General features: G+C 71.3%; 75 protein-coding genes (1 of these 75 running past the window's edge). 43 read left to right on the forward strand and 32 right to left on the reverse strand.

Annotated elements, in window-relative coordinates:
- Positions 1 to 247, reverse strand: partial view of an aspartate kinase gene (locus AC2D9U_RS21475; RefSeq protein WP_484752874.1) — the start only. Its footprint begins 995 nt before the window's first position; the window shows 247 of its 1,242 coding nt (coding positions 1-247); its start codon is at positions 245 to 247; its stop codon lies beyond the left edge, outside the window.
- Between the two features lie 120 nt (positions 248 to 367).
- Here AC2D9U_RS21475 and ubiG point away from each other — a divergent pair, with 120 nt between their 5' ends.
- From ubiG to AC2D9U_RS21490, 3 genes are read left to right on the forward strand one after another with little or no spacing between them, the layout of a single operon-like run.
- Positions 368 to 1,087 carry a bifunctional 2-polyprenyl-6-hydroxyphenol methylase/3-demethylubiquinol 3-O-methyltransferase UbiG gene (ubiG, locus tag AC2D9U_RS21480; RefSeq protein WP_484752879.1) on the forward strand — a complete coding sequence of 240 codons (720 nt, stop codon included), beginning with the start codon at positions 368 to 370 and terminating at the stop codon, positions 1,085 to 1,087.
- A gap of 50 nt (positions 1,088 to 1,137) precedes the next feature.
- A complete protein-coding gene (locus AC2D9U_RS21485) occupies positions 1,138 to 2,394 on the forward strand; it encodes a putative DNA modification/repair radical SAM protein (protein ID WP_484753115.1) in 1,257 nt (418 codons plus the stop codon).
- On the forward strand, positions 2,394 to 3,242 hold the full coding sequence (locus tag AC2D9U_RS21490; RefSeq protein WP_484752882.1) for a TIGR03915 family putative DNA repair protein: 849 nt from the start codon (positions 2,394 to 2,396) through the stop codon (positions 3,240 to 3,242). The genes AC2D9U_RS21485 and AC2D9U_RS21490 overlap by 1 nt, the downstream gene beginning before the upstream one ends.
- Here AC2D9U_RS21490 and AC2D9U_RS21495 read toward each other — a convergent pair.
- Positions 3,208 to 4,506, reverse strand: a complete 1,299-nt coding sequence (locus tag AC2D9U_RS21495) for a glycosyltransferase family 4 protein (protein WP_484752886.1) — start codon at positions 4,504 to 4,506, stop codon at positions 3,208 to 3,210. The two genes, AC2D9U_RS21490 and AC2D9U_RS21495, sit on opposite strands and share 35 nt — an antisense overlap.
- A gap of 333 nt (positions 4,507 to 4,839) precedes the next feature.
- On the opposite strand from AC2D9U_RS21495, the gene AC2D9U_RS21500 reads away from it, so the two are divergent.
- From AC2D9U_RS21500 to AC2D9U_RS21525, 6 genes are read left to right on the forward strand one after another with little or no spacing between them, the layout of a single operon-like run.
- A complete protein-coding gene (locus AC2D9U_RS21500; protein ID WP_484752891.1) occupies positions 4,840 to 6,177 on the forward strand; it encodes a glycosyltransferase family protein in 1,338 nt (445 codons plus the stop codon).
- A gap of 2 nt (positions 6,178 to 6,179) precedes the next feature.
- The gene (locus AC2D9U_RS21505) at positions 6,180 to 7,823 is read left to right on the forward strand and encodes an ABC transporter permease (protein WP_484752895.1); all 1,644 of its coding nucleotides are present in this window, start codon (positions 6,180 to 6,182) and stop codon (positions 7,821 to 7,823) included.
- 3 nt (positions 7,824 to 7,826) lie between these two features.
- Positions 7,827 to 8,495, forward strand: a complete 669-nt coding sequence (locus tag AC2D9U_RS21510; RefSeq protein WP_484752898.1) for an ABC transporter ATP-binding protein — start codon at positions 7,827 to 7,829, stop codon at positions 8,493 to 8,495.
- Positions 8,488 to 9,675: a KpsE/RkpR family capsule polysaccharide export protein gene (locus tag AC2D9U_RS21515; RefSeq protein ID WP_484752901.1), complete on the forward strand. Its 1,188-nt coding sequence runs from the start codon at positions 8,488 to 8,490 to the stop codon at positions 9,673 to 9,675. Before AC2D9U_RS21510 ends, AC2D9U_RS21515 begins: the two co-directional genes overlap by 8 nt.
- An 11-nt stretch (positions 9,676 to 9,686) precedes the next feature.
- Positions 9,687 to 10,679, forward strand: coding sequence for an FkbM family methyltransferase (locus tag AC2D9U_RS21520; RefSeq protein WP_484752906.1), 993 nt, complete (start codon positions 9,687 to 9,689; stop codon positions 10,677 to 10,679).
- A complete protein-coding gene (locus AC2D9U_RS21525) occupies positions 10,676 to 13,699 on the forward strand; it encodes a methyltransferase domain-containing protein (protein ID WP_484752909.1) in 3,024 nt (1,007 codons plus the stop codon). The genes AC2D9U_RS21520 and AC2D9U_RS21525 overlap by 4 nt, the downstream gene beginning before the upstream one ends.
- Positions 13,700 to 13,705: 6 nt before the next feature.
- On the opposite strand, the gene AC2D9U_RS21530 is transcribed toward AC2D9U_RS21525, so the two are convergent.
- Positions 13,706 to 14,422 carry a response regulator transcription factor gene (locus AC2D9U_RS21530; protein ID WP_484752912.1) on the reverse strand — a complete coding sequence of 239 codons (717 nt, stop codon included), beginning with the start codon at positions 14,420 to 14,422 and terminating at the stop codon, positions 13,706 to 13,708.
- A 354-nt stretch (positions 14,423 to 14,776) separates the two neighbouring features.
- On the opposite strand from AC2D9U_RS21530, the gene AC2D9U_RS21535 reads away from it, so the two are divergent.
- Positions 14,777 to 15,952, forward strand: coding sequence for a GTP cyclohydrolase II (locus AC2D9U_RS21535; RefSeq protein ID WP_484752915.1), 1,176 nt, complete (start codon positions 14,777 to 14,779; stop codon positions 15,950 to 15,952).
- 23 nt (positions 15,953 to 15,975) lie between these two features.
- A complete protein-coding gene (locus AC2D9U_RS21540) occupies positions 15,976 to 16,482 on the forward strand; it encodes a L,D-transpeptidase family protein (RefSeq protein WP_484753118.1) in 507 nt (168 codons plus the stop codon).
- Between the two features lie 112 nt (positions 16,483 to 16,594).
- Here AC2D9U_RS21540 and AC2D9U_RS21545 read toward each other — a convergent pair whose 3' ends face one another.
- The 3 genes from AC2D9U_RS21545 to dnaG form a co-directional block, all read right to left on the reverse strand.
- Positions 16,595 to 17,185, reverse strand: coding sequence for a GNAT family N-acetyltransferase (locus AC2D9U_RS21545; RefSeq protein ID WP_484752917.1), 591 nt, complete (start codon positions 17,183 to 17,185; stop codon positions 16,595 to 16,597).
- Between the two features lie 2 nt (positions 17,186 to 17,187).
- Positions 17,188 to 19,110, reverse strand: coding sequence for an RNA polymerase sigma factor RpoD (gene rpoD / locus AC2D9U_RS21550; protein WP_484753122.1), 1,923 nt, complete (start codon positions 19,108 to 19,110; stop codon positions 17,188 to 17,190).
- A 76-nt stretch (positions 19,111 to 19,186) separates the two neighbouring features.
- On the reverse strand, positions 19,187 to 21,049 hold the full coding sequence (gene dnaG / locus AC2D9U_RS21555) for a DNA primase (protein ID WP_484752920.1): 1,863 nt from the start codon (positions 21,047 to 21,049) through the stop codon (positions 19,187 to 19,189).
- A gap of 275 nt (positions 21,050 to 21,324) precedes the next feature.
- Here dnaG and AC2D9U_RS21560 point away from each other — a divergent pair, with 275 nt between their 5' ends.
- On the forward strand, positions 21,325 to 24,033 hold the full coding sequence (locus tag AC2D9U_RS21560; protein WP_484752925.1) for a calcium-binding protein: 2,709 nt from the start codon (positions 21,325 to 21,327) through the stop codon (positions 24,031 to 24,033).
- On the opposite strand, the gene AC2D9U_RS21565 is transcribed toward AC2D9U_RS21560, so the two are convergent.
- Positions 24,030 to 24,491 (reverse strand): GatB/YqeY domain-containing protein, encoded by a 462-nt coding sequence (locus AC2D9U_RS21565; protein WP_484752928.1) that lies wholly within the window; start codon positions 24,489 to 24,491, stop codon positions 24,030 to 24,032. The genes AC2D9U_RS21560 and AC2D9U_RS21565 overlap by 4 nt on opposite strands.
- A gap of 134 nt (positions 24,492 to 24,625) precedes the next feature.
- Between AC2D9U_RS21565 and carA the strand changes: the two genes are divergently transcribed.
- From carA to AC2D9U_RS21595, 6 genes are all read left to right on the forward strand, one after another.
- Entirely contained in the window at positions 24,626 to 25,996 is a 1,371-nt protein-coding gene (carA, locus tag AC2D9U_RS21570; RefSeq protein WP_484752932.1) for a glutamine-hydrolyzing carbamoyl-phosphate synthase small subunit, read from the forward strand.
- Between the two features lie 4 nt (positions 25,997 to 26,000).
- On the forward strand, positions 26,001 to 26,633 hold the full coding sequence (locus AC2D9U_RS21575; RefSeq protein WP_484752936.1) for a LysE family translocator: 633 nt from the start codon (positions 26,001 to 26,003) through the stop codon (positions 26,631 to 26,633).
- Positions 26,633 to 26,899, forward strand: a complete 267-nt coding sequence (locus AC2D9U_RS21580) for a hypothetical protein (RefSeq protein WP_484752939.1) — start codon at positions 26,633 to 26,635, stop codon at positions 26,897 to 26,899. The genes AC2D9U_RS21575 and AC2D9U_RS21580 overlap by 1 nt, the downstream gene beginning before the upstream one ends.
- Before the next feature lie 3 nt (positions 26,900 to 26,902).
- Entirely contained in the window at positions 26,903 to 30,148 is a 3,246-nt protein-coding gene (gene carB / locus AC2D9U_RS21585) for a carbamoyl-phosphate synthase large subunit (protein WP_484752943.1), read from the forward strand.
- Positions 30,149 to 30,292: 144 nt separating this feature from the next.
- A complete protein-coding gene (gene greA, locus AC2D9U_RS21590; RefSeq protein ID WP_484752946.1) occupies positions 30,293 to 30,766 on the forward strand; it encodes a transcription elongation factor GreA in 474 nt (157 codons plus the stop codon).
- A gap of 9 nt (positions 30,767 to 30,775) precedes the next feature.
- The gene (locus tag AC2D9U_RS21595) at positions 30,776 to 32,035 is read left to right on the forward strand and encodes a threonine ammonia-lyase (RefSeq protein ID WP_484752950.1); all 1,260 of its coding nucleotides are present in this window, start codon (positions 30,776 to 30,778) and stop codon (positions 32,033 to 32,035) included.
- Between the two features lie 40 nt (positions 32,036 to 32,075).
- On the opposite strand, the gene AC2D9U_RS21600 is transcribed toward AC2D9U_RS21595, so the two are convergent.
- A complete protein-coding gene (locus AC2D9U_RS21600) occupies positions 32,076 to 33,311 on the reverse strand; it encodes an argininosuccinate synthase (RefSeq protein WP_484752953.1) in 1,236 nt (411 codons plus the stop codon).
- A 121-nt stretch (positions 33,312 to 33,432) separates the two neighbouring features.
- On the opposite strand from AC2D9U_RS21600, the gene AC2D9U_RS21605 reads away from it, so the two are divergent.
- Entirely contained in the window at positions 33,433 to 34,479 is a 1,047-nt protein-coding gene (locus AC2D9U_RS21605) for an alpha/beta fold hydrolase (protein WP_484752957.1), read from the forward strand.
- On the opposite strand, the gene AC2D9U_RS21610 is transcribed toward AC2D9U_RS21605, so the two are convergent.
- The 4 genes from AC2D9U_RS21610 to AC2D9U_RS21625 form a co-directional block, all read right to left on the reverse strand.
- Entirely contained in the window at positions 34,448 to 35,965 is a 1,518-nt protein-coding gene (locus AC2D9U_RS21610; protein ID WP_484752961.1) for a tripartite tricarboxylate transporter permease, read from the reverse strand. The two genes, AC2D9U_RS21605 and AC2D9U_RS21610, sit on opposite strands and share 32 nt — an antisense overlap.
- Entirely contained in the window at positions 35,962 to 36,516 is a 555-nt protein-coding gene (locus AC2D9U_RS21615; protein ID WP_484752963.1) for a tripartite tricarboxylate transporter TctB family protein, read from the reverse strand. Before AC2D9U_RS21615 ends, AC2D9U_RS21610 begins: the two co-directional genes overlap by 4 nt.
- Before the next feature lie 148 nt (positions 36,517 to 36,664).
- Positions 36,665 to 37,675: a Bug family tripartite tricarboxylate transporter substrate binding protein gene (locus AC2D9U_RS21620; protein ID WP_484752965.1), complete on the reverse strand. Its 1,011-nt coding sequence runs from the start codon at positions 37,673 to 37,675 to the stop codon at positions 36,665 to 36,667.
- Positions 37,676 to 37,750: 75 nt separating this feature from the next.
- Positions 37,751 to 38,566 (reverse strand): GNAT family N-acetyltransferase, encoded by an 816-nt coding sequence (locus tag AC2D9U_RS21625; RefSeq protein WP_484752968.1) that lies wholly within the window; start codon positions 38,564 to 38,566, stop codon positions 37,751 to 37,753.
- A 92-nt stretch (positions 38,567 to 38,658) separates the two neighbouring features.
- Between AC2D9U_RS21625 and AC2D9U_RS21630 the strand changes: the two genes are divergently transcribed.
- Entirely contained in the window at positions 38,659 to 39,474 is an 816-nt protein-coding gene (locus AC2D9U_RS21630; RefSeq protein WP_484752971.1) for a sugar phosphate isomerase/epimerase family protein, read from the forward strand.
- Positions 39,471 to 40,910, forward strand: coding sequence for an enolase-like domain-containing protein (locus AC2D9U_RS21635; protein WP_484752974.1), 1,440 nt, complete (start codon positions 39,471 to 39,473; stop codon positions 40,908 to 40,910). The genes AC2D9U_RS21630 and AC2D9U_RS21635 overlap by 4 nt, the downstream gene beginning before the upstream one ends.
- Positions 40,911 to 40,986: 76 nt before the next feature.
- Here AC2D9U_RS21635 and AC2D9U_RS21640 read toward each other — a convergent pair whose 3' ends face one another.
- The 5 genes from AC2D9U_RS21640 to AC2D9U_RS21660 all read right to left on the reverse strand — a co-directional run bounded on the left by AC2D9U_RS21640 (position 40,987) and on the right by AC2D9U_RS21660 (position 46,766).
- Positions 40,987 to 41,571 (reverse strand): DUF2585 domain-containing protein, encoded by a 585-nt coding sequence (locus AC2D9U_RS21640; RefSeq protein WP_484752976.1) that lies wholly within the window; start codon positions 41,569 to 41,571, stop codon positions 40,987 to 40,989.
- Positions 41,571 to 42,884 carry a dihydroorotase gene (locus AC2D9U_RS21645; RefSeq protein WP_484752978.1) on the reverse strand — a complete coding sequence of 438 codons (1,314 nt, stop codon included), beginning with the start codon at positions 42,882 to 42,884 and terminating at the stop codon, positions 41,571 to 41,573. Before AC2D9U_RS21645 ends, AC2D9U_RS21640 begins: the two co-directional genes overlap by 1 nt.
- A gap of 13 nt (positions 42,885 to 42,897) precedes the next feature.
- The gene (asnB, locus tag AC2D9U_RS21650; protein WP_484752980.1) at positions 42,898 to 44,658 is read right to left on the reverse strand and encodes an asparagine synthase (glutamine-hydrolyzing); all 1,761 of its coding nucleotides are present in this window, start codon (positions 44,656 to 44,658) and stop codon (positions 42,898 to 42,900) included.
- A 28-nt stretch (positions 44,659 to 44,686) separates the two neighbouring features.
- Positions 44,687 to 45,724 carry a glycosyltransferase gene (locus tag AC2D9U_RS21655; RefSeq protein ID WP_484752983.1) on the reverse strand — a complete coding sequence of 346 codons (1,038 nt, stop codon included), beginning with the start codon at positions 45,722 to 45,724 and terminating at the stop codon, positions 44,687 to 44,689.
- Between the two features lie 127 nt (positions 45,725 to 45,851).
- A complete protein-coding gene (locus AC2D9U_RS21660) occupies positions 45,852 to 46,766 on the reverse strand; it encodes a glycosyltransferase family 9 protein (protein ID WP_484752987.1) in 915 nt (304 codons plus the stop codon).
- A 98-nt stretch (positions 46,767 to 46,864) separates the two neighbouring features.
- On the opposite strand from AC2D9U_RS21660, the gene AC2D9U_RS21665 reads away from it, so the two are divergent.
- The 3 genes from AC2D9U_RS21665 to AC2D9U_RS21675 are packed head-to-tail and all read left to right on the forward strand — an operon-like array spanning position 46,865 to position 49,042.
- Positions 46,865 to 47,698 carry a HesA/MoeB/ThiF family protein gene (locus AC2D9U_RS21665; RefSeq protein WP_484753126.1) on the forward strand — a complete coding sequence of 278 codons (834 nt, stop codon included), beginning with the start codon at positions 46,865 to 46,867 and terminating at the stop codon, positions 47,696 to 47,698.
- Positions 47,695 to 48,069 carry a DsrE family protein gene (locus AC2D9U_RS21670; RefSeq protein ID WP_484752989.1) on the forward strand — a complete coding sequence of 125 codons (375 nt, stop codon included), beginning with the start codon at positions 47,695 to 47,697 and terminating at the stop codon, positions 48,067 to 48,069. The genes AC2D9U_RS21665 and AC2D9U_RS21670 overlap by 4 nt, the downstream gene beginning before the upstream one ends.
- Before the next feature lie 25 nt (positions 48,070 to 48,094).
- Positions 48,095 to 49,042, forward strand: coding sequence for an SH3 domain-containing protein (locus AC2D9U_RS21675; RefSeq protein ID WP_484752992.1), 948 nt, complete (start codon positions 48,095 to 48,097; stop codon positions 49,040 to 49,042).
- Between the two features lie 137 nt (positions 49,043 to 49,179).
- Here AC2D9U_RS21675 and AC2D9U_RS21680 read toward each other — a convergent pair whose 3' ends face one another.
- The 4 genes from AC2D9U_RS21680 to AC2D9U_RS21695 all read right to left on the reverse strand — a co-directional run bounded on the left by AC2D9U_RS21680 (position 49,180) and on the right by AC2D9U_RS21695 (position 58,117).
- On the reverse strand, positions 49,180 to 50,256 hold the full coding sequence (locus AC2D9U_RS21680; protein WP_484752995.1) for a BMP family ABC transporter substrate-binding protein: 1,077 nt from the start codon (positions 50,254 to 50,256) through the stop codon (positions 49,180 to 49,182).
- Positions 50,257 to 50,333: 77 nt separating this feature from the next.
- The gene (locus tag AC2D9U_RS21685) at positions 50,334 to 51,581 is read right to left on the reverse strand and encodes a M16 family metallopeptidase (RefSeq protein ID WP_484752999.1); all 1,248 of its coding nucleotides are present in this window, start codon (positions 51,579 to 51,581) and stop codon (positions 50,334 to 50,336) included.
- A complete protein-coding gene (locus AC2D9U_RS21690) occupies positions 51,578 to 52,984 on the reverse strand; it encodes a M16 family metallopeptidase (RefSeq protein ID WP_484753003.1) in 1,407 nt (468 codons plus the stop codon). The genes AC2D9U_RS21685 and AC2D9U_RS21690 overlap by 4 nt, the downstream gene beginning before the upstream one ends.
- 45 nt (positions 52,985 to 53,029) lie before the next feature.
- On the reverse strand, positions 53,030 to 58,117 hold the full coding sequence (locus AC2D9U_RS21695) for a hypothetical protein (RefSeq protein WP_484753006.1): 5,088 nt from the start codon (positions 58,115 to 58,117) through the stop codon (positions 53,030 to 53,032).
- A gap of 161 nt (positions 58,118 to 58,278) precedes the next feature.
- Here AC2D9U_RS21695 and AC2D9U_RS21700 point away from each other — a divergent pair, with 161 nt between their 5' ends.
- Positions 58,279 to 58,827 carry a demethoxyubiquinone hydroxylase family protein gene (locus AC2D9U_RS21700; protein ID WP_484753009.1) on the forward strand — a complete coding sequence of 183 codons (549 nt, stop codon included), beginning with the start codon at positions 58,279 to 58,281 and terminating at the stop codon, positions 58,825 to 58,827.
- A gap of 115 nt (positions 58,828 to 58,942) precedes the next feature.
- Here AC2D9U_RS21700 and AC2D9U_RS21705 read toward each other — a convergent pair whose 3' ends face one another.
- Positions 58,943 to 59,689, reverse strand: a complete 747-nt coding sequence (locus AC2D9U_RS21705; RefSeq protein WP_484753011.1) for an SDR family NAD(P)-dependent oxidoreductase — start codon at positions 59,687 to 59,689, stop codon at positions 58,943 to 58,945.
- A gap of 103 nt (positions 59,690 to 59,792) precedes the next feature.
- Here AC2D9U_RS21705 and AC2D9U_RS21710 point away from each other — a divergent pair, with 103 nt between their 5' ends.
- The 3 genes from AC2D9U_RS21710 to AC2D9U_RS21720 are packed head-to-tail and all read left to right on the forward strand — an operon-like array spanning position 59,793 to position 65,139.
- Positions 59,793 to 61,412: a thiamine pyrophosphate-binding protein gene (locus tag AC2D9U_RS21710; RefSeq protein ID WP_484753013.1), complete on the forward strand. Its 1,620-nt coding sequence runs from the start codon at positions 59,793 to 59,795 to the stop codon at positions 61,410 to 61,412.
- Complete coding sequence (locus AC2D9U_RS21715) at positions 61,409 to 63,007, forward strand: hydantoinase B/oxoprolinase family protein (protein WP_484753018.1); 1,599 nt, start codon at positions 61,409 to 61,411, stop codon at positions 63,005 to 63,007. Before AC2D9U_RS21710 ends, AC2D9U_RS21715 begins: the two co-directional genes overlap by 4 nt.
- A complete protein-coding gene (locus tag AC2D9U_RS21720; RefSeq protein WP_484753022.1) occupies positions 63,004 to 65,139 on the forward strand; it encodes a hydantoinase/oxoprolinase family protein in 2,136 nt (711 codons plus the stop codon). Before AC2D9U_RS21715 ends, AC2D9U_RS21720 begins: the two co-directional genes overlap by 4 nt.
- On the opposite strand, the gene AC2D9U_RS21725 is transcribed toward AC2D9U_RS21720, so the two are convergent.
- Both AC2D9U_RS21725 and AC2D9U_RS21730 read right to left on the reverse strand, forming a co-directional pair.
- A complete protein-coding gene (locus AC2D9U_RS21725) occupies positions 65,134 to 69,438 on the reverse strand; it encodes a beta strand repeat-containing protein (protein WP_484753025.1) in 4,305 nt (1,434 codons plus the stop codon). The two genes, AC2D9U_RS21720 and AC2D9U_RS21725, sit on opposite strands and share 6 nt — an antisense overlap.
- Positions 69,439 to 69,582: 144 nt before the next feature.
- Positions 69,583 to 70,494 (reverse strand): aminotransferase class IV, encoded by a 912-nt coding sequence (locus AC2D9U_RS21730; RefSeq protein WP_484753029.1) that lies wholly within the window; start codon positions 70,492 to 70,494, stop codon positions 69,583 to 69,585.
- 47 nt (positions 70,495 to 70,541) lie between these two features.
- On the opposite strand from AC2D9U_RS21730, the gene AC2D9U_RS21735 reads away from it, so the two are divergent.
- The 6 genes from AC2D9U_RS21735 (at position 70,542) to AC2D9U_RS21760 (ending at position 75,222) form a co-directional block, all read left to right on the forward strand.
- Complete coding sequence (locus tag AC2D9U_RS21735; protein WP_484753031.1) at positions 70,542 to 71,366, forward strand: PaaX family transcriptional regulator C-terminal domain-containing protein; 825 nt, start codon at positions 70,542 to 70,544, stop codon at positions 71,364 to 71,366.
- A gap of 73 nt (positions 71,367 to 71,439) precedes the next feature.
- Positions 71,440 to 72,438: a 1,2-phenylacetyl-CoA epoxidase subunit PaaA gene (paaA, locus tag AC2D9U_RS21740; RefSeq protein ID WP_484753035.1), complete on the forward strand. Its 999-nt coding sequence runs from the start codon at positions 71,440 to 71,442 to the stop codon at positions 72,436 to 72,438.
- Positions 72,439 to 72,443: 5 nt separating this feature from the next.
- Positions 72,444 to 72,731 carry a 1,2-phenylacetyl-CoA epoxidase subunit PaaB gene (paaB, locus tag AC2D9U_RS21745; RefSeq protein ID WP_484753039.1) on the forward strand — a complete coding sequence of 96 codons (288 nt, stop codon included), beginning with the start codon at positions 72,444 to 72,446 and terminating at the stop codon, positions 72,729 to 72,731.
- A 136-nt stretch (positions 72,732 to 72,867) separates the two neighbouring features.
- A complete protein-coding gene (paaC, locus tag AC2D9U_RS21750) occupies positions 72,868 to 73,632 on the forward strand; it encodes a 1,2-phenylacetyl-CoA epoxidase subunit PaaC (protein ID WP_484753042.1) in 765 nt (254 codons plus the stop codon).
- Positions 73,626 to 74,132 (forward strand): 1,2-phenylacetyl-CoA epoxidase subunit PaaD, encoded by a 507-nt coding sequence (paaD, locus tag AC2D9U_RS21755; RefSeq protein ID WP_484753045.1) that lies wholly within the window; start codon positions 73,626 to 73,628, stop codon positions 74,130 to 74,132. The genes paaC and paaD overlap by 7 nt, the downstream gene beginning before the upstream one ends.
- A gap of 13 nt (positions 74,133 to 74,145) precedes the next feature.
- Entirely contained in the window at positions 74,146 to 75,222 is a 1,077-nt protein-coding gene (locus tag AC2D9U_RS21760; protein WP_484753049.1) for a 2Fe-2S iron-sulfur cluster-binding protein, read from the forward strand.
- 3 nt (positions 75,223 to 75,225) lie between these two features.
- Here the strand turns inward: AC2D9U_RS21760 and AC2D9U_RS21765 are convergent, their stop codons facing one another.
- Together AC2D9U_RS21765 and AC2D9U_RS21770 are read right to left on the reverse strand one after the other, a co-directional pair.
- On the reverse strand, positions 75,226 to 75,996 hold the full coding sequence (locus AC2D9U_RS21765; RefSeq protein ID WP_484753052.1) for an SDR family NAD(P)-dependent oxidoreductase: 771 nt from the start codon (positions 75,994 to 75,996) through the stop codon (positions 75,226 to 75,228).
- Positions 75,993 to 77,828 carry a capsular polysaccharide export protein, LipB/KpsS family gene (locus AC2D9U_RS21770; protein WP_484753055.1) on the reverse strand — a complete coding sequence of 612 codons (1,836 nt, stop codon included), beginning with the start codon at positions 77,826 to 77,828 and terminating at the stop codon, positions 75,993 to 75,995. Before AC2D9U_RS21770 ends, AC2D9U_RS21765 begins: the two co-directional genes overlap by 4 nt.
- 131 nt (positions 77,829 to 77,959) lie before the next feature.
- Here AC2D9U_RS21770 and AC2D9U_RS21775 point away from each other — a divergent pair, with 131 nt between their 5' ends.
- The 5 genes from AC2D9U_RS21775 to AC2D9U_RS21795 all read left to right on the forward strand — a co-directional run bounded on the left by AC2D9U_RS21775 (position 77,960) and on the right by AC2D9U_RS21795 (position 82,808).
- Complete coding sequence (locus tag AC2D9U_RS21775) at positions 77,960 to 78,421, forward strand: hypothetical protein (protein WP_484753058.1); 462 nt, start codon at positions 77,960 to 77,962, stop codon at positions 78,419 to 78,421.
- Positions 78,418 to 79,266, forward strand: coding sequence for an ABC transporter permease (locus tag AC2D9U_RS21780; RefSeq protein ID WP_484753062.1), 849 nt, complete (start codon positions 78,418 to 78,420; stop codon positions 79,264 to 79,266). The genes AC2D9U_RS21775 and AC2D9U_RS21780 overlap by 4 nt, the downstream gene beginning before the upstream one ends.
- A 6-nt stretch (positions 79,267 to 79,272) precedes the next feature.
- Positions 79,273 to 79,923, forward strand: a complete 651-nt coding sequence (locus tag AC2D9U_RS21785; RefSeq protein WP_484753067.1) for an ABC transporter ATP-binding protein — start codon at positions 79,273 to 79,275, stop codon at positions 79,921 to 79,923.
- 73 nt (positions 79,924 to 79,996) lie between these two features.
- Positions 79,997 to 81,085 carry a KpsE/RkpR family capsule polysaccharide export protein gene (locus AC2D9U_RS21790; RefSeq protein WP_484753070.1) on the forward strand — a complete coding sequence of 363 codons (1,089 nt, stop codon included), beginning with the start codon at positions 79,997 to 79,999 and terminating at the stop codon, positions 81,083 to 81,085.
- Position 81,086: 1 nt separating this feature from the next.
- Positions 81,087 to 82,808 carry a polysaccharide biosynthesis/export family protein gene (locus AC2D9U_RS21795; RefSeq protein ID WP_484753073.1) on the forward strand — a complete coding sequence of 574 codons (1,722 nt, stop codon included), beginning with the start codon at positions 81,087 to 81,089 and terminating at the stop codon, positions 82,806 to 82,808.
- A 9-nt stretch (positions 82,809 to 82,817) separates the two neighbouring features.
- On the opposite strand, the gene AC2D9U_RS21800 is transcribed toward AC2D9U_RS21795, so the two are convergent.
- Genes AC2D9U_RS21800 through AC2D9U_RS21825 form a run of 6 tightly spaced genes read right to left on the reverse strand, consistent with a single transcriptional unit; the run spans position 82,818 to position 88,283 of the window.
- Complete coding sequence (locus tag AC2D9U_RS21800) at positions 82,818 to 83,756, reverse strand: amino acid ABC transporter permease (RefSeq protein WP_484753077.1); 939 nt, start codon at positions 83,754 to 83,756, stop codon at positions 82,818 to 82,820.
- Positions 83,732 to 84,604, reverse strand: a complete 873-nt coding sequence (locus AC2D9U_RS21805) for a transporter substrate-binding domain-containing protein (protein ID WP_484753080.1) — start codon at positions 84,602 to 84,604, stop codon at positions 83,732 to 83,734. The genes AC2D9U_RS21800 and AC2D9U_RS21805 overlap by 25 nt, the downstream gene beginning before the upstream one ends.
- Before the next feature lie 27 nt (positions 84,605 to 84,631).
- Positions 84,632 to 85,444, reverse strand: coding sequence for an amino acid ABC transporter permease (locus AC2D9U_RS21810; protein WP_484753084.1), 813 nt, complete (start codon positions 85,442 to 85,444; stop codon positions 84,632 to 84,634).
- Positions 85,434 to 86,069, reverse strand: a complete 636-nt coding sequence (locus AC2D9U_RS21815) for a hypothetical protein (RefSeq protein WP_484753087.1) — start codon at positions 86,067 to 86,069, stop codon at positions 85,434 to 85,436. The genes AC2D9U_RS21810 and AC2D9U_RS21815 overlap by 11 nt, the downstream gene beginning before the upstream one ends.
- Positions 86,066 to 87,049 (reverse strand): isopenicillin N synthase family dioxygenase, encoded by a 984-nt coding sequence (locus tag AC2D9U_RS21820; RefSeq protein ID WP_484753089.1) that lies wholly within the window; start codon positions 87,047 to 87,049, stop codon positions 86,066 to 86,068. Before AC2D9U_RS21820 ends, AC2D9U_RS21815 begins: the two co-directional genes overlap by 4 nt.
- 25 nt (positions 87,050 to 87,074) lie before the next feature.
- Positions 87,075 to 88,283 (reverse strand): NAD(P)/FAD-dependent oxidoreductase, encoded by a 1,209-nt coding sequence (locus AC2D9U_RS21825; protein WP_484753093.1) that lies wholly within the window; start codon positions 88,281 to 88,283, stop codon positions 87,075 to 87,077.
- Between the two features lie 80 nt (positions 88,284 to 88,363).
- On the opposite strand from AC2D9U_RS21825, the gene AC2D9U_RS21830 reads away from it, so the two are divergent.
- The 4 genes from AC2D9U_RS21830 (at position 88,364) to AC2D9U_RS21845 (ending at position 93,365) form a co-directional block, all read left to right on the forward strand.
- Positions 88,364 to 89,989 carry an ABC-F family ATP-binding cassette domain-containing protein gene (locus AC2D9U_RS21830; RefSeq protein ID WP_484753097.1) on the forward strand — a complete coding sequence of 542 codons (1,626 nt, stop codon included), beginning with the start codon at positions 88,364 to 88,366 and terminating at the stop codon, positions 89,987 to 89,989.
- Between the two features lie 76 nt (positions 89,990 to 90,065).
- Positions 90,066 to 91,169 (forward strand): TIGR03032 family protein, encoded by a 1,104-nt coding sequence (locus tag AC2D9U_RS21835; RefSeq protein ID WP_484753101.1) that lies wholly within the window; start codon positions 90,066 to 90,068, stop codon positions 91,167 to 91,169.
- Positions 91,166 to 91,861 carry an SURF1 family protein gene (locus AC2D9U_RS21840; protein ID WP_484753105.1) on the forward strand — a complete coding sequence of 232 codons (696 nt, stop codon included), beginning with the start codon at positions 91,166 to 91,168 and terminating at the stop codon, positions 91,859 to 91,861. Before AC2D9U_RS21835 ends, AC2D9U_RS21840 begins: the two co-directional genes overlap by 4 nt.
- Before the next feature lie 10 nt (positions 91,862 to 91,871).
- A complete protein-coding gene (locus AC2D9U_RS21845; protein WP_484753109.1) occupies positions 91,872 to 93,365 on the forward strand; it encodes a carboxypeptidase M32 in 1,494 nt (497 codons plus the stop codon).
- Positions 93,366 to 93,619: the final 254 nt, after the last annotated feature.

Here is a 93,619-nt window from a genome sequence, read left to right on the forward strand (position 1 = left end):
TGGCGAGCAGGCCGATCGTCACCTGCTCGCCGGTCGCGACCACCGTGTCGTATTCGCGCGCGTCATGCAGCGGCGAGAGGTCCTGGCACCATTTCACGAGCTGGTTGGTGACCCCCGACATGGCGGAGACCACCACGGCCACTTCATGGCCGGCCTCCACCTCGCGCTTCACGCGGGCGGCGACATTGCGGATACGGTCGAGATCGGCGACGGAGGTGCCGCCGAACTTCATCACGATACGGGCCATGGTCGGAATTCGGGGCCTTGCGCTGAGGAATGCGGGGCGCGCGGTTGCGGGCGGCGCTCGGGCGGTCACATAACGGGGGCGCGCGCCGCGGGCAACCGGGCAGGTTTCGGGGGAATGGGCATGGCAGGCACGGCGGTCGAGGCGGAAATCCGGAAATTCGGCGCGCTCGCCATCCGCTGGTGGGACCCGGACGGCCCGATGCGCCCGCTGCACCGCATGAATCCGCTGCGCACGCGCTGGATCGCCACCCGCCTGGCCCGCGCCCATGGCCGGACGGGGACGGACCTTTCGGGCCTCACCCTGCTTGATGTCGGTTGCGGCGCCGGCCTGGCCAGCGAGGCCTTTGCCCGGTTCGGCGCCACCGTGACCGGGCTGGACGCGGCAGGCGAGGCGCTGGCGGCGGCGCGGGAGCATGCGGCGGCCGGCGGGCTCGCCATCACCTATGTCGAGGGCGGGCCCGAGACCCTGCTCGCCGCCGGCCAGCGCTTCGATGCGGTGGTGGCGCTGGAGGTGATCGAGCATGTCGAGGACCGCGCCACCTTCTGCGACGCGCTGGCGCGGCTCGCGAAGCCCGGCGCGCCGGTCTTCCTCTCCACGCTGAACCGCACCGCGCGCTCCTTCCTCATGGCCAAGCTCGGCGCGGAATACCTGCTGCGGCTGCTGCCCGTGGGCACGCATGACTGGCGCATGTTCGTCACCCCGGGCGAGTTGGGCGCGGCGCTGAAGGGCGCGGGGCTGCGGATCACCGATCTGGCGGGGATGAGCATGGACCCGCTCTCGGGCAGCTGGCGGGAGAGCCGCGACCTCGGCGTGAACTACCTGGCGATGGCGCGGGGCTGACCCCCTTGCCCTTCAGGACCTAGAACATATACTGAACATGACGAGGGACAATCGTCATGGACATCGCGCAGAAACTGGAAATCCTGGCCGACGCGGCGAAGTACGACGCCTCCTGCGCCTCCTCCGGCACCACCCGGCGCAACAGCCTCAAGGGGGGCCTGGGCAGCACCGAGGGCAGCGGCATCTGCCACGCCTACACGCCCGACGGGCGCTGCATCTCGCTGCTCAAGATCCTGCTGACCAATGCCTGCGTCTTCGACTGCGCCTATTGCGTGAACCGCGCCACCTCCAACACGCCGCGCGCCCGCTTCACGGTGCGCGAGGTGGTGGACCTCACCCTCGCCTTCTACAAGCGCAACGCGATCGAGGGGCTGTTCCTCTCCTCGGGCATCATCCGCTCGCCCGACTACACGATGGAGCAGCTGGTGCTGGCGGCCCGCACGCTGCGGGAGGCGCATGGCTTCAAGGGCTACATCCACCTCAAGACCATTCCCGACGCCGCGCCCGACTTGCTGGAAGAGGCCGGGCGCCATGCCGACCGGCTCTCGATCAACCATGAGCTGCCCCAGGCGGCGAGCCTCGCGAAGCTGGCGCCGGAGAAGGACCTGCCGCGCATCCGCGAGGCCATGGCGGGGCTGCATGACCGCATCGCCGAGGCCCGCGACGCGCAGAAGACCGCGCGCCGCGCCCGCCCGCCGCGCTTCGCCCCGGCCGGGCAATCCACCCAGATGATCGTCGGCGCCGATGCGGCGGATGACGGCGTGATCCTCGGCACCGCGACCGAACTCTACGCCGCGCACCGGATGCGGCGCGTCTATTACTCGGCCTATTCGCCGATCCCCGAGGCCTCGCGCCTGCTGCCCCCCGCCGCCCCGCCCCTGCTGCGCGAGCACCGGCTCTACCAGGCGGATTGGCTGCTGCGCTTCTACGGCTTCTCCCATGCCGAGATCATGGCCGGCGGCCAGGGCGGCATGCTGGACCTCGAGCTCGACCCCAAGACCGCCTGGGCGCTCCAGCACCGCGCGCATTTCCCGGTGAACCTGAACACCGCGCCGAAGGAGATGCTGCTGCGCGTCCCCGGCCTGGGGGCCAAGACCGTCGCGCGCCTGCTCGCGGCCCGCCGCCACGCCGCGATCCGCACCGATGACCTCGCAAGGCTGCGCCTGCCGCTCGCGAAAATCCTGCCCTTCGTGGTGCTGCCCGACCACCGCCCGCGGCTGCTCGATGCCGCCGGGCTGCGCCGGCTGATCCTGCCCGGCACCGCCTTCGCCAGCGCGGCGAGGCCGATGCAGATGAGCCTGTTCTGATGGCGGTCGCCATCGCCCTGCCCGGCCCGGCGGATTTCACCGCCTGGCGGGAGGCCGCACGCCGCCTGCTCGCCGCCGGCGTCCCGCCCGAGCATGCCGAATGGCACCTGGAAGGCGAGGCCGCGAGCCTCTTCGCCGAGCCGCTCCCCGCACCGACCGCGGCCCCCAAGGCCAGCGTCCCGCGCGCCTTCCTCGCCCTGGCAGAGGTCGCGATCCGCCACCGAGATCCAGAACGCTTCGCCCTGCTCTACGGCCTGCTCTGGCGGCTGGTGCACGAGACACAAGCGCTGATGCGCCACGCCACCGACCCCGCCGTGCTGCGCGCCGAGGCCATGGCCAAGGCGGTGCGCCGCGACGCGCACAAGATGCACGCCTTCCTGCGCTTCCGTGAGGTCGCCACGCCCGAGGGGCCGCATCACCTCGCCTGGTTCGAGCCCGACCATCACATCGAGCGCGCCGAGGCCGGCTTCTTCGTCCGCCGCTTCGCGGCACTCCGCTGGACCATCGTCACCCCGCGCGTGACCAGCCATTGGGACGGCACGTCGCTCCGCTTCGCCCCCGGCGGCCAGCGCGCCGACCTGCCGCCGGATGACGCCACGGCGGCGCTCTGGGACACCTATTTCGCCGCCATCTTCAACCCCGCCCGGCTCAAGCCCGGGGCGATGCGCGCCGAGATGCCGAAGAAATACTGGCGCAACCTGCCCGAGGCCGCGGCGATCCCGCGCCTGATGGCGGAAGCCCCGGCGCGCGTCGCCGCCATGGTGGCGCGCGGCGGCACCGCCCCCAACCCGCGCCCGCAGCAGCCCCGGCACCTCACGCCGCCACCGGCGCCATCACCTCGTCGATGAAAGCCAGGGCGGCGTCGATATGCGCCGGCCAGCCGGGCATCTCCCAGGCGGCGAGGCGCTTCATCTGCGCCGCCCGGCGCGGGCTTTCCGGCGCGGCATAGGCCTGCACGGCCTCCTGCCAGGCGGGCACGTCGAGCGGGTCGAGGTAGTCCGGCACCGGCCCGCCGATCTCGCGATGCGCGGCGATGTCGCTGGCCAGCACAGGCACGCCCGCCGCCAGGGCCTCGGCCACCGGCAGGCCGAACCCCTCGACGAAGGAGGGCATGAGCAGCGCCCGCGCCCCGGCCATCAGCCCGGCCACCATGCCGTCCGAGACCAGCCCCGTCTCCAGCACATGGGCGCGCAGCCGGGCGCAGCGGTCGAGCATGTCGAGCACCTGCTCATTGTCCCAGCCGCGCTGGCCGACGATGACAAGGCGCGGCACCGGCAGCTGCGCGGCCCCGGCCTGCTCCACCATCTGGCGCCACAGATGCAGCAGCATCAGGTGGTTCTTGCGCGGCTCGATCGTGCCCAGGCAGAGGAAATAGGGCGCGCCCGCGGCCAGCACGCCCGGCAGCGGCGCGGCGCGGCGCGGCATCACTCCCAGCGGCACGGGCTGCACCGGCAGCCCCGGGGGCAGGTGCGGCGCCAGCGCGCGCGCCGTCGCGACCGAATTCGTCAGCACCGCGGTCGCCAGCCCCGCGACAGTCGCCAGGCGCCGATGGTGCCGCGCCGTCTCGGCCGGGGCGACGTATTCGGGATAGTCGATCGGGATCAGGTCATGCACCAGCGGCACGAAGGCCGCGCCGGTGCGCGCCAGCATGCGCGCCAGCGCGCCGGTATGCGCCAGCGGATGGTGTGACACGTTGAGATAGACCGGCCTTGGCCTGCCCGGCGCCCAGCGCGGCAGGCCCCGCAGGTGCAGCAGGCTGCCGGCCAGCAGCGCCAGGGCGCGCAAGGAGAGCCGGCCGAGCGTGCCGGCCTCCCAGGCCGGGCCAACCGCACGGACCAGCGCGGCCATGCGCGCCCGCGGCAGGAAGCCGAAGCCGCCGCGATAGTCGAAGGCGACGAAATGCAGCCGCGGCCCGGCCTCCGCCAGCAGGTGCTGGGCATAGGCGAGTTCCACGCGGTCGATGCCAGTCAGGGTGCCGCGATGCACCCGCCACAGCAGGCGGGAGACGTCGAGCCAGACCGGCCCGGACGGCGCCTCGGCCCAGCCGGGCGGTGTGGTCGGGCCGGGGCGGGGCGCCTCCGGCGCGCGGAGCAGCAGGCCGGCCTCGCTCATGGAACAGAGGCAGCCCTGCCCGCTGCCGCCCACCATCCTGGATTGCGCATGCAGACCTCCACACCCGACGATCCTGTGCGGGCGGCAACACACCACCTTAAGTTGTATAATTTTACGTTAACGACAATCTTAAGGTTTCTTTTAGGAGATTGATGCGCTATATCCGCAGCGCCCCGGTGGCCGCGTCTCGCTTTTCTGTCCCGTCGATCAGGCGAAGGGACAAGGCGGGGCGCCGCAGGCCTGGGGGGCGAGTGAGCGAGAGAGGCCAGGATGGCGATGCGAAGCTCGGGTGGTTTTGGAACAAATATCGATCAAAGCCAGAGCAAACCGCGATTGGCGATCGTCAGCACCTATGATGAGCTCTGCGGCATCGCCGGCTATACCCGTGCGCTCGAGGCGCAACTCGCGCCCTTCCTGCAGGTCGAGGTGCTGGATCTCGACCAATACCTGCTGCGCAGCCCGCACCCGCGCGTGCAGCGCCTGGCGGATCGGCATATCCAGGAAATGGCGGAACGTCTCCGCGAATTCGACAGTGTGAACATCCAACTTGAACACGGGACGCTCGGGCGGACCCATGCGCAGATCCTGCGCCGCTTCCGCCGCCTCGCCCGCGCCGCCCCCGCGCTCTCGGTCACCTTCCACACCATCCTCGATGAAACGGTGAACCCCGCCACCCAGATCCTCCAGACCGCGCTGCGGCTGAGACTGGGCACGGCGGCCGCCATGGTGGCCGAGAACCTGCGTAGCACCCGCCTCTCGCGCGGCATCTATCGGCTGCTGGCGCGCGAACAATGGCGCAAGCCGGTCAGCGTCATCGCCCATACGCGGCGCGACATGCGCCTGCTGCGCGACGTGCACCGCATCGCCGAGGCGCATCACCACCCCTTGACCTTCATCGCCGCCGACCGGGCGCGCGCGATCCGCACCCGCGCCAGCCGCGCGGATTTTCCCCTGCTGCGCCGCCTGCCGGCGGACGCCAAGCTGATCGGCACCTTCGGCTTCCTCTCCCCCTACAAGGGATTCGAGACGGCGCTGGAAGCACTGCGCTACCTGCCGGAGGACCACCATCTGCTGGTCTTCGGCGGCATCCACCCCCAGGCAATCGCCCGGCACCAGACGGTCGATCCCTACATCGCCCGGCTGCTGGAGCGGGGGCATATCGGCCAGAGCGTGCTCGACACGCTGCGCGGTGGGGGCGGCGCCACCAGCCTCGCCCTCGACGCCGCCGCCGCCGCCCTGCTCGAGCGCCACCCGCGAGACATGCACGACCGGGTGCATTTCATGGGCGTGCTGGACGACGCGCAATTCGCCACCGCCATGGCGATCTGCGACGTGGTGGTGATGCCCTATCTCGAGGTCGGGCAATCCAGCAGCGGGCCGCTGGCCATGGCGGTGGACATGGGCTGCCGTGTCATCGCCTCGCGCACCCGCGCCTTCCTGCAATTCGCCCGCTACCACCCGGGGCGCGTCGAATTCTTCGACATCGGCAATTTCGCGGAACTCGCCCGGCGGATCGAGGCCGGCCCCCCCGCCCCGCCTGCCCTGCCCAGCGCCTTCGATACCGCCTCCAACGCCGCCCTCTATCTGCGCGTCAGCCAGGCCGGCCGACGCGGCGCCCCGCCCCCCCTCGCGTCGGAGACCGCCGCCGACCGCGCGCTGGTCGAGGCCTGACCATGCCGCCCGACGCGCCGGACCAGCGCCTCGCCGCCATCGCAGACGCCCTGGCCGCGGGGGAGCGCGCGCGCGCGGCCGCCCTGTTCGAGGCCTGGCCCGCGCCGCCGCCGGGTCATGCGCTGCTCGCGGGGCTGCTGGTGGGGCGCACCGCCGATCTGCCCGCCCTGGCCGCGGCCGCCGATGCCCCGGGGCTCGCCGCGGCACTCGGCGCGCTGGGCCTGCCGGTCGGGGGGGCGGGGCCCGACATCGTCGCCGCGCTGCGCCAGGCCGCGGCACTGCCGGGGGCGGAGCAGGCGCGCGTGCATTTCGCCTCGCTGGTCCTCGTCGCCGGCCGGCACGCCCTGGCCGAGGCCTTGCTGCTGCCCTTCTGGCGCGGCGCGCAGACAAGCCCGATGCTCGCCCGCGCCCTGTCCGGCACCTGGATGCTGCTTGGCCGCGACGCCGCCGCCCTGGAGGCCGCGCGCATCGCCGCCGAGGCGCTGCCCGTGCAGCCCGAGCCGCAGGCCCACCTCGCGGGGCTGCTGCTGCGCGCCGGCCAGCCCGGCCCGGCGCTGCTCGCCGCCGGCCGCGCGCTCGGCGCGGACCCGGGCGCGCATGACGCCTGGCGCCTCGCTTCCGCCGCCTATCTCGAGCTCGGCCAGACCGCCGAGGCGATCGCCGCCGCGAACCGCGCTGCCCGGCTCTCGGCCGATCACGCCGCCCATGCCGAGCAGGTGCGCGTGGCCCATGCGGCGGAACTCGGCGAGCGCCCTGGCATCGGTCCCGCCAGCCCCGCCCCCCTGCCCGCGCCGATCCGCCGCACCGCCCCGCCCGGCTGGGCCGTGCCACAGCCCCACACCCTGCTGCCGCCCCGCCTCGCTTTGCGGGCCGCCCTGGCGGCGCGGCTGCGCGTCATCGACGCGCTGGTGCTGCGGGAGACGCGGACGATGTTCAGCGCCAGCCGGCTCGGCTACGCTTGGGCGCTGGTCGAGCCGCTCTCGCATGTGCTGCTGCTGAGCGCCGTCTTCCTCTTCCTCGGCCATGACAGCCAGCCGCCGGTCGGCGAGACGATGCTGACCTTCTACATGACCGGCGTGCTGGCCTTCCTGTTCTTCGCGCATCTCACCGAGCGCGCGATGGACCTGCCGGCCGCGAACCGGCCGCTGCTGCAGGTGCCCGCCCTTGGCCTGTTCGACATCTTCGGCGCCAAGGCCGTGCTGTCGGCCACCACCGACCTCGTCGTCGCCGCCGTCACCTTCGCCTTCCTGATCGCCATCGGCGTGGGCGAGGTGCCGCACGACCCGGCCAGCATGATCGCCTGCTATGCCGTGCTCTTCCTGCTCTCCTGCGGCGTGGCCTGCTGCAACCTGGTCGTCTCCGCGCACAGCTCGGCCTGGGAGAAGCTGTGGCCGAGCTTCCTGCGCATCCAGTATTTCACCTGCGGCGTCTTCTACCACCCGCTCGACATGCCCGAGGACATCCGGGCGCTGATCCTGCTGAACCCGCTGGTGCATGTCACCGAATGGATGCGGCAAGCCTATTTCCACAGCTATGAGAGCCCCTTCCTCGATGTGGCCTACCTGCTGCGCTGGACCATCGGCGCGCTGATCCTGGGCAGCCTGCTCTTCGCCGCCTCGGCCCGGCAGCTGCGGCGAATGGCCTGAGCCATGGTGGTGCTGGAGAACGTCACCAAGGCCTACCGCACCGCCGATGGCGGCCGGCGCACCGTGCTCGACCGGGCGAGCATCGCCTTTCCCGCCGGGCTCAAGGTCGGCGTGCTGGGCCATAACGGTGCCGGCAAGTCGACGCTTCTGCGCCTGGTCTCGGGCACCGAGCCGGCCGATTCCGGGTGCATCCGCCGCCATGGCCGCGTCTCCTTCCCGCTGGGCTTCTCGGGCACCTTCCATCCCGGGCTGAGCGGGCGGGAGAACCTGCAATTCCTCGCGCGCGTCTATGGCGTGGCGCCGCGCCGGATGATCGATTCGGTAGCGGAATTCTCCGAACTCGGCCCCTACATGGACGCGCCGATCGAGCAGTATTCCTCGGGCATGCTCGCGAAGCTCGCCTTCGGGGCCTCCCTCGCCATCGATTTCGACGTCTACCTCGTGGATGAGCTCACCGAGGTCGGCGATGCACGCTTCCGCGCGCGCTCCGCCGCCGCTTTCCGCGACCGGCTGCGCCATGCCTCGCTGATCCTGGTTTCGCACAACAGCCACACCATCCGCGCGCTCTGCGATTGCTGCGCGATCCTCTGGGCGGGCGAGCTCATCGCCTTCGACACGGTGGATGAGGCGCTGTCGCGCTACGCCGAGCTGATGGGAGTCGCCGATGCTTGAGACCCTCCCCCGCCCGGCGGAGGCCGAGCGCCGGGCCGAAGCCTTCGCACCGCGCCCCACCCAGCGCCCGGCCGAACCCCGCGCGACCGAGCATCGCGGTGTCGCGCGCCTGGCCAGCTTCGTGCTGTGCGTGGTGCTGCCCACTTTGCTCTTCGGCGCCTGGCAATGGCTGGTGGCCGCCGACCAGTATTCGGTCGAGATCCGCTTCGCCGTACGCCCCGCCGATCCGGCCCGCGCCATGCTGCCGGCCGGCATGATGGCGGGCCTCGCGGCCGGCAACACCGATGCCTATGCCGTCGTGCAGCACCTGCAGAGCCGCGAGGCGCTGCTGGCCGTCGCCCAGCATGCCGATGTGCGCGCCATCCTCGGCCGGCCCGAGGCCGACTGGCTCGCCAGGCTCGACCCCACGGCGCCGCTGGAGCGCGCCCAGACGGCGTGGCGCCGCCAGGTGCGCCCCTATTTCGACCGCGCGAGCGGCATCGTGACCGTCGAGGTGCGCGCCTTCACGGCGGAGGACACGCTGCGACTGGCCCAGGGCGTGGAAGCGGCGGCCGAGACCATGGTCAACGCCATGTCCGCGCGCAGCCGGCGAGAGGTGCTGGAGGCGGCGGCGCGCGACGTGGCGGCCGCCGAGGCGCGCTTCGCCGCGGCGCGGGCCGAGGTGCAGGCCTTCCGCGAGCGGCGCCAGACCCTCGACCCGCGGCGCAGCGCCGCGGGCTTCTCCGAACATCTCGTGCGCCTGCAGTCGGAGCTGATCGCCCAGACCGCGCAACTCGCCACGCTGCGCGGCGTGATGAACGAGGCCGCCGCGCCGGTGGTACAGCTTCGCGCGGCCATCCGCGGCACGCAGGACCAGATCGCCGCCGTGCAGGCGCGGCTGACCGAAGCCGCGCCGGAAGGCGCGCCGTTGACCGACACGATCGGCGGCTACGAGGCGATGGAGACCGAGGCGATCTTCGCCCAGCGCGCCTATGAGGCCGCGATGGCCGCGCTCGAGCGCGCGCGTGCCGAGGCGCAGCGCCAGCAGGTCTTCCTCGCCCCCGTCGTGCGCCCGGTGCTGCCGGAATACGCCCTCTACCCGGCCCGGATCACCGGGACGCTCACCATCCTCGCGGCGGCGCTGCTGGCCTGGTTCGTCGGCCTCGTCGCGCTGCGCGCCTTGAAGGAACACCTCGCGTGAAGGAATCAGGCATGGACGCAACAGCGATGATGAGCCTGCCCCGGCGGCTGGAGGATCGCGCGAAGGGGCGCCGCGTCGTGCCGCTGGCGCCGGGAGAGCTGCTGGTGGAGGCCGCCTGGGGCGGCTTCATGGTGGTGCCCGCCTTCAACATCGACGTCGCCATCGGCGTGGCGCGCGACGGGGTGCATGAGGCCTGGACGACGCGGCTGGTGCAGGAACTGCTGCGCCCGGGCGACATCTACCTCAATGCCGGGGCGAATTTCGGCTATTTCGTCTGCCTCGCCGGGCGGATCGTCGGGCCCGAGGGGCGCGTCATCGGCGTCGAGCCGAACCCGCACATCCTGCCCTTCCTGATGAAGTCGCTCTACTGGAACGGCAGCATCGGCAATACGGAGGTCATCGCCCGCGCCCTGTCGGACCAGCGCGATCAGGCGGTGGCGTTCCATTTCGACCCGCAATATCTCGGCGGCGGCGCCATGCGCGCCCTCTCCCAGGCCGTGACCGATGGCGGGCCAGCGGCGACCAGGCTCGACAACGCGCTCTGGGGGCCGGAGACGCTGCCGCGGCTGCTGGATGCCGAGGGGCGCTGGGTCAAGGGCATGGGGCTGATGCTGCCCTTCACCGCCCGCACCACCACCATCGACCACCTTGTCACGCATCTCGACCTGCCAGGCATCGACCTGCTGCACCTGGACATCGAGGGTTCGGAACCCCTCGCCCTGCTGGGCGCGCAGGGCGTGATCGCGGCGGCGCCGCGGCTGCGCCTGATCACGGAATGGAGCGCCGGCCACTATGCCCTGGGCGGGCCCGCGCTGCGCGCCGCCTTCGATGCCGTCTGGGCGCAGACCGCGGAGGCCGGCTGGCGGGTGCGCCAGCTCGAACCCCGGCTGGCGCCCGATGGCGGGCTCTTCGTCTCCCCCCCGCTCACGCATGAGCAGATGACCACCAGCGCGCCGCATGGCGACTACGTCTGGACCCCGGCCAGGATGGACCCCTTCGCATGACCCATATCGCCGCCCCCCGCTTCGCTGCCCCGCGCGCGCCAGAGAGCGCGGCGCGACGGCGCCTCGCGTTCCTGCACATCCCCAAGACCGCGGGCACCGCCTTCGGCGCGGCGCTGGCGCAGCGCTTCGCCCTCGGCGAGGCCGGGCGCACCGCCGGTGCCGGCATGGCCTCCCACCCCGCGCTGCAGGAGGTCGGGCGCCGGTTCCGCCTGATCGGCATCGGCGACCATATCGACCAGGACACGCTCGACGCCATCGAGGCAGGTCTGCCTGCGGGCGAGCGGCTGTTCCGGGTCACGATGCTGCGCGAGCCGCGCGCCCGGCTGATCAGCCAGTACCAGCATTGGCGGCGCACCATCGATTCCAGCCTCCAGAGCTCGACGCCGGAAAAGCGCGAGGCGTTCCTGGCCGCGCGGGAACTGCCGATCGGCGCCTTCCTCGCCCTGCGCAACCCGGTGGTCGAGAACGCGTTCGGCAATCTTCAGGCGCGGATGCTGTGCGGCCTGTCGAGCGCCGTCCTGATGGATGAGGCGAGCCTTGCCGAGACCGCGATCCAGCGCCTGTCCGCCATGGATGTCGTCGGCGCGACCGACAGGATGGATGAGACGCTGCTGCGCATCGCGGCCGCCTATGGCTGGTCGGCGCCCGACAGTGTCCGGCCGCTGAACGTCGCGCCCCCGCGCCCGGCCGAGGCCTTCGACGAGGCGACCGAAGCCGAGATCGACCGCATGATCGGCGCGGATCGCCTGGTCTGGCGGGCCTTGCTGGCGACGCTGACCGGCGCGGCGTCGGCCGAGGACGAGCCTGGCGTGTCGCGCCGGCTGCAGGCGCGGCGCTTCTATCGGCCTGATCGGGCGTTGATGGGGGCGCTGCTCAAGGGCGCCGCGCGGCACTTCACCATGGCCGATGCACTGGATGGCCAAGGCTGGCATGTGCGGGAGGGCACGGCCCCCCTCGCCCGCTGGACCGGGCCTGGACGGGTGGCGACCATCCGACTCGCCGCGCCCCCGAGCCGGCGGGTGGATCTCTCGCTGCAGCTCATCTCGGTGCTCGACTGGGCGATGGTGGAGGGGGTGCGGCTGAAGCTGGACGGCACGGCCCCGCTGGAGCGCCCGCGGCATGTGCAGGAAGGCCCCTACCCTGCGCTGCGGGCCAGCTTCGACCTGCCCGATGCCGGCACCGGCCAGCGCGAGTTGACCATCGAGGTGCCCTTCACGCGCTCCCATGCCGAGATCGACCCCACGATCGCGGACCGGCGGCAGAAAGGCCTCGCCATCGGCGAGATCAGCCTCACCGTGACCGAGGATGCGCCGCCGGCCACGCTCGGCGCGCTGTTCTGGCCGGGGGCGGCGTGGGCGGAGGAGCCGCCGGCACGGCTGGCCGAACTGCTGACGCCGCAGCCGCACATCGCGCCCCCGCCGGCCGAGCGGCATCTGGGCTTCGACCTGCCGCTGCTGGACGCGGTGCTGGATCTGGTGGCGCCCGACCATGTCTGGGCGGCGGCGGTGGAGTCCGTGCTGACGCCGCTGAACCGGGGCGCGCCGCTCGACCTGCCCGCGCCAGGGGGGCGGCTTGCGGTGCTCGCCACGCTGTTCGAGATGCCGATGCGCGGGGCCTCGATCGCCACGCTGGCGCAGCGCTACGCCGATGCGGTGCTGCTGTTGCCCTGCGCCGAGGATTTCCGGCTGCGCGCGCTGGCGGCGAACCCGCTGCTGCGGCCGCATCTGCATGTCCTGGGCTGCACCAACGCGATCCTGGTCGCCAACCTCGCCGGGCTGCGCCGGGCCGGCGGGCCGGCCCTGGCCGAGGCCTTTCTACTGCTGCTGGAGCAGATCGCCACGACCACGCCCGAGCACCAGGCGGCGCTGGCCGATCCCTTCGGCGCCGGCTACCCGCTGCGCCATCTCGGCACCTTGCTGACGCTGCTGGACTCCCTCGCGCGCGGGGAGGCGTCGCCCGCGGCGGTGCTGACCACGCTGCGCCCCGGCGGGGATGAGCCAGCGCCCGACCCCGCCGCGCTGCGCGCGCAGGGACGGCGCCTGCTGGCGGTGAAGGACAGCCCGCTGGCCCTGGTCGAGCCCGGATTGGTGCAGCGCCTCGCCGCGCAACTCGACCTGCTGGCGCAGGCCGAGCCGGCCGACGCGGCCGCCGCGGCGACGGTGGCGCAGGAGAGCGCGTTCCGGCTCTGCGGGCTGCTGGCGGGCTGGCGCGATTTCGGGCTGGCGGAGAATGCCACCGCCGGCCTCGCCCGCAGGCTGCGCGGGACGCTGGGCGCGCCGCCGCTCTATCCCAAGCCGCTCAAGCCCTTCGGCGAATACATCGACTTCTACAAGACCGAGGCCGGGCGGATGGCGCTGCATGGCTGCGCGCCGGGCACCGTCACCACGCTCGACACGCTGCGCGGCGGGCTCGACCACATCGTGCGGCTCAACCAGGCGGCGCGGGAGATCGAGGTGGCGCTGCGCCTGCTCGGCGACCGGCATCCGGGGGAGGAGATTCTCTGGATCGACGCCGGCTGCTCCTACGGCGTGCTGGCCAATGCGGTGGAGCCACCGGCCAATATCCGCGGGCGTTGCCGCTTCCTCGGCTTCGACTTCAACGCCCCGGGCATCGAGGTGGCCCGCGTGGTGGCGGGCAATCTCGGGCGCGACCATTGCCGCTTCGAGGTCGGCGACGTGGCGGAAGCGCGGGCGCTGGCGGCGGGCAGCCGCATCCACCTGATCACCGCCTTCGAGGTGCTGGAGCACTGCCCGGATCCGCTCGCGGTGCTGCGCGCCTATCGCGCCATGGGGCCGGGGATGCTGGTGGTGGGCTCACCGCTCAGCGAGGCGCAGGCGATCTACCCGGCAGAGCAGCATCTGTGGGGCTTCGACGCCTCCGGCTTCGCCGGGCTGGTCGAGGCGGCGGGCTTCGCGCTGGTGGGCGTGAACGAGCGCCGTGTGGGCCGCTATGTCGGCGGTCACGATTGGGTGACCGTGACCGCGACGACGGCCACGGCGGCAAGCCTCGCCGTGGTTTAGCGGGTGTCAGGCCGCGGCGCGGCCCGCCTGAGGGTCCAGCCGGTAGCCGCCGCCCTCGGTCAGCAGCAGGCGCGCCTGGCTGGGGTCGGGCTCGATCTTCTGCCGCAGGCGGTAGATGTGCGTCTCGAGCGTATGGGTGGTGACGGCGCTGTTGTAGCCCCAGACCTCGTTCAGCAGGATCTGCCGCGCCACCGGCCGGCCGCCGGCGCGGTAGAGGTATTTCAGGATCGCGGCCTCCTTCTCCGTCAGCCGCACCTTGCGGTTGCGCGCCGCCTCCATCAGCAGCTTGGCGGAGGGGCGGAAGGTGTAGGGGCCGATGACGAAGACCGCGTCCTCGCTGTTGTCGTAGACGCGCAGCTGCGCGCGCAGCCGGGCCATCAATTCGCTGACGCGGAAGGGCTTGGCGATGTAGTCATTGGCCCCTGAATCGAGGCCGCGCACCACATCCTGTTCGCCATCCGCGCCGGTCAGCAGCAGGATCGGCACGCGCACGCCCTCCCGCCGCAGCCGCGCGCAGAGTTCCCGCCCGTCGCCGTCGGGCAGGCCGACATCCAGCACGATCGCATCGAACCGCGCCGCCTCATCCTGCAGCCGGGCCTGGGCCTCGCCGAGGGTCCCCGCCGTGGCAGGGAGGAACTCCCCTTCATGGGCCAGCTGCTCGGCCAGTGTCTGGCGCAGCGCCTCGTCGTCGTCCACGACAAGAATGGGGCGCGGACCTGCCATGTTGCTCTCGCTCCTGTGACCTGCCGCCGCGCGGCAGCGCCGTCTTCGTGAACTGCGCCCGCGGCCGAAAAAAGGCATCCTGCCGCCGAAGGATATGTCGCCGGGCGATGCCCCCGAAAGGGCTGCGCCGCATTTGCATCCATAGTGGGTCGTCGCGCGTAGAGACGCTGCCGGTTGTGCGGCGCCGCGATCCTGCCTCACGCTTTGGCCGGGGGGCAAGCGTTGTTGCGCCGAACTGCCGCGAAGCCTTCATCCGGGCCGATGGTGTTTTGCCGGACCGCCCCCCTTACAAACGCCTTTCGCACGCCACATTCAGCGTCGCGAAATGGGCTCGCCATGGAACGCCAGACAACGATGAGCACCTCTACCCCCCTCGTGTCACAGCTTCGCGATCCGGACGCCGCCGGGGCGGCACCGGACCCGCGCGCCCTGGCGTTGCGCGCCGTGCATCGGGCGGCCGCCGAATTGCGGCGGGGCACGCCCGTGCTGCTGCGCGGTGCCGACGGCCCGCTGCTGGTCGCGGCGGCCGAGACCGTCTCCGCAAGGGGCTTGAGCGAAGTGGCGGCCGGCGCGCGCGCGCCGGCGGTGCTGTTGCTCGCGCCCGTGCGCGCCGCGGCGGTGCTGCAGCGCCCGGTGCCCCAGGCGGGCACCGAGGCCGATGCCGTCGCGCTCCGCCTGCCGCCCGGCCTGCTCGACCCTGCCGCGCTGCGCAGCCTGGCCGACCCGACCGCCGAGCGCCTGCTGCCGGTGGAGCCAGAGCGCACCGCCACCCCGCCTCTGGCGCTGGCCGCCATCGCGCTCGCCAAGCTGGCGCGGCTGCTGCCGGCGCTGGTCGTCGCCCCGGCGCGCGAGGCGGCGGCCGCGCGGCTCGACCTGCTCTCGGTCGAGGCGGCGCAGGTGCTGAGCTACGCCACCGATGCCCCCGCCAGCCTGACCCGCGTGGCCGAGGCGCGCGTGCCGCTGGAAGACGCGCCCGAGGCCCGCATCGTCGCCTTCCGCGCCGCCGATGGCGGGATCGAGCATCTGGCGATCCTGGTGGGCGAGCCGGAGAAGGCGCTGGCCGAGGGCCGCACGCCGCTCAGCCGCGCCCATTCCGAATGCTTCACCGGCGACCTGCTGGGCAGCCTGCGCTGCGATTGCGGCCCGCAGCTGCGCGGCGCGATCAAGCGCATGGCGGACGACCCAAATGGCGGCGTGCTGGTCTATCTGGCGCAGGAGGGCCGCGGCATCGGCCTGGTCAACAAGCTGCGCGCCTATGCGCTGCAGGATGAGGGGCTGGACACGCTCGATGCCAACCGCGCGCTCGGCTACGGCGCGGATGAGCGCAATTTCTGGGTGGCGGCGGAGATGCTGCGCGCGCTCGGCATCCCGCGGGTGCGGCTGCTGACCAACAATCCGGATAAGGTGGCGGGCCTCGCCGCCTGCGGGATCGAGGTGGAGGGCCGCGAACAGCACCAGTTCGAGGCCAATGGCGTGAATGACGGCTACCTGGAGACCAAGGCCCGCCGCTTCGGTCACCTGCTGGTTTGAGCGCTCCCGAGGCCGGGCTGGCGGTGGTTCTTCCCGACGCGGATGGCCGCGCCGGGCGGCTGGTGCTGGGCGGGCTGACCTTCCGCTGCGCGCTGGGCAAGGGCGGCGTGCGCCCCGCCGAGGCGAAGCGCGAGGGCGATGGCGCGACGCCCGCCGCGCGCATGCCCCTGCGCCGCGTGCTCTACCGCGCCGATCGCGGCCCGCTGCCCCAGGCCAGCGTCCCGGTGGAACCCATCGCCCCACAGGATGGCTGGTGCGACGCCAGCGGGCACCGCGCCTACAACCGCCCTGTCAGCCTGCCCTTCGACGCCTCGCATGAGGTGCTGTGGCGCGCGGATGCGCTCTATGACGTGATCGGCGTGCTGGGCTGGAACGACGCGCCGGTGGTGCGCGACCGCGGCAGCGCGATCTTCCTGCATCTGGCGCGGCCGGACCTCGCCCCGACCGAAGGTTGCATCGCCCTGCCCGGCCCCGATCTGCGCCGGCTGCTGGCGGCCGGGCTGACCACGATCGAGGTGAGGCTGCCCTAGAGCACGCTGCGTTCTGATGAACGCAGCTCGTGCTCTGGAAATCATTGAATCTAGAGCAGGAAATGCGTTCAGCGTCGCGGCAGCGCCGCGACCCATCTGAACGCATATTGCTCTAGACCCGTAGCCGCTCCGGCAGGTGCAGGCCGAGGCGCAGCGGGACGGGCCAGACCTCGCGCTCGGCGCGGATGATGCGGAAGCCGGCGGCGACGTAGTTCGGCAGCGCGCGCGGGTGGTCGGCGGTGCAGGTGTTCACCGTCACGCGCCGGGGCTGCTCGGCCCAGGCGGCGTCGATGGCGTGGCGCAGCAGCGCGCGCCCGGCGCCATGGCCGATGGCATGGGGCATCAGCCCGAAATAGGCGAGGTTCACTGCTGCCTCATTCGGCCGGCGCTCCAGCTCGTAGAAGCCGGCCGGCTCGCCGCCCTGGTAGAGCACATGCACGCTGATCTCGGGCCGGCCGAGCAGCGCGGCCAACTCGTCATCCGGCACGGTGCGGCGCAGCCACCAGACATAATCGCGCCCGACCGTGTCGTAGAGGTAGCGGTAGAAGGGCACGGAACAGCGCGCGAGGCGCTGTACCACCGCGCCCTCGGGCAAAGGCGGCGCGGCCTCGACCGGCGCGGCATCCATGCGCAGGAAGGTCACGGTCACGGCGATGCGCTGGACCGGCTCGCGCGCCATGGTGAGGCTGCCGGGCGCGCCCATGCTCAGGTCTCCAGGAAGCTGCGCAGCTTGCGGCTGCGGCTGGGGTGCTTGAGCTTGCGCAGCGCCTTGGCCTCGATCTGGCGGATGCGCTCGCGCGTCACGTTGAATTGCTGGCCGACCTCTTCCAGCGTGTGGTCGGTGTTCATGCCAATGCCGAAGCGCATGCGCAGCACACGCTCCTCGCGCGGCGTCAGCGAGGAGAGCACGCGCGTGGTCGCCTCACGCAGGTTGGACTGGATCGCGGCATCGAGCGGGATGATCGCGTTCTTGTCCTCGATGAAGTCGCCGAGATGGCTGTCCTCCTCGTCGCCGATCGGCGTCTCGAGGGAGATCGGCTCCTTCGCGATCTTCAGCACCTTGCGCACCTTCTCGAGCGGCATGCCGAGCTTCTCCGCCAGCTCCTCGGGCGTGGGCTCGCGGCCGATCTCGTGCAGCATCTGGCGCGAGGTGCGGACCAGCTTGTTGATCGTCTCGATCATGTGGACCGGGATGCGGATGGTCCGCGCCTGGTCGGCGATGGAGCGCGTGATGGCCTGGCGGATCCACCAGGTGGCGTAGGTGCTGAACTTGTAGCCGCGGCGATACTCGAACTTATCGACCGCCTTCATCAGGCCGATGTTGCCCTCCTGGATCAGGTCCAGGAACTGCAGGCCGCGATTGGTGTATTTCTTGGCGATGGAGATGACGAGGCGGAGATTCGCCTCGATCATCTCCTTCTTCGCCTGGGTCATGTCGCGCTCGCCGCGCGACACCGTGGCATAGACCCGGCGGAACTCGGCCACGGGCAGGCCGGTATCGGCGGCGACCTTGGCGATCTCGGCGCGCACCAGCTCGATATCGTCCTTGGAGCGGGTGATGAAGCTCTTCCAGCCGCGGCCGTTGAGCTTGCTGACCCGGTCGAACCAGCCGGGGTCGAGCTCGGCGCCGTTCCAGGCCTCGAGGAACTCCTCGCGCTTCACCTTGTTGGCCTCGGCGAGGCGCAGCGCCTGGCCGCTCAGCGTGGTCAGGCGGCGGTTCAGCCCCTTGAGCTGGTCCACCAGCTCCTCGATGCGGTTGTTGTGGAGCTGCACCTTCTCCACCAGCGCCACCAGCTCCTGGCGCTGCTTCTCATAGGTCTTCTCGTTGCGGGCCGAACTCTCCCCGCCCGAGGTATAGGCGTCCATGCGCTTGTGCGAGAGCTTGGAGAGCTTGGTGTAGAGCGTCTCGATCGCCTCGAAGGCGGCCAGCGCCTCGGGCTTCAGCTTCTCCTCGAGCGCGGAGAGGGAAAGGCCGACACCCTCGGCGGCCTCGTCACCTTCCTCATATTCCTCCTCGGCGCGGGAGGCGGCGTCGGGGTTCGCCTCGGTATTCGTGGCTTCGAGGTCGATGACGTCGCGCAGCAGCATCTTGCCGTCCTTGACGGCATCATGCCACGCCACGATGGCCTTGAAGGTCAGCGGGCTCTCGCACAGCCCGCCGATCATCATGTCGCGCCCGGCCTCGATGCGCTTGGCGATGGCGATCTCGCCCTCACGCGAGAGCAGTTCGACGCTGCCCATCTCGCGCAGATACATGCGCACGGGGTCGTCGGTGCGGCCGAGGGATTCCTCATCCACATTGCCGCCGGATTCTTCTTCGTCCTTCTCGTCCTCATCGGCCTTGGCGACGGCCTTGACCGGCGCGGCCTCACCATCCTCGCTCTCTTCGCTCTCGACGACGTTGATGCCGATCTCGGAGAGGGTCGCCATCGTGTCCTCGATCATCTCGGAGGACACCTGCTCGGAGGGCAGGGCGGCGTTCAGCTCGTCATAGGTGACGTAGCCGCGCTCCTTGCCCCGGGCGATCAGCTTCTTGACCGCGGCGGTGAGGGTATCCAGCAGCACGCCTTCCACCGCCTCATCGCGACCTTCCGCGGTCTCGGCGCCGTTCGCCACCTTCATCGCCATGCGATCCACGCTCCGTCAACGCCGTGTCGGCCCGCCCGGCATGATGCCCGGGCGGGCTCGCACGAATGCCTCTACTCTATGGGGTGTCGCCCGCCGCCCTGCCAGACGCCCCGGCACTTTGTGCGACCGCGGGGACTTCCGATGGCGGGCTGTCGCCCCATTCACCACGCCTGAGCGCGCCCAGCGCCTCCGTCAGGCGGATCAGGCGTTGCTGGGCCTGGCCCTGCACCGCCGGATCGGCGCTTTCGGCCAGCAGGCGCTGCGCCGCATCCCGATCCGCTGCCAATTCCGCCTCACCCCGCAGCAGCCCGAAGAAGTGCCACCAGGCGTCCAGCGCCTCCTTCGGTTGGGCCTCCGGCGCCGCGGCGGCGGGCAGGCCCGGGTCGCGGAGCAGGGCGTTCACGAAATCGCCATGCCCAGCCTGGGCGAGGTGGTCCATCAGCGGCCCCGAGTCAAGCGCGTGGCCCTCGGCGAACCATTGCAAAATCAACAGGCGCAGTTCGGCGAGCCGCGCATCGCCCAGATCCAGCGCCGCCAGCACCTCCTCCACCTCGGGCAGCAACCAGGGGTGGCGCAGCGTCAGCGCCAGCAGCGCGGCGGCCTGGGCGGCGCGGGTGCGGCCCTCGGTGATGGGGGGGCGGGCGCGCGGCGGCGCGGCCGGGGCGCGCCCGCCGCGCCCGGCCGGGCGGGAGGCGGCGAAGAAGCGATCCAGCAGCAGGCGCCGGTATTCGGCCGCCAGCGCCTTGTCCTGGATCGCCCCCGCCGCGCCGGAGAGGCGGTTGCGCAGGCTCGCGCGCTGTTCGGGCGTGGCGGCGGGGCGGCCTTCCGTCAGCAGGCCATAGAGTGCCTCGGCCAGCGGCCGGGCGGCGTCGAGCACTGCCTGGAAGCCCGCCCGGCCCCGCTTGACGATCAGCGTGTCGGGATCCTCGCCGGCCGGCAGGGTGGCGAGCTTCAGCGTGCGCTCGGGGCTGAGCAGCGGCAGCGCCATCTCGGCGCTGCGCGCCGCCGCGCGCGCCCCGGCGGCGTCGCCATCGAAGCAGAGCACGGGCTCGGGCGTCAGCCGCCAGATCTCCTCCATCTGCTCGGCCGTGAGCGCGGTGCCGAGCGGCGCGACGGCCCCGGTGAAACCCGCCTGATGGAGCGCGATGACATCCATGTAGCCCTCGACCACCACCAGCGCCGCCCCCCGGAAGGCGCCCTCCCGCGCCAGGTCCAGGGCGTAGAGCTGGCGCCGCTTGGAGAAGACATCGGTCTCCGGCCCGTTCACGTATTTCGGCTGGCCATCGCCCAGGATCCGCCCGCCGAAGGAGATCACGCGCCCGCGCCGGTCGCGGATGGGGAACATCACGCGGTTGAAGAACAGCTCGCCCCGGCTGCCATCCTCGCGCTCGCGCAGCAGCCCGGCCTCATGGAGCTGGTCGGCGGTGATGCCCTCGCTGGCCAGATCCGCGAGCAGCCCGCCGCGACCGGGGCCGGACCAGCCCAGGCCGAACTGCGCGATGGTCGCATCGCTCAGGCCGCGCCGCCGCAAATAGGCGAGGCCCTCCGCCCCCTCGGGCAGGAAGAGCCGGCGGCGATAGGCAGCCTCCGCGGCCTCGAGCACGCCGTAGAGGTCGCGCGCCCGGCGCTCGCGCGCGGCGGCCTCGGGCGTGGGCTTGGGCACATCGAGCCCGGCCTCGGCGGCAAGGCGCTCCACCGCCTCGGGGAAGGACTGGCCCTCGGCGCGCATGACGAAGCTGATGGCGTCGCCATGCGCGCCGCAGCCGAAGCAGTGGAAATGGTCGTCATAGACGTAGAAGCTCGGCGTCTTCTCACCATGGAAGGGGCAGCAGCCCTTCCAGTTGCGCCCCGATTTGGCCAGCCGCGTCTTGCGCTGGATGAGGGGCATGAGCGGCGTGCGCGCGCGCAGCTCATCGAGGAAATTGGGGGGCAGCGCCATGGCGCGCGACCCTACAGCACTATCAGCAAACACTGAAGCAGTGTTCGCTGATTTCGTGCTGTAGATTCAATAGGTTCTAGAGCACGAGATCGATCCGAGAGGATCGATCGTGCTCTAGCGAAGCGCGCGCGCCGCGTCACCTTGCGCCACCGCCCGCACTTCTTGGTGAAGCAGCTGAACATTTCTCCACCTGAGGTTGCGCAACCCCGCGGCCGCACGCACGGATTGTGCTGCCCAGGCCGCTGCGGCCGATCCATCCGACAGGGAGAACCCCGATGCGCGCCTTCACCCTTGCCCATGCCGAGATCTTCGCCCCGACGCCGGGCCCGGTGAGCACCACGCGGCTCAACCTCGACCAGATCCCCGACCTGCTGATGACCGATCGCGGCCTGCGCTTCGAGATCGTCTCGGCCGAGATCCTGGAGGGTGCCCGCGCCGCCAATGGGCTGAACCTGATGATCCAGGCGGGCGTGGCGGAGCTTGGCCTCGCCGCCGACCGGCGCATCGACGCGGCGGACGTCGTGGCGCTGAACGCCTGGTTCAAGGCGGATGCGGCAAGGCTGGCGCAGTTCCTCACGCTGCATGGCGATGACGACGCCGATACGGGCGAGGAGAGCGCCTATCACCTGGTGCAGAATGACGGCGCCTGGACCGCCATGTTCGGCCGCAACCTGGCCGATACGGTGGCGGATGCGATCTACCATATCGGCTTCGACATCGTGCCCACTGCCGATGGCGACCGCTTCGAGAACGAGGACGGCAACCAGAACGAGAAGGTCGCCGATGTCGCCGATTGGCTCGACTATTTCATCGCCGATGTCTCCACCACCAATACCGGGCTCGACGACATCGTCGAGGTGATCCTGACGGATCGCGGCCTGTCCTCCTGGACCCATGCCGGGCAGATCATGGAGGGCGCGCGCGCCGCCGATTCACTCAACAAGCTGCTGCTGGCGGGCCTGCGCGCGGGCGATGCGCTCGCGGATGGGCGCATCACCGCGGCCGAGCTGATGGCGGTGAACCTCTGGCTGCGCGGCGATGCCACGCGCCTCGCGCAGTTCATCGAACTGCACGGCGATGACGAGGCCGGGATCGAGACCGGCTTCCACACCGTGCAGAATGATGGCGGGCGCAGCGAATTCCTCGACGACAACTTCATCAACACGGTGGCCGACGGCATCTACCATTTCGGCTTCGAGATCGTCGACCAGCGCTACCGCAACGAGGATGGCGACGCCAATGCCGATATCGGCGAGGTCGCGACCTGGCTGAACTACCTGCTCTTCGGCGCCGCCCTGATCGAGGGCAGCGAGGCCGGCACGCATTGGCGTGGCCGGAATGCGGCCGAGACCTTCCGCATGATGGGCGGCGATGACGGGGTCGAGGGCGAGGGCGGCGCCGATACGATCGACATGGGCGCAGGGCGCGACTGGGCGCGCGGCGGCGATGGCGATGACAGCATCGAGGGCGGCGAGGGCGATGACGACGTCCAGGGCGACCTCGGCGACGACACCGTCTCGGGCGGGGCGGGGAATGACTGGGTCGAGGGCGATGAGGGCAACGACACGCTGCTCGGCGGCGAGGGCAATGACCGGCTCGCCGGCGATGAGGGCAATGACTACATCGAGGGTGGCGCCGGCGATGACGAGGCCTGGGGTGCGCTCGGCCGTGACCGGCTGCGCGGCGGCGCGGGCAATGACCGGCTCAACGGCCAGGTCGATGACGATCTGCTGCAGGGCGATGGCGGGGATGATCTGCTGCGCGGCGGCACGGGGCTGGACCGGCTGTTCGGCGGCGCCGGCCATGACACGCTCGAGGGCGGCGACCAGAACGACCAGCTGCTGGGCGAGGCCGGCGATGACAGCCTGCGCGGCGGCAACCAGGATGACAGCCTGCTGGGTGGCCTCGGCAACGACAAGCTGATGGGCGACCCCGGCGCCGACACGCTGAATGGCGAGGATGGCAATGATTCGCTGAATGGCGGCACCGGCAATGACACGCTGCTGGGCGGCCTCGGCGCCGATGCGCTTCAGGGTGGCGCGGGCGACGACAGCCTCGATGGCGGGTTGGATGACGACCGGCTCTATGGCCATGACGGGCTGGACACGCTGCTGGGCGGCGCGGGCAATGACCTGCTGCGCGGCGATGCCGGCAATGACCAGCTCGAGGGCGGCGGCGGCGCGGACAGCCTCGATGGCGGCGAGGGCTCGGACCTGCTGGCCGGCGGCGAGGGCGACGACACGCTGCTCGGCCAGACCGGCACGGACCGGCTGAGCGGCGGGGCGGGGCAGGACCTGCTCTGGGGCGGCGACGATGCGGACCGGATGCTGGGCGGGCGCGGCGACGACACGATGGAGGGCGGGGCGGGCGATGACCTGCTCTCGGGCGGCTTCGGCGCGGACAGCCTGCGCGGCGGCTCGGGCGACGACGTGCTGGTCTCGCGCAGCGATGCGGGCGAGCCCGAGCCGGCAGGCGGGGGCGCGCGGGTCAACCCGCCCTTGGCCGATGCCGCGGCCGATATCCTGCGCGGCGATGCGGGGGCGGACATCTTCCGCTTCGACCTGCTGCTCAACACCAGCGCGAGCGTGGCGAACCGCTACCTCGCCAGCGATGGGCGGGTGAACTGGGCCGCGCTGGCGGCGGGCGAGAGCCAGGCGGGCCATGCGCGCTGGCTGGACGGCATCGGCGAGGACGTGATCCGCGACTTCGCCGCCAGCGCCGGCGATTCCATCCAGATCCGCGGCTTCGGCGTGACGGTGGCGGGCATCACCTATCGCGACGTGAATGGCGACCGGGTGGCGGAGAGTATCATCGCGCTCACCGCCGGGGTCGGCGGCGATTCGCTCGGCAGCATCACGGTGTATGGGGAGCGCGTGACGGCGGCGATGCTGGCGGTGGATGCCACGGCCGCACTCGGCGCCTGGGACCGGCCGGCCCAGGCGCCCTATCTGTTCGAGGAAGGCTTCTCGGTGCTGGGCGCTTAGCCCAGCTTCGCCTTCACGAGCGGCCCGGCCTTGGCCATGTCCATCACCGCGCCGTGCTTCGCGCGGAGTGCGGCCATGACCTTGCCCATGTCCTTGACGCTGGTGGCCCCCGTCTCGGCCACCGCCTCGGCGACCGCGGCGGCCATGGCGGCCTCATCCATCTGCTGGGGCAGGAAGCTCTCGATCACCGCGATCTCGGCTTCCTCCTTCGCCACCAGCTCGGGCCGGTTGCCCTGGCGGTAGAGCGCCGCGCTCTCGGCACGGCTCTTCACCATGCCGCGCAGCATGGCGACGATCTGCTCGTCGGGCACCTTGTCCACGCCGGAGGGGCGGGCGGCGATGTCCACATCCTTCAGCTTCGCGGTGATCATGCGGATGGTGGAGGTGCGCGGCGCATCCTTGGCGAGCATCGCGGCCTTCAGCGCCTCGGTGAAGCGGGCACGCAGGTCTTCGGCCATGTCGGGGTCTCCTTTGACGGCCTCCATACGCCCGCGCCGCGCGGGCGGGAAGCGCCGGCGCGCCGGGCGGGGATTTTTTGTCCCCACCCGCTGGAGGGCTGGCGTCGGGACGTTTTGTCCCCTATCTCCCCTCCATGCGCACCGTCGAAGACATCGTGACCCTGCTCGGCGGCCCCGAGGCCACCGCCACGCGGCTTGGCGTCGGGCTGGAGGCCATCAAGAAATGGCGCCAGCGCAAGGAGATCCCGGCCAAGCATTGGGCCGCGCTGGTCGCCGCCACCGGCCTGCCGCTGGATGCCATGCCGCGTCACGCCGCCCCTTCGCCCCGCCCGGAGAGCCCCATGACCGATTCCACCGCACCGGAGGGCGCGACAGCCGCCCTCGTCCTCGCCGATGGCACGGTCTTCTGGGGCCGCGGCTTCGGCGCGCGGCGCGCCACGGTCGCCGAGATCTGCTTCAACACCTCGATGACCGGCTACCAGGAGGTGCTGACCGATCCTTCCTACGCCGGCCAGACCATCTGCTTCACCTTCCCCCATATCGGCAATGTCGGCACCAACCCCGAGGATCTCGAGGCCGCGACCCCGGTCGCGCGGGGGCTCATCGTCAAGCAGGATGTGACCGAGCCGGCGAATTACCGCTCCGTGCAGCATCTGGATGCCTGGCTCGCTTCGCATGGCGTGCCCGGCATCGCGGGCATCGACACGCGCGCGCTCACCGCGCGCATCCGTGACGGCGGCCCGCCGAATGGCGTGCTGGCCTTCCCCGCCGATGGGGCCTTCGACATCCCTGCCCTGACCGCCCAGGCCGCCGCCTGGGCCGGGCTGGAGGGCATGGACCTCGCCAAGGAAGTCACCACCCGCCAGAGCTACGCCTGGACGGAAGCCGAGTGGCGCTGGGGCGCGGGCTTCGCCACGCAGGAGGCGCCGCGGGTGAAGGTGGTCGCGGTCGATTACGGGGCGAAGCGCAACATCCTGCGCTGCCTCGCCTCGGCCGGCTGCGCCGTGACGGTGGTGCCGGCGACGACCACCGCCGAGGAGATCCTGGCGCTGAAGCCGGACGGCGTCTTCCTCTCCAACGGCCCGGGCGACCCGGCGGCGACGGGCGCCTATGCCGTGCCCGCGATCCAGGGCGTGCTGGCGGCGGGCGTGCCGATCTTCGGCATCTGCCTCGGCCACCAGCTGCTGGCCCTGGCGCTGGGCGCACGCACCTACAAGCTCGATCGCGGCCATCGCGGTGCCAATCAGCCGGTGAAGGACCTCGTGACGGGCAAGGTGGAGATCACCTCGCAGAATCACGGCTTCGCGGTGGATGAATCGAGCCTGCCGGACGGCGTGACGGTCACGCATCGCAGCCTCTTCGACGGCACGAACGAGGGCATCGCGAGCAAGAAGCAGCCGGCCTTCAGCGTGCAATACCACCCGGAGGCATCGCCGGGGCCGACCGACAGCCATTACCTGTTCGGGCGCTTCGTCGAGATGATCGAGGCCCGCAAGGCCGCGTGAGCCGATGCCCGCGCTCGAAACCCTCCTGGTCTTCGCGGCCCTCTCGCTCGGGCTGGCGCTGACGCCGGGGCCGAACATGCTCTACCTGGTCTCGCGCTCGCTCGCGCAGGGGACGGGGGCGGGCATGATCTCGCTCATCGGCTGCCAGTTCGGCTCCTTCGCCATCATGGTGCTGGCCGCCGCGGGGATCACCGCCGCGCTGCTGGCGATCCCCTATGCCTGGGACGTGCTGCGGCTGGGTGGGGCGGCCTATCTGCTGTTCCTCGCCTGGCAATGCGTGAAGCCGAACGGCCAGCCGCTGTTCGCCCCGCGCGCCATGCCGCGCGAACCCGCGCTGCGGCTGTTCAGCGTGGGCTTCGCCACCGCCGCGCTGAATCCGAAGGTCGCGCTGTTCTACATGGCGGTGCTGCCGCCCTTCCTCGACCCCGATCGCGGCAGCCTCTTCCTGCAGGCGGCGATGCTGGGCTTCGTGCAGATCGCCATCTGCACGGCCTTCGACGCCGTGCTCGTCTGGGGCGCGGCCGGCACGGCGCGCTTCCTCGGCACGCGGCCGGGCTGGATGGCGGTGCAGCGCTGGGTGCTGGGCGCCGCCCTCGGGCTGATCGCCGTGAAGCTCGCCACCGAGAGCCGCGGCTGATGCGCGAGGCCCTCGCCCTTTTCGCGCTGGCCTATTCGGGGCTGGTGCTCTTCGTCCTCGCCTCCTCGCTGCGCAAGCTGATGCCCCCCATGCGCGCCGCCCTCACCGGCTTCGCGCTCTCGGCCACGGTGCATGGCGCGACGACGCTGATGATCGAGCCGGAGCAACAGCTCCTCGCCCTCGCCTTCTGGGGCATCCCGCATCTGCTGGTGCTGCCCGCGCTGCTCTTCGCGGCGCGGCGGCAAACGAACACGACTGGAACCTGATCCATGCCGAAGCGCACCGACATCAAGTCCATCCTCATCATCGGCGCCGGCCCGATCGTGATCGGCCAGGCCTGCGAGTTCGATTATTCCGGCGCCCAGGCCTGCAAGGCGCTGCGCGCGGAGGGCTTTCGCGTCATCCTCGTGAACTCGAACCCGGCGACGATCATGACCGATCCGGGCCTGGCGGATGCGACCTATATCGAGCCGATCACGCCCGAGATCGTCGAGAAGATCATCGCCAAGGAACGCCCGGACGCGCTGCTGCCGACCATGGGCGGGCAGACCGCGCTGAACACCGCGCTCAAGCTCGATGCCGCGGGTGTCTTGAAGAAGTATGGCTGCGAGCTGATCGGGGCGAAGGCCGAGGTCATCGACAAGGCCGAGGATCGCCTCAAGTTCCGTGATGCCATGAGCAAGATCGGCATCGAGAGCCCGCGCTCGGCCATCGCGCATTCCATGGCCGAGGCCTGGGCCGCGCTCGAGCAGGTGGGCCTGCCCTGCGTCATCCGCCCCTCCTTCACCCTGGGCGGCACGGGCGGGGGCATCGCCTACAACCGCGAGGAATTCGACCAGATCGTCAGCGCCGGCCTCGCCGCCTCCATGACCACCGAGGTGCTGGTCGAGGAAAGCGTGCTGGGCTGGAAGGAGTTCGAGATGGAGGTCGTGCGCGACAGCGCCGACAACTGCATCATCATCTGCTCCATCGAGAATCTGGACCCGATGGGCGTGCACACCGGCGACAGCGTGACCATCGCGCCCGCGCTCACGCTCACCGACAAGGAATACCAGGTGATGCGCGACGCCTCCATCGCCTGCCTGCGCGAGATCGGCGTGGATACCGGCGGGTCCAACGTGCAGTTCGGCATCAACCCGGCCGATGGGCGCATGGTCATCATCGAGATGAACCCGCGCGTCTCGCGCTCTTCCGCGCTGGCCTCCAAGGCCACGGGCTTCCCCATCGCCAAGGTCGCGGCGAAGCTTGCCGTGGGCTACACGCTCGATGAGCTCAAGAACGACATCACCAAGGTGACGCCGGCAAGCTTCGAGCCGACCATCGACTATGTCGTGGTGAAGATCCCGCGCTTCACCTTCGAGAAATTCCCCGGCACGCCGGCCACGCTCACCACCTCCATGAAGTCGGTGGGCGAGACGATGGCGATCGGCCGCAGCTTCGCCGAGGCGCTGCAGAAGGGCCTGCGCGGGCTGGAGACGGGGCTCTCGGGCCTCGATGAGATCGAGGTGCCGGGCGATGGCTCGCTGGCCGCGATCCGCACCTCGCTCGCCACGCCCAAGCCCGATCGCGCGCTGGTCGTGGCGCAGGCGCTGCGCGCGGGGATGAGCGTTGCCGAGATCCACGAGGCCTGCCGCTTCGACCCCTGGTTCATCCGCGAGATCGGCAAGATCGTCGCCGCCGAGGCCCGCGTGAAGGCCGAAGGCCTGCCGAAGAGCGCGACGGCGATGCGCGCGCTCAAGGCGCTCGGCTTCTCCGACAAGCGCCTCGCGAAGCTCACGGGCCTGACCGAGGCCGCGGTGGAAGCCGCGCGGCACAAGCTGAACGTGCGCCCGGTGTTCAAGCGCATCGACACTTGCGCGGCGGAATTCGCCTCCGACACGCCCTACATGTACTCGACCTATGAGGGCGGCTTCGGTGAGCCGGTTTGCGAATCCCGGCCCACCAACCGCCAGAAGATCATCATCTTGGGCGGCGGGCCGAACCGCATCGGCCAGGGGATCGAGTTCGACTATTGCTGCGTCCATGCCGCCTATGCGCTGCGCGACGCGGGCTACGAGACCATCATGGTCAACTGCAATCCCGAGACGGTCAGCACCGACTACGACACCTCCGACCGCCTGTATTTCGAGCCGCTGACGGCCGAGGATGTCATCGCCATCATCCGCAAGGAGCAGGAGAGCGGCGAGCTGCTGGGCTGCATCGTGCAGTATGGCGGGCAGACGCCGCTCAAGCTCAGCCAGGCGCTGCACAAGGCGGGCATCCCGATCCTGGGCACCAGCGCCGAGGCCATCGACATCGCCGAGGATCGCGAGCGCTTCCAGCTGCTGCTGAAGTCGCTCGGCCTCAAGCAGCCGCAGAACGGCATCGCCCGCGACATCGAGGAAGCGCTGCGGGAGGCAGGCCGCATCGGCTACCCCGTGGTCGTGCGTCCCTCCTACGTGCTGGGCGGCCGGGCGATGGAGATCGCCTACAACGAGGAACAGCTGCGCCGCTTCGGGGCGGAGGCGGTGAAGGTCTCGGGCGAGAACCCGATCCTCATCGACCAGTACCTGCAGGATGCGATCGAGGTCGATGTGGACTGCATCGCCGATGAGACCGGCGAGGTCTATGTCGCCGGCGTGATGGAGCATATCGAGGAAGCGGGCATCCACTCCGGCGACAGCGCCTGTTCCCTGCCGCCCTATTCCCTGCCGCCCGCCATCATCACCGAGCTGAAGGCCGAGACCGAGGCGATGGCCAAGGCGCTGAAGGTCAAGGGCCTGATGAACGTGCAGTATGCGGTGAAGGACGGCGAGATCTTCGTGCTCGAGGTCAATCCCCGCGCCAGCCGCACCGTGCCCTTCGTGGCCAAGGCCACCGGCGTGGCGGTGGCGAAGATCGGCGCGCTGGTCATGGCGGGGCAGCATCTGCGCAGCTTCGGCCTGGATGACAGCGTGGTGCCCAAGCATGTCGCGGTGAAGGAGGCGGTTTTCCCCTTCAACCGCTTCCCCAATGTGGATGTCATCCTCGGGCCCGAAATGAAGTCGACCGGCGAGGTCATGGGCCTCGACTTCTCCTTCGAGCGCGCCTTCCTGAAGTCCCAGATGGGCGCGGGCGTGAAGCTGCCGGAAGGCGGCACGGCCTTCCTCTCGGTGAAGGACAGCGACAAGGCCGGCGCCGTCTCGCTGGCGCGCCGGCTCACCGAGATGGGCTTCAAGGTGCTCGCCACCCGCGGCACGGCGGCGCGGCTGCGCGAGGTCGGCATCGAGTGCGGCGTGGTCAACAAGGTGGCCGAGGGCCGGCCGCATTGCGTGGATGCGATGAAGTCCGACGCCATCCAGATCGTCATCAACACCGCCAGCGGGGGGCAGAGCGTGTCGGACAGCTTCGACATCCGCCGCAGCGCCCTGACGCATGGCATCCCGCACTACACCACCCTGGCGGGTGCCCGCGCCGCGGTCCACGCCATTGCCGCGCTCAGGGGCGGAACCCTTGATGTGGCGCCCCTCCAGGCCTATTTTGATACATCATTCTGAGCGGGCGGGGGAAGGCGACCACCCTTCCCCCGCCCCGCCTGTTTCTGCCCCGATGCCGGAGCTTTCGCCTCTTCGCCACTGGCGCAGGCTGTTCTAGGCTTCGGGTGCCGAGGCCGGCGTGGCTGGGTCGAGAAAGGATTCGCAGTGCAGAAGTTCCCCATGACCGCGGAAGGGCTCGCCCGGCTGCAGGAGGAACTGCGACACCTCAAGGTCGAGGAACGCCCCGCCGTGATCCGCGCGATCGCGGAGGCGCGCGCGCATGGCGACCTCTCGGAGAACGCCGAATATCACGCCGCGCGCGAACGCCAGTCCTTCATCGAGGGCCGCATCGCCGAGCTTGAATCCATCATCCCCTCGGTCGATGTCATCGACACCTCGCGCCTCACCGGCAACCAGGTGCGCTTCGGCGCGCATGTGACGGTGGTGGACGAGGAGACCGAGGACGAGAAGACCTATCGCATCGTCGGCGCCTATGAGGCCGACATGAAGATGGGCAGCATCTCCATCTCCTCGCCGCTCGCCAAGGCGCTGATCGGCAAGAAGGTGGGCGACAGCGTCGAGGTGCCCGCGCCCGGCGGCGCGCGCGTCTATGAGATCGCCGGCGTCCGCTTCACCTGAGACCTGACCATGTCACCGCATCGCCCTGCCACGGCAGCCAGCCCGGGCCTGCCGCAAACCACCCCGCACGCCGTCAGCCTGGCCGATGTGCGCGCCGCCGCCGCGCGCATCGCGGGCGCGGTGCTGCGCACGCCGACCCTGCGCTGTGACGCGCTGTCCCGCGCCACGGGCGCGCAGATCCATCTCAAGCTCGACAACCTCCAGGCCACGGGCGCCTTCAAGGAACGGGGTGCCGCGAACCGCATCGCGCTGCTGACGGCACGCGAGCGCGCGGCGGGCGTGATCGCCATGTCGGCCGGCAACCATGCCCAGGCCGTGGCGCGCCACGCGGCGCTTGCCGGCATCGCCGCCACCATCGTGATGCCGCGCTTCACCCCCGCCACCAAGGTCACGCGCACCGAGGGCTGGGGCGCGCGCGTGGTGCTGCAGGGCGACACGCTGGCCGAGGCCGCGGCCCATGCGCTCGACCTCGCGCTGCGCGATGGCCTGACCTTCGTGCACCCCTATGACGACCCCGGCGTGATCGCCGGCCAGGGCACCGCGGCACTCGAGATGCTCGAGGATTTCCCGGGGCTCGAGGCGATGGCCGTGCCGGTCGGCGGCGGCGGGCTGCTCACCGGCTGCGCGGCTGCCGCGCTGGAGCTCAAGCCCGGCATCACGGTCTATGGCGTGGAGGTCGAGGGCTACCCGGCCATGGCGCAGCGCCTGGCGGGCAAGCCCGTGCAGGTGGGCGGGCCCACCATCGCCGAGGGCATCGCCGTGCGCGACGTGGGCGAACTGCCCTACCAGCTCCTCTCCCGCATGGGGATCGAGGTGCTCGTGGTGCCCGAGCGCGCGGTGGAGGAAGCCGTGGCCCTGCTCGCCGAGGGCGCGAAGCTGGTCGCCGAGGGCGCGGGCGCGGCCGGGCTGGCCGCCGTGCTGGCCTATCCGGAACGCTTCGCGGGCAAGGCGGTGGGCATCCCGGTCTGTGGCGGCAACATCGATGCGCGCGCGCTCTCCAACGTGCTGCTGCGGCAGTTGCTGCGCGACGGGCGCATCCTGCGCCTGCTCTTCGAGATCCCCGACCGTCCCGGCGTGCTGGCCGACATCGCCACGCGCATCTCGGCGCTGGGCGGCAACGTGATCGAGGTGAACCACCAGCAGCTCTTCGGCGCGCCGACCGTCCAGAGCACCGAGCTCTACATCATGGTCGAGGTGCGCGACGCCGCGCAGGGCGATGCCATCATCGCCGCGCTGCGCGCCGGGGATTACGTGGTGAAGCGGATCTGAACGCGGTGGGCTGGCCCGGGTTCGGGCCAGCCACCTTGTCTCAGAGCGCGCCGCCCTTGCGGCCCGCCATGGCGCCAAGGCGCAGACGCAGCGCGTTCAGCTTGATGAAGCCCTGCGCGTCGAACTGGTCGTAGGCGCCCTGGTCGTCCTCGAAGGTCACATGCTTCATCGAGTAGAGGCTGTGCGGCGAGGTGCGGCCGATGACGATGGTGTTGCCCTTGTAGAGCTTGAGCCGCACCGTGCCGGTCACGCTCTTCTGGCTTTCGTCGATCAGCGCCTGCAGCATCCGGCGCTCCGGGGCGAACCAGAAGCCGTTGTAGATGATCTCCGCATAGCGCGGCATCAGCGAATCCTTCAGGTGGCAGGCCTCGCGGTCGAGCGTGATGCTCTCCATCGCGCGATGCGCCACATGCAGGATCGTGCCGCCCGGCGTCTCGTAGCAGCCGCGCGACTTCATGCCGACGAAGCGGTTCTCCACCAGATCCAGCCGGCCGATGCCGTTCTCCTTGCCCAGCGCGTTCAGCTTCGTGAGCAGCGTGGCGGGGGAGAGGCGCTCGCCATTGATGCCCACCGCGTCGCCGCGCTCGAACTCGATGGTGATCTCGGTGGCGCGGTCGGGCGCGTTCTCGGGCGAGATGGTGCGCTGCCAAACCATCTCATCCGGCGCATCCCCCGGCTCCTCGAGGATCTTGCCCTCGGAGCTGGAGTGCAGAAGGTTCGCATCGACGCTGAAGGGCGCCTCGCCGCGCTTGTCCTTGGCGATGGGGATCTGGTTCTGCTCGGCGAACTCGATCAGCCGCGTGCGGCTGGTGAGGTCCCATTCGCGCCAGGGGGCGATGATCTTGATGTCGGGCTTGAGCGCGTAATAGCTCAGCTCGAAGCGCACCTGGTCGTTGCCCTTGCCGGTCGCGCCATGCGCCACGGCGTCCGCGCCCATGGCTTCCGCGATCTCGATCTGGCGCTGGGCGATCAGCGGCCGGGCGATGGAGGTGCCCAGCAGGTACATGCCCTCATACAGCGCATTGGCGCGGAACATCGGGAAGACGAAGTCCTTCACGAAGGTCTCGCGCAGATCGTCGATGAATATGTTCTCGGGCTTGATGCCGAGCAGCAGCGCCTTGTCGCGCGCCGGGCCAAGCTCCTCGCCCTGGCCGAGATCGGCGGTGAAGGTCACCACCTCGCAATTGTAGGTGGTCTGGAGCCACTTCAGGATCACGCTGGTGTCGAGCCCGCCGGAATAGGCGAGCACGACCTTCTTCACATCCTTGACACGCATATCGGGTCCCCTGGGGAAAACGGGCGGAACATGCCCCCGCGCGGCGAGGCGGGCAAGACAGCGCGGGCAAGACGGCGAAAGCCGCTTGCAGGCCCGTCCCGGCGGGGCGAAAGCTGCGGCCATGCTCGCCCGCCTGCTGCTGCTGTTCCTGCTTGCGCCTGCCCCTCTCGCCGCCGATGGCGCGCCTTTGCTGGCGCTGCCGGAGACAGCGGGGCTGCGCGCCCCGGATCGCGCCAATGTCGCGCGCTTCCTGCAGATGAATACGCCCCGCGTGCTGGCGCTGGGTGCCGATGGCGCCTTTGGCTGGCGCGCCGGCGGCGGCTCCCTCGAGGAGGCCGAGCGTGCCGCGCTCGAGAATTGCCGCCGCCGCGCCCAGGGTCGCGCCTGTGCCGTCGCGGTGCGGGACCTGGAGGTGCTGGCGCCCGGCCTCGCCCCCACCGCGCCCTGGGCGCCGCCGCCCGCCCCACCCGGCACGCGCATCGGCGGCGAGCACCATGACACCATGCCCGATGGCCGCTTCCTCTGGTGGGGGGAGCAGTCGGCGGCGGGCGTGCTGGTCTGGGCGCATGGCCGCGGGGCAGAGGGCGTGGACAGCCGCGGCCTCCAGCCGCAATCCTGGACGCGGCACTTCAACAATGCCGGCTTCGACATCTGGCGCTTCGACCGCCACCCCGCGCAGGACGGGCTGAACCGCGCCGCCGCCTGGCTGCGCGAGGATCTGGTGGCACTGCGCGCGCGCGGCTACCGGCGCGTCATCGTCGCGGGCCAGTCGCGCGGGGCGTGGAATGCGCTGCAGGCGCTGGCCAAGCCCGGCCTCGCCGATGTGGTGATCGCCATGGCCCCGGCCGCGCATGGGCAGGAGGACAGCCCGATCTTCCGCCGCCAGACGGAGGATCTGACCCGCGTTCTGCTGGCCGCCGCGGCCGGGGGCGGACCGGCGGCGCGCGTCGCGGTGGCGAATTTCCGCGATGATCCCTTCGACGCCGATCCCGAGGCCCGCGCGCGGGTGCTGCGCGACTTCGCCCCCCGCGCCGGCGCCTTCCTGCTGCTGGATCGGCCCGAGGGCCTGACCGGCCACCTCGCCGGCGCCTCCGTGCGCTTCAACGACCGCTTCGGCGCCTGCCTGCTGCGCTTCGCTACGGCCGAGACGCCGCCTGCCGCCTGCTGAAAAGCCCCGCGATCCGGCCGAACAGGCCCGGGATCGCCCACATCGCCGCCAGCACCGTCAGCCCGCAGAGCACCGCGCTGATCGGCCGGGTGAAGAAGGGCGTGAGGTCGCCACCCGAAAGCACCAGGCCGCGCAGAAGGTTCTTGTCCAGCAGATCGCCCAGCACCAGGCCCAGCACCAGCGGCGCCATCGGGAAGCGCAACTCGCGCAGCACGAAGCCGAGCAGCCCCGCCCCCAGCATCACCCAGATGTCGAAAAGCCGCGAGGTGATGGCGAAGGCCCCCACCGTGCAGAGCACGAAGACGATGGGCATGAGGCGCGCGCGCGGGATCAGCAGCACCCAGAGCAGCGGCTTCACCAGCAGCAGGCCGTAGACCAGCTTCACCATGTCGGCGATCACCAGCATGGCGACGATCTGGTAGATGAATTCCGGCGCGGTGATCGCCAGCATTGGCCCGGGATTGAGCCCGTGGATCATCATCGCCGCCATCAGCACCGCGGCCGGCGCGCTGCCCGGCACGGCCAGCGTCAGCACCGGAATGATCGCGCCGGGCACGCAGGCGCTCTCGCCCGTCTCGGCGGCCATCAGGCCTTCGACGCTGCCCTTGCCGAACATCTCGCGCTCCGCGCTCGCGCGCTTGGCGGCGGCGTAGCTGGTCCAGGCGGCGATGTCCTCGCCCAGGCCGGGCATGGCGCCGATGAAGGTGCCGATCGAGCCCGAGCGCAGGATGGTGCGCCAATACTGCGTCACGTCCCGGATGCGCGGGATGACGCTGTCGATCTTCGACGACACCGCCTTCACCGCCGGCCCGCGCATGGCGTTCAGCACCTCCGCCACGCCGAAGACGCCGACCAGCACCGGCAGCAGCCCGAGCCCGCCCGCGAGATCCGCATTGCCGAAGGCGAAGCGCGCATAGGCGTGGTTCGTCTCCTGCCCGATGGTGGCGATGAACAGGCCGAGGAAGCCGGCGATGTAGCCCTTCAGCGCGTCGCCGCCGGACAGCGAGCCGGCGATGACAATGCCGAAGACCGCCACCCAGAACATCTCGTAGCTGCCGAATTGCAGCGCGAATTCACCGAAGCTCGGCGCGAAGAGCGCGAGGATCAGCGTGCCGAACAGCGTGCCGAGCCAGGAGCCGAGCGTGGAGATGCCCATCGCGCGGCCCGCGAGGCCCTTGCGCGCCAGCGGAAAGCCATCGAGCGTGCTCGCCGCACTGGCCGGCGTGCCCGGGATGTTCAGCAGGATCGCCGAGCGCGAGCCGCCATAGATCGCGCCGACATAGACGCAGACCAGCACGAGCATCGCCACCTGCGGGCCCATGGTGAAGGTCAGCGTGGTCAGCAGTGCCACGCCCATCGTGGCCGTCAGCCCCGGCAGCGCGCCGATGACGATGCCGATCAGCACCGCCCAGAAGGCGTGGAAGATCGCCCCGCCCTGCAGCACATGGGCGAAGCCGCCCGCGAGCATGGTGAAGGGATCGCTCATGGCAGGCGCACCAGGAAGAGCCGCTCGAAGACCAGCGACACGGCGATGCCCGTGCCCAGGCCGAGCAAGGCGGCCTCGAGGATCCGGCGTGGCCGGCCCACCGGGCCTCGATCCCACTCGAAGGCGGTGGTGAAGGCGAAGACGAAGAGCGCGCTGGCCATCCAGAAAGGCAGCGTGCCGACCATCACGCCGGCATAGAGAATGCCGAGCGCGGCCGCCGTGCCAAGCTGGCGCGCATCGCCCGGCGTCAGCGCGGGCGCGTGCTGCGACGGGTCGCGCAGCGCGCCGCGCCGGATCGCGCGCAGCCCGAGCAGCACGGACAGCCCCGCGATCACCACGCCATAGAAGCCGGGCACGATGCCCGGCGCTGTCAGGCCGCTATGCGACTGCTCGGCGAAGGTCGGCATGTTGAGCGCGATGCCCAGCACGCCGAGCCCGAAGGCGAGCAGCACCGCCGCGGTGAGCAGATCGGCCCGCGGCGGCAGCGGCGCCCGATCGCCGGCGAAGGGGGAGGCTGCTTCCTCCTCCGCCGAAGGCGGCGGAGGAGTCATCTGGTGCCCTCAGACGGCGGGCGCGCGCTCCGCGCGCGTGCCTTCGCGCCGGCCACCCGTGTGCCGGTTGCAAGGTTGGTCTGGGCGCGGCCCGCATTCGCGGGCTCGGCGCGCGGCAAAGCGGCCGCACGCCGCCTCGCTGGCGCCCTCACAGGCGCTGGATGCCCAGTGTGTCGGGGCTGACGCGCGCCGTGCCGCCATCGAAATAGAGCCAGGCGGTCTGGCGCACCATCTTCCAGGCCTCGTCGAAGGCCTGCTGGCCATGCAGCGGGCTGAACACCGCGGCGCGCGAGGCGGCGTAGGTCTTCAGCCGCTCGCTGTTCACGATCTTCTCGCGCCAGACCTGGCTGACGGTGTCCACCACATTCTGCGGCACGCCCTTGGGCGTCCAGATGCCGAAATAGTTCAGCGGCGCGGGGATGGTCGGCAGGAACTGGCGGATCGAGGGCAATTCGCCCACGCCCTGCAGCGTCACATTCTGCTCGGCCTGCACAGCCAGCGGAATGAGGCGCCGCGCGCGGATCATCTCCGCCGCTTCCACCAGCAGCACCGCGCCCATCGGCGTCTCGCCGCTCACGGTGGCGATCATCGCCGGGTTGCCGCCATCATAGGTGGCGTGGCGATAGGTGATGTTGGTGGCGGCGCGGATGGCCGACATCATGTTGTGCCCTGCCGAACTCACACCCGCCGTCGCCACGGCCATGCTGGCGCCGCGCGTGCGGAAGGCCTCCATCGCCGCGTTGAAGTCGCGGATGCCGGCCTGCGGGTTGGCGACCAGGATGTTCACATTCGCGACCGCGAAGAACAGGTTCCAATCCGCCAGCATCGTGTCGAGCAGGCCGAGCACCTTGTAGCAGCCCACATCCACCGCCGCGCCGGCCGCCCAGGTCATGCCGTCCCTGGGTGCCTCCAGGGCATTGCGCGTGCCGATCGAGCCCGAGGCGCCAGGCTGGTTCACCACCACGAAGCGCTGGCCGAGGGCCGCTTCCAGCTCGGCGGCGACGATGCGCGCCATCTGGTCCGTGCTGCCGCCCGCCGCCCAGGGGACGATGATCGTCACCGGCCGGTCCGGCCGCCAGCCGGCCTGGGCGCTGGCGATGCCCGGCATGGCAAGGCCGGCGCCCGTGGTCGCCAGCAGGGTCCTGCGCGAAATCGTCATGGCTGTCTCTCCTCCCGCGGTGGTTCGAGTAACCCGTCGGTTACCTGGGAGGATGGGGCGGCTTCGCCGCGCGCGTCAACCGAACTCCGGCCCGGCCAGCACGAAGTTCTGCAGCACGTCGCCCGGCGGCGGCGCGCCCAGCGCCATGCGCGTGAAGGGGCGCTGCGGCGTGGCGCCGAGCAGGGTGGCGACCTCGCCGGCGGCATCATGCAGGTCGATCACCGCGGGCATGGCGAGGGCCTGCTGCGCGGCGGCGATCAGGCCGAGCGCGGTCTGCGCGTCCGGGGCCACCACCGGGCCAATCTGCGGCGCGCCGCGCCCCTCCCGCGCCAGCACGAAGCCGCGCCGGTCGGGCGTGGTCAGTGCCGCCCCCGGCTGGCGCGCGGCGAGGCGGCGCAGCAAGGCCTCCCGTGGCGCGCCGAAGGCCGCTTCATCCAGGGCGAGCAGCGCCGGCCAATCCTCCGGCGCGATGGGGCGCGTGGCGGTGGGCAAGCTGCGCAGCCCCGCAGGCAGCGCCCAGCGGGTGAAGCCGAAGACATCGACGAAGCCGAGGCGGCGATAGACCTCGCGCCCCGCCGGCGTCGCGTCCAGGGCGATGCAGGCCGTGCCGGCAAGGGCCTCGATGGCCCAGCGCATGAGCGCGGTAGCAAGGCCCTCCCGCCGCCGATCCGGGCGCACCAGCACCATCGAGATCCAGGCCAGGTCGCGCCCATGCGGCAGCACGGCGGCGGTGGCGGCGAGGCAATCGGCCTGCGCATCCGCCAGCGCCCGCACCGCGCCATGCGCCAGGAAATGCCGCCAATCCGCCGGCGTCTGGTTCCAGCCGACCCGCGCGGAGAGCGCGGCGGCGGCGGGCAGGTCATCGAGCGTGGCGGGGCGGAATTCCGGCATGGCCCCAGCCTCGGAACGGCCGCGCGGCGGGTCAAGGGGCTGGACAGTCCCGCGACCCCGCGCCCAACTGCACGCATCGGGAGAAACCGGCCATGCGCATCTCGCTCTGCAACGAAGTCGTCGCCGGCCTGGATTTCGCCGCGCAGGCCAGGCTGGCCGCCGCGCTCGGCTATGACGGGCTGGAAGTGGCGCCCTTCACGCTGGACGCCGAAGCCCCACATCTGCTGCCCGCCGCGCGCCGCGCCGAGCTGCGCCGCATCGCCGAGGGCGAGGGTGCGCCGATCACCTCCCTGCATTGGCTGCTGGTCGCGCCGCCCGGGCTTTCCATCACCACCGCGGATTCCGCCATCCGGACCCGCACGCTCGACGTCATGCAGCGCCTGATCGGCCTCGCCGCCGATCTCGGGGCCAGTCTGCTGGTGCATGGCTCGCCGAAGCAGCGGCATGTGGCGGCGGATGGCGATGCGGCGCGCGCGGAAGAGGCCATGGCGCAGGCCGGCGCCTGGGCGGCGCAGCATGGGCTGACCTATTGCCTGGAACCGCTCGATGCCGGGCAGACCAATTGGGCGCGCACCGTCGCGGAGGCGATCGGGATCGTCGCGCGCATCGCCGTGCCGGGCCTCAAGACGATGCTCGATGTGAGTGCCGCCGGGAATGGCGAGGCGGAGGACGCCGCGACGCTGCTGCGCCGGCACATACCCTCCGGCTGGATCGCGCATGTGCATCTGAACGACCGCAACCGGCGCGGCCCGGGCCAGGGTGCGGATCGTTTCGGACCCGTCTTTACCGAGTTGCGCGAGACCGGCTATGCAGGCTTCTGTGCCGTCGAGCCCTTCGACCACCATCCCGACGGACCGACCAGCGCCGCCCGCGCCATCGGCTATCTGCGAGGATTGCTCGAGACATGACCGCACCGCGCTTCACGCTGCTCGAGACCGAGCGCTTCGAATGGCCCTTCACGCTGCGCCTGCCCTTTCGCTTCGGCGTCATCACCGTGACGCAGGGCCGCCAGGCGGTGATCCGCGCGCGCATCCGCCTCGAGGATGGGCGCGAGGCCTGGGGCATCGCGGCCGAGACATTGGCGGCGAAGTGGTTCGACAAGGACCCCAGGCTCAGCGACGCGCAGAACGAACAGCAGTTGCGCCGCGCGCTGGAACTCGCCATCGCGGGCACGCAGGCGGCGGGGGCGGACACGGCCTTCGGGCATTTCGCCAATGGCTATGCGGCGCATGTCGCGGCCTGCGGGGCGGAGGCGCTGAACCCGCTTGTCGCGGGCTATGGCCGCGCGCTGCTCGACCGCGCGATGCTCGATGCGCTGCTCAAGGCGCAGGGCGTGTCCTTCTGGGCGGGCATGCGCGCCAATATCGGCGGCATGGCGCCGCATGCGGTGATCCCGGACCTTGGCGGCTTCGATTTCGCCGCGATGCTGGAGAGCCTCACGCCGCTGCGCCAGATCCATGCGCGCCACACGGTCGGGCTGGTGGACCCGATCACCGCCGCCGACCAGGACCATCGCGTCGAGGATGGCCTGCCCGAGACGCTGGAGGAAATCCTGGCCACCTATCGCCACCGCTACTGGAAGCTGAAGGTCGGTGGCAACATCGCGCAGGATGTGGACAGGCTCTGCCGCATCGCCTCGGTGCTCGACCGCATGCATGGCGGCTACCACGCGAGCCTGGACGGCAACGAACAGTATGAGGATGCCGAAGGCGCACTCGCGCTGTGGCACGCGATGCAGGCGGAACCAAGGCTGCGCAACCTCTGCGCCTCCATTCTCTATATCGAGCAGCCGGTGAAGCGGGCCCGCGCGCTGGAGACCGGCATGGCCACCCTGGCCGCGCAGCGCCCCGTCATCATCGATGAGAGCGACGGGCCGCTCGATGCCTTCGTCACGGGCCGCGCGCTCGGCTATGCGGGCGTCTCCTCCAAGGCGTGCAAGGGGGTGTGGCGCAGCGTGATCAACCTCGCGCGCTGCCGTGCCTGGAACGCCCCAGGGGAAGGGCGGTCAGGCAGCCAGCGCTACTTCATGTCGGCCGAGGACCTCACCACGCTGGCCGGTGTCTGCGTGCAGCAGGATCTGGCGCTGGTCTCGCTGCTCGGCCTGCCGCATGTGGAGCGCAACGGCCATCATTTCGTCGATGGCTTCGCCGGCCGGCCGAAGGCGGAAGCCTATCGCTTCCTTGAGGCGCATGGCGGTCTCTACGCCGATACCTCGCACGGCCCGCGGCTTGCGATCCGTGAGGGCGTGCTCGAGCTCGGCAGTCTCGATACGCCTGGGCTGGGGGCGACGATCGAGCCCGACACCGGCGCGATGGATGTGATGGCGAAGGCGTCTTGGGTTTAGGGTCCAAACCCGATCAGGAGCCAGAAATGCGTTCAGCGTCGCGGCAGCGCCGCGACCCATCTGAACGAATGATGCTCTAGCCGCCCGCCTGCCACGCCTTCACGCTATCCAGCGGCCAGAGCAGCATCAGCACGTTGAGCGCGAGTCCGTCGCGGATCACCCAGCCGACGCCGATCTCGAAGACCAGGATCAGCGCGACCGTGGCCCAGACCGGCAGCTTCGCCGCCAGGGCGAAGCCCAGCCACATGGCGAAGATGTCCGCCACGGAATTCACCACGCTGTCGCCGAAGTAATCCAGCGCGATGGTCGCCTCGCGGTAGCGCTGGATCACGGTGTCCGTGTTCTCCGCGATCTCCCAGGCGGCTTCCAGGATGGTCGCGATCAGCAGCCGCGGCGGCAGGCCCAGGGATCCGAGGCCCAGGCGCGGCAGCAGCAGATGCAGCGCGCCGTAGAAGAGCATGCCGTGGATGATGTGGGAGGGCGTGTACCAATCCGTGAGGTGCTGCGAATTCTCCGCACTCATCACCACGCCGTGCCAGAGCTTCACCGTGCCACAGGTGCAGATCGGCGCGCGACCCATCCACAGCAGGATCGCCGCCGTGGCCGCGACCACACCGAGCAGGATCGCAACCCAGCGGGGCGTGAAGCCCGCCCGGCGCATCAGGGCGCGAAGCGCACCGGCGCCCCGAGAGGCGCGCCCAGCACCTCATCCTCGCGCATCACCGGCGTGCCGCGCAGGATCGTCATCACCGGCCAGCCCGTGCAGCGATGGCCCGCGAAGGGCGTCCAGCCGCAGGGCGAGACGATCCAGCTCTCCTCGATCATGCGCGTGCGGCGCATGTCCACCACGGTGAAGTCGGCATCGTAGCCGGCGGCGAGCCGCCCCTTGCCCACCATGCCATAGACCCGCGCCGGCCCCGCACACATCAGGTCCGCCAGCCGCGAGAGTGAGAGCCGCCCCGCGCTGACATGGTCGAGCATCAGCGGCACCAGCGTCTGCACACCGGTCAGCCCCGCCGCGCAATCCGGCCAGGGGCGCTCCTTCGCCGCGCGCGAGTGCGGCGCGTGGTCGGAGCCGATCGTATCCACCGTGCCATTGGCCACCGCGGCCCAGGCGGCCTCCAGATGGCGTGCATCGCGGATCGGCGGGTTCATCACCGCATAGCCGCCGAGCCGGTCATAGGCCTCGTCGGTCTGCGTCAGGTGGTTGAGCAGCACTTCCACCGTGCAGATGTCGCGGTAGTCGCGCAGGTATTCCAGTTCCTCCGCCGTGCTGACATGCAGGATATGCGCAGGGCGATTGGTCTTGCGCGCGATCGCCATCAGCCGGCGCGTGCCGAGTGCGGCGCATTCCACGTCACGCCACTCGGCGTGCATCCGGTGCGGCATCCCGCTGGTGTAGTGGGGCTTGCGCGCCTGCAGGCGATACTCGTCCTCGGAGTGATAGGCGATGCGGCGGCGGCCGCTGCGCATCACGCGCTCGAGGCTCTCATCATCCTCGACCAGCAGGTCGCCGGTGGAGGAGCCGGCGAAGACCTTGATGGCGCAGACATTGGGCTGCGCCTCGAGATCCGCCAAGTCCGCGATGTTCGACTTCGCCGCGCCGACATACATGCCAAGGTCGCACCAGGCGCGCCCGGCGATGAAGTCGCGCTTCCAGTCGATCTTCTCGCGCGTCGTGATCGAGGGGTTGGTGTTCGGCATGTCGAAGACGGCGGTGAGGCCACCGAGGATCGCGCCCTTGGTGCCGGTCTCGATGGTCTCCACGGCCGGGTCGCCGGGCTCGCGCAGATGCACATGGCTGTCGATCAGCCCGGGCAGCACATGCAGCCCGCGGCAATCGATGCTCTGCGTCGCCTCGGCACGGGCGAGGTCGCCGATGGCCGCGATGCGCCCGCTGCGCACGCCCACATCGCCCTGAACCTCGCCCCAGGGCAGCACCAGCGTGCCACCGCGCAACACCAGATCGAACATGGGCTTCACCTTTTCATGCCAGATAGTCGAACACATCGCCCTGCGGCGCGCGCCGCTCGACATGGGCGCGATGCCACAGCGCGTAGAAAAGCAGGTGCCAGGCCGCGAAACCACGATGCTTGTCGCCGCCCGCCGCGCGGAACAGCGCCACGACACGGTCGGGCTTCGCGATCTCCGTCACGCCGGGCTGCTCGGCGACGAGCCTGCCCAGCCGCTCGCCCGCGCCCCCGATCCAGGCCGCGATGGGCACGGTGAATCCCTGCTTCGGTGCGAAGGGGCGCGTGGCCGGGGCATGGGTCGCGGCCCATTGGCGCAGCAGCCACTTGCCCGTGCGATGCCGCACCTTCAGCGAATCGGGCAAGCGGAAGGCGGCCTCCACCACCGCCGGGTCCAGGAAGGGCGTGCGCCCCTCCACCGCATGCGCCATCAGGCAGCGATCGAGCTTGGTCAGCAGATCGTTCGGCAGCCAATCCGCGATGTCCGCCGCCTGCGCCGCCTGCAGCCGCGAGCGCCCGGGCGTGGCGGCGGAGGCCTCGGCGGCGGCGATGCCGTCGCGCCAGAAGCGGGGTGCCTCGCGCAGCACGTCGGGCACATGGTCGAAGGCGCCGGCGGCGCGCGGCTGCCGCCCGCCGAGCCACCAGGGGCGCATCGCGCTGCGATAGCGGCCATAGCCGGCGAAGAGTTCGTCCCCGCCCTCGCCCGAGAGCACCACCTTCACCTCCTGCACCGCGCGGCGCGCGAGGAACCAGGTGGGGATGATGGCGTAGTCCGCGGCAGGGTCGTCCATTGCCGCCACGATCTGCGGCAAATGTTGCCAGACCATCGCCTCGGTGATGGTGAGCGTGCTGTGCTTCGCCCCCGCCGCGAGGGCCGCGGCCTCCGCCGCCGCGCGTTCGTCGGCGGCGCCCGGCGCGTCGAAGGCGGCGGTGAAGGCGCGCACGGGCTGCGCGTTCAGCCGCGCCATCATCGCCAGCACCACGCCGGAATCGATGCCGCCCGACAGGAACAGGCCGTAGGGCACGTCGCTGCGCTGGTGCACGCGCACGCTGTCCTCCAGCGCGGCGTCGAGGCGCGTCAGCGCATCCTGCTCGGTGATGCTCTCCGGCCCGCCGGCCGGCAGCGCGCTCCGGCGATGGCGCTCGACGATGGCGCCATCGGCGATCACCACCGTCTCGCCCGGCAGCAGGCGGCGAATGCCCTCGAAGATCGTCTCCGCGCCGGTCGTGAACTGCATCTGCAGCAATTCGTCGCGCGCCTCGCGCCGCACGCGCGGCCGCACCAGCCCGGCGGCGATCAGCGCCTGCGGCTCCGAGGCGAAGGCGATGCCGCCCTCGATCTCCACGAGATACAGCGGCTTGATGCCGAAGGGATCGCGCGTCAGCACCAGCCGCCGCGCCGCGCGATCATGAAGTGCGATCGCATACATGCCGCGCATCGCCTGCGCGTAGCCCACCACGCCGTCGCGGCGATACAGGTGCAGCGGCGGCTCGCAATCGCTGCCCGTCACGCAAGGCAGCATGTGTTCGGCGCGCAGCTCGACGTAGTTGTAGACCTCGCCATTCGCCACCAGCGCATGCGGGCCGGCGAAGAGCGGCTGGTCGCCGGTGACGAGATCGATGATGGCGAGCCGCGTATGCGCGATGCCGACATTCTCGGCCACATGCTGCCCCGCGCCATCCGGCCCGCGATGGCCGAGCGCGGCCGCGAGCGCCGCGAGCACCGCCGGATCAGGCACCATCCCATGCCGCAGCGCGAGGCCCGCTATGCCACACATGGATCAGCCTCCGGCTGAATGCCGCACATCAGCCGCGCGCCCTTGCCAGGAAGGCCGCATCATCCAGGAAGCGCGCCCAGGCGGCGAGCACCGGCGCCTCCGCATGGCGTGCAAGGAACTCCGCCCTGCCCGCCTCCGCCAGGCGCTGCGCGAGGCCGCCATCCGCCAGCACGCGGGCGAGCGCGGCGGCCAGCGCCGCATCGTCGCCGATCGGCACGATCAACCCTGTCTCCTCCGGCCGGATCACCTCGCGCGGGCCATCGGCGGCGGTGGCGATGACGGGACGCGCGGCGGCGAAGCCCTCCAGCACCACATTGCCGAGGGGCTCGATGCAGGAGGGCACGACCAGCATATCGGCCTGCGCCAGCAGCGCGCCGACATCCTGCCGCCAGCCGAGGAAGTGCACGCGCTCCGCGAGGCCCAGCTCGCGCGCCAGCGCCGTGAGCTTCGCGCGTTCCTCCCCCTCTCCGGCGAGGTCGAGCTGCACATCGCCCGGCAGCCGCGCCAGCGCACGCAGCAGCGTCGGGAAATCCTTGTTCGGGTGCAGACGCCCCATGGCGAGCAGCCGCCGCGGCGCGCGCGGCTGCCAGGGCGACTCGAACAGATCGGCGGCGAAATTCGGCACATGGCGCAGCCGCTTCACCGGCCAGCCCTGCGCCGCGATCCAGTCGCAGAGCCCCTGCGTATTGGCCGCGAGCAGGTCGCAGCCCGCATAGTTCTTCAACGCGTAGCGCCCCCCGAGCCGGCCGACCAGCGCCCAGGGGGCGCGCACGCTCGCCCCCCGGCAGAAGCCCGCGGCGCGGTTCATCCAGGCCACCACCACCTGCGGGCGGAAGGCCTCCAGCGTCGCGCGCAGGCGCCGCCCTGTCAGCAGGTCGAACATGCCGCCGAAGCCGAGCTCGACCGGGGCGAGGCCCCCGGCCGCGAGTCGCGCGGCGCGCCCCGGCTCGCGCCGGATCACGGCCAGCACCTCCATCCCGGCGCGGTGCTGCGCGAGGGTGAGGCGTTCGAAGAAGGCCTCCGCGCCGCCCTGCGGGGCGCCGGCCATCACATGCGCTACACGCATTATTTGGCCCTCAGACGGCGGGCGCGGCCATCCGGCCGCTTGCCTTCGCGCCGACGCGCTGGGGCACCGGAGCAGGCGGTTGCACTGTGCGCGGGGCCGCCTTCGCGGCCCGTTTGGGCGGCGAGGATCATGATGCGGTCGCCCTCGCGAGCAACGCCTCGGCGGCGGCCAGGACGCGTTCCACGGGGATGGCGTCCATCTCCACCGTGAAGGGCGCGCCATCGGCCTGCACCGCCACGGCGCGCGGGCCGCAGGGGCCGTATTCGGCGGCGTTGCTCTGCGCGAAAAGGCCGAGCGTGGGCGCACCGGCCGCCGCGGCCAGGTGCATCAGCCCGCTATCATTGCCCAGATAGAGCGCGGCCCGCCGCAGCACCGCCGCGACCTCGGGCAGGCTGAGCACGCCCACCAGATCGACCGATCCGGGCAGGCCCTCCAGCACCGGGCGGGCCATGGCGGCTTCCTCCGCACCGGGGCCGGCGAGCACGGCGATGCGCGCCCCGGCGAGCGCCCCGCCCGGCGCGGTCAGCGCCCGTGCGGTGGCGACGAAGCGCGCGGCCGGCCAGACCTTGCGCGCCCAATTGGCACTCGGCCCCAGCACCAGCCAGGGCCCGCCGGGAAGCAGCGCCGCTGCGCGCGCTTCATCCTCGGGCGCGGTCCAGACCACGGGCAGCGGCGCGGGATCGAGGCCCAGCACCGCGCCGATATGGCTCAGCCGATGTCCGGACCGGCGCCCGCCCTTGCCGATGGCGCGCTGGCCGGCCCAGAGCGTCCAGGCCAGGGCCGAGGCGCGCAGATCCACCACCAGATCCCACCGCCGCCCCACCACCTGCGCCCAGAGCGAGAGCCAATGCAGCGACCAGCGCCGCTTCGCCACCACGATCAGCCGCTCGAGCCCCGGCATCCGGGCGAAGACGCCCGCCGCCGCCGGGCCGCAGGCCACGGTGAAGCGTGCGCCGGGATGGGCGCGGGCCAGATGGTCGATCAGGCTGGTGGACAACACCGCATCCCCGATCCGGGTCGCCGTGACGAACAGGATTTGCATCTGGATCGCGCATAGCACGGGTGCGCGCGCCGCCCCACCCTGCCTCTCCCACCGCCTCCCTTGGGGGCGGCTTGCCCTATCCGCCACGGCGCACCCATATGGGCGGCATGGACCTCGACTTCACCGATGCCGAGCTGCACCGCTATTCGCGCCACATCCTGCTCGAGGAAGTGGGCGCGATCGGCCAGGCGAAGCTGCGCGCCGCCCGCGTGCTGGTGGTGGGCGCCGGCGGGCTCGGTTCGCCGCTCGCGCTCTATCTGGCCGCCGCCGGGGTCGGCACGCTCGGGCTGATCGACCATGACCGGCTGGAACTGTCGAACCTGCAGCGCCAGGTCGCGCACAGCACCGCGCGCCTCGGCCTGAACAAGGCGGTGAGCGCGGCGCAGACGCTGGGCGCGCTGAACCCGGCCGTGCGGGTCGAGGTGCATGAACGGCGCATGGACGCCGCCGCCGCGCTGGAGCTGATCCCGGCCTACGACATCGTCTGCGACGGCACCGACAATTTCGCCACGCGCTTCCTGCTCGGCGATGCCTGCCATCTGCTCGGCAAGCCGCTGGTCAGCGCCGCCGTGCTGCGTTTCGAGGGCCAGCTCTCGGTGTTCCGCGCGCATGAGGGGGCGCCCCACCCCTGCCATCGCTGCCTGCACCCCGAGCAGCCGCCCGAGGGGCTGGTGCCCAGCTGCGGGGAGGCCGGGGTGCTGGGTGCCGTCACCGGCGTGATGGGCACGCTGCAGGCCACCGAGGTGCTGAAGCTGATCCTGGGCATCGGCGAGGGCATGTCCGGCCGGCTGCTGCTGTGGGATGCGCTGGACATGCGCTTCCGCAGCGTGAAGCTGAAGCGCGACCCCGCCTGCGCGCTCTGCGGGGATCACGCGACGATCCACGACCTCTCGGCGCATGGCGAGGTGGCCGGGCCGGCCTGCGCGCGGTGAGCCAGACGCTCGGCATCCTGCTCCGCCAGGGCGATCACGACTCCGCGCATTACGCGCTGGTCGTGGCCACCGGCGCGGCGGCGATCGGCCGGGCGGTGACGCTCTTCGCCACCAATGGCGGCTGCCGCCTGTTCCTGGCCGGCACGCCGCTGGCGCAGGATCCGCGGGAGGCACTGCTGGCGACGCGCGGCGTCGCCGGGATCGCGGCGCTGCTGGCGGCGGCGCAGGAACTCGGCGTGACGCTGATCGCCTGCGAGGCCGGGCTGCGCGCCGAGGATCTCGCGCCCGAGTCGCTGATCGCGGGGGTGGAGGTGGCGGGGATCGTCAGCTTCCTCAACGCCGTCGGCAGCGGCCAGATGCTGGCCCTGTGATGCGCGCTTGACCGCAGCGCCCGGGATGGTGAAGGGATCGGGGATGCGCCTGTTCCGCCTGCCCCTGCTGACGCTGCTGCTGCTGCCGTCCCTGCTCGGCGGGCCGACGCCCCTGCGGGCGCAGACCCCCGCGCCGGCCACGCCCGGCAGCCTGCCGCCGCCCCGCCCGATCCAGCCCGCCGCCCCGGCCGCGACCCCCGCGCCGGCGGCCACGCCCGCCACCACGCCGGCTGCCAGGCCAACCGCCACGCCGCCGCGCCCGCCCAGCACGGCGCCGGCCCAACCGCCGCGCCCGCCGGCCGCCAACGCGCCGCAGACCGCCCCGCGCCCGGCGACTGCCACGCCGCCACGCCCGGCCACGCAGCAGCCGCCGCCCACCGTCGGCCGCACCCCGCCCCAGACGAATCGCCGCCCCGCCGCCACCGCGGCCGGTGCCGCGGCCGGGGCGGCGGGTGCGGCGGCCGGGGCCGCGGCCGCCAGCCGCACGCCCGAACCCGCCCAGCCGCCCGCGCCGCCGCCCATCCCGCCGACCGGGCAGGTGACCGGCCTCGCCTTGCCGCGCTTCGCCGCGCTGCGCTCGGATGAGGTGAACATGCGGGTCGGGCCGAACACGACCTTCCCCATCGAATGGACCTTCCAGCGCCGCGACCTGCCGGTGATGATCGTGGGCGAGTTCCAGCTCTGGCGGCGCATCCGCGACCCGGACGGGGCGGAGGGCTGGGTGCATTCCTCGACACTGGCGGGCCGGCGCACGGTGCTGGTGCGCCCCGCCGGCGGCGCGCCGGAAGCGACGCTGCGGCGGCGGCCGGAGGAGAATGCAGTGACGGTGGCGAAGCTGCGCACTGGCGTCATCGCCCGCGTGCGCGAATGCGAGGCCGCCAGCGCCTGGTGCGAGCTCCAGGTCGGCGGCCATCGCGGCTTCCTGCGCCGCGCCGAGCTCTGGGGCATCGGCGCGGAGGAGGAGATCAAGTAGGGGACAGACGAGCCCCTACGCTTGCTTGCTTTTCGGGCCACAAAGTGGCCCCGCGCGCAGACCGGATGCTTGGCCCGGCGCAACAGCGCGTCGGCGCGGAGCCAAGCGCGCGGAGCGCGCGCCCGGCGCCTGAGGGCTCAAGGCATGGCCACATCAATGCCCTGGTAGAAGTAGTTCTGGGCGCGGATCTGGTCGTCCGTGAGCCGCTGGCCGGCGGCGATGACCGTGGTGCCGTCCTGGCGCACGATCGGGCCATCGAAGGGGTGCAGCGTGCCGGCGGCCAGCGCATCGCGGATGCGCGTGGCCTCCGAGACCTCCTCGGGCGTCATGTTGGTGAAGGGGGCCAGGCGGAACATGCCGGAATTCAGCCCCTCCCACACATCGCCGGGGCGCCAGGTGCCGTCCAGCACCGCGCGGGCGCGGGAGGCGTAGTAGTCGCCCCAGTTGTTGACGTTGGAGGTCAGGTGCGCACGCGGCGCGAAGCGGGTCATGTCGCTCGACTGGCCGAAGCCGAAGATGTTGCGCTGCTCGGCGAGTTGCAGCGGCGCCGGGCCGTCGGTGTGGCTGCACAGCACGTCGCAGCCCTGGTCGATCAGCGCGCGCGCCGCATCGGCCTCGCGCCCCGGATTGGACCAGGCATTCACCCAGACCACGCGCACCTTCATCGAAGGATCGACCGACCAGGCGCCACGCATCACCGTGTTGATGGCGTGGATCACCTCCGGCACCGGGAAGGTGGCGACATAGCCGATCGTCTTGCTGCGCGACTTGCGCGCGGCGATCACGCCCTGGACGTAGCGGCCCTCATAGAAGCGGGCGTTGTAGAGGCTGAGATTCGGCAGGGTGGAGGTGCCCGTCGCGTTCTCGAACATCACGTTCGGGTGCTGCGGCGCGATGCGCAGCGTCGGCTGGAAGTAGGAGAAGCTGGTGGTGAAGATCAGGCGCGAGCCGGTGCGCACCAGCTGCGTCGCCACGCGGTCGAAATCCGGCGGCGCGACCGATTCCACCAGCGTGGCCGTGACGCGGTCACCCATCACCTCGAGCATGCGCCGGCGGCCCTGGTCGTGCATGTGCGACCAGCCGAAATCGCCCACCGGGCCGATCAGGATGAAGCCGACATTCAGGCGGTTCTGGGCCTCCGCCCCACGCCCCAGGGCAGCGGTGGCGGCGAGGCCGGCGGTGGTGCCGAGCAGCGTGCGGCGGGCGAGGGTCATGCGGGGCGATCTCCGGCAGGGCGATGATGGGCGCCACTACAGGAAACCGCCATGTGCATGCAATATTGAAGGCGGCGTCAGACGCCTTCCGGCTGCCCCGCGATGGCCACCGCGAGCCTGTTCGCATCCAGCAGCCGCGCCGCCAGCGCCGCCGTGCCCGCGCGCGTGAGCGAAGCGAGCCGCGCACTGCGCCGGTCGAGCCAGTCGCGCGGCCGGTTGTTGCGGCGGAGCGCGAGCAGCGTGCCCGCGATGCGGCGGCTGTCGGTGAATTGCAGCGGCAGGTTGCCGGTGAGGAAGGCCACCGCGTCATCAAGCTCCGCCTGGGTCGGGCCCTCGGCCGCCATGCGTGCCCATTCGGCGCGCGTCACGGCCAGCGCTTCCGCCACCTTCGCGTTGTCGGTGGAGGAGGAGCCGATGATCACGCCCTGGCCGAAGAGCTGGTCGAGCCCGACGCCGATGCCATAGGTGAGCCCGCGCTGCACGCGCACCGATTCCATGAGGCGGGAGGAGAATCCGCCCCCGCCCAGGATGCGCAGCACCACCTGCGCGGCCTCCCAATCCGGGTCGGTCACGGGCAGGCCGGCCTGGCCGAAGACGATGGCCGATTGCGGACCCTGCACCTGCAGCACCTTGGTGCCGAAGGCCTGGAAGGCGGGCAGCGGCGGTGCGGAGTCCGGCACGCCCGCCGGCAGCCCGGCGAAGAGGCTCGGCAGCAGCGCCCGCAGCTCGGCCGGGGTGATGGCGCCGCTGACCGCCACCAGCAGCCCCTCCGCGCGGATCTGCCGGGCATGGGCGGCCCGCAGCGCGCTGGTGGGCAGGGTGGAGAGCGTCTCGACCGTGCCGCCGCTCGGCCGGCCTGCAGGGTGGTCGGGGAAGGCGGCGGCCCAGAAGGCGCGCCCCACCTGCCCGCGCGGCGTCTCCAGCGCCGAGCGCGCGCCGGCCACGGCGCGGGCGCGCACGCGGCCGATGGCGCTTTCCTCCAGCCTCGGCGCACGCATGGCGAGGTTGGCGAGGCGCACCGCCTCGGGCAGCGCGGAGGTCAGCGCGCGCAGCGAGCCCTCGAAGCCGTCGCGCTGCGCGTCGAAGGACAGGCCGATGGCGGAATCGCGCAACGCATCGGCAAAGCCCAGCGCGTCGAGATCACCCGCGCCCTCGGTCAGCAGCGCGGCGAGCATGGCGAGCGCGCCGCCATGTTCCGGCGCATCCAGTGCCGCCCCGCCGGGCCAGGCCCAGGCGATGGAGACGACCGGGACGGAGTGATCCTCCGCCAGCCAGGCCGTGTAGGGCCCGGCGGCGACTTCCGTGATGGCGAGGGAGAAGCTCATGCCCGCACCTCGGCCGGGGCGGGGGTGCCCTCGGGCAGCAGCCAGCCGCTGCCCGACACGCCCTTGCCGAGCACCTCGGCCGCGGCCTCGGCCACCTGGGCGCGCGTGACGGCGCGCAGCCGGCGCGGCCAGAACTCCACCGTCTCGATCGGCAGGCCGATGGACAGCGCATTGCCCAGCATGCGGGGCGCCGCGCCCAACCCATCCAGCGCCATCAGCGCGCCGGCCGACATCTGGCGGATGGAGCGCGCGACCTCGGCCTCGGTCGGCCCGCCCTCATCGAGCAGGCGCTTCACCGTGGCCATGGCCACTTCCTCGATCCGCGCGGGCGGGGTCTCGCGCCGCGGGGTCACGAAGAGGTCGAAATCCGTGTGGCCCGCGACATCGCCGTCGTAGCTCGCCCCCGCCGAGACGGCGAGGCCGGTCTCGACCAGCGCGGCGTGCAGGCGCGAGCCCTGGCCGCCGCCCAGCACGTGGCGCAGCACCTCCAGCGGCTCGCTGTGCCGGGTCTCGCCCGCGGTCATGGAAGGCGCCTGCCAGGAGCGCAGGAAGGTGGCCTCGCCCCGCAGGCGCGAGTCGTTGCGCACGAAGCGCGGCGTGGGCGGGGCGGCGGGCGGGGCGGCGCGGTCGCGCGGCACGGCAGGGCCGGCGGGCACGGCGGCCCACTCCGCCAGCGCCTGCGCCGCGAGTTCCTCGCCCGAGACGGCGCCGGCCACGACCAGCACGGCGTTGCCGGGGGCGTAGCGGGCGCGGAAGAAGGCCAGGAGATCGGCATGGGAGATCGCCTTGATCTCCTCCTCCCAGCCGATGATCGGCCGGCCGCGCCAATGCTGCGCGCCCCACATGGCGGCGTCGAAGCTCTCGAAGAACAGGGCGCGCGGGCTGGAGCCGGTGCGCTGGGCGCGTTCCTCGAGCACCACACGACGCTCGCTTTCCATCTCGGCGGCGGGGATAAGGGCGGAGGCGAAGCGATCGGCCTCCATCATCGCCACCAGCGCGAGGCGGCTTGCCTCGACATGCTGGAAATAGCCGGTGACGTCGCGGGAGGTGAAGGCGTTGTCCACGCCGCCCTCGCGCGCCACGCGGCGCGAGAACTCGCCCGAGGCCACGCGCGCGCTGCCCTTGAACAGCATGTGTTCCAGGTAGTGGGCGATGCCCGACAGGCCGGGCGGATCCTCGCCGCCCCCGGCCGCGACATAGGCGTAGTGCGCCACCACGGGCGCGCGCCGCTGCTCGACATGCGCGACGCGCAGGCCGTTGGGCAGGGTGCGCAGGCTGGCGCCGAAGAGCGGGCGCTCGGCGGCCGCATCGGTGGCGGGCTGGGAGAGGGCGGGCGGCACCGCGCCGATGGCGGCGGCAGCGGCGGCGGCCTGCAGGGCGGCGCGGCGGGTCAGGGCTGTCATGCCCGCCAAGATGGGGGTGAACCGCCGCCGCGCAAAGCCACGCCGCTAAATCAGCGTGAAATCGCCGATCAGCGGCCGGGCGCCGATGAGGATCGCGAGCGTCACCTCATCGCCGCTGGCGGCCAGACCGTCGCCATCGAAGACAAGTTCACGCCCCACGATGGCGAGCTGCCAGCCGCGCCCGCGATAGTCGAAATGCGTCTCGCTCAGCGCGCCGGCCGTGACTCCATAGGCGCCGAGCGGATCAATGGCAGCGCGCACCACCTGGATGCGATCGCCCTCGGCGTAGTCGCGGATCACGTCGACGCTGAGCGAATCGTCGAGGCGGAAGGTATCCCCGCCCGCGCCGCCGAACAGCGTGTCGGCACCCGTGCCGCCGATCAGCGAATCGGCGCCGTCCCCGCCTTCCAGCCGGTCGCCGCCCGAGCCACCTTCGAGCGTGTCCGCGCCCTCGGCACCGCGCAGCGTATCCGCCCCTTCGCGCCCACCCAGGCGATTGGCCAGCAAATTTCCGGTGATGAAATTGTCGAGCGCATTGCCCGTGCCGCGCGCCGCGGTGCCGACCAGGACAAGATCCTCGACATTGGCGGCCAGCACATGGCTGACCGAGGCCTGGACCAGATCCTGGCCGCGGTTCGCGCCTTCCACCACCCGGTCGGCGATGTCATCGACCGTGTAGCGGTCATTGCCGCCGCCACCCAGCATGCTGTCGGCGCCCGCGCGGCCATCGAGCCGGTCATTGCCCTCGCCGCCGCGCAGCGTCTCCGCCCCCGCGGCGCCGAGCAGCGTGTCCGCGCCCTCGCCCCCTTCCAGGATCTCGAAGAAGCGGATCACGGCGCTGGCCCCGGCGCGGGTCGCCTGGGTGGCCGCGAGGTCGAGCAGCGTGCCGACGGCGTCGCCGGCCATCGAGAAGGTATCGATGCCCGAACCCGCATCGTAGAGCTCGCCCGCTTCCAGCCCGGCGCCAAGGATCAGGTCGTCGCCCTCGCCGCCGCGCAGCGTGTCGCGGCCGGTGAAGCCGGTGAGCGTATCGGCGCCGCCATGCCCGTCGATCCGGTCATTGCCGGCCCCACCATCGAGGCTGTCGCCGCGCCCGCCGCCCGCGAGCGTGTCCGCCCCCGCGCCCGCCTGCACGATCCAGGTGACACCCGAGGCCTGGCCGGGCAGGAAGCGATCCGCCCCGCTGCCCAGCAGCAGCGTCACCTGCTCGAAGCCCTGCGCCCGGCCAGCACCGAAGGCGAGGACGCCATCGGCATTCACCCCGAGCGGGGAGGCCAGCGTCTCGGCCGAAAGATCGATCTCCAGGCGGTCGAGCAGCCCGCCATTGCCGCGCAGATCATGCGCCCGCAGCCCGGCAACGGCGATGTTGTCCGAGGAGTCGCCACCCTGGAAGCGCAGGATCTCCACGCCCCGCACGCTGCCGATGAAGCCGAGCGGCGTGGTCGCCGTGGGATCGGTGATGTCGATCGCCAGGGAGAGCATCGAGCCGAGGCGCGTGACCACCAGCGTGTCGAGCCCCTCGCCGCCATCGACCTGCGCATCGACATCGGCGACGAGCGTATCCGCGCCCTCCCCGCCCCAGAGCGAATCCATGGCGAGGCCCGGCAGGGTATCGATGCCGCCACCGCCCGGCAGGGTCGTGGGCAGCACGGTCGAGACCGTGAAGGCGGCCGCCACGCCGCCGCCGCCGCTCGTGCTGATGAAGCCGCCATCCGCCGTCAGATGGTCGCGATCCGCGCCCCCTTCGAGCCGGTCCGCGCCCGCGCCACCGCGCAGCGTATCGGCGCCCTCGCCACCGAGGATGATGTCGAAACCCGCGCCGCCATCGATGGAATCGCCACCACGCCCGCCTTCCAGCGTATCGGCATGGAAGCTGCCCTGCAGCGTGTCGCTGAAGATGCCGGCCACCACGCGCACGCCGGCCGCGGCACCGGTGCCGATGTAGCGCAGATGCTCGACATTCGCGATGCGCGTGCCGTCGCTGAGCAGCGTCTCGTTCTCGGTCGTCACCGGGTCGCCGTCATCGGCGTCGAGCGGCGCGATGACGATGCTGAGCGGCGCGCCCAGCCCGGCATCGAGCCAGAGCAGGTCCATGCCCGTGCCGCCATCGAGGATGTCGCCGCCCAGCGACCAGATGAGCTGGTCGTTGCCCTCCTCGCCATAGAGCGCGTCGCGCCCGCCCAGGCCGTTCAGCGTGTCGTTGCCCGCACCGCCATAGAGCCGGTCGCCGAAGCTGCGCGGCGAGCCGCGCGGGACGATGAGCGCGGTCTCGGCCTCGCCGCCATCGATCAGGTCATCGCCGAGGCCGGCGCGGATGGTCAGGCGCTCGAAGCCCGAGATCGCGGTCAGGCCGGCGGCGCCATAGACGTAGCGGATGTCGGACACCCCCCACCAGTTGAAGTGGAAGATGCCCCCCGTCGCGTCGCCGAGGTCGAGCACGAGCCGGTCGTCGCCCACGCCGCCCTCGAGCGTATCGGCGCCCTCACCGCGGCGCGCGATCACCACATCGTCGCCGCTGCCGGCATCGATCGTGTCGGCGCCGGCCCCGCCATCCAGCGTATCCGCCCCGCCGCTGCCCATCAGCGCATCGGCATTGGCGCCGCCTGTCACCAGATCGGCCGCGCCATTGCCGGTCCAGTCCAGGCGCTCGATGTTCACCACCTGCGTGCCGTTGGACAGGACCTGGGATTCGCCGGCGCGGAAGACGAATTGCGAGGAGGCGCCGAAGCCCATGCGGCCGGCGGTCCGCGCGACCAGGATCAGCAGGTCTTCGCCGGCGCCGCCATCCACGACATCCTGCCCGACCGAGGCGATCACGTCGTTGCCCAGGCCGCCATAGAGCACGTTGCGGCCATAGCCGCCGCCGATCAGGTCGTTGCCGCCCATGCCGTTGATGCTGTCGTCGCCATCGCCGCCCACCACCACGTCGCGGCCATTGCCGCCGAGGCCGGCGCTGAAGTCGATGCGCTCGAAATTCAGCGCCTTCGTGCCGTAGGCGAAATCGATATCGGCGTCGAGGATGATGACGTTGTCGTCGTTGCCGCCGCGGCCGATGTAGCGCAGCAGGTCGTTGCCGGTGCCGCCATCGAGCCGGTCGGGATTGCTGCCATCCACATCCTCGAAGCACACGACCGTGTCGTCGCCGGCCCCGCCCTGCAGCGTGTCCGCGCCGCGGTTGCCCACGATCGAATCATTGCCCGCGCCACCATGCAGGCTGTCGGCGCCATTGCCGCCGATCAGCGTGTCGCGGCCGAAGCCGGCGGCGAAGTGCAGCTCGTCGAAGTTGAGCAGCCGCGTGCCGCCGGGCAGCGTCACGTTCAGGCCCGTGGCGATGTAGACGCTCTGCGTCATCCCGGCGCGGTTGAGCACCACCCGGTCCCAGCCGGTGCCGCCATCGAGCGTATCCGCCCCGCCATCGGCCGGCCCGCCATAGAGCGTGTCGTTGCCCGCGCCGCCATTGAGCATGTCGTTGCCCGAGGGGCCGGAACTGAGATCGCCCCCCGTCAGGATGTCGCGCCCGCCCTGGCCATAAAGCGAATCATCCCCCGGGCCGCCGAGCAGGATGTCGTCGCCCTCGATGGTGGGCGGTGCGTTGCCGCCGGTGAGCGAGGTGGCGGGCAGGCCGGGGCCGGCATCGCCATACAGCCGGTCATTGCCCGGCCCGCCCGCGAGGAAATCCCCGCCGCCCAGGCCATGCAGCGTGTCGTTGTCGCGGTTGCCGTAGATGGTGTTGTGGTTGAAGGAGCCGGCGATGGAATCATTGCCGGCCAGCGCGTCGTAGAAGGCCTGGTTGTCGGTGAGCTGCTTGTTGTCCGGCCCGTCGGAGGCCGTGACATCGTTCTCGTACCAGGCGGTGTAGCGCGTGCGCGTGCCGATCACGCCATCGGCGGTATCGGCGCCGTCCAGCACCACCTCGCGGCTGTTCTCGTAGAGCCAGATCGGCTCGGCCGACCAGCCATCCTCGTCGGGGATGAAGAAATGCACGAGCGGGCCGACGGAGACGTCGAAATCCTTGAAGGCCGTGTTGCGCAGGCCGATCTGGAAGGCCGAGACCTCGATATTGGCGGAGACCACCACGCCGATGCGCGTGCTGTAGGTGCCGTAGGGCGTGTAGAGCACATCGGCCTCGATCCGGCCCTGGCCCTCGGGCGTTTCCAGTTCGAAACTGTCGCCGAGCAGGCCTTCCAGGTGCTGGCCCTTGTTCGTGTCCACCTGCACGCGCACGCCCTGCAGGTCGAACTCCACCTCCTGCACGAGATGGACCATCACATTCGCCTCGACGTCGAGCAGCGTCCAGTAGAGCACGGTGTCCGGCCCGGCGAGCTGGTACTCGCCCTTCAGCACCTTGAAGGCCGGGAAGAGGTTCGCCAGGAACTTCGCCATGGAGAAGGAGGCGTGGAAGAAATCCGCGCCCACGCCGTCCTTCACCAGGCTCGGCAGCTCGCCTTCGCCCAGGCCGACGGGGCCGAAATCGGTGATCGGCTCGGGCACCTTCAGCGTCACCACCTCGATGGGGAAGGTGCTGGGCTCAGGTGTGAAATCCTGGCCCGTGGTCAGCGAGAAGATGTTCTCCCGCCCCTCGGGAATGTTCGCCAGCACCACCGCGCCGTTGGTGATCAGGTCGATCTCGTCGAGCCAGAGGTCGAGCGAGAGGTCGATGTCCTTCACCCCCGCCTGCAGGCCGTAGACGAAGTCGATGCTGAAGGTGGAAGGCCCCTTCGGCGCGGTGAAGGGCAGGTCGCCCGAGACGAAGGTCAGCCCCGGCTCGAGGATGGGGTTGGCGTTGCGATAGCGCGCGAGGTTGGTCTGGTCCGGGTCGCTCGGCGGCGGGTCATAGGGGGTGGCCTGCTCGCTGCGCCACTCGGTGAAGCCATCGGCATTGTCGGTGACGGTGTAGTCCACGCCGAAGCTGCCGGCGTCATAGGCAAGCGAGACCTCCACCCCGAGCGCCGCCTTCACATAGGCCGTCGCCCCGGCGCTCACGACCGGGATGGAAATGCCGAAGCTGTCCTCGGTCAGCCGCATCTCCCAATCCACGCGGGCGACGAGGTCGTCCCAGACGATGGTCGCGGCACCCGGGCCGGCAAGGCCCATCGCGTTGATGTCGCGGGCCTGGAAGACGAGCTCGGTCATGGATCCGGGTTTCCCCTTCTGGTCTTTCTCGCGCCGCAGGAAAGCACGCGGGGCGGCGTTGTGCATGTCACGTTGTTTCAAGCCTCTGGCGCAGGGCGTGAAATTTCGTCAATCCGCCGCCCCCCTTGTCGGCGTCCGTCGCGCGGCCATCTGGCGCGGGCATGAACCAGATCTCCGCCATTCCCCGCCCCGCCGCCCTGCCTGCCTGGCTCGTCGCCGAGCTGCGCTCCGACCATGCCGGGGAGGCCGGGGCCGTGATGATCTATCGCGGCATCCTCGCCATCAGCCGCGACCCGGCGGTGCGTGACTTCGCACAGCGCCACCAGGCCACCGAGCAGGGCCATCTCGACCTGATCGAGCAGGTGCTGCCGCCGAAGGATCGCTCGGTGCTGCTGCCGATCTGGCGCGTGGCGGGCTTCCTGACCGGCTTCCTGCCGGGCCTTTTCGGCAGCCGCGCCGTCTATGCCACGATCGACGCGGTCGAGACCTTCGTGGATCACCACTATCAGCAGCAGCTCGACCGGCTGGACGCGGAAGGGATCGAGCCCGCGCTGCGCGCCGTGCTCGCGCAGTGCCAGGCGGAGGAGATCCACCACCGCGACGAAGCGCGCGAGGCCACCGGCGCGCCGCCGGGGCCGCTGCTGCGCGCCTGGGCCTGGATCGTCGGCGCGGGGTCTTCGGCCGCGGTGCAGGCGGCGAAGCGGATCTAGCCTAGAGCAAGATGCGTTCAGATGGGTCGCGGCGCTGCCGCGACGCTGAACGCATTTCTTGCTCTAGATTCAATGAGTTCCGGAGCACGCTGCGTCCATCAGAACGCAGCGCGCTCTAGCCGAGCATCTGCCCGCCATCGACGATGATGGTCTGCCCCGTGACCCAGCGCGCGGCGGGGCTGGCGAGGAACATCACCACCTCCGCCACCTCCTCCGGCGTGCCGAGCCGGCCGAAGGGGATGCTGGCGAGGATGCGGCCATAGAGCGCGGGGTCGCTCTCCCGGCGCTGCTCCCAGGACCCACCGGGGAATTCGATGGAACCGGGGGCCACCGCGTTCACCCGCACACCGTCCGGCGCGAAGGCGGCCGCCTGGCTCTGTGTGTAGTTCACCAGCAGCGCCTTCACCGCCGCATAGGCCGGCGTGCGCAGGGAGGGCCGGAAGCCCGAGATCGAGGTGACGTTCACGATGCTGCCGCGGCTTGCGCGCAAGGCCGGCGCGGCCGTGCGGCTGGCGCGCACCGTCGCCAGCACGTCCACATTGAGCCCCTTGGCCCAATCCTCCTCCGTATCGCGCGCGCCGAAGCCGCTGGCATTGTTCACCAGCACGTCGATGCCCCCCAGCGCGGCCTGCGCCTGCGCCACCCAGCCCTCCACCTGCGCCGCGACGGCGAGGTCCGCGGCCACGCCATGCGCCGGCACGCCGAGCGCCGCGATCTCGGCCTGCACCGCCGCTACCCCCGCCGCGCCGCGCGCACAGACCGAGACCGCGGCCCCCGCCTGCGCGAAGCCCAGCGCCACGGCCCGCCCGATGCCCCGGCTGCCGCCCGCCACCAGCACGCGCTTGCCCGTGAAATCCGCCATTGCCGATCCTCCTCGATCGACGCGCAGCAGATGTGCTTCGCCGCGTCTTGGCAAGCCGTGCGACCGGGCGCACAGGAAGCGCGGGACGTCGAGGAGAAGCATCATGCCGGAAGGCAGCAACACCGCGCCGAATGTCGCGGAAGCCGTGGTGGGCGCGCTGGCGGCGCGCGGCACGCGGCGGATCTGGGGCGTGCCGGGCGGCGGCTCCTCGCTCGACCTCATCGCGGCGGCGCCCAAGGCCGGAATCGACTTCATCCTCGCGCGGCATGAGACGGCGGCGGCGATCATGGCCATGGCCGATGCGGAGTTGACCGGCGCGCCCGGCGCGGTGCTGACGACCAAGGGCCCCGGCGTGGCCAATGCCGCGAACGGCCTGGCCTGCGCCACGCTGGAAAGGTCGCCGCTGATCCTGCTGGCCGATGGCTTCACCGAAGCGCAGCGGGGCTGGATCACGCATCAATTCTTCGACCAGCGCGCCGCCACCGCTGCAATCACCAAGGGCTTCGCCCGCGCCGAGTCCGACCACCCCGCCGCCGAGATCGGCGCCTTGCTCGACCTGGCCGAGGCGGCGCCGCGCGGTGCGGTGCATCTGGATCTCACCAGCCAGGCGGCGCGGCGCCCGGCCGGGCCACTGGTACCCGCCGCCCCGGCCCCGGCACGCGCCCCCGATGAGGGCGATGCGGCCGCGCTGCTGGCCGCGGCGCGCCGGCCCGTGATCCTCACCGGGCTCGAGGCCGCGACCCCCGCCGTGGCGCAGGCGCTGCGCGCCCTGGCGGCGGCGCTGCATTGCCCGGTGCTGGTCACCTACAAGGCGAAGGGCGTGCTGGCGGATGCGCATCCGCTGCATGCGGGCATCTTCACCGGCGGCTCGCTGGAAGCGGCCGTGGTGGGCCGCGCGGACCTCATCATCCAGGTCGGGCTGGACCCGGTGGAGTTGATCCTGCAGCCCTGGCGCTACACCGCGCCGATCCTCGATATCGCGCTGCGCCCGCACCCGGTGCGCTACGCTGCGCCAACCGCCGCGCTGCATGGCGACATCGCCGCGCGCATCGGCGATCTGCTGCCCCAGGCGCGCGCTTCGGCCTGGGGTGCAGCCGAGATCGCCGGGCATCGGGAGGCCGCGCTCGCCGCGCTCGCCTGGCAGGGCGAGAGCGGCATCGCCCCGCCCGACGTGGTGCGCGTGGCGCAGGCCATCGCGCGCGAGGTTGGCGCCGCGCCGCGCGCCACGGTGGATGCCGGGGCGCACATGTTCTCCGCCACCGCCTTCTGGGAATGCGAGCAGCCGCGCGACCTGCTGATCTCGAATGGCCTCGCGAGCATGGGCTTCGCCCTGCCCGCCGGCATCGCCTGCGCGCTGCATGATCGCGCGCGCGGCGCCGTGGCCTTCACCGGCGATGGCGGGCTGATGATGTGCGCGGGCGAACTCGCCACCGCCGTGGAGGCAGGCGCGAAGCTGGTGACCATCGTGTTCAACGATGGCGCGCTCTCGCTCATCGACATCAAGCAGCAGAGCCGGCAATTGCCGCCCGCCGGCGCGCGCTGGGGCCGTGCCGACTTCGCCCGGGTCGCGGAAGGCTTCGGCATGGCGGGTTTCCGCGCCGGCACTTTGGACGAATACCGCGCGGCGCTGCGCGCGGCCTTCGCGCTCGAGGGCCCGGCCCTGATCGATGTCTTCGTCGATCCCGCCGGCTATCCCGCGCAGCTGCAGGCGATGCGCGGATGAGCGCGCCGATCTCCGCCCTGCGGCTCGGTTCCGCCTGGGCGCGCATCGCAGGCCTGATGGATGAGGCCGCCGAGAGTTTCGTGCGCGCCAGCTTCTCCTCTGTCGTGCGCGACAATTGGGACATGGCGGTCGGGCTGATGGACAGCCAGGGGCGGCAATTCGCGCAGAGCAGCCGCTCCGTGCCCAGCTTCGTCGGCACCATGCCCATCACGCTCGCCGCGATGCTCGCGCGCATCCCGCGCGCGCGCCTTGGTCCCGGCGATGTGCTGATCAGCAATGACGGCTATCTCGGCACGGGCCATCTCAACGACATCACCATGGTCAAGCCGATCTTCGCGGAAGGTCGCGTGCTGGCCTGGATCGGCAGCACCTTCCACGCCACCGATATCGGCGGCGCCCCCTCGGTCGAGGCGCGCGATGCGTGGGAGGAAGGCCTCACCATCCCGGTCGCGCGCATCCTCAAGGGTGGCGTGGAGAATGAGGATGTCATCGCCTTCCTCGAGGCCAATCTGCGCCAGCCGGCGGAGGTGCTGGGCGACATCCGCGCGCAATTCGCGATGTACGACCAGGCCGAGCCGCGGCTGAAGCGCATCCTGGCCGAGGAAGGCCTGGCCGATGCCGATGGCCTGGCCGCCGAGATCTTCGCCCGCTCCGAACGCGCGATGCGCAGCGCCATCACCGCCGTGCCGGATGGCGAGGTGCAGGACGAGGTCACGGCCGATGGCTTCGAGCATCCGGTCACCATTCGCCTGCGCCTCGCCATCAAGGGCGATGCGCTGACGCTGGATTTCACCGGCACCGATCCGCAGATCGCGCGGCCTGTGAACTCGCCGCTGAACTTCTCGCGCGCCTATGCGAACTATGCGGTGAAATGCGCCTTCGATCCGACGACGCCGAACAATGACGGCTGCTTCCGCCCGATCACGCTCATCGCGCCGGAGGGCAGCATCGTCAATCCGCGCCGGCCCGCGCCGGTCTGGGGCCGGCACCTGACCGGCCACTACCTGCCGATGCTCGTGCTGGCGGCGCTCGGGCGCATGATCCCCGAACGCGTGGTGGCGGAATCCGGCAGCCCGCTCTGGAACATCTACTTCACCGGCGAGAACGAGGACGGACGCAGATATGTCCGCATGTTCTTCATGAATGGCGGGCATGGGGCGGCCGCCGCGCATGATGGCGCGGCCTGCCTCTCTTTCCCCTCCAACGTCGCGACCCAGCCGGTCGAGCAGTTCGAGAACGCGGCGCCGCTGCTGGTGACGGAGAAGGCGCTGATCCCGAACAGCGGCGGCGCGGGGCAGCGCCGCGGCGGGCTCGGCCAGCGCATCGGCTTCCGCGTGCTGGGCGAAAAGTCCGTCACCGCCACCTATCGGCATGAGCGCGTGCAGCACCCGCCACGCGGCATCCTCGGCGGTGCGCCCGGCCGCGGCGGGCGGGACCTGCTGAACGGCACGCCCGTGCCAGCGAAGGCGCGCTTCGTGCTCCAGCCGGGCGATACGCTCACCTTCGAGACACCCGGCGGCGGCGGCTTCGGCCCGGCTGCGTCGCGCAGCGCCGAGGATCGCGCGCGCGACATCGATGAAGGCTACACGACATGAGCGCGTCCGATGGTCGAAGCGCCGCAGGGCGCGAAGAGCTGAATCGGCCGCGCGGCGCCGAAGGCGCCACCCCGTATCGCATCGGTGTCGATATCGGCGGCACCTTCACCGATCTCGTGCTGCTCGACACGCGCGACGGGCGGCTGTTCAACGGCAAGATCCTCACCACGCCGCACGCCCCGGAACAGGCGGTGCTGGAGGGCGTGGCAAGGCTGCTCGCGGAACATGGCGTGCAACCCGCCCAGGTGCGCCACGTCATCCATGGCACGACGCTGGTGGCCAACGCGCTGATCGAGCGCCGCGGCGTTAAGACCGGCTTCCTCACCACCGCGGGATTCCGCGACGTGCAGGAGATCGGCACCGAACTTCGGCACGACACCTACGATCTCTTCATGCGTCGCCCGGAGCCGCTGGTGCCGCGGCATCTGCGCCTGGATGTGCCGGAGCGGCTGCGCGCCGATGGTGCGGTGCTGACCCCGCTCGACGAACAGGCCGCGCGCATCGCCATCCGCCGGCTGCGCGAGGCGGGCGTGCAGGCCATCGCGATCTGCCTGCTGCACGGCTTCCTCAACCCGCTGCACGAACGCCGCCTGGCCGAGTTGGTGCGGGAGGAGGCGCCGGGCCTCACGCTCTGCTGCTCCAGCGATCTGGTGCCCGAGATCGGCGAGTATGAGCGGGGCTCCACCACCATCGCCAACGCCTATGTGCAGCCGGTCTTCGAACGCTACCTCGCGCGGCTTGGCGATGGGCTGCGCGCGAGCGGCATCGCCGGGCCGCTCTTCCTGATGCTCTCGGATGGCGGGACGGTGCGTGAGGATGTGGCCGCGCGCCATCCGATCCGCCTGGTGCAATCCGGCCCCGCCGGTGGTGTGCAGGCGGCGCGCGTGATCGGCGAAGCGGCCGCGCAGCACAGCATCCTCTGCTTCGACATGGGCGGCACCACCGCGAAGGCCGCGCTGATCGAACAGGGTGAGCCCGCACGCAGCCTGGATTTCGAGGTCGCGCGCGTCGATCGCTTCCGCAAGGGCAGCGGATTGCCGCTCAAGGTGCCGGTGATCGAGATGATCGAGATCGGCGCGGGTGGCGGTTCCATCGCGCGCGTCGACCAGCTCGGCCTGATCCGCGTCGGCCCCGACAGCGCGAGCAGCGACCCTGGCCCGGCCTGCTACGGCCTCGGCGGCACACAGCCCACCGTGACGGATGCGGATCTGCTGCTCGGCTATCTGGCACCCGATCGCTTCCTCGGCGGCGAGATGCGGCTCGATGTCGCGGCGGCGGAACAGGCGCTGCTGCACCATGTCGGCGCGCCGCTCGGCCTCTCCGCCGTCGCCGCGGCCTGGGCGGTGCATGAGACGGTGAACGGCAGCATGGCACAGGCGGCCGCGATCCATGCGCTGGAGAAGGCGCGACGCATCGAGGATTTCTGGATGGTGCCAATCGGCGGCGCGGGCCCCGTGCATGCCTGCGCCATCGCGCGCAAGCTCGGCATGGCGGGGCTGATCTCGCCGCCCGGCGCGGGCGTGGCCTCGGCCTTCGGCTTCCTCGCCGCGCCGATCTCCTTCGCCCTGCTGCGCGCCCTGGTCGCGCCGCTCGACACGCTCGACATGCCAGCGCTGCGCGCGATGGTCGATGCGATGGCGCGCGAGGGCCGCGAGATGCTGGCCGAGGCCGGCATCGCCCCGCGCGATGTCACGCTCACGCTGCGCGCCGCCCTGCGCTATGCCGGCCAGGGCTACCAGGTAGAGGCCGAGATACCCCAGCAGATCCTGGAGAAAGGCGACCGCGCGGCGATCCGCACCGCCTTCGAGACCGCCTATCGCCGCCTCTACGGACGCATCGAGGCCGGCCTGCCCGTGGAGGCCGTGGGCTGGCGCCTGATCGCGAGCGGGCCGGTGCCCCGGCTCACCCTCGCGGCGCGGGAGGTGGCTGGGGGCGTGTCGCGCCGCGGCACGCGCCAGGCCTGGTTCGAGGAGGGCTTCGTCACCGCCACGGTGCATGACCGCGCGGCGCTGCGCCCCGGGGACAGGATCGCCGGCCCCGCTTTGGTCGAGGAGCGCGAGAGCACGCTGGTGCTCCCGCCCGGCGCCGCCGCGCTGTGCGACGCCGGGGGGAACCTTATCATTACGCTATAGCACGAAGTCCGTGGCCGCGAGGCTGGCCACGCCGGACAGCACGATGTGGAACTCGGCCCCCGTCGTGCCCGTGGTGTTGCCTTGCAGGATGCCGCTGGCGAAGCGGATCTGCCCGGCGGCGGAGAAGGCGGCGCTGCCGATGAAGGTGAAGGCCTGGTCGCCCGCCAGATCCGCATTCGCATCCATCAGCGACAGGTCGATCAACTCGCCGGTGCCGGCGGCAAAATCGAGGATCGTGTCGCGCCCCGCCGCGGTGGCGTTGGTCTCGCCATCGCCATAGACGAAGCGATCCACACCTGCGCCGCCGCTGAGCGTGTCGCCCCCCGCGCCACCGCGCAGCGTATCCGCGCCGTCACCGCCATTGAGCACGTCGTTGCCCCCGAGGGCCGAGATCGTGTCGCCGAGCGCGCCACCCGTCAGCGTCTCGGCCGCGGCGGTACCGGTGAGGTTGAGCGGCGCCACGACGCCGAGGATGCGACTGCCCGCCGCGGTCTCCGCCAGGCTGCCCGCGAAGCCTTCGAGCCGCAGGGCACCATCGGCGAAGGAGTCTCCATTCGTGTCGAAGAGGAGTCCCGGCGGCGAGCCGAACATGCCATCGACATTGGTGACGAAGCGGGCCTGCCCGGCGATGCTCCCAAAGGCTGCCGTGCCGATGAAGGCGAAGCCTGCGATCGCGGAAAAGTCGAGCAGATCGCCCGTGCCGAGATCGACAATGACATCCGCGCTGAAGAGACTCGCCTCGAAATCGCTGAAGGCTGTGAAGACGAAGCGGTCGGCGCCTTCACCCCCCGCCATGCGGTCACTGCCCGCGCCGCCGACCAGCGTGTCGGCGCCGATGCCTGCGCCGCCGATCAGCGTGTCGGCGCCTGCCCCGCCGAGCAGGCGATCGCTGCCGATCCCGCCGTCGAGCGAATCCGCGCCATCAAGGCCCTGCAGCAGGTCGTTGCCGCTATTGCCGAAGATGGTGTCGCCATTGGCCGCACCGGTCAGCGTCTCGGCAGCGGTGGTGCCGACCAGGTTGCGCGGCGCAGCCAGGGTGAACAGGCCGGGACTCGCCATCTCGATCGGCACGGACTGGCCGAAGCCGAAGCGGATGAAGCCGTCCCTGACCGCGTTTCCGTCGGCGTCGATCTCCAGCACAGGGCCGCCGATATCGCTGCCGATACGCACCTGCCCGGCGATCCCCGAGAAGGTGCTCGAGCCGATGAAGCTCAGGCCCGGGATGGCGCTGAGGTCGATCACATCGCCAAGGCCGAAGCCGGTGACGGAATTGCCCAAGGCCAGGTCATCCAGCCCGAGCATGACAAGGCGATCGTCGCCCAGGCTGACATCGAAGGTGTTGAAGCCCGCGCCGCCCAGCAGCACGTCATTGCCCTCACCGCCGTTCAGCGTATCGGAGCCGAGCCCGCCCAGCAGGCGATCATTGCCGATCCCCCCGAGCAGCGAGTCGTTGCCCGCACCGCCGACCAGCGTGTCGTCGCCACCCGCGCCCGAAAGCGTATCGGGCGCCGCCGCACCGGTCAGGGTCTCGGCCGCGTCGGTCCCGACCAGGTTGAGCGGTGTCACCGCCTGCACGATGCCGGCGCCGGTGAGGTCGAGGATTCCGGTGAAGCCGGGCAGCCAGATGCTGTAGGTCGTCGTGGTCGGGGAGATGATTCCAGAGCCCGGCGTGAAATCCTGGAAGGCCAGCATGGTCCCGAAGACCGAGGTGCCGCCGATGAAGACACTCGTCGTGTAGTAGTAGGCACGGTCCGCCGTGGCGCTGCCCGACGGGAAGTTGCCGCCCAGCCAGGCGAAATCGCCAAGGGCGCTGAGGTCGATCCGGTCGCCCGTGCCAAAGAGCAGCAGCGTCTTCGCGAAGGTGGCGCTGGTGCCGATTCCCACAGCCAGGTCGCTCAGCCCCGCGAAGCGTGCGGTGTCGTCGCCCTCGCCCATGTTGAGCGTGTCATTGCCCACGCCGCCGGCCAGAATGTCGTTGCCGAGGCCGCCATTCAGCGAGTCGTTGCCGTCACCGCCACGCAGCACATCGTCGCCCTCACCACCCAGCAGCGTATCCGCCCCGCCAAAGCCGAGCAGCGTATCCGCCCCGCCGAGGCCGGAGAGCGTGTCGCCCGCGATACTGCCCGTCAGCGTTTCCCCGGCTTCCGTGCCGGTGAGGTTGAGCGGTGGCGTGCCGACCAGGATGCGGCTGCCCGGCGCGGTTTCCTGCAGGGCGAAGCCGGAGAAGGTCAACTCGATGAAGATGTCCGCGAAGCCATCGCCGTTGGAGTCGCCCTGCACCTCCGTCACGCCGAAGGAGGAGGTCGCGATGCCGAAGCTGAACGGCGTCATCGCGCTGCCGCTGCCGGGGCCGAAGGAGAACGGCACTTCCCCCGCCCAGACCAGGTGGGTGAAGGCGGAGAGGTCGATCCGGTCGCCGATCCCGAAGCCGACGAGATCAGCCAGGCTGCCCTCGAGCGGGCCGAAGCGCGCCACATCATCGCCTTCGGACATGTTGAGCGAACCGCCATCCGCGCCGGCGACCAGCGTGTCATTGCCCAGGCCGCCGATGAGCGTGTCGTAGCCCGCACCGCCGAGCAGCAGGTCATTGCCGCCACCGCCGACAAGGCTGTCCGCGCGGCCCTCGCCCGAGAGCGTATCGGCCCCGTCCAGGCCCGCCAGCGTGTCCTCGGCGGCGCCGCCGGTCAGGGCCTCGGACGCGGCCGTGCCGGTCAGGTTCAGGGAGGGCACGGCGCGGAAGACCCCACTGGCAGGGGCGGTCTCCTCGAGGATGCCGCGGAAGTTGCGCAGCAGAACGCCAAGATCGGCATTGCCATCGCCATCGCGGTCGATGCGCAGGGTCGGGTGGAACACCGTCACGCTGCCGCTGAAGGTGCTCTCCTGGAGCGCGGTCGTGCCCAGCACCACCTCGCCCGCCTGGAACTCGAAGCCTTCCTCGCCGCGATAGATGAGCGGCCCGAGAGCCGAGAGATCGAGCAGGTCGCCGGCCGCGAAATCCGTGATGACATCGAAGCGCCCGCTCTCACCCGGCAGGCTCGCGATCCCGCCCGCACCGGCAACCAGCCCGGTATCGAAGGGCGAGGTCACGCGGAACACGTCGTTGCCCGCACCCCCCGCCAGCGTATCGCCGCCCTGGCCGCCGATCAGCACGTCATCGCCTTCGCCGCCAAGGAGCGAATCATTGCCCGCGCCGCCCAGCAGCGTATCGTTGCCCGCACCGCCGTTGAGGCTGTCATCCTCGAAGCCGCCGACGAGGCTGTCCGCACCGCCCTGGCCGTTCAGCGAGTCACGCGCCGCGCCGCCCTGCAGCGTCTCGCCCGCATCGGTGCCGTTGAGCGTCAGCGCCGTGGCCAGGCGCAGGATGCGGCTGCCGGCGGCGGTCTCCTCCAGCGCTGGGCCGGTGGCGACGAAGATGGAGCGGTCCGTGAAGCCGTCCCCGTCCGCATCGATGAGGATGTTGGCGTTGTCGTAGCGCATCTCCCCGGCGGTGCCGGAGAACACCGCATCGCCGATGAAGCGCAGGCCGAGGATGGCGGAGAGGTCGATGCGGTCGCCTGCCTCCAGGTCGCGCACCTGATCGCCGCCGACATGGCCGAGCGCGGTGAACTGGAAGACGTCATTGCCCGCGCCGCCGACCATGATGTCGGCGCCGCCACCGCCGCGCAGCGTATCGGCGCCGTCACCGCCGAAGAGCCGGTCATTGCCGTCGCCGCCATTGAGGCTGTCCGCGCCGGCGAAGCCGCGCAGCGTATCCTGGCCGAAGCCGCCCGAGAGCGTATCGCCCTGCGCGGTGCCGCGCCGTTCCTCATGCGCCACCGCCGTGATGATGCCCGGCGAGAGCATCTGCAGCCGGTGCGTGCCGACCAGGAAGATGCTGCCATCGACGATGTTGTCGCCATCGACATCCAGCACGATCTCGGTGGCGATGACGCTGCCATTGTCGAGCGTGGTGGTGCGGTACCGCAATTCGTTCGCCGCCCCCGAGGCGCCATAGTCGAATCCCCAGACCAGGGCACCGAGGGCGGAGAGGTCGATGCGGTCGCCCAGGCTGAAGTCGGTGATGCGGTCGCCCGCCATGTCGAGGCGCGAGGTGTAGAGGAAGGTATCGTTGCCGGCCCCGCCCGAGAGGCGGTCGAAGGCGCGCCCGCCCTCGATCAGGTCATCGCCGTCGCCGCCGTTCAGCGTATCGACATGCAGCCCGCCGCGCAGCGTATCCGCGCCCCCCTCGCCCGCGAAGAAGTCGCTGCCCGCGGTGCCGAAGAAGCTGTCAGCGCCGGCGCCCCCGATCGAAACGGCCATGATGTCTGTCCCTGCGCAAGGCGCGGGTCCGCCGCGGGCGCCAAAGGGGCAGCCGGAGCGAGACCCACGATGATGTGACTAACGCTCAGTTAATCACCCAGAACGCGCATCGCAACCATCGGCTTTTGGAATGTTCCGTGACCTTCAGGTCACCGGCTGGCGCCATTCCGGATGGGCTGGGCTGGTGCCGCGCACCACGGCCTCATAGGCGGCCTGGAGCCGCCGGGTGATCGGGCCCGGCGTGCCGGGGCCCACCGGCAGCCGATCCACGGAGGTGACCGCCACCAGTTCCTGCCCCGTGCCGCAGACGAAGACCTCCTCCGCCACATAGAGCTCGGTGCGGTCCACCTCCCGCTCCTCCGTCCGCAGGCCGAGTTCGGCGGCGAGTTGCAGCACCGTGGCGCGGGTGATGCTCTCCAGGATGTCGCTGCTGCGCCCGGGCGTGACCAGCACGCCCTCGCGCACCAGGAAGAGGCAGGCGGCCGCGGCCTCGGAGAGCTTGCCGCGCGCGGTCAGCAGCAGGGCGGTGTCATAGCCATCGGCCTTGGCCTGCAGCGTGGCGAGCCGCCCGGCATGGTAGTTCGCACTCGCCTTGATGCGCGGCGGCATCGCGTTGTCGGCGATGCGCGTCCAGGAGGAAACGCAGGCGGCCAGGCCGGTGGCGAATTTCGCGCTGCGCTCGCGCGGCAGCGCGGCGGCGATCCAGCCCACCGGGCCGGTGGTCGCCATGGTGCCCTGGCCCTCGATCTGCACCTGCAGGCGCAGATAGGCATCGTCATCCGGCGTGTTGAGCCGCACCACGTCCAGCACACCCTGACGCAGCGCGGCGCGCGTCGGCGGGTCAGCGAAGCGCATCACCTTCATCCCCTGCTCGAGTCGCGCCAGATGATCCTCGAGCCGGAAGATGCTGAAGGCGCCGGTGGTGGGGTGGCGATAGGCGCGCAGCCCCTCGAACACCGCCACGCCATAGGCCACGCCGAGCGCAAGCGGGTGGATGCGCGCCTCGGCGAAGGGCATGGCCACGCCGTTATGGATGATGGTGTGGGCCTGCCACATGCGCCGCGTTCCTTCCCGTGATGCACTTCATGCTACACGCTGCCGGCATGGATGCATCGCCCCTCGACATCGCCCTGGCACGGCTTGGCCCGCCGCGCATCGCCTCCTTCATCGTCACGCTCTGGGGCGATGCGGTGGCGCCGCGGGGCGGCTCGCTCTGGCTCGGCACGCTCCAGGCGGTGCTCGATCGCTTCGGCTGCACGCCGGGGCAGGTGCGCACGGCCATGTCGCGGCTGACCGAGGAAGGCTGGCTCGCGCGCAACCGGGTCGGCCGCTTGTCCTATTACCGGCTGGGTCCGCGTGGCGAATCGGTCTTCGCCGGCGCGGCGGCACGCATCTACGCCGGTACGCCGCCGGCCTGGGACGGGCGCTTCGTGCTGGCGCGGCCCGAATCGCCCGAGGCGGCGCAGGCGCTGGACGCCGCGCTGTTCGGCCATCTGGCAGCCGATCTGCGCATCGGCCTCACCACCCCGCCCGGGCTGGAGGGGGCGATCCTGCTGCAGGCCACGCCGCGCAGCCTGGCGGAGGCGCGCCGCCTGGCCGCGCAAAGCTGGCTGCTGGATGGCCTGAAGGCGCAGTACCAGCGTTTCCTGGAAGGTTTCGGCGGACTGCCGGACGCGCCACCGGCGGAAGAGGCGCTGCCGCTGCGACTGCTGCTGGTGCATGAGTGGCGCCGCGTCGTGCTGCGCGATCCTGCGCTGCCGGCCGAGTTGCTGCCTGAGGATTGGCCCGGCCATGCGGCACGCCAACTGACCCGGCGGCTCTACCGGCAGATGCTCGGCGCTTCCGAGGCCTGGCTCGACGCGCAGGGGCGTTGCGAAGCCGGCGCACTGCCCGGCGCGCGGCTGGAGGGGCGCTTCGAGGGCGCCTGAAGCGTTACACTTCACCCCTTGTTTGTGCGCCGCACTGTGACATATCCTCCCCCGCATAGGTGGAGGATCGGCCATGTACACCCAGGCCCTGAACCAGAAGGATGCCGGCGCCCCCGCCAGCGCGACCGAGGACCCCGCACGCCTCGCCCGCTTCGAGGCCCGCGTGGCGGCCGAGGAGAAGGTCGAGCCGAATGACTGGATGCCCGAGGCCTATCGCCGCACCCTGACGCGTCAGATCAGCCAGCACGCGCATAGCGAGGTCGTGGGCATGCTGCCCGAGGGCAATTGGATCACCCGCGCGCCGAGCCTGCGCCGCAAGGCCGCGCTGCTCGCCAAGGTGCAGGATGAGGGCGGGCACGGTCTGTATCTCTACGCCGCCGCCGAGACGCTCGGCACCTCGCGCGAGGAACTGGTCGAGCAATTGCTGAGCGGGCGCGCGAAGTATTCCTCGATCTTCAACTACCCGACGCTCACCTGGGCCGATATCGGCGCGATCGGCTGGCTGGTGGATGGCGCGGCGATCATGAACCAGATCCCGCTCTGCCGGACCAGCTACGGCCCCTATGCCCGCGCCATGATCCGCGTGTGCAAGGAGGAAAGCTTTCACCAGCGCCAGGGCTACGAGATCATGCTCACCCTCGCGCGCGGCAGCGCGGCGCAGAAGGCGATGGCGCAGGATGCGCTGGATCGCTGGTGGTGGCCCGCCCTGATGATGTTCGGCCCACCGGATGCCGAAAGCGCCCATACCGACCAATCCATGCGCTGGAAGATCAAGCGCTTCACCAATGACGCGCTGCGCCAGCAATTCGTCGATGCGACGGTGCCGCAGGGCCATTATCTCGGCCTGGCCTTCCCTGACCCGGCGCTGTGCTTCGAGGACGGGCATTGGCGCCACGGCCCGATCGACTGGGAGGAATTCCGCCAGGTGCTCGCCGGCAACGGCCCGTGCAACCGCGAGCGTCTGGAAGCCCGCCGGCAGGCGCATGAGGACGGGCGCTGGGTGCGGGAAGCCGCCCTCGCCCACGCCGCCAAGCGCCGGGCGCGCACCACGCCGGCCCTGGCCGCGGAGTGAGGACGATGCCCGAAACACCCATGCCGATCTGGGAAGTCTTCATCCGCGCCCGCGCGGGCCTGGCGCATCGCCATGCCGGCAGCGTGCACGCGCCCGATGCCGAGATGGCGCTGCAGGCCGCGCGCGACACCTATACCCGGCGCGGCGAGGGCCTCTCCCTCTGGGTCGTGCCCGCTGCGGCGATCACGGCGAGCGACCCGCAGGACAAGGACAGCCTGTTCGAGCCCACCGCCGACAAGATCTACCGCCACCCCACCTTCTACGAGGTGCCCGAGGAAGTGGGGCATATGTAGTGAAGCGATCTTCGCCCTCAGACGCCGGGCGGCCGCGCCGCGGCCTTGGCTGCGCGGCATCGGCCGCGGCCGCCATTCGGCGGCTCGGCCCGCAAGGGCGGGCCGCCCTGCTTCGCGGACACTGGAAGGTCATCGCATGACGACCATCACGCTGGCCGAAACGCCTTTGCTGCACGCGATCCTCGCGCGCGCCGACGACGCGCTGGTGCTGGCGCACCGTCTCTCCGAATGGTGCGGCCATGCGCCGATTCTGGAGGAGGATCTGGCACTCGCCAACATCGCGCTCGACCTGCTGGGCCAGGCCCGCGCGCTTTACCAATACGCCGCACAGGTCGAGGGCGCGGGGCGCAGCGAGGATGACCTCGCCTATCTGCGCGACGCGCCGCAGTTCCGCAACGCGCTGCTCTGCGAATTGCCGCGCGGCGATTTCGCCGAGACGATCGTCCGCATCTGCCTGTTCAGCGCCGCGATGCAGCCCTGGTGGCAGGCGGCGATGGGCTCGACCGACGCCACGCTCGCCGCCATCGCGGCGAAGGCGGAGAAGGAGGTCACCTACCATCTGCGCCATGGTGGAGAATGGCTGATCCGCCTCGGCGACGGCACCGATGAAAGCCATGCCCGCAGCACCGCCGCCCTGGCGAAGCTCTGGCCCTATACCGGCGAACTCTTCGCGCCCGAGGACGCCGCGCTGGTCGCGGCCGGCGTGATCCCCGATGCGGTGTCGCTGCGCCCGACCTTCGACGCCATCCTCGCCCGCGTGCTCGACCGCGCGACGCTGGCACGCCCGCGCGATGGCTGGATGCAATCCGGCGGGCGGCGCGGCGTGCATACCGAACATCTCGGCCACATGCTCGCCGTGATGCAGCACCTGCAGCGCGCCTATCCGGGGGCGACATGGTAGCGACGCTCGACCGCGAACGCCTCCGGCGCCGCGCGCTGGAGGTCGCGGCGGGCGTGGTGGATCCCGAGATCCCGGTGCTGACCATCGAAGATCTCGGCGTGCTGCGCGACGCGCGCGTGGCCGAGGACGGCGCCATCGAGGTGGACATCACGCCGACCTATTCCGGCTGCCCCGCCATGCGCCTGATCGCGCTGCAGGTGGAGATGGCGCTGCGCGGCGCGGGCTTCGCCGAGCCGCGCGTGCGTGAGGTGCTCGCCCCCGCCTGGACCACCGATTGGATGAGCGAGGCCGGCCGCGCCAAGCTCAGCGCCTATGGCATCGCGCCCCCCGCGCCGCGCGCCACGCGCCGCGCGCTGTTCGGCGAGGAGGCCGCGCCGGCCTGCCCGCGCTGCGGGGCGGCGACCACCGAGAAGCTCTCCGAATTCGGCAGCACCGCCTGCAAGGCGCTCTGGCGCTGCACCGCCTGCCGCGAACCCTTCGACGCCTTCAAATGCCTGTAGCGGGACCGCCACCATGACCGCGATCACGACCACCCGCTTCGTCCCGCTGCGCGTCGCCGCCATCACGCGCGAGACGCCGGACAGCATCGCGGTCAGCCTCGTGCCGCCGCCGCATGCCAATTTCAGCTTCATCCCCGGCCAGTACCTGACCTTCCGCCGCGTCTTCGACGGCGTGGAGCAGCGGCGCAGCTATTCGATCTGCTCGGGTCTGGATGAAGAGACCCTGCGCGTGGGCATCAAGCGCGTGCCGGGCGGGCTCTTCTCGAGCTGGGCGCTGGACCATCTGAGGCCCGGCCAGGTGCTGGAAGCCATGCCGCCCGAAGGCCGCTTCGGCCTCATGCCGCAGGCCGGCGCGCCGCCGCGCAGCGTGCTGGGCCTGGCCTGCGGCAGCGGCATCACGCCGATCCTCTCCATCGCGACGAGCCTGCTGGCGCGCGAGCCGCGCGCGCGCTTCCTGCTGCTGTATGGCAATCGCGACCAGGCGAGCATCATGTTCCGCACCGCGCTGGAGGAGCTCAAGGACCGCTACCTGACGCGCTTCGCGGTGCTGCATGTACTGAGCCGCGAGAAGCATGAGCTGGACGCGCTGCATGGCCGGCTCGATGGCCCGCGCATAGCCGCGTTGCTGCCGGGCCTCGTGGCCCCCGCAAGCCTCGACGCCGCCTTCCTCTGCGGCCCCGAGGGCTTTGCCGAGGAGGCGTCCGCTGCCCTTGCCGCGCTCGGCGTCGCGCCCGCGGCGATCCATGTCGAGCGCTTCACACCGAGCGGCCCCGCCCGGCCGCGCGCCCCTGTCGCCCCCGATTCCGCCCCCGCCGCCCTGGCCGCCATCACGGTGGATGGCGTGACGCGCAACGTGCCGATGGCCGAGGGCGAGACGGTGCTGGAAGCCGGGCTGCGCGCGGGTCTCGACCTGCCCTGGTCCTGCCGCGGCGGCATGTGCTGCACCTGCCGCGCCAAGGTCACCGAGGGGTCGGTGGACATGGCCACGAACTACTCGCTGCAGCCCTGGGAGGTCGCGGGCGGCTATGTGCTGACCTGCCAGTCCCGCGCGACGAGCGCCAGCCTCAGCGTGGATTACGACGCGGCCTGAGCCTCAGCCCTCGGGCACCACCCGGAACCGCACGCGCCGCGCGGCCCAGTCACCGATGCGCGGCGGCAGCAGGGCCAGGGCGCGCATCGTCAGGGCCATCGGCCAGGGGAACACCGCCTGCGCCGCGCCGCGCTCCAGCGCCGCCGCGCAGCGCGCCGCCGCTTCCTCGAGGCTCAGCTCGAAGGGCCGCGCGCCCTGGAACCGCTGCCCCATCGCGCTCTCGAAGAAACCGGGGGCGAGCACCGTCACGCGGATGCCGCGCGGGGCGAGTTGGCTGCGCAGCCCCTCCCCCCAGGACCACAGCCCGGCCTTGGAGGCGCAATAGGCCGGGAAATCCGGCAGGCCGCGCAGCCCGGAGACGGAGGCCACCAGCCCGATCCGCCCCGCCCCGCGCGCGCGCATCCCGGGCAGCAGCGGGGCCACGAGGTTCATCGCGCCGATCAGGTTGACCTCGATCTGCCGCACCGCCGCCGCGGCGCTCTCGGGCGTGCCATCCGGCGCCGTGCCGGCCGAGGTGCCGGCATTGGCGATGACGGTATCGACCGGCCCCGCCGCCTCGAATGCCGCCAGGGCCTCGGCCAGCGCCGGGGCGTCGCGCACGTCGCAGGCGCACAGGCTCACCACCGCGCCGCGCGCCGTGCAGGCCGCCGCGACCGCCGCCAGCGCATCGGCCGAGCGGGCCACCAGCAGCAGCCGCACGCCCGGGCCGGCATAGTGCCGCGCCAGCGCCGCCCCCAGGCCGCGCGAAGCCCCACTGATGACAATGCCGCTCATCGCACCCTCCTGAGCCGGGCCAGCAGCCGCGTGATGCCGCCCTGCACGGCGCGGATCAGCCCGCGCTCGCCGATCGGGAAAAGCTCCGGCCGGTCGAGCCGCTCGAGCAGCAATTCCGGCTCGCAGGGCAGGCCGGTGAGGGGGTCGATGCAGCGCGGATAGAGAATCAGCGCCACCGCCACCAGCTCATCCAGGCTCAGCACGCGGCGCGGGCCGAGGGGGGGCAGGCGGTCCTCGGTCAGCCCCCAGCCGCTGTAGAAGGGCCGCCCATGCACCGTCACCGGCACGCCGCGCAGCAGCGCCTCGAAGCCGGTGAGCGAGGTCAGGGTGTGCACCGCGTCCACCTGGCCGAAGAGGGCGGCCATCGGCGCGCGGTGCAGCACCTGGTCGGCCAGCGCGGCGAGCCGCGCGGCCGGGATCCGCCCGCGGCGGAAGCCGGCCTCGATGTCGGGATGCGGCTTGTAGATCAGGAAGGCGTCCGGCTCGGCCGCGCGCACGGCCTCGAGCAGCGCAAGGTTGCTGCGGATCGCCCCGCCGCCGCGCTGGACGGAGGCATCGTCCTCCACCTGCCCCGGCACGAGGATGCGCCGGCGCCCGGGCGGGGCGGTGATGACCGGGGTCTCTCCCCCGAGGTTGTACTTGGTGAAGCCGCGCGCCACGACCGCCGCACGCAGCGCCGCGGCCCGGGCGCGCAGCGTTTCCGGAATGTTAACGGATGCGAGCAGATGCTCCAGCTCGCTGCCCGATCGGGGGTCGTAATAGGGCCCGTGCCGGTCCAGCGCGAAGGAGGCCCCGGCCCGGAAGGCGGCGCCGAGGCCCGCGGAACGGAGAAACCCATCCTCAAGCCAGCGCAGTTCCACCCCCTCGGCCGCCGCCGCCGCACGCAGGCCCTCGGGCGCATTGGCGCTCCAGGCCAGCAGGGCGCCCCGGCGCGCGCGCGCCGCCTTCAGGGCCGGGCCGGGCCGGGCATGGAAGCTGGGCGCGGGCGCGCCGCTCGCCAGCAGGTCGCGCAGCCGGTCCTGCTTGTAGGGATGCACGCCCAGGCAGGCGGCGATGCCGCGCGACTCGGCCTCGCGCCGCTTCCACAGGGCCAGGGTCTCGATGCCCTGCCGGGCGGTGCCGGGGGTGGCGCGGAACGGGTCGGCCCAGCGCGTGCCGGCAAACAGCGCCGCCCAGACCGCCAGGCGATCCTGGCCCGCCAGCACGCCATCGCGCAGCCCCACCCCGGCCGCGAGGGCGAGAAGGGCCAGGTCGCGCGAGGCGCCGCTGAGCCAGGCAGCGCCCTCCAGCAGGGTCCAGGGGTCAAGGCGCATGAGGCTGCCGGGCAGCACGGGCACGCCACTCGCGAAGGGATCCTGGGCCACCACGACCGGCAGGCCCGAGGCCCGGGCGGCGGCCAGGCGCGCGGCAGCCGTGGCGGCTTCCTCCGGCCGGCAGGGGTCGAGCACCACAACGGCGCTGCGCGGCGCCACGCCGAGCGCCGGCAGACCGGGATCCGCCATCCCCGCCGGCGCGCCGATCCGCCCCGCGCACAGGCGCTCAAGCAGGTCTTCCATGTCGCGCGGCGGGGGCGCAGGGCTGGCCAGCGCCACCCCCAGCGGATCGGGCGCGGCGGAGGCCAGCAGCCCTACCAGCGGGGCACGTGGGCCGAGCCGGACGGGGTGGAACGGCCCGGCCGTGTAGCGCAGCACGGCGGCCGGGCCCGGCGCGGGCGCACCCACCGGCAGCAAGACCAGCCCTGGCTCCCCGGGACCGGCCAGCGGATGGTCGGGGAAGAAGGCCGGCAGATGCGGCTGCGCGCGCAGCAGCGCCGGGTCGGGGCGCAGCCTCACCGGTGCGGTCGGGGGCGAAGGGGACACGCGGGCAACCTAGATCAGCAATCCCGTGGAGGGAACGCTGCGGGAAGGGCCGAAAGGGGCCGGATGCTTTGCCTGCCCAGTGCTTCTCCGCTACTGTGGCGTGCATGAGCCACAGCATCCGCACGATGGACCCGGGCATGGGTAAGGCGCAGGCGCGCCAGGAACTTGCAGCGCGCCCCGAGCTGGGGCGCGGTGCGCCGGTTCCGGCCCTGCTGCTGGCCGCCTGCCTGGGCCTCGCGGGGTGCGCCGGACAGGGCGTGACCGAGCGCCTGAACTTCAGCAGCCCGCGCCCCGCCACCGCCGCCACCCCTCCACCTGTCAGCGCCGACCCCATCATCGCCGCAGCCGCCCGCGCCCGCCCCGGACAGGATGAGCGTGTGACGCTCGAGAACGGCCAGGCTGCCTCCGTGCGGGTGGTGCGGGTCTATCACGCCGCGTCGGGGCGGGAGTGTCGCGAAGTGGTGGTCGGCGCCGGCCTCGAGGAACGGGCGCGGCTGATTTGCGCTGCCGAAACCGGCTGGACCGAAGCGCGGCCCTTGCTGCGGGGCGGGGCGGGCGCGCGGTGAGCGGCTGGGGCAACGCCTCGCCGGGCGTCTACTCGTCCAGCCTGTCCGAGACCCGTGATTCGAGCCCCCTGCGGCAAGTCCTCACCGGCTTCCGCTTGCAGGGGCGGGTGATCTACGCGCTGCTGCTGCGTGAGATGACCACACGCTTCGGGCGCGACCAGATCGGCTTCCTCTGGGTGTTCTTCGAGCCGATGCTTCTCGCCTTCGCGATCGGCACCCTCAAGCACCTGATGGATCGGGGCGGGCATTACGGCGTGCCGCCCTTCATGTTCGGCGTCATCGGCTACGCGCCCTACTTCGCCTTCCGTGGCATGATCAACCAGGCGTCGGGTGCGCTGACGGCGAACATGACCCTGCTCTACCACCGGCAGATCAAGCTGTTCGACATCATGCTGGCTCGCGGGCTGCTGCAATCCGCGGTGGTGACCACGGTATTGCTGGTGGTGATCACCGGCGCGTCCTGGCTGGTGAGCATGACGCCGCATTCGGTGCCGATCCTGGTAGCCGGGCTGATGATGATGCTGCTCTACTCGCATGGCCTCGCCATGCTGGTCGCTGCCGGCACCGCCGCCTTCGAACTCACCGATCGCGTGGTCCACCCGCTGACCTACCTCGCCCTGCCCTTCTCCGGCGCATTCATCCCGATGCACTCGCTGCCGCCGTCCTGGCGCGAGGTGCTGCTGTGGAACCCGCAGGTTCACTTCCACGAGATGATGCGCGACGGCATGTTCGGCGACCTGATCCCCCCCTATTACGACGTGCCCTACGCCCTGAGCTGGGCCATCGCGTTCAACCTGCTTGGCATGTTCGCACTGCGCGCCGCGCGGCCGAAGCTGGAGCATTGAGCGGCGATGCTGTTCCTCGAGAACGTCACCAAACGCTACAAGATGCGCGATGGCACCTGGCGCACGGTGCTGGACGGCGTGAACGCGTTGATCCGGCCCGGCGATGCGGTGGGCATCCTCGGGCGCAACGGGGCGGGCAAATCCACGCTGATCCGCACCATGGCGCGGGTCGAGTTCCCGACGTCGGGCCGGGTCGAACACCGCATGAGCGTGTCCTGGCCGCTGGGTTTCGGGGTCGGGCTGCAGAACACCATGTCGGGCGCCGACAATGTGCGCTTCGTCGCCCGGCTCTACGGCCGCAGACCGGAAGAGATCATGGATTTCGTCGAGGATTTCGCGGAACTCGGCGACTACATGACCATGCCGACCCGCACCTATTCCAGCGGCATGATGGGCCGGCTGCAATTCGGCCTGTCCCTCGCCATCGACTTCGACTGCTATCTGATCGACGAGGCGACCGCCACTGGCGACGACCGCTTCATCGAGCGCGCCCGGCAATTGCTCGCCGAACGCATGCGCGACCGGGCCATCATCATGGTAAGCCACCAGGCCAACACGATCCGCAGCTATTGCCGGACCGCGGCGGTGCTGAACGAAGGCAAGCTGACCTTCTACGAGGACATGGATGAAGCTTTCGCCGCCTACCAAGCCCTCTGAGCTGCTGGCGGGCGCCAGCACGCGCGGGCCGGCGGCTTCGCCCCCGCGCGCCGCGCGGCGCCCGCTTGGCAAGATGCAGTGGTTCGCGCTGCTGGTGCTGCTGCCCACGCTGCTGGTCGGCACCTACTACGCGCTGATCGCCGCCAACCTCTACGAGTCGGAGGCGCGCTACCTCGTGCGCAGCCGCAGCGGTGGCGGCCCGAGCGGTGCCGGGGCGGCAGCGGGGATGTTCAGCGGCGGCGCGGCAGCCGCCCTGCGCGCCGGCGCGGATGAGATGCGCGCGGTCAACGACTTCGTGCAGAGCAACGACGCGATCGTCGGGCTGCGCCGCTCGCTTGACCTGGTCGGCATCTGGCGCCGGCCGGAATCGGACATCCTGTCGCGCCTGTGGTGGGAAGACCCGGAGGCCGAGCGCCTGCGGCGCTATTTCCGACGGCGGGTCACCGTCGAGTACGACATGGAGACCAACATCGCCACGCTGCGCGTCCTCGCCTTTCGCCCGCAGGATGCGCGCGACATCGCCGAGCAGCTGCTGGTCCTGTCCGAGGACCTCGTGAACCGCTTCTCCGCCCGCACCCAGGCGGATGCCATCCGGGTCGCGCGCCAGGAAGTGGAGATCGCGGAGGCACGCGTGATGGCCGCGCGCACGGCGCTGACCCTGTTCCGTGAGCGAGAGCAGGCGCTCGACCCGACGCGCGAGGCGGTGACAGCCATGGAAGGGATCGGCCGGCTGGAGGCCGCGCTCTCCCAGGCCCGGGCCGAGTTGCAGGAGCGGCGTGCCTTCATGCGCCCCGACAACCCGCAGATCCAGCTTCTGACCAACCGGATCTCGGCGCTGGCGGCGCAGATCGCGACCGAGCGCGCGCGCATCACGCAGGGCGACGAGAATGTCACGCAGCGCCTGGCCGCCTATGAACGCCTGGTGCTTGAGCGCGAATTCGCGGACCGCCAGTTGGCCTCGGCGACGGGCTCGCTCGAGACGGCGCGGGCGGAGGCGCAGCGCCAGCAGATCTTCCTGCTGCGCGTGGTCGAGCCCAACCTGCCGGAATACGCGCTCTACCCGCAGGCAGTCTTCAATACCTTCACCGTGCTGATCGCCCTGACGATCTTCTACGCCATCGGCTGGCTGCTGGTCGCCGGTGCACGCGAACATGCGAGCTGACATGCAATCCAAGACCCCGCGCGCGAAGCTGTTTCCCCTGCTGCTGGCCGGCGTGATGGCGTTCTGCGCCCCCGCGCCGGGCCTTGCGCAGGTGATGCCGCCCGGCCTGACCAATGCGCTGCCGAACCTGCTGCGCGCGGGCGACCAGGTGACCACGACGCGCGAAGGCACCGCCACGGCGGCGGAAGCCGGGCCGACCGCGGTGGGGCCGATCGGCGATCCGCAGCGTGCCCCGGGTCCGGCCACGGTGGTGTTCGGCGCCAGCCTCTTCACCCGCGGCGCGCCGGCGCCGTCCGACACGCCGAACCCCAACTACCGCATCTCACCGGGTGATCGGGTCTCGATCACCGTCTGGGGCTTCGTCGAGGCCTCGATCATCGGCGTCGTCGATCCGGACGGGAACCTCTTCATTCCCCAGATCGGCCCTGTGCGCATGGCCGGCATCCGCGCAGGGGACCTGCAGCGCGTGGTCGAGACCGAGGTGCGGCGCGTCTATTCGCAGCAGGTGCAGGTCTATGCGGTGCTGCTGACCTCGGGACAGGTGGGGGTCTTCGTCACCGGCTTCGTGCGCAACCCGGGCCGGCACATGGGCACGGGATCGGACAGCGTGCTCGACTACCTGGCGCGGGCCGGGGGCGTCGATCCGGGCCGCGGCTCCTACCGCGACATCGCGATCAACCGCGACGGCCGCACGGTCGCGCGCATCGATCTCTACCGCTTCCTGCTGACCGGGCAATTGCCGCAAGTCTCGCTGCAGCAGGGCGATACGCTGGTCGTCGCGCCGCAGGGCGCGGTGGTGGGCGTTGACGGGGCGGTGCGCAACAACTTCCTCTTCGAGGTCTCGGGCCGCTCCATGCCGGGCAGCGAGCTGATCCGCCTCGCCTCGCCGCTGCCCGCCGCCACCAACGCGGTGATCCGTGGCACGCGCGGCGGCCAGCCCTTCGCCCGCTACGCGACGGTGCGGGAACTCAACAACATCACGCTGCTCGACCAGGATGTGGTCAGCTTCATCACCGATGCGCCCGCACCCACGGTGCGCGTGATGGTGGAGGGCAGCCGCATCGGTCCCTCGGTGCTGATCGCCAATCGCGAAACCACGCTGTGCACCATGCTTGACCACATCGAGGTCGATCCGAACCTGGCCAATACCCGCGGCGTCTTCCTGCTGCGCCCCTCGGTCGCCGCGCAGCAGGCGCGCGTGATCAATGAGGCGATGGACCGTCTCGAACGCCAGCTCTTCCTCTCCATCTCGCCCACCACCGGCGTGGCCGAGGTGCGGGCCTCCGAGGCCAACCTCGTGACCAACTACATCCAGCGCGCGCGGCGTACCCGGCCCGAAGGGCGTCTGGTGGTGATGGATCGCGGCGGGCGCTGCGCCGATGTGCGGCTCGAGGATGGCGACATCATCGTGATCCCCGAACGCGTGCAGACCGTGCTGGTCTCGGGCGAGGTGATGGCGCCACAGGCGGTGGTCTGGCGGCCGAACATGACCATCCCGGACTACATCCGCGCCGCAGGCGGCCTCGCCGAGCGCGGTGCGGAGGCGCAGGTGATGATCCGGCGCGCGAGCGGCGAGATGATCCTCGAACCCACCGAGGGCCCCTCCCCGGGCGATGAGGTGATCGCGCTGCCGCGGCTGGACCCGAAGAACTTCCAGCTGACGCGCGACCTGCTGAACCTGATCTTCCAATCCGCCCTGTCGGCGCGGGTCTTCATGAACTGAACGCGGCCTTCAGCGGTTCTGCACCGCGAAGCGTCGCTCCAGCCTTGCGGCGACCAGCGACAGCGCGCCGCAGATGACGAAGTAGAACAGCGCGACCACGATCCAGGTCTCGAAGACTCGGTTGGTGGTCGCCGAGACCTCGCTGCCCAGGAAGGTCAGGTCCTGGATCGAGACCAGCGAGATGATGGAACTGTCCTTCACCAGGGACACCGCCTGCCCGGTCAGCGGCGGCACGGTGCGCGCGATGGCCTGCGGCAGCACGACCAGACGCAGCGTCTTGGCGCGCGAGAGGCCGAGCGCGCGTGCGGCTTCGCTCTGTCCCGGCGCGATGGAGCGGATGCCGCCGCGCACGATCTCGGTCACATAGGCGCCCTCGAACAGACCCAGGCAGAGGATGGCGGCGATGACGCCGGCGGCCTGCTGCGGCGGGCCGAACATCGTCTCGATCCACCACAGCGAGTCCGGCGGCTGGCGGCGGATCCAGTCCTCGATGCCCAGTGCGGGCAGGATCTGGCTGGTGACGAAGAAGTAGAAGACGAAGATGAAGACCAGCGGCGGGATGTTGCGGATGGTCTCGACATAGAAGCCGGCGATCAGGCGTGGCAGCAGCAGATGCGAGGTGCGCGCCACGCCCATCAGCACGCCCACCGCCGCCGCGATGATCGCCGCCCAGAAGGAGACGCGCAGCGTGGTGAACAGCCCCTGCAACAGCAGGTTCGCCACCCAGCCGCGCTCCGCATCGTAGCGCGCGACGAAGGCCCAGACCGGCGCGAAGTTCCAGCGATAGTCGAGCGCGACGCCGGCGCGCCAGGCGAGCAGCAGCCCCGCCCCGAGCACGAGGCCGAGCACCACCGCATCCGCCACGCCGAAGCCGGGCCGCCGGCGGGCATAGGGCCCGCCGGTGGCCTCGCGATCGGGCGCGCTCAGCCCGGGACCTGGTCGCGCCACTCGCGCGCGCCGAACCAATAGGCCTGCCGCTCCTCCAGCCAGCCATCGAGCTGGCGCAGCATGATCCAGTTGTTGAGGAAGTTCAGCGCATCGGGGTCGGATTTCCGCACCGCCATGGCGTCCGCCTGGCGCACCAGCGGCTGCGCGAAGGGGCGGAACAGCGCATCCGGATTGTCGAGCGCGGCGAAGAGCGGCCGCGGCACGGAGCCGACCATGGCATGGGCGCGGCCATTCACCACCTCGAGGATCGACTGCGCGTCATCGTCGAACTGGCGGATCGTCGCGCGCGGCATCAGGCGCTGCGCGGCAACGATGCCCGAGGTGCCGCGCCGGCCGGTGATGGTCACGTTCGGGCGGTTGTAGGATTCGATCGTGGTCATGCCATCGGCGAGCCGCCGGCTGGAGACCATGTCCACGCCCGTCGCCGAATAGGCCGAGGTGAAATTGGCCGAGAGGTTGCGCGCGGGCGTGATGCTCATGCCGCCGATAATCGCGTCGAACCGCCCCGCGAGCAGGGCGGGGATGATGCCGTCCCAGGCGGTGGGCACGAATTCCGCGCGTACGCCGAGATCCTGCGCCAGCCGGTTGGCGACATCGATCTCATAGCCGATCAGCTCGCCCGCACGGTTGCGGAAGGCCCAGGGCACGAAGGTGGACATGCCGACGCGCAGCGTGTTGCGGCGCTTCACCTCCTCGATCATCGAGGTCGCGGCCAGGGCAGCGCGCGCATCATTGCCCTGCGCCATGGCGGTGCGCCCGCCGAAGACCAGCGCGCCGAGCGCGGCCGCGCTGCCCGCGGCGGGGGCCAGGAAGCGCCGGCTCAGGCCGGGCTTGTCGTTCTCACTCATCGTTTCGTCTCCATGCAGAAGGTTGCGTCACGCGGCAGAGCCCTTGAGGCGTCTTTCCAGCACGCCCACACCGAGCGAGAGGGTCACCGTCACCAGAAGATAGAGCGCGGCGACGGTCAACCAGATCTCGAAGGTCAGGAAAGTGTCGGAAATCACGTTCCGGCCCTCATTCGTCAGGTCGAAGACCGCGATGATGCTGACGATGGCCGAGTGCTTCACCAGCGAGACGGCGAGGCCCGCCAGCGGCGGCAGGATCACGCGCAGCGCCTGCGGCAGCACGATGAAGCGATAGGCCTGGGCGCGGGAGAGGCCGAGCGCCCAGGCACCCTCCCACTGGCCGCGCCGCACCGCCTGGATGCCGCCGCGGAAGATCTCGGCCGCGAAGGCGCCCTCGAACAGCGCAAGGCAGAGGACACCCGCCCAGAAACGCTCCAGCCCCAGCACCGGCGCCAGCACGAAATAGACGAGGTAGAGCTGCACCAGCAGCGGCGTGTTGCGAATGACCTCGACATAGGAGATCACAAGCCACCGCCCGGCGAGCGAGGAGGACAGCCGCAGCACAGCGGCGAGCAGCCCGATCACCACGGTCAGCACCAGCGCATAGGCGCTGATCTCCAGCGTCACCAGCAGGCCCTTCAGCAGCGGGCCGAGGAAGACCTCGCCGTCGAAGACCTGCACGACGTAGCGCGGCACGCGATACCACTGCCAATTGTAGCCCATGCTGCGCGCGCCATCGATCAGCAGCCACGCCAGCAGGCCGAGGAAGAGAAGGAATTGCAGCAACTGCCCCGCCGCATGGCGGCGGCGCTTCCAGCGCAGGGCGGGCGGTTCAGTCCTCACGCGGGGCGATGCGCCGCGGCGGGCGGGAGAGGATGCGCCCGAGCATCGGCGCGAAGGTCTCGAGCGGCGCCTCGGGCTGGCCGGGGACGATGGTGGTCTGGTCGAAGCGCGCCACGAATTCCGCCGTGCGCTCGAAATGCGGATGGCCGCGCCAGCGCTCGCGCCCTTCCTGCTCCTCGGCCACATCGGGGTGCTCGTGGTAGTGATGCGCGAGGAAGATCTGATGGTGTTCCAGCAGCCAGCGCGAGGCGTCGGAGACATAGGGCGCGAGCAGGCTGGCCGCGAAGGCGCCGTGATTGGTCGGGCAGGTGGTGAAGCCGATGTCGTGCAGCAGCGCCACCACGACATATTCCTCGTCGCGGCCATCGAGCATGGCGGCCGTGGCCGATTGCAGCGAGTGGCGGAAATTGTTGACCATGTAGCCGAAGCTGGGATCGGCCGCGGAATCGCGCAGCAGCCGCATCACATGCTCCACCTGCTGCGCGGCCGCGAATTCCCGGCGCTGGCGCATCAGCACATCCCAATCGGCGGGGCGGAACTGGTCCAGCGCCGGCGCCGTCACATAGTCCCATTCGGCGCGCATCAGGGGCGTGCGCCGCAAATCGCCCTTCGCGAGGTCGCTCATTTGGTCGGCGCGCGGTACCGGAAGGCCTTGTCGAAGCGGCCCACCACCCATTCGCCGCAGGCGATCGGCGGATATTTCGCCTGCGCGGGATCATCGAGCAGGTCGCGCGGGTCGATCACCGTGTGGAAGCCCGGATCGAAGAACACCGCGCAGGATTGCCGCGCCTTGCCTGAGGTGTTGACCACCCGGTGCGGGTTGCTGCGGAAGCGCCCATTGGTCCAGCGATGCATCAGATCGCCGATATTCACCACGAAGGTGTCGGGGATGGGATGCGCCATCACCCAGCCGCCATCGGCCCCCTTCACCTGCAGCCCGCCGGTCTGGTCCTGCGCCAGCAGCGTCAGCCCGCCGTAATCCGTGTGGGGCGCCACGCCGAACTGGTCGGCGCCGAGGTCGGGCGGCTGCGGCGGGTAGTAGATGGCCGCGCCCCGTGCCAGCGGGCGGGCGTAGCCGGCCTCGAAGAAATCCGCCGGCCGGCCGAGGCTCAGCGCCAGGCCGCGCAGCACGGCATGGCCCACCGCCATCACCTGCTCGTACCAGCCATAGAGGGCGGGGCGGAGTTCGGGCAGCGAGTCGGGCCAGACATTGGGGCCCATCAGCGGCGTGCCGGCGGCGACCTCGGGGTCCGTCTCGGGCAGGTCGTAGCCCCAGACGAAGCTCTCCTTCAGGTCGGGCTTGGCGGTGCCATACATCTTGGCCCCACCCGGATTCACCCAGCCGCGGTGCCGCGGATTGACGGCGAGCGCCTGTTTCTCCGCCGCCGGCAGGTCGAAGAAGCGCCGCGCGGTGGCGAAGGCGCTGGCGGTGCTCGCGGCCGGCAGCCCATGGCCGGCGACGTAGAAGAAGCCGATCCGCTCGCTCGCCGCGCGCATCGCGAGGCCGGCGGCCGCCGAGGCCGCCGCGTCCCGCGCGACGAGCCCGGCGATGTCGATCACCGGAATCTGATCCACGCCGATGTCCCGCGCCTTCGCGTAGCTCATGCCCGATTGCCCCCAACCATGGCGCTCAGGATTGCAGGGAACCGAAGGCGGCGGAAGTGTCATCGACGCGCCCGGCCGCCCAATGCGTCAGCTCTTCCGGGCCAAGCCGCCCCTCCACAGCCGCCGCCAGGCCGAGGCCCATCAGGGCGGCCAGCTTGAAGCCATGGCCCGAGCAGGCGGAAGCCAGCCACACACCCTCCTGCGCCGGGCGCAGCACGAAACGGTCCTCCGGCGCCATGGTGTAGAGGCAGTGGCGCTGTTCCAGCACGCGGTAGCGATCGAAATCGGCGATGGCGCGGGCCCCGGCCTCGAGCAGCGCGGCGCGGCGCCCGGCATGGGGCGGGCGGGCCGGGTCGTCGCGCCAGGGCTCGCCCGGCTCGTCGGTGGCGTAGTCGCCGATCTTGAGGCGCGTGCCGGCACGCGGCGGCAGCACATAGACCCCGCCCGCCGCCTGCTGCGGCAGCCGGCAGAGCAGCAGCGGCGCCGCTTCCCAGGCGGCGGCCAGCTCGGCCGGGGGCTCCAGATAGGCGAGGCTCTGCAGGGAGACGCGCAACCCCGCCGCCGCCGAGGCCTCGGGCAGCAACAGCGGCAGGGAGGGCCCGGCCGCGGCGATCACGGCGTCGGCGGCCAGCGCGGTGCCATCGGCCAGGCTCACCCGCCCCGGCGCGATCCGCGCCACCCGCGCGCCGCTGCGCAGCACCACGCCGAGCCGGGGCAGCAGCGCCAGCAGATCCTCCAGGATCGGCCGGGCGAGCAGCATGCCGGAGCCCTCGATCTCCACCGCGCGCTTCAGCCCCTCCCGGGCCAGCATGGGCAGGGCCGCGAATTCGGCGGGGTCGAGGTCGCGGAAGCCCAGCCCCAGCGCCGCCTGGGTGGCCGCGACGGCCGCCGCGAAGGGCCCTTCGAGGCGCAGCGCATAGACGGCGCGCAGCGGCACGAAGCGGTCCTGCCCCGTCGCCGCGAACAGGGCGCGCCAGGCGGCGAAGGCGGCGGGCATCATCGCCGCATAGCCGGTCATGGTGCCGTAGGCGTGGCGGATGATCCGCCCCTCATCGTTCGAACTGCCGCCGGGGGCGGGGAAGGCGGGCGCGGCCTCCAGCACCGTCACCGCATGGCCGCGGCGCGCGAGCGCCCAGGCGCTGGCGAGGCCGAGCACGCCCCCGCCCACCACCACCACGCGCAGGGGCCGCGCGGCCGGCCCGTTCGGCAGCAGCGATTCGATCGACGTGGTCATCCGCAGCACCTTTCCGGGCCTGTCTCCGGCCGCGGCCCATGCCATAAGCGCGCCGTCACAGGTTCAAGTCGCACACCACCATGATTCGTCTCGACAACATCAGCAAGCAGCAGGGCCCGCAGATCCTCTTCATCGAGGCCTCGGCGGCACTGCAGAAGGGCGAGAAGATCGGCCTCGTCGGTCCCAACGGCGCGGGCAAGTCCACGCTGTTCCGCATGATCACCGGGCAGGAGCCACCCGATGAGGGCCTGGTGCTCACCGATCGGGGCGTGACCATCGGCTTCTTCAGCCAGGATGTGGGCGAGATGTCGGGCCGCAGCGCGGTGGCCGAGGTGATGGACGGGGCGGGCGATGTCAGCACCGTCGCCGCCGAACTCGCGCAGCTCGAGACCGCGATGGCGGACCCCGCGCAGATGGACAATCTCGACGCCCTGATCGAGCGCTTCGGCGAGGTGCAGGCGCGCTTCGAGACGCTGGGCGGCTACGCGCTGGAAGGCCAGGCGCGCGAGGTGCTGGCCGGGCTCAGCTTCAGCCAGGAGATGATGGAGGGCGATGTCGGCAAGCTCTCCGGCGGGTGGAAGATGCGCGTGGCCCTCGCGCGCATCCTGCTGATGCGCCCCGATGTCATGCTGCTCGACGAACCCTCGAACCACCTGGATCTCGAAAGCCTGATCTGGCTGGAGCAGTTCCTCGGCCAGTATGAGGGCGCGCTGATGCTCACCTCGCACGACCGCGAATTCATGAACCGCATCGTCAACAAGGTGATCGAGATCGATGGCGGCACGCTGACCAGCTACGCCGGCAATTTCGACTTCTACGAACAGCAGCGCGCCCTGGCGGAAAAGCAGCAGCAGGCGCAGTTCGAGCGCCAGCAGGCGATGCTGGCCAAGGAGATCAAGTTCATAGAGCGCTTCAAGGCGCGCGCCTCGCACGCCGCGCAGGTGCAGAGCCGCGTCAAGAAGCTCGACAAGATCGAGCGTGTGGAACCGCCCAAGCGCCGGCAGAGCGTCTCCTTCGATTTCCTGCCCGCGCCGCGCTCGGGCGAGGATGTGGTAAGCCTGCGCGGCGTGCACAAAAGCTATGGCAGCCGCGTGATCTATGCCGGGCTCGATTTCCTGCTGCGCCGGCGCGAACGGCTATGCGTGCTCGGCACCAATGGCGCGGGAAAATCCACGCTGCTGAAGCTCGTCACCGGCGCGACCGCACCCGATGCCGGCACCGTGGTGCTGGGGGGCAGCGTGAAGATGGCCTATTTCGCGCAGCACGCCATGGAGTTGCTGGAGGGCGAGAACACGGTCTTCGAACAGCTCGAACAGGCCTTTCCGCGCGCCCCGCAAGGATCCCTGCGCGCGCTCGCCGGCTGCTTCGGCTTCTCGGGCGACGAGGTGGAGAAGCGCTGCCGCGTGCTCTCGGGCGGCGAGAAGGCGCGGCTGGTGATGGCGCTGATGCTCTATGACCCGCCGAACTTCCTGGTGCTGGACGAACCCACCAACCACCTCGACATGGCGACGAAGGACATGCTGATCGCGGCCCTGGCGCAATATGAGGGCACGATGCTCTTCGTCTCGCACGACCGGCACTTCCTCTCCGCGCTGTCCAACCGTGTGCTGGAACTGACGCCGGAGGGCGTCCATCGCTATGAGGGCGGCTACACGGAATATGTCGCCCGTACGGGGCATGAGGCGCCGGGGCTGCGCGCGGCGTGACAGGCGGCGGGCTGGCCCCCTGCGCCTGCCCTGCCTATCTTCCGGCCATCCCAAACCGGCAAGGCGACGTCCTCCCATGTCCAGTTCCCTGAGGCCGCCCGGGCCCGACGCCAAGCCGGGACCGATCCTGATGACCTCCGCCGGCTTCGCGGACTGGCTCGGCGAGGTGCAGGCGGGGCTCGTGCTCTCCACCTACCAGCGCGGGCGGATCATCTTCCTCGGCCAGCGCGGGGAGGGAAAGCTGCGCGCGCATGAGCGCATCATCGCCCAGTGCCAGGGCATCTGGACCGATGGCGAGACGATCTGGGTCAGCGGCAAGACCATGCTCTGGCGCTTCCGCAACGACCTGCCGCGCGGCGCGCGCACCGAGAGCGGCGCCGATCGCCGCTACGTCCCGCGCGAGGCGCGCGTGACCGGCGCGCTCGACATCCACGACATCGGCTTCGGCCAGATGCCCGGCATGGCCGCGCCGGGGCCGATCTTCGTCAACACGGCCTTCAACTGCCTCGCCACGATCAGCGCCCGGGCCAGCTTCCGCCCGCTCTGGCGCCCGCCCTTCATCTCCGCGCTGGTGGCGGAGGATCGTTGCCACCTCAACGGCCTGGCGATGGACGGCGCGCGCCCCGCCTATGTCACCGCCATCAGCCGCAGCGACGTGGCCGATGGCTGGCGCGAGCGGCGCGGCGATGGCGGCGTGGTGCTGGAGGTCGAGGGCGGCAATGTCGTCGCGTCGGGCCTGTCCATGCCGCATTCCCCGCGGCTGCATGAGGGCCGGCTCTGGGTGCTCAATTCCGGCCTGGGCGAGCTGGGCGTGATCGACCTGCAGGACGGGCGCTTCACGCCGGTCGCCTTCTGCCCGGGCTATGCGCGCGGGCTCGCCTTCATCGGGCGCTACGCCGTGGTCGGCCTCTCCCGCCCGCGCGGCAACCAGACCTTCGAGGGGCTGAAACTGGCCGAGCGCCTCGCCGAGAAGGACGCCGTGCCGCGCTGCGGCCTGCTGGTGGTGGACACCCAGACCGGCCGCAGCGAGCACTGGCTGCGCTTCGAACACACGATCGAGGAGCTCTACGACGTGGCCGCCCTGCCCGGCATCCGCCAGGCGGAGGCGGTGAGCCTCATGGGTGAGGAGCTGGAACGCGCCATCACCATCGAAGCACCCCGCCCCGCCGCGAACGCATGAAGCTGCTGCTGCGCCGGCTCTGGCTGCCTTTCCTCGCCACGGCCTGCGTCTTCGCCACGCTGGTCTATCTGGGGGTGTGGCAATCCCAGCGCCTTGTCTGGAAGACCGCGCTGCTGGCCGAGATCGCGGCGATGGAGCAGGGCGCGGCGGTGCCGCTCACGGACTCGCCGCGGCTGTTCACCAAGGTGGCGCTGCGCGGCCGCTTCGACCATGCGCGGGAGGTGCTGCTGGAGCTTGAGGTGCGCGGCCCCGTGCTCGGCGCGCGGCTGGTCACGCCGCTGCTGCGCGAGGCCGGCCCGCCGGTGCTGGTGGATCGCGGCTGGGTGCCGCTTGAGCGCGCGAGCCCCATCGCGCGGCCGGAGGGCGAGGTGGAGGTGCTGGGCTATGTGCGGCTCTCCGAAACCCGCAGCCGCTTCGCCGCGGTGGATGATCTGGCCGGGCGGCGCTTCTTCACCTTCGAGGTCCCGGCCCTTGCCGCCGCGATGGGCCTGCCCGAGGCCGCGCCCTTCGGCGTGGTCGCCCTGGCCCCCCCGGGGGCTGGCGCGGACGGCCTGCCCGACCCGGCGCGGCGCCTGCCGCGCCCCACCAACAACCACCTGGGCTATGCCATCACCTGGTTCGGCCTGGCCCTGGCCCTGGCCGGCGTCTTCCTGGTCTGGGCCCGGCGGCGCATGAAGGCCAACGACGCATGAGGGATCGAAGATGAGCAACGCCGCCTATGCACGCCTCGTGGCGCGCTTCGCGAGGCTGGGCGCGCTGGGCGAGGCCGCCGGCATCCTGCACTGGGATTCCAGCACCATGATGCCCCAGGGCGGCGGCCCCGCCCGCGCCGAGCAGCTCGCTGCCCTGGCCGGGCTGCGGCATGAGCTGCTCACCGCGCCGGAAGTGGCCGAGGACCTCGCCGCGGCGCAGGCGGCGGACCCCTGGGGGGCGCGCAACCTCGCGCTGATGCGCCGCACCCATGCGCGCGCCACCGCGCTGCCCACCGCGCTGGTCGAGGCGACGGAGCGCGCCAATTCCGCCTGCGAAAAGGTCTGGCGCCAGGCCAAGGCGAAGGCCGATTTCGCCCTGGTGCTGCCCTACCTGGCCGAGGTGATCCGCCTGCAGCGGGAGATCGCGGCCGCTTATGCGGCGGTGCTCGGCCTCTCGCCCTATGATGCGCTGATGGAGGGCTACCAGCCGGGCGTGCGCGCCGCGGATGTCGCGCCCGTCTTCGCCGCCTATGAATCCTGGCTGCGCGAGGCGCTGCCGCGCGCGGAGGAGATCCAGGCGCGCCAGCCCGCGCCGCTGCCGCTGGCCGGCCCCTTCCCGGTTGAGTTGCAGCGCGCGCTCTGCCGGGAGATGGCGGGCGTGACGGGCCTCGATTTCGCGCATGCGCGGCTCGATGAATCGGTGCATCCCTTCTGCGGCGGCAGCCCCACCGACATCCGCATGACCACCTGCTACGACACCGGCAACGTGGCCAAGGCGCTGCTCGGCGTGCTGCATGAATCCGGCCATGCGATGTATGAGCGCGGCCTGCCGCCCGGCTACGCCCGCCAGCCGGTGGGCGAGGCCGCGGGCATGGCGGTGCATGAATCGCAATCCCTGATCGTGGAGATGCAGGCCTGCCGCAGCAACGCCTTCCTGGGCTTCCTCGGCGGGCGCCTGCACGCGACCTTCGGCGGCGAGCGGGCCGCCTATGCGCCGGCCAACCTCGCGCGCATCTGGCGGCGGGTCGAGCGCGGCTTCATCCGCGTCGACGCCGATGAGATGACCTATCCGGCGCATGTCATCCTGCGCTTCCGGCTGGAACAGGCGCTGATGTCGGGCGACCTCGCCCCGGCCGACCTGCCCGGCGCGTGGCGGGAGGGGCTGCACGGGCTGCTCGGCATCACCCCGCCCGACGATGCGCGCGGCTGCCTGCAGGACATCCACTGGCATGACGGCGCCTTCGGCTATTTCCCCAGCTACACGCTGGGGGCCATGGCGGCCGCGCAGCTGATGGCGGCGATCCGCCGGCAGGTGCCGGACCTGGATGATCACCTGGCGGCCGGGCGCATGGCGCCGATGATGGTCTGGCTGCAGGCGAAGGTGCACGCCCAGGGCGCGCTGCTGGGCTTCCAGGACCTGCTGGTATCGGCCACGGGCAAGCCGCTCGACCCGACGGATTTCACCGCCCACCTGACCAGCCGCTACCTGACGGCACCAGGCTGACAGAGGCGCGCGGCGCAAGGGCTACCCGTTTCTGACGAAACGCCGCGTTCGCGAGCGTCTGGGCTGACCTGCCCGCCCTGGAGCACGCTACGTTCTGATGAACGCAGCTCGTGCTCTAGAAATCATTGATTCTAGAGCAAGAAATGCGTTCACATGATCCTATCTGAACGCATATTGCTCTAGGTGTTTAGTCCCGGCATTTGGTGGTGCGGATTTTGTGTGAAGCGGTCGGGCTGGTCTGCCCACGCCTTGCA

The sequence above is a fragment of the Roseomonas sp. TF40 genome, assembly GCF_057219975.1.

Coding starts and splice junctions, on each gene's coding strand:
- ubiG (WP_484752879.1), top strand. CDS start 368: ATGGCAGGCACGGCGGTCGAGGCGGAAATCCGGAAATTCGGCGCGCTC.
- AC2D9U_RS21490 (WP_484752882.1), top strand. CDS start 2,394: ATGGCGGTCGCCATCGCCCTGCCCGGCCCGGCGGATTTCACCGCCTGG.
- AC2D9U_RS21495 (WP_484752886.1), bottom strand. CDS start 4,506: ATGAGCGAGGCCGGCCTGCTGCTCCGCGCGCCGGAGGCGCCCCGCCCC.
- AC2D9U_RS21505 (WP_484752895.1), top strand. CDS start 6,180: ATGCCGCCCGACGCGCCGGACCAGCGCCTCGCCGCCATCGCAGACGCC.
- AC2D9U_RS21510 (WP_484752898.1), top strand. CDS start 7,827: ATGGTGGTGCTGGAGAACGTCACCAAGGCCTACCGCACCGCCGATGGC.
- AC2D9U_RS21515 (WP_484752901.1), top strand. CDS start 8,488: ATGCTTGAGACCCTCCCCCGCCCGGCGGAGGCCGAGCGCCGGGCCGAA.
- AC2D9U_RS21520 (WP_484752906.1), top strand. CDS start 9,687: ATGGACGCAACAGCGATGATGAGCCTGCCCCGGCGGCTGGAGGATCGC.
- AC2D9U_RS21525 (WP_484752909.1), top strand. CDS start 10,676: ATGACCCATATCGCCGCCCCCCGCTTCGCTGCCCCGCGCGCGCCAGAG.
- AC2D9U_RS21530 (WP_484752912.1), bottom strand. CDS start 14,422: ATGGCAGGTCCGCGCCCCATTCTTGTCGTGGACGACGACGAGGCGCTG.
- AC2D9U_RS21535 (WP_484752915.1), top strand. CDS start 14,777: ATGAGCACCTCTACCCCCCTCGTGTCACAGCTTCGCGATCCGGACGCC.
- AC2D9U_RS21545 (WP_484752917.1), bottom strand. CDS start 17,185: ATGGGCGCGCCCGGCAGCCTCACCATGGCGCGCGAGCCGGTCCAGCGC.
- rpoD (WP_484753122.1), bottom strand. CDS start 19,110: ATGGCGATGAAGGTGGCGAACGGCGCCGAGACCGCGGAAGGTCGCGAT.
- dnaG (WP_484752920.1), bottom strand. CDS start 21,049: ATGGCGCTGCCCCCCAATTTCCTCGATGAGCTGCGCGCGCGCACGCCG.
- AC2D9U_RS21560 (WP_484752925.1), top strand. CDS start 21,325: ATGCGCGCCTTCACCCTTGCCCATGCCGAGATCTTCGCCCCGACGCCG.
- AC2D9U_RS21565 (WP_484752928.1), bottom strand. CDS start 24,491: ATGGCCGAAGACCTGCGTGCCCGCTTCACCGAGGCGCTGAAGGCCGCG.
- carA (WP_484752932.1), top strand. CDS start 24,626: ATGCGCACCGTCGAAGACATCGTGACCCTGCTCGGCGGCCCCGAGGCC.
- AC2D9U_RS21575 (WP_484752936.1), top strand. CDS start 26,001: ATGCCCGCGCTCGAAACCCTCCTGGTCTTCGCGGCCCTCTCGCTCGGG.
- AC2D9U_RS21580 (WP_484752939.1), top strand. CDS start 26,633: ATGCGCGAGGCCCTCGCCCTTTTCGCGCTGGCCTATTCGGGGCTGGTG.
- carB (WP_484752943.1), top strand. CDS start 26,903: ATGCCGAAGCGCACCGACATCAAGTCCATCCTCATCATCGGCGCCGGC.
- AC2D9U_RS21595 (WP_484752950.1), top strand. CDS start 30,776: ATGTCACCGCATCGCCCTGCCACGGCAGCCAGCCCGGGCCTGCCGCAA.
- AC2D9U_RS21600 (WP_484752953.1), bottom strand. CDS start 33,311: ATGCGTGTCAAGGATGTGAAGAAGGTCGTGCTCGCCTATTCCGGCGGG.
- AC2D9U_RS21605 (WP_484752957.1), top strand. CDS start 33,433: ATGCTCGCCCGCCTGCTGCTGCTGTTCCTGCTTGCGCCTGCCCCTCTC.
- AC2D9U_RS21610 (WP_484752961.1), bottom strand. CDS start 35,965: ATGAGCGATCCCTTCACCATGCTCGCGGGCGGCTTCGCCCATGTGCTG.
- AC2D9U_RS21615 (WP_484752963.1), bottom strand. CDS start 36,516: ATGACTCCTCCGCCGCCTTCGGCGGAGGAGGAAGCAGCCTCCCCCTTC.
- AC2D9U_RS21620 (WP_484752965.1), bottom strand. CDS start 37,675: ATGACGATTTCGCGCAGGACCCTGCTGGCGACCACGGGCGCCGGCCTT.
- AC2D9U_RS21625 (WP_484752968.1), bottom strand. CDS start 38,566: ATGCCGGAATTCCGCCCCGCCACGCTCGATGACCTGCCCGCCGCCGCC.
- AC2D9U_RS21630 (WP_484752971.1), top strand. CDS start 38,659: ATGCGCATCTCGCTCTGCAACGAAGTCGTCGCCGGCCTGGATTTCGCC.
- AC2D9U_RS21635 (WP_484752974.1), top strand. CDS start 39,471: ATGACCGCACCGCGCTTCACGCTGCTCGAGACCGAGCGCTTCGAATGG.
- AC2D9U_RS21640 (WP_484752976.1), bottom strand. CDS start 41,571: ATGCGCCGGGCGGGCTTCACGCCCCGCTGGGTTGCGATCCTGCTCGGT.
- AC2D9U_RS21645 (WP_484752978.1), bottom strand. CDS start 42,884: ATGTTCGATCTGGTGTTGCGCGGTGGCACGCTGGTGCTGCCCTGGGGC.
- asnB (WP_484752980.1), bottom strand. CDS start 44,658: ATGTGTGGCATAGCGGGCCTCGCGCTGCGGCATGGGATGGTGCCTGAT.
- AC2D9U_RS21655 (WP_484752983.1), bottom strand. CDS start 45,724: ATGCGTGTAGCGCATGTGATGGCCGGCGCCCCGCAGGGCGGCGCGGAG.
- AC2D9U_RS21660 (WP_484752987.1), bottom strand. CDS start 46,766: ATGCAAATCCTGTTCGTCACGGCGACCCGGATCGGGGATGCGGTGTTG.
- AC2D9U_RS21665 (WP_484753126.1), top strand. CDS start 46,865: ATGGGCGGCATGGACCTCGACTTCACCGATGCCGAGCTGCACCGCTAT.
- AC2D9U_RS21675 (WP_484752992.1), top strand. CDS start 48,095: ATGGTGAAGGGATCGGGGATGCGCCTGTTCCGCCTGCCCCTGCTGACG.
- AC2D9U_RS21680 (WP_484752995.1), bottom strand. CDS start 50,256: ATGACCCTCGCCCGCCGCACGCTGCTCGGCACCACCGCCGGCCTCGCC.
- AC2D9U_RS21685 (WP_484752999.1), bottom strand. CDS start 51,581: ATGAGCTTCTCCCTCGCCATCACGGAAGTCGCCGCCGGGCCCTACACG.
- AC2D9U_RS21690 (WP_484753003.1), bottom strand. CDS start 52,984: ATGACAGCCCTGACCCGCCGCGCCGCCCTGCAGGCCGCCGCCGCTGCC.
- AC2D9U_RS21695 (WP_484753006.1), bottom strand. CDS start 58,117: ATGACCGAGCTCGTCTTCCAGGCCCGCGACATCAACGCGATGGGCCTT.
- AC2D9U_RS21700 (WP_484753009.1), top strand. CDS start 58,279: ATGAACCAGATCTCCGCCATTCCCCGCCCCGCCGCCCTGCCTGCCTGG.
- AC2D9U_RS21705 (WP_484753011.1), bottom strand. CDS start 59,689: ATGGCGGATTTCACGGGCAAGCGCGTGCTGGTGGCGGGCGGCAGCCGG.
- AC2D9U_RS21710 (WP_484753013.1), top strand. CDS start 59,793: ATGCCGGAAGGCAGCAACACCGCGCCGAATGTCGCGGAAGCCGTGGTG.
- AC2D9U_RS21715 (WP_484753018.1), top strand. CDS start 61,409: ATGAGCGCGCCGATCTCCGCCCTGCGGCTCGGTTCCGCCTGGGCGCGC.
- AC2D9U_RS21720 (WP_484753022.1), top strand. CDS start 63,004: ATGAGCGCGTCCGATGGTCGAAGCGCCGCAGGGCGCGAAGAGCTGAAT.
- AC2D9U_RS21725 (WP_484753025.1), bottom strand. CDS start 69,438: ATGGCCGTTTCGATCGGGGGCGCCGGCGCTGACAGCTTCTTCGGCACC.
- AC2D9U_RS21730 (WP_484753029.1), bottom strand. CDS start 70,494: ATGTGGCAGGCCCACACCATCATCCATAACGGCGTGGCCATGCCCTTC.
- AC2D9U_RS21735 (WP_484753031.1), top strand. CDS start 70,542: ATGGATGCATCGCCCCTCGACATCGCCCTGGCACGGCTTGGCCCGCCG.
- paaA (WP_484753035.1), top strand. CDS start 71,440: ATGTACACCCAGGCCCTGAACCAGAAGGATGCCGGCGCCCCCGCCAGC.
- paaB (WP_484753039.1), top strand. CDS start 72,444: ATGCCCGAAACACCCATGCCGATCTGGGAAGTCTTCATCCGCGCCCGC.
- paaC (WP_484753042.1), top strand. CDS start 72,868: ATGACGACCATCACGCTGGCCGAAACGCCTTTGCTGCACGCGATCCTC.
- paaD (WP_484753045.1), top strand. CDS start 73,626: ATGGTAGCGACGCTCGACCGCGAACGCCTCCGGCGCCGCGCGCTGGAG.
- AC2D9U_RS21760 (WP_484753049.1), top strand. CDS start 74,146: ATGACCGCGATCACGACCACCCGCTTCGTCCCGCTGCGCGTCGCCGCC.
- AC2D9U_RS21765 (WP_484753052.1), bottom strand. CDS start 75,996: ATGAGCGGCATTGTCATCAGTGGGGCTTCGCGCGGCCTGGGGGCGGCG.
- AC2D9U_RS21775 (WP_484753058.1), top strand. CDS start 77,960: ATGAGCCACAGCATCCGCACGATGGACCCGGGCATGGGTAAGGCGCAG.
- AC2D9U_RS21785 (WP_484753067.1), top strand. CDS start 79,273: ATGCTGTTCCTCGAGAACGTCACCAAACGCTACAAGATGCGCGATGGC.
- AC2D9U_RS21790 (WP_484753070.1), top strand. CDS start 79,997: ATGCAGTGGTTCGCGCTGCTGGTGCTGCTGCCCACGCTGCTGGTCGGC.
- AC2D9U_RS21795 (WP_484753073.1), top strand. CDS start 81,087: ATGCAATCCAAGACCCCGCGCGCGAAGCTGTTTCCCCTGCTGCTGGCC.
- AC2D9U_RS21805 (WP_484753080.1), bottom strand. CDS start 84,604: ATGAGTGAGAACGACAAGCCCGGCCTGAGCCGGCGCTTCCTGGCCCCC.
- AC2D9U_RS21815 (WP_484753087.1), bottom strand. CDS start 86,069: ATGAGCGACCTCGCGAAGGGCGATTTGCGGCGCACGCCCCTGATGCGC.
- AC2D9U_RS21820 (WP_484753089.1), bottom strand. CDS start 87,049: ATGAGCTACGCGAAGGCGCGGGACATCGGCGTGGATCAGATTCCGGTG.
- AC2D9U_RS21825 (WP_484753093.1), bottom strand. CDS start 88,283: ATGACCACGTCGATCGAATCGCTGCTGCCGAACGGGCCGGCCGCGCGG.
- AC2D9U_RS21830 (WP_484753097.1), top strand. CDS start 88,364: ATGATTCGTCTCGACAACATCAGCAAGCAGCAGGGCCCGCAGATCCTC.
- AC2D9U_RS21835 (WP_484753101.1), top strand. CDS start 90,066: ATGTCCAGTTCCCTGAGGCCGCCCGGGCCCGACGCCAAGCCGGGACCG.
- AC2D9U_RS21840 (WP_484753105.1), top strand. CDS start 91,166: ATGAAGCTGCTGCTGCGCCGGCTCTGGCTGCCTTTCCTCGCCACGGCC.
- AC2D9U_RS21845 (WP_484753109.1), top strand. CDS start 91,872: ATGAGCAACGCCGCCTATGCACGCCTCGTGGCGCGCTTCGCGAGGCTG.